This is a genomic window from Candidatus Babeliales bacterium, assembly GCA_040879965.1.
Taxonomy (GTDB): Bacteria; Babelota; Babeliae; order Babelales; family JACPOV01; genus JBBDJI01.
In genome coordinates this window covers 57,672-173,014 of sequence record JBBDJI010000013.1, presented here as the reverse complement: position 1 = coordinate 173,014, position 115,343 = coordinate 57,672, and the positions used below count along the sequence as shown (strand labels likewise).

Annotated in this window: 112 protein-coding genes, 4 tRNA genes and 1 other RNA gene (1 of these 117 only partly in view); 59 read left to right on the top strand and 58 right to left on the bottom strand. The window is 32.1% G+C overall.

Features of this window, described 5'->3' with window-relative positions; translation table 11 throughout:
- Positions 1–113 carry the 5' portion of a DNA gyrase subunit A gene (gene gyrA, locus WDZ41_04495; protein ID MEX0940592.1) on the bottom strand. Its footprint begins 2,548 nt before the window's first position, so 113 of the gene's 2,661 nt are visible here — the first part of the coding sequence; it begins with the start codon at positions 111–113; its stop codon lies off the left edge, out of view.
- A 178-nt stretch (positions 114–291) separates the two neighbouring features.
- Between gyrA and WDZ41_04490 the strand changes: the two genes are divergently transcribed.
- From WDZ41_04490 to WDZ41_04470, 5 genes are all read left to right on the top strand, one after another.
- Positions 292–789 (top strand): hypothetical protein, encoded by a 498-nt coding sequence (locus WDZ41_04490; protein MEX0940591.1) that lies wholly within the window; start codon positions 292–294, stop codon positions 787–789.
- A gap of 71 nt (positions 790–860) precedes the next feature.
- On the top strand, positions 861–2,684 hold the full coding sequence (gene lepA / locus WDZ41_04485; protein ID MEX0940590.1) for a translation elongation factor 4: 1,824 nt from the start codon (positions 861–863) through the stop codon (positions 2,682–2,684).
- A gap of 80 nt (positions 2,685–2,764) precedes the next feature.
- On the top strand, positions 2,765–3,862 hold the full coding sequence (locus WDZ41_04480) for a hypothetical protein (GenBank protein MEX0940589.1): 1,098 nt from the start codon (positions 2,765–2,767) through the stop codon (positions 3,860–3,862).
- Between the two features lie 213 nt (positions 3,863–4,075).
- Positions 4,076–4,816, top strand: a complete 741-nt coding sequence (locus tag WDZ41_04475) for an ankyrin repeat domain-containing protein (protein MEX0940588.1) — start codon at positions 4,076–4,078, stop codon at positions 4,814–4,816.
- A 13-nt stretch (positions 4,817–4,829) separates the two neighbouring features.
- Positions 4,830–5,615: an ankyrin repeat domain-containing protein gene (locus WDZ41_04470; GenBank protein ID MEX0940587.1), complete on the top strand. Its 786-nt coding sequence runs from the start codon at positions 4,830–4,832 to the stop codon at positions 5,613–5,615.
- Positions 5,616–5,727: 112 nt separating this feature from the next.
- Here WDZ41_04470 and WDZ41_04465 read toward each other — a convergent pair whose 3' ends face one another.
- Entirely contained in the window at positions 5,728–6,270 is a 543-nt protein-coding gene (locus tag WDZ41_04465) for a nucleotide exchange factor GrpE (protein ID MEX0940586.1), read from the bottom strand.
- A 138-nt stretch (positions 6,271–6,408) separates the two neighbouring features.
- Here WDZ41_04465 and WDZ41_04460 point away from each other — a divergent pair, with 138 nt between their 5' ends.
- Positions 6,409–7,671, top strand: coding sequence for a hypothetical protein (locus WDZ41_04460; GenBank protein MEX0940585.1), 1,263 nt, complete (start codon positions 6,409–6,411; stop codon positions 7,669–7,671).
- On the opposite strand, the gene WDZ41_04455 is transcribed toward WDZ41_04460, so the two are convergent.
- The 4 genes from WDZ41_04455 to WDZ41_04440 all read right to left on the bottom strand — a co-directional run bounded on the left by WDZ41_04455 (position 7,668) and on the right by WDZ41_04440 (position 9,879).
- Positions 7,668–8,153, bottom strand: a complete 486-nt coding sequence (locus WDZ41_04455) for a hypothetical protein (GenBank protein ID MEX0940584.1) — start codon at positions 8,151–8,153, stop codon at positions 7,668–7,670. The two genes, WDZ41_04460 and WDZ41_04455, sit on opposite strands and share 4 nt — an antisense overlap.
- Before the next feature lie 130 nt (positions 8,154–8,283).
- A complete protein-coding gene (ssb, locus tag WDZ41_04450) occupies positions 8,284–8,826 on the bottom strand; it encodes a single-stranded DNA-binding protein (GenBank protein ID MEX0940583.1) in 543 nt (180 codons plus the stop codon).
- A gap of 68 nt (positions 8,827–8,894) precedes the next feature.
- On the bottom strand, positions 8,895–9,266 hold the full coding sequence (locus WDZ41_04445) for a hypothetical protein (GenBank protein ID MEX0940582.1): 372 nt from the start codon (positions 9,264–9,266) through the stop codon (positions 8,895–8,897).
- A gap of 1 nt (position 9,267) precedes the next feature.
- Positions 9,268–9,879: a CDP-alcohol phosphatidyltransferase family protein gene (locus tag WDZ41_04440; GenBank protein MEX0940581.1), complete on the bottom strand. Its 612-nt coding sequence runs from the start codon at positions 9,877–9,879 to the stop codon at positions 9,268–9,270.
- 208 nt (positions 9,880–10,087) lie between these two features.
- Here WDZ41_04440 and WDZ41_04435 point away from each other — a divergent pair, with 208 nt between their 5' ends.
- From WDZ41_04435 to WDZ41_04425, 3 genes are read left to right on the top strand one after another with little or no spacing between them, the layout of a single operon-like run.
- Positions 10,088–10,729: a hypothetical protein gene (locus tag WDZ41_04435; GenBank protein MEX0940580.1), complete on the top strand. Its 642-nt coding sequence runs from the start codon at positions 10,088–10,090 to the stop codon at positions 10,727–10,729.
- Between the two features lie 2 nt (positions 10,730–10,731).
- A complete protein-coding gene (locus WDZ41_04430) occupies positions 10,732–11,430 on the top strand; it encodes an ankyrin repeat domain-containing protein (GenBank protein MEX0940579.1) in 699 nt (232 codons plus the stop codon).
- An 11-nt stretch (positions 11,431–11,441) separates the two neighbouring features.
- Complete coding sequence (locus WDZ41_04425) at positions 11,442–12,194, top strand: ankyrin repeat domain-containing protein (protein ID MEX0940578.1); 753 nt, start codon at positions 11,442–11,444, stop codon at positions 12,192–12,194.
- Positions 12,195–12,275: 81 nt separating this feature from the next.
- Here WDZ41_04425 and WDZ41_04420 read toward each other — a convergent pair whose 3' ends face one another.
- The 3 genes from WDZ41_04420 to mnmA form a co-directional block, all read right to left on the bottom strand.
- Positions 12,276–13,013, bottom strand: a complete 738-nt coding sequence (locus WDZ41_04420) for a hypothetical protein (protein MEX0940577.1) — start codon at positions 13,011–13,013, stop codon at positions 12,276–12,278.
- A gap of 191 nt (positions 13,014–13,204) precedes the next feature.
- Positions 13,205–13,873, bottom strand: coding sequence for a hypothetical protein (locus tag WDZ41_04415; protein ID MEX0940576.1), 669 nt, complete (start codon positions 13,871–13,873; stop codon positions 13,205–13,207).
- Between the two features lie 130 nt (positions 13,874–14,003).
- Positions 14,004–15,068 (bottom strand): tRNA 2-thiouridine(34) synthase MnmA, encoded by a 1,065-nt coding sequence (gene mnmA, locus WDZ41_04410; protein ID MEX0940575.1) that lies wholly within the window; start codon positions 15,066–15,068, stop codon positions 14,004–14,006.
- A gap of 210 nt (positions 15,069–15,278) precedes the next feature.
- On the opposite strand from mnmA, the gene WDZ41_04405 reads away from it, so the two are divergent.
- The 3 genes from WDZ41_04405 (at position 15,279) to WDZ41_04395 (ending at position 18,440) form a co-directional block, all read left to right on the top strand.
- Positions 15,279–16,061, top strand: a complete 783-nt coding sequence (locus WDZ41_04405; protein ID MEX0940574.1) for a hypothetical protein — start codon at positions 15,279–15,281, stop codon at positions 16,059–16,061.
- A gap of 150 nt (positions 16,062–16,211) precedes the next feature.
- On the top strand, positions 16,212–17,852 hold the full coding sequence (gene argS / locus WDZ41_04400; protein ID MEX0940573.1) for an arginine--tRNA ligase: 1,641 nt from the start codon (positions 16,212–16,214) through the stop codon (positions 17,850–17,852).
- A gap of 24 nt (positions 17,853–17,876) precedes the next feature.
- Positions 17,877–18,440: a hypothetical protein gene (locus WDZ41_04395; protein MEX0940572.1), complete on the top strand. Its 564-nt coding sequence runs from the start codon at positions 17,877–17,879 to the stop codon at positions 18,438–18,440.
- Positions 18,441–18,513: 73 nt separating this feature from the next.
- Here the strand turns inward: WDZ41_04395 and WDZ41_04390 are convergent, their stop codons facing one another.
- Complete coding sequence (locus tag WDZ41_04390) at positions 18,514–19,545, bottom strand: hypothetical protein (protein MEX0940571.1); 1,032 nt, start codon at positions 19,543–19,545, stop codon at positions 18,514–18,516.
- A 138-nt stretch (positions 19,546–19,683) separates the two neighbouring features.
- Here WDZ41_04390 and WDZ41_04385 point away from each other — a divergent pair, with 138 nt between their 5' ends.
- From WDZ41_04385 to trxB, 8 genes are all read left to right on the top strand, one after another.
- A complete protein-coding gene (locus WDZ41_04385) occupies positions 19,684–20,640 on the top strand; it encodes a hypothetical protein (protein ID MEX0940570.1) in 957 nt (318 codons plus the stop codon).
- Positions 20,641–20,802: 162 nt separating this feature from the next.
- Positions 20,803–21,399: a translation elongation factor Ts gene (gene tsf, locus WDZ41_04380; protein ID MEX0940569.1), complete on the top strand. Its 597-nt coding sequence runs from the start codon at positions 20,803–20,805 to the stop codon at positions 21,397–21,399.
- A gap of 14 nt (positions 21,400–21,413) precedes the next feature.
- Positions 21,414–22,118 carry a uridine monophosphate kinase gene (locus WDZ41_04375; protein ID MEX0940568.1) on the top strand — a complete coding sequence of 235 codons (705 nt, stop codon included), beginning with the start codon at positions 21,414–21,416 and terminating at the stop codon, positions 22,116–22,118.
- An 11-nt stretch (positions 22,119–22,129) separates the two neighbouring features.
- A complete protein-coding gene (frr, locus tag WDZ41_04370; protein ID MEX0940567.1) occupies positions 22,130–22,717 on the top strand; it encodes a ribosome recycling factor in 588 nt (195 codons plus the stop codon).
- A gap of 77 nt (positions 22,718–22,794) precedes the next feature.
- Positions 22,795–22,870, top strand: a tRNA-Lys gene (locus tag WDZ41_04365).
- Positions 22,871–22,897: 27 nt separating this feature from the next.
- A tRNA-Leu gene (locus WDZ41_04360) sits at positions 22,898–22,984 on the top strand.
- A gap of 15 nt (positions 22,985–22,999) precedes the next feature.
- Positions 23,000–24,301, top strand: coding sequence for a trigger factor (locus tag WDZ41_04355; GenBank protein ID MEX0940566.1), 1,302 nt, complete (start codon positions 23,000–23,002; stop codon positions 24,299–24,301).
- Positions 24,302–24,304: 3 nt separating this feature from the next.
- Complete coding sequence (trxB, locus tag WDZ41_04350) at positions 24,305–25,237, top strand: thioredoxin-disulfide reductase (protein MEX0940565.1); 933 nt, start codon at positions 24,305–24,307, stop codon at positions 25,235–25,237.
- Here the strand turns inward: trxB and WDZ41_04345 are convergent.
- Entirely contained in the window at positions 25,232–25,780 is a 549-nt protein-coding gene (locus tag WDZ41_04345) for an NUDIX hydrolase (GenBank protein MEX0940564.1), read from the bottom strand. The two genes, trxB and WDZ41_04345, sit on opposite strands and share 6 nt — an antisense overlap.
- A gap of 126 nt (positions 25,781–25,906) precedes the next feature.
- Between WDZ41_04345 and WDZ41_04340 the strand changes: the two genes are divergently transcribed.
- On the top strand, positions 25,907–27,118 hold the full coding sequence (locus WDZ41_04340; GenBank protein MEX0940563.1) for a hypothetical protein: 1,212 nt from the start codon (positions 25,907–25,909) through the stop codon (positions 27,116–27,118).
- Positions 27,119–27,120: 2 nt separating this feature from the next.
- On the opposite strand, the gene WDZ41_04335 is transcribed toward WDZ41_04340, so the two are convergent.
- Positions 27,121–29,007, bottom strand: coding sequence for a hypothetical protein (locus WDZ41_04335; GenBank protein ID MEX0940562.1), 1,887 nt, complete (start codon positions 29,005–29,007; stop codon positions 27,121–27,123).
- Positions 29,008–29,235: 228 nt separating this feature from the next.
- On the opposite strand from WDZ41_04335, the gene WDZ41_04330 reads away from it, so the two are divergent.
- From WDZ41_04330 to WDZ41_04295, 8 genes are all read left to right on the top strand, one after another.
- The gene (locus tag WDZ41_04330; GenBank protein ID MEX0940561.1) at positions 29,236–29,871 is read left to right on the top strand and encodes a hypothetical protein; all 636 of its coding nucleotides are present in this window, start codon (positions 29,236–29,238) and stop codon (positions 29,869–29,871) included.
- 81 nt (positions 29,872–29,952) lie between these two features.
- Positions 29,953–30,591: a hypothetical protein gene (locus WDZ41_04325; GenBank protein MEX0940560.1), complete on the top strand. Its 639-nt coding sequence runs from the start codon at positions 29,953–29,955 to the stop codon at positions 30,589–30,591.
- Positions 30,592–30,730: 139 nt separating this feature from the next.
- Positions 30,731–31,345 carry a hypothetical protein gene (locus WDZ41_04320; GenBank protein MEX0940559.1) on the top strand — a complete coding sequence of 205 codons (615 nt, stop codon included), beginning with the start codon at positions 30,731–30,733 and terminating at the stop codon, positions 31,343–31,345.
- 77 nt (positions 31,346–31,422) lie between these two features.
- Positions 31,423–31,575 carry a 50S ribosomal protein L34 gene (gene rpmH, locus WDZ41_04315; GenBank protein MEX0940558.1) on the top strand — a complete coding sequence of 51 codons (153 nt, stop codon included), beginning with the start codon at positions 31,423–31,425 and terminating at the stop codon, positions 31,573–31,575.
- Positions 31,576–31,577: 2 nt separating this feature from the next.
- Positions 31,578–31,916: a ribonuclease P protein component gene (rnpA, locus tag WDZ41_04310; protein MEX0940557.1), complete on the top strand. Its 339-nt coding sequence runs from the start codon at positions 31,578–31,580 to the stop codon at positions 31,914–31,916.
- A gap of 374 nt (positions 31,917–32,290) precedes the next feature.
- Positions 32,291–32,866, top strand: coding sequence for a hypothetical protein (locus tag WDZ41_04305; GenBank protein MEX0940556.1), 576 nt, complete (start codon positions 32,291–32,293; stop codon positions 32,864–32,866).
- A 202-nt stretch (positions 32,867–33,068) separates the two neighbouring features.
- On the top strand, positions 33,069–33,941 hold the full coding sequence (locus tag WDZ41_04300) for a hypothetical protein (protein ID MEX0940555.1): 873 nt from the start codon (positions 33,069–33,071) through the stop codon (positions 33,939–33,941).
- A 25-nt stretch (positions 33,942–33,966) separates the two neighbouring features.
- Positions 33,967–34,434, top strand: coding sequence for a hypothetical protein (locus WDZ41_04295; protein ID MEX0940554.1), 468 nt, complete (start codon positions 33,967–33,969; stop codon positions 34,432–34,434).
- A 1-nt stretch (position 34,435) separates the two neighbouring features.
- On the opposite strand, the gene WDZ41_04290 is transcribed toward WDZ41_04295, so the two are convergent.
- Positions 34,436–35,830 (bottom strand): PhoH family protein, encoded by a 1,395-nt coding sequence (locus WDZ41_04290; protein MEX0940553.1) that lies wholly within the window; start codon positions 35,828–35,830, stop codon positions 34,436–34,438.
- A gap of 166 nt (positions 35,831–35,996) precedes the next feature.
- On the opposite strand from WDZ41_04290, the gene thrS reads away from it, so the two are divergent.
- Both thrS and WDZ41_04280 read left to right on the top strand, forming a co-directional pair.
- Positions 35,997–37,706, top strand: coding sequence for a threonine--tRNA ligase (gene thrS, locus WDZ41_04285; GenBank protein MEX0940552.1), 1,710 nt, complete (start codon positions 35,997–35,999; stop codon positions 37,704–37,706).
- A 256-nt stretch (positions 37,707–37,962) separates the two neighbouring features.
- Positions 37,963–38,217, top strand: a complete 255-nt coding sequence (locus WDZ41_04280; GenBank protein MEX0940551.1) for a hypothetical protein — start codon at positions 37,963–37,965, stop codon at positions 38,215–38,217.
- A gap of 79 nt (positions 38,218–38,296) precedes the next feature.
- Here the strand turns inward: WDZ41_04280 and nth are convergent, their stop codons facing one another.
- Entirely contained in the window at positions 38,297–38,998 is a 702-nt protein-coding gene (gene nth / locus WDZ41_04275; GenBank protein MEX0940550.1) for an endonuclease III, read from the bottom strand.
- A 207-nt stretch (positions 38,999–39,205) separates the two neighbouring features.
- Here nth and WDZ41_04270 point away from each other — a divergent pair, with 207 nt between their 5' ends.
- The 4 genes from WDZ41_04270 to WDZ41_04255 all read left to right on the top strand — a co-directional run bounded on the left by WDZ41_04270 (position 39,206) and on the right by WDZ41_04255 (position 45,134).
- Positions 39,206–41,917: a sigma 54-interacting transcriptional regulator gene (locus tag WDZ41_04270; GenBank protein ID MEX0940549.1), complete on the top strand. Its 2,712-nt coding sequence runs from the start codon at positions 39,206–39,208 to the stop codon at positions 41,915–41,917.
- Between the two features lie 43 nt (positions 41,918–41,960).
- A complete protein-coding gene (gene xerA, locus WDZ41_04265) occupies positions 41,961–42,881 on the top strand; it encodes a site-specific tyrosine recombinase/integron integrase (GenBank protein MEX0940548.1) in 921 nt (306 codons plus the stop codon).
- A 7-nt stretch (positions 42,882–42,888) separates the two neighbouring features.
- Positions 42,889–44,622 (top strand): penicillin-binding protein 2, encoded by a 1,734-nt coding sequence (mrdA, locus tag WDZ41_04260; protein MEX0940547.1) that lies wholly within the window; start codon positions 42,889–42,891, stop codon positions 44,620–44,622.
- Between the two features lie 110 nt (positions 44,623–44,732).
- Entirely contained in the window at positions 44,733–45,134 is a 402-nt protein-coding gene (locus WDZ41_04255) for a hypothetical protein (protein MEX0940546.1), read from the top strand.
- 67 nt (positions 45,135–45,201) lie between these two features.
- Here the strand turns inward: WDZ41_04255 and rpsT are convergent, their stop codons facing one another.
- The 4 genes from rpsT to ftsH form a co-directional block, all read right to left on the bottom strand.
- The gene (gene rpsT / locus WDZ41_04250; GenBank protein ID MEX0940545.1) at positions 45,202–45,489 is read right to left on the bottom strand and encodes a 30S ribosomal protein S20; all 288 of its coding nucleotides are present in this window, start codon (positions 45,487–45,489) and stop codon (positions 45,202–45,204) included.
- 17 nt (positions 45,490–45,506) lie between these two features.
- On the bottom strand, positions 45,507–45,710 hold the full coding sequence (gene rpmB / locus WDZ41_04245) for a 50S ribosomal protein L28 (protein MEX0940544.1): 204 nt from the start codon (positions 45,708–45,710) through the stop codon (positions 45,507–45,509).
- 75 nt (positions 45,711–45,785) lie between these two features.
- Entirely contained in the window at positions 45,786–46,571 is a 786-nt protein-coding gene (locus WDZ41_04240) for an inositol monophosphatase family protein (protein ID MEX0940543.1), read from the bottom strand.
- Positions 46,564–49,236 carry an ATP-dependent zinc metalloprotease FtsH gene (gene ftsH / locus WDZ41_04235; protein MEX0940542.1) on the bottom strand — a complete coding sequence of 891 codons (2,673 nt, stop codon included), beginning with the start codon at positions 49,234–49,236 and terminating at the stop codon, positions 46,564–46,566. The genes WDZ41_04240 and ftsH overlap by 8 nt, the downstream gene beginning before the upstream one ends.
- A 366-nt stretch (positions 49,237–49,602) precedes the next feature.
- On the opposite strand from ftsH, the gene WDZ41_04230 reads away from it, so the two are divergent.
- The gene (locus WDZ41_04230) at positions 49,603–50,496 is read left to right on the top strand and encodes an ankyrin repeat domain-containing protein (protein MEX0940541.1); all 894 of its coding nucleotides are present in this window, start codon (positions 49,603–49,605) and stop codon (positions 50,494–50,496) included.
- Between the two features lie 4 nt (positions 50,497–50,500).
- Here WDZ41_04230 and WDZ41_04225 read toward each other — a convergent pair whose 3' ends face one another.
- From WDZ41_04225 to WDZ41_04210, 4 genes are read right to left on the bottom strand one after another with little or no spacing between them, the layout of a single operon-like run.
- Complete coding sequence (locus WDZ41_04225; GenBank protein ID MEX0940540.1) at positions 50,501–51,853, bottom strand: hypothetical protein; 1,353 nt, start codon at positions 51,851–51,853, stop codon at positions 50,501–50,503.
- A gap of 10 nt (positions 51,854–51,863) precedes the next feature.
- Positions 51,864–52,712: a TonB C-terminal domain-containing protein gene (locus WDZ41_04220; protein ID MEX0940539.1), complete on the bottom strand. Its 849-nt coding sequence runs from the start codon at positions 52,710–52,712 to the stop codon at positions 51,864–51,866.
- Entirely contained in the window at positions 52,669–53,112 is a 444-nt protein-coding gene (locus WDZ41_04215) for a biopolymer transporter ExbD (GenBank protein MEX0940538.1), read from the bottom strand. Before WDZ41_04215 ends, WDZ41_04220 begins: the two co-directional genes overlap by 44 nt.
- A 22-nt stretch (positions 53,113–53,134) precedes the next feature.
- Positions 53,135–53,821 carry a MotA/TolQ/ExbB proton channel family protein gene (locus tag WDZ41_04210; GenBank protein MEX0940537.1) on the bottom strand — a complete coding sequence of 229 codons (687 nt, stop codon included), beginning with the start codon at positions 53,819–53,821 and terminating at the stop codon, positions 53,135–53,137.
- Between the two features lie 215 nt (positions 53,822–54,036).
- Between WDZ41_04210 and WDZ41_04205 the strand changes: the two genes are divergently transcribed.
- The gene (locus WDZ41_04205; protein ID MEX0940536.1) at positions 54,037–55,311 is read left to right on the top strand and encodes a hypothetical protein; all 1,275 of its coding nucleotides are present in this window, start codon (positions 54,037–54,039) and stop codon (positions 55,309–55,311) included.
- Here the strand turns inward: WDZ41_04205 and WDZ41_04200 are convergent.
- Both WDZ41_04200 and WDZ41_04195 read right to left on the bottom strand, forming a co-directional pair.
- Positions 55,308–56,720 carry an HD domain-containing protein gene (locus tag WDZ41_04200; protein MEX0940535.1) on the bottom strand — a complete coding sequence of 471 codons (1,413 nt, stop codon included), beginning with the start codon at positions 56,718–56,720 and terminating at the stop codon, positions 55,308–55,310. The two genes, WDZ41_04205 and WDZ41_04200, sit on opposite strands and share 4 nt — an antisense overlap.
- Positions 56,721–56,858: 138 nt before the next feature.
- A complete protein-coding gene (locus WDZ41_04195) occupies positions 56,859–57,677 on the bottom strand; it encodes a M48 family metallopeptidase (GenBank protein MEX0940534.1) in 819 nt (272 codons plus the stop codon).
- A gap of 248 nt (positions 57,678–57,925) precedes the next feature.
- Here WDZ41_04195 and WDZ41_04190 point away from each other — a divergent pair, with 248 nt between their 5' ends.
- On the top strand, positions 57,926–59,695 hold the full coding sequence (locus WDZ41_04190) for a cytochrome c biogenesis protein CcdA (GenBank protein ID MEX0940533.1): 1,770 nt from the start codon (positions 57,926–57,928) through the stop codon (positions 59,693–59,695).
- Here the strand turns inward: WDZ41_04190 and raiA are convergent.
- From raiA to WDZ41_04150, 8 genes are all read right to left on the bottom strand, one after another.
- Complete coding sequence (gene raiA, locus WDZ41_04185) at positions 59,692–60,030, bottom strand: ribosome-associated translation inhibitor RaiA (protein MEX0940532.1); 339 nt, start codon at positions 60,028–60,030, stop codon at positions 59,692–59,694. The two genes, WDZ41_04190 and raiA, sit on opposite strands and share 4 nt — an antisense overlap.
- 132 nt (positions 60,031–60,162) lie before the next feature.
- Positions 60,163–61,482, bottom strand: coding sequence for a ribosome biogenesis GTPase Der (gene der / locus WDZ41_04180; GenBank protein MEX0940531.1), 1,320 nt, complete (start codon positions 61,480–61,482; stop codon positions 60,163–60,165).
- On the bottom strand, positions 61,475–63,169 hold the full coding sequence (gene dnaX, locus WDZ41_04175) for a DNA polymerase III subunit gamma/tau (protein MEX0940530.1): 1,695 nt from the start codon (positions 63,167–63,169) through the stop codon (positions 61,475–61,477). The genes der and dnaX overlap by 8 nt, the downstream gene beginning before the upstream one ends.
- A 96-nt stretch (positions 63,170–63,265) precedes the next feature.
- Positions 63,266–63,359, bottom strand: an RNA gene (gene ffs / locus WDZ41_04170) — signal recognition particle sRNA small type.
- Positions 63,360–63,506: 147 nt separating this feature from the next.
- A tRNA-Ser gene (locus WDZ41_04165) sits at positions 63,507–63,598 on the bottom strand.
- 22 nt (positions 63,599–63,620) lie between these two features.
- Complete coding sequence (gene rpsB / locus WDZ41_04160) at positions 63,621–64,496, bottom strand: 30S ribosomal protein S2 (protein MEX0940529.1); 876 nt, start codon at positions 64,494–64,496, stop codon at positions 63,621–63,623.
- 167 nt (positions 64,497–64,663) lie between these two features.
- Entirely contained in the window at positions 64,664–66,076 is a 1,413-nt protein-coding gene (locus WDZ41_04155) for an Npt1/Npt2 family nucleotide transporter (protein ID MEX0940528.1), read from the bottom strand.
- Between the two features lie 123 nt (positions 66,077–66,199).
- Positions 66,200–67,561 carry an Npt1/Npt2 family nucleotide transporter gene (locus WDZ41_04150; GenBank protein MEX0940527.1) on the bottom strand — a complete coding sequence of 454 codons (1,362 nt, stop codon included), beginning with the start codon at positions 67,559–67,561 and terminating at the stop codon, positions 66,200–66,202.
- A 391-nt stretch (positions 67,562–67,952) separates the two neighbouring features.
- Here WDZ41_04150 and lon point away from each other — a divergent pair, with 391 nt between their 5' ends.
- The 3 genes from lon (at position 67,953) to WDZ41_04135 (ending at position 70,988) form a co-directional block, all read left to right on the top strand.
- On the top strand, positions 67,953–70,397 hold the full coding sequence (gene lon, locus WDZ41_04145) for an endopeptidase La (protein ID MEX0940526.1): 2,445 nt from the start codon (positions 67,953–67,955) through the stop codon (positions 70,395–70,397).
- Positions 70,398–70,593: 196 nt separating this feature from the next.
- Positions 70,594–70,845, top strand: coding sequence for a hypothetical protein (locus WDZ41_04140; GenBank protein MEX0940525.1), 252 nt, complete (start codon positions 70,594–70,596; stop codon positions 70,843–70,845).
- The gene (locus tag WDZ41_04135) at positions 70,845–70,988 is read left to right on the top strand and encodes a type II toxin-antitoxin system YafQ family toxin (GenBank protein MEX0940524.1); all 144 of its coding nucleotides are present in this window, start codon (positions 70,845–70,847) and stop codon (positions 70,986–70,988) included. The genes WDZ41_04140 and WDZ41_04135 overlap by 1 nt, the downstream gene beginning before the upstream one ends.
- A gap of 90 nt (positions 70,989–71,078) precedes the next feature.
- Here the strand turns inward: WDZ41_04135 and WDZ41_04130 are convergent, their stop codons facing one another.
- The 6 genes from WDZ41_04130 to WDZ41_04105 form a co-directional block, all read right to left on the bottom strand.
- The gene (locus tag WDZ41_04130; GenBank protein ID MEX0940523.1) at positions 71,079–71,534 is read right to left on the bottom strand and encodes a hypothetical protein; all 456 of its coding nucleotides are present in this window, start codon (positions 71,532–71,534) and stop codon (positions 71,079–71,081) included.
- A 26-nt stretch (positions 71,535–71,560) separates the two neighbouring features.
- Positions 71,561–72,553, bottom strand: coding sequence for an ankyrin repeat domain-containing protein (locus WDZ41_04125; protein MEX0940522.1), 993 nt, complete (start codon positions 72,551–72,553; stop codon positions 71,561–71,563).
- Positions 72,554–72,691: 138 nt separating this feature from the next.
- On the bottom strand, positions 72,692–73,099 hold the full coding sequence (locus tag WDZ41_04120) for a hypothetical protein (protein MEX0940521.1): 408 nt from the start codon (positions 73,097–73,099) through the stop codon (positions 72,692–72,694).
- Between the two features lie 8 nt (positions 73,100–73,107).
- The gene (cmk, locus tag WDZ41_04115; protein ID MEX0940520.1) at positions 73,108–73,794 is read right to left on the bottom strand and encodes a (d)CMP kinase; all 687 of its coding nucleotides are present in this window, start codon (positions 73,792–73,794) and stop codon (positions 73,108–73,110) included.
- Positions 73,791–75,536 (bottom strand): single-stranded-DNA-specific exonuclease RecJ, encoded by a 1,746-nt coding sequence (gene recJ / locus WDZ41_04110; GenBank protein MEX0940519.1) that lies wholly within the window; start codon positions 75,534–75,536, stop codon positions 73,791–73,793. The genes cmk and recJ overlap by 4 nt, the downstream gene beginning before the upstream one ends.
- 69 nt (positions 75,537–75,605) lie before the next feature.
- Complete coding sequence (locus WDZ41_04105) at positions 75,606–77,675, bottom strand: hypothetical protein (GenBank protein MEX0940518.1); 2,070 nt, start codon at positions 77,673–77,675, stop codon at positions 75,606–75,608.
- Between the two features lie 118 nt (positions 77,676–77,793).
- On the opposite strand from WDZ41_04105, the gene WDZ41_04100 reads away from it, so the two are divergent.
- Positions 77,794–78,339 (top strand): YetF domain-containing protein, encoded by a 546-nt coding sequence (locus WDZ41_04100; GenBank protein MEX0940517.1) that lies wholly within the window; start codon positions 77,794–77,796, stop codon positions 78,337–78,339.
- 4 nt (positions 78,340–78,343) lie between these two features.
- Here the strand turns inward: WDZ41_04100 and WDZ41_04095 are convergent, their stop codons facing one another.
- Both WDZ41_04095 and WDZ41_04090 read right to left on the bottom strand, forming a co-directional pair.
- Positions 78,344–78,958: a superoxide dismutase gene (locus tag WDZ41_04095; protein ID MEX0940516.1), complete on the bottom strand. Its 615-nt coding sequence runs from the start codon at positions 78,956–78,958 to the stop codon at positions 78,344–78,346.
- A 64-nt stretch (positions 78,959–79,022) separates the two neighbouring features.
- Positions 79,023–79,637 (bottom strand): hypothetical protein, encoded by a 615-nt coding sequence (locus tag WDZ41_04090; GenBank protein ID MEX0940515.1) that lies wholly within the window; start codon positions 79,635–79,637, stop codon positions 79,023–79,025.
- A 283-nt stretch (positions 79,638–79,920) separates the two neighbouring features.
- On the opposite strand from WDZ41_04090, the gene WDZ41_04085 reads away from it, so the two are divergent.
- Genes WDZ41_04085 through WDZ41_04070 form a run of 4 tightly spaced genes read left to right on the top strand, consistent with a single transcriptional unit; the run spans position 79,921 to position 84,938 of the window.
- Positions 79,921–81,381: an ATP-binding protein gene (locus WDZ41_04085; protein MEX0940514.1), complete on the top strand. Its 1,461-nt coding sequence runs from the start codon at positions 79,921–79,923 to the stop codon at positions 81,379–81,381.
- Positions 81,382–81,389: 8 nt separating this feature from the next.
- Complete coding sequence (locus WDZ41_04080; GenBank protein ID MEX0940513.1) at positions 81,390–84,446, top strand: hypothetical protein; 3,057 nt, start codon at positions 81,390–81,392, stop codon at positions 84,444–84,446.
- A gap of 10 nt (positions 84,447–84,456) precedes the next feature.
- Positions 84,457–84,762, top strand: a complete 306-nt coding sequence (locus tag WDZ41_04075; protein MEX0940512.1) for a hypothetical protein — start codon at positions 84,457–84,459, stop codon at positions 84,760–84,762.
- A gap of 20 nt (positions 84,763–84,782) precedes the next feature.
- A complete protein-coding gene (locus tag WDZ41_04070) occupies positions 84,783–84,938 on the top strand; it encodes a hypothetical protein (protein ID MEX0940511.1) in 156 nt (51 codons plus the stop codon).
- On the opposite strand, the gene WDZ41_04065 is transcribed toward WDZ41_04070, so the two are convergent.
- The 3 genes from WDZ41_04065 to rapZ form a co-directional block, all read right to left on the bottom strand.
- A complete protein-coding gene (locus tag WDZ41_04065) occupies positions 84,906–85,487 on the bottom strand; it encodes a hypothetical protein (GenBank protein ID MEX0940510.1) in 582 nt (193 codons plus the stop codon). The genes WDZ41_04070 and WDZ41_04065 overlap by 33 nt on opposite strands.
- Before the next feature lie 90 nt (positions 85,488–85,577).
- Entirely contained in the window at positions 85,578–85,856 is a 279-nt protein-coding gene (locus WDZ41_04060; GenBank protein MEX0940509.1) for a septum formation initiator family protein, read from the bottom strand.
- A 17-nt stretch (positions 85,857–85,873) separates the two neighbouring features.
- A complete protein-coding gene (rapZ, locus tag WDZ41_04055; GenBank protein MEX0940508.1) occupies positions 85,874–86,749 on the bottom strand; it encodes an RNase adapter RapZ in 876 nt (291 codons plus the stop codon).
- 186 nt (positions 86,750–86,935) lie between these two features.
- Between rapZ and WDZ41_04050 the strand changes: the two genes are divergently transcribed.
- The 3 genes from WDZ41_04050 (at position 86,936) to WDZ41_04040 (ending at position 91,218) form a co-directional block, all read left to right on the top strand.
- Complete coding sequence (locus WDZ41_04050; GenBank protein MEX0940507.1) at positions 86,936–88,183, top strand: histone deacetylase; 1,248 nt, start codon at positions 86,936–86,938, stop codon at positions 88,181–88,183.
- 118 nt (positions 88,184–88,301) lie between these two features.
- Positions 88,302–89,786 (top strand): S41 family peptidase, encoded by a 1,485-nt coding sequence (locus tag WDZ41_04045; GenBank protein MEX0940506.1) that lies wholly within the window; start codon positions 88,302–88,304, stop codon positions 89,784–89,786.
- Positions 89,787–90,306: 520 nt separating this feature from the next.
- The gene (locus tag WDZ41_04040; protein MEX0940505.1) at positions 90,307–91,218 is read left to right on the top strand and encodes a hypothetical protein; all 912 of its coding nucleotides are present in this window, start codon (positions 90,307–90,309) and stop codon (positions 91,216–91,218) included.
- A gap of 45 nt (positions 91,219–91,263) precedes the next feature.
- Here the strand turns inward: WDZ41_04040 and WDZ41_04035 are convergent, their stop codons facing one another.
- From WDZ41_04035 to WDZ41_03990, 10 genes are all read right to left on the bottom strand, one after another.
- The gene (locus WDZ41_04035; protein ID MEX0940504.1) at positions 91,264–92,553 is read right to left on the bottom strand and encodes an ATP-grasp domain-containing protein; all 1,290 of its coding nucleotides are present in this window, start codon (positions 92,551–92,553) and stop codon (positions 91,264–91,266) included.
- 26 nt (positions 92,554–92,579) lie between these two features.
- The gene (gene glmS, locus WDZ41_04030; GenBank protein ID MEX0940503.1) at positions 92,580–94,415 is read right to left on the bottom strand and encodes a glutamine--fructose-6-phosphate transaminase (isomerizing); all 1,836 of its coding nucleotides are present in this window, start codon (positions 94,413–94,415) and stop codon (positions 92,580–92,582) included.
- Positions 94,416–94,468: 53 nt separating this feature from the next.
- Positions 94,469–94,909, bottom strand: a complete 441-nt coding sequence (gene rpsI, locus WDZ41_04025) for a 30S ribosomal protein S9 (protein ID MEX0940502.1) — start codon at positions 94,907–94,909, stop codon at positions 94,469–94,471.
- A 95-nt stretch (positions 94,910–95,004) separates the two neighbouring features.
- Positions 95,005–95,080, bottom strand: a tRNA-Thr gene (locus WDZ41_04020).
- A 47-nt stretch (positions 95,081–95,127) separates the two neighbouring features.
- Entirely contained in the window at positions 95,128–95,508 is a 381-nt protein-coding gene (locus WDZ41_04015; GenBank protein MEX0940501.1) for a TraR/DksA C4-type zinc finger protein, read from the bottom strand.
- Complete coding sequence (locus WDZ41_04010) at positions 95,505–95,966, bottom strand: nucleoside deaminase (GenBank protein ID MEX0940500.1); 462 nt, start codon at positions 95,964–95,966, stop codon at positions 95,505–95,507. Before WDZ41_04010 ends, WDZ41_04015 begins: the two co-directional genes overlap by 4 nt.
- Positions 95,967–95,973: 7 nt before the next feature.
- A complete protein-coding gene (locus tag WDZ41_04005; protein MEX0940499.1) occupies positions 95,974–97,077 on the bottom strand; it encodes a metal ABC transporter permease in 1,104 nt (367 codons plus the stop codon).
- Between the two features lie 3 nt (positions 97,078–97,080).
- Positions 97,081–97,968 (bottom strand): iron chelate uptake ABC transporter family permease subunit, encoded by an 888-nt coding sequence (locus WDZ41_04000; protein MEX0940498.1) that lies wholly within the window; start codon positions 97,966–97,968, stop codon positions 97,081–97,083.
- A complete protein-coding gene (locus WDZ41_03995; GenBank protein ID MEX0940497.1) occupies positions 97,949–98,728 on the bottom strand; it encodes an ABC transporter ATP-binding protein in 780 nt (259 codons plus the stop codon). The genes WDZ41_04000 and WDZ41_03995 overlap by 20 nt, the downstream gene beginning before the upstream one ends.
- Before the next feature lie 18 nt (positions 98,729–98,746).
- Positions 98,747–99,682, bottom strand: coding sequence for a zinc ABC transporter substrate-binding protein (locus WDZ41_03990; protein ID MEX0940496.1), 936 nt, complete (start codon positions 99,680–99,682; stop codon positions 98,747–98,749).
- A gap of 182 nt (positions 99,683–99,864) precedes the next feature.
- Between WDZ41_03990 and gyrB the strand changes: the two genes are divergently transcribed.
- The 6 genes from gyrB to WDZ41_03960 all read left to right on the top strand — a co-directional run bounded on the left by gyrB (position 99,865) and on the right by WDZ41_03960 (position 106,927).
- Positions 99,865–102,303 (top strand): DNA topoisomerase (ATP-hydrolyzing) subunit B, encoded by a 2,439-nt coding sequence (gene gyrB, locus WDZ41_03985; GenBank protein MEX0940495.1) that lies wholly within the window; start codon positions 99,865–99,867, stop codon positions 102,301–102,303.
- 17 nt (positions 102,304–102,320) lie between these two features.
- Positions 102,321–102,788, top strand: a complete 468-nt coding sequence (locus tag WDZ41_03980; GenBank protein ID MEX0940494.1) for a GyrI-like domain-containing protein — start codon at positions 102,321–102,323, stop codon at positions 102,786–102,788.
- Complete coding sequence (gene tilS, locus WDZ41_03975) at positions 102,785–103,768, top strand: tRNA lysidine(34) synthetase TilS (GenBank protein MEX0940493.1); 984 nt, start codon at positions 102,785–102,787, stop codon at positions 103,766–103,768. Before WDZ41_03980 ends, tilS begins: the two co-directional genes overlap by 4 nt.
- Before the next feature lie 159 nt (positions 103,769–103,927).
- A complete protein-coding gene (locus WDZ41_03970) occupies positions 103,928–104,710 on the top strand; it encodes an ankyrin repeat domain-containing protein (protein MEX0940492.1) in 783 nt (260 codons plus the stop codon).
- 305 nt (positions 104,711–105,015) lie between these two features.
- Entirely contained in the window at positions 105,016–105,666 is a 651-nt protein-coding gene (locus WDZ41_03965; GenBank protein MEX0940491.1) for an ankyrin repeat domain-containing protein, read from the top strand.
- Between the two features lie 139 nt (positions 105,667–105,805).
- Positions 105,806–106,927, top strand: coding sequence for an ankyrin repeat domain-containing protein (locus tag WDZ41_03960; protein ID MEX0940490.1), 1,122 nt, complete (start codon positions 105,806–105,808; stop codon positions 106,925–106,927).
- Positions 106,928–106,939: 12 nt separating this feature from the next.
- Here the strand turns inward: WDZ41_03960 and WDZ41_03955 are convergent, their stop codons facing one another.
- The gene (locus tag WDZ41_03955) at positions 106,940–107,494 is read right to left on the bottom strand and encodes a DNA-3-methyladenine glycosylase (protein MEX0940489.1); all 555 of its coding nucleotides are present in this window, start codon (positions 107,492–107,494) and stop codon (positions 106,940–106,942) included.
- 85 nt (positions 107,495–107,579) lie between these two features.
- On the opposite strand from WDZ41_03955, the gene WDZ41_03950 reads away from it, so the two are divergent.
- The 3 genes from WDZ41_03950 to WDZ41_03940 all read left to right on the top strand — a co-directional run bounded on the left by WDZ41_03950 (position 107,580) and on the right by WDZ41_03940 (position 110,988).
- Positions 107,580–108,629: a TonB family protein gene (locus tag WDZ41_03950; protein MEX0940488.1), complete on the top strand. Its 1,050-nt coding sequence runs from the start codon at positions 107,580–107,582 to the stop codon at positions 108,627–108,629.
- 62 nt (positions 108,630–108,691) lie between these two features.
- Positions 108,692–110,056: an FAD-dependent oxidoreductase gene (locus WDZ41_03945; GenBank protein ID MEX0940487.1), complete on the top strand. Its 1,365-nt coding sequence runs from the start codon at positions 108,692–108,694 to the stop codon at positions 110,054–110,056.
- Entirely contained in the window at positions 110,056–110,988 is a 933-nt protein-coding gene (locus WDZ41_03940) for an SDR family NAD(P)-dependent oxidoreductase (GenBank protein ID MEX0940486.1), read from the top strand. Before WDZ41_03945 ends, WDZ41_03940 begins: the two co-directional genes overlap by 1 nt.
- Here the strand turns inward: WDZ41_03940 and WDZ41_03935 are convergent.
- On the bottom strand, positions 110,964–111,383 hold the full coding sequence (locus WDZ41_03935) for a DUF2177 family protein (protein ID MEX0940485.1): 420 nt from the start codon (positions 111,381–111,383) through the stop codon (positions 110,964–110,966). The genes WDZ41_03940 and WDZ41_03935 overlap by 25 nt on opposite strands.
- A 110-nt stretch (positions 111,384–111,493) precedes the next feature.
- Here WDZ41_03935 and dnaJ point away from each other — a divergent pair, with 110 nt between their 5' ends.
- Positions 111,494–112,624: a molecular chaperone DnaJ gene (gene dnaJ, locus WDZ41_03930; GenBank protein ID MEX0940484.1), complete on the top strand. Its 1,131-nt coding sequence runs from the start codon at positions 111,494–111,496 to the stop codon at positions 112,622–112,624.
- Positions 112,625–112,645: 21 nt separating this feature from the next.
- Here the strand turns inward: dnaJ and WDZ41_03925 are convergent, their stop codons facing one another.
- From WDZ41_03925 to WDZ41_03915, 3 genes are all read right to left on the bottom strand, one after another.
- Complete coding sequence (locus tag WDZ41_03925; protein ID MEX0940483.1) at positions 112,646–113,425, bottom strand: hypothetical protein; 780 nt, start codon at positions 113,423–113,425, stop codon at positions 112,646–112,648.
- Positions 113,426–113,433: 8 nt separating this feature from the next.
- Positions 113,434–114,087 (bottom strand): hypothetical protein, encoded by a 654-nt coding sequence (locus WDZ41_03920; GenBank protein MEX0940482.1) that lies wholly within the window; start codon positions 114,085–114,087, stop codon positions 113,434–113,436.
- A gap of 87 nt (positions 114,088–114,174) precedes the next feature.
- Positions 114,175–115,275 carry a DNA double-strand break repair nuclease NurA gene (locus WDZ41_03915; GenBank protein ID MEX0940481.1) on the bottom strand — a complete coding sequence of 367 codons (1,101 nt, stop codon included), beginning with the start codon at positions 115,273–115,275 and terminating at the stop codon, positions 114,175–114,177.
- Positions 115,276–115,343: the final 68 nt, after the last annotated feature.

Sequence of the window (115,343 nt, the reverse complement as noted above, 5' to 3'; positions counted from 1 at the left end):
CTGACAACAACTGACATTGCATAATCAAGAAACGACTCTTTTAACTCATCCTCAATTAAAACAGGCTTTAATTTACCTTCAAAATTTTTTTCATTATTATTGCTGGCTGACATTTTGTTAGGCCTTTCTCACTCGTAGCTTATATACCTAAGCATGTTGCTTATTTATTGAATAGATGCTTTTCTTCACTATAGTATAATTGTAACGTAAATCTTACTATTAGACAAGTTGACATAACATGAGCATTATAAATCTCTAAATGTTTTTTCAATAAAAAAGAAAGGAATTTTTATGAAATTATTTGTATATGGAATTATCGTATATTTTTGCATAAATCACAGCTTTTTAGCTATGGAAAAAGATGAAATTGAAATGGAAACATTTCTCGACTATGAATTTGATACAAAATTAGTTCCATGGATATTGGCTGATAATTATAATATAGCTATCATCAATAGCATTATTACACATACTTTTAAACATAACCAAGTGCCAGAAAATACACTGAATATTTTTGAACAACTTCTTGAAAATAACGCCCATTTTTATCAACTAAAACCATTCATACATAAAAAAGTCGATAAATTGTCACTACAATATCCAAACAAAAATGCTTTTCTTATAAAAAATCTTTTTGATACCTATATTGAAACCGCCTGTAATAATAAAATTGAAAAAAACAATATTGCACAATTAGCACGAATTCAAAATCGAAAAATAGACGTTAATCAAGAACAAGAGAAGTGGCTTGAGCAACTAAAAAACGAAAGTAATCAATCAAAATATTAGTTTCATGTACAAAAATCACAAATATTGTATACTTTTAGTAATAATTTATACAAAAAACCTAGAAATTGAGTATGAAACTACCAAAAGATTTAAATAAGTTCACTCCTGACAAAATCAGGAATTTCTCGATTATTGCCCATATTGATCATGGCAAATCAACCCTTTCTGATCGATTACTAGAAGTAACTGGCACTCTTTCAGATCGCACCAAACAAGAACAATTTCTTGATAAATTACAGGTTGAGCGCGAACGCGGCATTACCGTTAAAGCACAAACCGCTTCTATGATTCATACTTATAATGGACAAGAATATCTATTAAACTTAATCGATACACCAGGGCACGTAGATTTTAGCTATGAAGTATCTCGCTCTCTTTACGCATGCCAAGGAGCATTATTACTCGTCGATGCCTCTCAAGGCGTTGAAGCTCAAACTATGGCTAATTTTTATTTAGCTTTTGAGCAAGGACTCACGATTATTCCAGTAATAAATAAAGTTGACCTACCAACTGCCGATATTGAAAAAGTAAAAGCGGAATTAAAAACATTATTTGATTTTAATGATGAAGAAATTATTTTAGCCTCAGCTAAAAGTAATATCGGCATTGATGATATTTTATCCGGTATTATTGAACGCATTCCATATCCTACTGGTTCAGTAGATAAACCATTAAAAGCTCTCCTTTTTGATTCTTGGTTTAATGAATATAAAGGAGTAGTCTGCTTGGTAGCACTAGATGATGGCGTTATTAAAAAAAATGATCGAATCACACTGGCTCAAACTGGTGAAAATTACGAAGTTCTAGAATTAGGGCTTATGTATCCGAATGAAACGCCACTTGATGCACTGTATGCTGGTCAAGTTGGTTATGTAATTGCCGGCATGAAAACAGTAAAAGAAGCACGCGTTGGCGATACTATGTTTCATACAAAACAACCGGTTAAACCTTTTCCGGGCTTTAAACCTGCAAAACCAATGGTTTTCGCGGGTATTTATCCCGTCGATAATTCAGAATTTGAAATGCTACGTACTGCTATTGAAAAACTTACTCTAAATGATGCCAGCGTCACTGTTGAAAAAAAATCATCTGCCGCATTAGGGCTTGGTTTTCGCTGTGGATTTTTAGGTCTGTTGCATATGGAAGTATTCAAGCAACGCTTAGAACAAGAATACAATATTACTGCGATTGTTACCGCACCAAGTGTACTTTATAAAGTACGTTTAACTTCAGGTGAATTATTGCATCTTGAAAGTCCTGCCGAATTTCCTGATCCCGGTACTATTGAAGAAATTCTTGAACCAATCATTAATGCTACTATTATTTTACCAAAAGAATATTTAGGAGTCGTATTAAAACTTTGCCAAGAAAAACGTGGCGTACAAAAGAGTATGACTTTTTTAACTGAAGATCGCGTAATTTTAATTTATAAATTACCGTTAAATGAGGTTGCCACCGATTTTTATGACCAACTCAAATCACTAACTTCAGGATATGCAAGTTTTGACTATGATGAGGCTGGTTATGAACCTGCTGATCTTGTAAAAATGGATATTCTACTTAATGGAAAAGCGGTTGATGCGCTTTCGATTATTGTGCATCGTGATAATGCATATTATATCGGAAAAGAATTAGTTGCTCGCCTTAAAAAAGTTATTTCCCGTCAGCTTTTTGAAGTAGTTATTCAAGCGGCAATAGGCTCAAAAATTATCTCTCGTGAGTCAATTTCACCATTACGCAAACAGGTAATAGCTAAATGTTATGGTGGCGATATCACTCGTAAACGAAAACTTCTTGAAAAGCAAAAGGAAGGCAAAAAGAAAATGAAACAATTAGGTTCAGTGGAAGTACCACATGAAGCATTTTTAGCAATATTAAAAAAAGGTGAATCCTAAAAATTATAAAAACTTGCATCAAGCTTTTCTTTTTAAATATGCTAAGTCTAAAAATTAGGTAATATCTTTAGGAATTTATTATGCCAGAAAATGAATCTACAAAAACAATCGAACCATTAATGCTTACCGGTAATATTTTTGTGTATTATGCCTACGATGTTGGTGATGATATAAACCTTTCAAAAGTTGAGGCGTTACCAGAAATTTTAACCCGACCTTTACATCTTTCCAAATACTTTAAAGGTTACCATGTACCGCTTTCAATTGACTTGCCTCATCCTCATTCAAGTTCAAAATGCCTGAGCACAAAATTGCATAATTTCGGGGTAATTTCACTTGCTTATAAAATTCCTTTTTCAAGCAATTTTGAAGAATTACGTAAAACACTCAATGATGTTGATACCGAATTCCGTGAACAAAGTGTTGAAGATGCGCAATCGGTATACAAAAAAATTAAATTACACATAAAACAATCACGATTTTTCCATTTACGCTCATCCTATGTAGTTATTCAGGTTGATCAACAACCGCAAAATATTACAGTCTCACAAATGACTAAAGAATACGGCGGCTTTATAGCCTCTCTGGTTCGTTTTGAAACTGAATCGTTATCTGAATATCAAAAAAATGCGATTCTTGATGCGGCCATTGGTTATTATCGCGGTGATTTAATTGTAATCGATATGGATAGTGCATTTGTTTACGATGATGAATATGAAGAATTACTCGATCTTTTTGAATTTGCTAATATTCAACAATTAGAACTTCAGTACTATGACCGCATCCTTGATCAACAATTAAATGCCGTATACCAACGTGAAGTCAAAGGACTACCATTCAAGGCCTATTTGCCCTTTATTGGTACACTTATGAAAGATCCAGTCAGTGATCTTGGTATGCTTAAAGTTGAAATTTCTTCAATAATCGAGCGCCTAGAAAGTACTATCAAAGCAGTAGGCGAGGTATACGTAACTGAAACTTATAACTTGTTAGTTGAAAAGCTTGATTTAAAATCCTGGAAAGTATCAATTTCAACTAAATTAGATATCATTAAGGATATTCATTTGGTTTATCAAAATAAAATCGATATTATCCGAGAAGACCTTCTTTCTGTTTTAGTTATTTTACTGATTTTCATAGAGCTTGTCGTCGGTATTTTTAGTTATTTTAAACGATAATACCCCTTTTTTGTTAAATTCATAAAGAAGATACCATTCAACCCTTAGATCATTTTTCCGCACCAAATAGGGCTTTTTTCCAATTACCCCATAAACTATAATATTTAAAAAGTTAAAAAGTATTCATTAATCAGCCAAAATATGTTAAATTAATACTGATAGACATAAGGGAAATTTTGCTTTTATCTTATTTTTATAATAAAGGAAATAATAATGAATTTTTTAAAATCAATAGTATTTTTTTCTGCTTGCACGATTTTTATAAGTAATGGTTGCATGGAACCAGAAAAACCTGCTCAAACAACTACTACCTTTGAAGATTTACCGCGAGATTTACATAATCTTATAATTAGTTCTTTAATCGTCAACGAAAACAGCTTAAATGCTATTATTTCTAAAATATCTAAAACAGCCCAAGTCAATAAATATTTTAATTCATTCATTAACAATCCTTCTTTTATTGATATACTCATACAAAAATTACAAGAAAAATCACAAATAAGTAAATTAACCTATGCACTTGTTTTAAGTCAATTCCCAGGAACTTTAGCGTGGCTTAAAGAACAATTGAAAAAAGGGACAATAAAAAAATCAAATCTTGAAAATGCACTTATTAGTCTTGCAGTACCTGAAAATTTAGAACAACTTATTGAAAAAAATACTAATTTTACCTTTACTGAAACACCTATTCTTACTGTTAATGCTATTAAAACACTTATAAATGTAGGCGCCAATCCTAATAGCCAAAACGAACAAGGCTATACGCCACTTATGGTCGCTGGATTAAAAAATAACAAATCAATTTTAATATTTTTATTAAACCTTTCCAATATTGATCTTTCTATAAAAAATCAACAGGACAATACGGCACTTGAAATTGCAAGAATACATCAAAATAAAGAGATAGAAAAAATACTGCAAGATTACTTAAAACAAAAAAAATTAAATAAATAAAAAGGAACTCAATATGAAGCGTTTAATATTATTGCTATTAACTTTCAGCATGTTTTGTATACATAATACCTATGGCATGGAAACTGGTGAAGAATATCAAGAAACTTCTAAAGAAGAATTTGCTACTCTAGAAACATTACCAGCTGAAATACAAAGCTTGATTATAACTTTATTAACCTATAATGAAAACAATTTGAATGATATAGTTTCAAATATTATTGCATTAAGTCAAACAAATAAGCTCTTTAATGAATTTATTAATGACCCTCAATTTATAGATATACTTATTAAAGAACTTCAGAATAAATCTCAATTTAATATATTAGGTTATGGAATCATTTTCTCTCACTTACCGGGTTTTGTACAGTGGTTACAAAATAAATTGAAAACTGGTCAAATAACAGCCATGGACCTACAACAGATAATTTTTTTATTAATTACAACTAATGGGCTAGAAACTTTTATAAAAAATTTTACTAATTTTAATTTTAGACAAACTAGTAATTATTCTTTAAATACCCTTAGATTATTGATACAAACAGTCGGTATTAATCCAAATGTTCAAAACCCAATGGGCTATACTCCGCTCATGTTTGCTATAGCAAGTCATACAATTTCTTCCAATAAATTGAATCTAATTCTATTTCTCTTAAACCTTCCCAATATTGATACCACCATACAAAACAATCAGGGCCAGACCGCACTAGATATTGCGCTAAATAATCAAGCATTAAGTGGTAGCAAAGATGAACAAGCACAAGAAATAATGAAAATATTGCAAAAAAGATCTCAGCAGTAAAAAGCTATTTTATGTAATGAAGGATGTAATTAAAAAAAGATTACATCCTTCATCAATGTGGATAATTTAATAATAATTTATAAAAATACTTCACCGCAAAGCAACCATATAATTATTTAGCAACACTCACTTTTGCTGGACGCAACACCGATCCATCAAAAATATAACCTTTTTGATAAACCTCAACAATTCCCCCCGATTCATGCTGATCTGAATCAACTTGCATCACCGCCTCATGCATTTCAGGGTCAAATACATCATATGATTCTAATTCTTTAACGCCATATTTTTCTAATAATTTATATAATTCTTTACGAATAAGCTCAAATCCTGCAAACCAATCTTTCATATTCTCAGTTTCAGCTTCTTTTTCTTGTAAAGCTCGATCAAAGTTATCAACTATATTTAATACGTCTGCTAAAATATCTGCTTGCATCATGCGACGTAAAGATGCTTGTTCTTTTTGTAATCTTTTTTTGAAATTCTGAAAATCGGCAGATAAACGTAAATATTTATCTTTCCATTCTATTAATTCAGCCTGGCATACCGTTAACTCTGTCTCTTTAACTTTTTTTTCCTGTTGCCCATTAGTATTTTCTTGTACAGTTGGTTGATCTTTCAATTCTTGATTTATTGCTTGTTCGTTTGATTCCATGGTATTCCTATTTGTTATTTATACCTGATTGATGTTTATTTTAAGTATACCAAACAACGATTATGTGACAATATCAACTCTTTTTTATAGAATAACATTTATTACTCACTCAAATGTTGTAGCTTAAAAAGGATTGCAATGCGATTTTTTACCCAATTTTATATTATCATGCTTCTTTTAACTCTTTTTCCCACCCTCGCAATTGATAATCCTCATTTTTATCGCGCAACTCATTTTTGGGGAGAACCGCGGTTTGAAAAATCTTGGCTCACGACTATTGATACTTCATTTGGCATTGGATCTACAGCCTCAGGAAGGAATAGTAAAGGGCATAAAACAGCGCTCCTCAATATTTTAGGGCCTCATAATATGCAGCAATTAGGAAGTAACGTGCCAGGACTCAGTCCTGCAAACCCTTTAGATCAAATTCTTATCAATTTGGAAGCACTCCCCATGCGAGACGGATTTGGACAACTTGTTTTTAATGGTAAATTTCGAATACTTGAAGGCATTATAAATATTTATCAAAATCTTATTAATGGTTTTTTTTTGCAAGCATATTTACCCATAAGAAAATTAAAAATGATGCGTATCGATTTTACTGATCTCTCTCCCAATGATTCTATAACGCCCAATATCAATACGCCTTCATGGCAGGCTTTTTTGCAAAATTTTAATGCCATTTTATCCCAATTTTCCCTAAACTTAGACGGCGTAGATCGCACAGGTTTTGGTGATCTAACCTTACTTGGGGGTTGGGCTATCAATTACGAAAATACCGAAATTTTAGATTATATTGATATTGATTCAAAAATTGGTGTTTTATTTCCTACCGGGGTTAAAAAAAGTGAAAATCGCCCTTTTGATCTTCCTACCGGCTATAATGGTTTTTTTGGCATACCACTCAAATTTAATGCCTCTATTGGTGCTTTTGAATGGTTGACTATCGGTTGCCATTTAGGCGCACTGTTCTTTTTTAAGCAAAATAAGAAACTAAGATTAAAAACCGATCTTGCGCAAAATGGTTTTATTAAATTAGCACAAGAATCCGTAGATTTTGAGCCTGGTACGATTTGGGATGTTGATGTTTATACCAAAGCAGATCATATAGCGTACGGTTTATCATTTCTTTTTGGTTACGCATTTAACACTCAAGATGCTGCCGAACTGCAAACAAAGGATTCAGCCTTTTCCAATGAAATACTTAATAGTGATAGCCAATATAAAAGCTGGCAGATGCATACGTTACATTTTTTAATAGAATATGATTTTGCCAAAAAAGTCTCTGATATCGGTCCACGTATTGGCTTGTTTTATGATCTTATTGTAGGTGGCAATCGCATTTTTAATACCTATATGGCAAATAGCTATGTTGGCGTTGATATTGCATGGTGTTTTTAACAAAATATTTCTTTGGTATGGTCAAGCAAAGTGGATAAAATTCGCTTTGCATTATTCATTACCGAGCAAACATGCTTTAAGCAATCGATAAATTCATTTGGTATTTCTTTTATCGTAATTAATCGTTTTTGCTCTATTTGTTCAATGAGATCTACAAGATATGCAATATCATCATATAAATAATCACGAACTTCTTGCTCTTGTGCAACAAGCCCCAATGTAGCACGATATAATTGATCACTTTGTTTATAAAGAAAACTTATATCAGCTTGCAATGTAGTTTGAGTAGAAATTACATCCAAAGAGCTCCAAAGCTCTTTAGCTGCTGATTCAACACGATAAAAATATTGTTGCGGATATAAATAATCAAGAGAAAAAGCATACGCCGGATTCTCAACATTAATAATAGATTCTCCTGCAAGCAAAACAGATAGTCCAGTCAATAAAATACTTTGCAAGATGTATACTTTAGCCCTATCCATATCCCCCCTAGAAATTATAGAACTGCTTTACATCTTTATTTTTTCATTAAACTTTACTATTTGTCAATAAAACGGTATTTGAATATGAAATTACCGCATACCAAAGTTATACTTGCTATTCGCCCATAAACTAAAAGGGTAAATCATCTTGAAATGGTGGTTCGTCTTGAAATTCAAATTCCCCAGAATCAGATTTTGCTGATTGCTCATCGTTCGATTCATAATCAGCTTCTGCTTTTTTTGATGATTTTTTTGCTTGCTGTGTTTTTGCACCATAAAAAGCCTGATCACCTTTAGCCTGTTGTGCATCAGATTTATTTGATGTTTCCACGTCGGTAGAGTTTCCACCTAAAAAGACTACACGGTCTGCAACAATTGAATGTTTGCTTCTTTTTTGCCCCTCAGGAGATTCCCAACTATCAAACTTAAGACGCCCTTCAATTAAAACCGCTCGGCCTTTTTGCAAATATTGTTTGCAACTTTCTGCCTGTGGACCAAAAACATCTACATCAACAAAACATACTTCTTGAACCATTGCGCCAGTTTGTTTATTACGATATTGGCGATTGGAGGCAATTCCTAATTGAGAAACCGGTTGTCCTGATGCCAATTGCTTATAATCTGGGTCTCGCGTTAAGTTTCCGATTACAATAATACGATTATATCCAGCCACAGAAAATCCCTTCATTATTAAAATTTTATGAAAAAACAATAAGAATTATAGCTAAAAAACAGTATTTATTAGTGTATCGTATTTTTAAGATCAGTAAATGCATTTTTACATCGTTGCTTAAATAAATCTATCTCTTGCATTAATAATTGTAATTTTTGTTTATATGCTTCTAGTTGTTGCCGATCGGCTTTCACTAATTTTTGTTCTTGCTTATTTTCATATAAATCATAAAAAGTGGTAATGCTATATCTTTCTACAGCATTAGTTAATCCAATACAATCAGCACATTCTTGAATTGCTTGACCAAGCAAACTCCCAATTTCTTCTTTTAAAGCACTTGTTGAGCGCTTTTTTTTTGGTATAACAAAGTTTTCTGCCATTACAATACCAATACTGCCGATAATAAAACAAAAAAATATACGCTTCAAAACTGTAGACATATCATCCTTTTAAAGAAGCTGAAAAATAAAAACGAATGCCAATAAGAGTATAATGAATAAGCGAAGCGAATGCACCGAGTACTACTAATCCAAGCATTGAATAATAGGTTTTAACGGGTACCCAATGGAAAAAATAACATGCAAATAACCAACAAATGAACATAATTTGCAGAAACATCATACATTTACCAAGCAGCGTTGGCTTAATAGTTAATTTTCCTGTTTTATAATAAATCCAGCTTGCACCACCAATGAGTATTAACTCTTTCATAAAAACAATAAGTACGAACCAACGCGGTATGGAAAATAAGGGAGATTGCACAAAAGCCAAGGTAAAAAAAATAACAATAATCAATAATTTATCAGCAATTGGGTCTAAACAAGCGCCCAAAAATGTTTGTTGATCGAAAAGGCGCGCAAAAAAACCATCCAATGCATCGGTACCCGCCCCCAATAAAAAAAATATAAATGCATAATCCCAGCGCTGCATAATCATCATGCTGGCTATCACCGGAACTAAGCTAATACGTATGAGAGTAAAAAAAGTGGCAAAAGTAAGCCTTTTTTCTTTAACTGGTATTTCTTTAAAAAGAGAAATTGCACGTTCAATCATAAAAAAACCTAATTTAATCGCTAAAAACCTCGATAATTAAGCGTATATGAGCTTATCAATTAAAGCAAGCTATCACTTGTGATCTTAAAGTAGAATCTCAAAAAAAACTTTATTTTTCTTGCATTATTAACTCAAATTTTAATATCATAAATAATGTAAATTATGCCAATGTATAAAAAAGCATAAATCATGAAATCGAGGAGAAGTAATGCCTTTTCTACATAGACTCTTTTTTTGCTTACTATTCAGTAATATATTTATAGCTCAAATACTTAAATCGAATGAATCAGAACCAACTTTTGAAAAATTTGAGTTATTGCCCACAGAAATTCAAACTAAGATAATTGATATAATTTCTAACTATAAAAACCTAAATGATATAACAAAAACGCTAAAAAATTTATCGTTAACCAATGAGAAATATTTCCGATTAATTAATGATTATTACATTATTAACTACATCATAAAAAACTTAACCGATCGTATTCCAATAAAAGATTGGATATATGCATTATTTTTAGGCTTGCCAGGCTCAAAAAAATGGATTAATAAGCAATTATCCAAAGATAAACTTTCAAAAACAACTTTAGAAGATGCTTTAATAAAAATAGCCGCATGGCCAGAAGGGTTTTTAATGTTTGCACGAATTAATAAGTGGAAAGGTTTAAATACTCAAGATAGAGCGCAACTGTTGGATAATGCCTTAAAAACATTATTAAATTTAGATATTGATATAACCCAGGCACTTAAAGCCGCATTTAAAAATAATAATGAAGAAATTATCGAAAGATTATTGAATCCTCCTCGTTTTAAAAATAAACAATTATGCGATATCATTAAAGAGGAATAACAATGAAGCGCTTAACTCAATGGTTAACATTGATCATAGTAACATCAATAAATATTGCAAACTACGGCCAAGAAGCTACAGAATTACTGCAACCAGATTTTGCAAAATTATCTACACAAGATAAATTAAAACGATTTATAAATGCACTTCAAGCAAGTGAAAATTTTCAAAATTATCAAGCAATTATAAAAATAGCTAAAGCGGATCAGGCTTTACTCAAAGAAATGAGCACGGCTGATACTATTGACTCGGTAGTTGCATCATTAAGAAAGCAAAATCTCCTTGGGCAACTATCGGATTGGATATTTGTTATTCTCATGTTTTCAGAATTTCCCGGAACGCAAGCCTGGCTTAAAAAACAACTTCAACAAAATCAATTTACTAAGAATGACTTGCAACAATTTGTATTTTCACTTATTAACGGACCCTATTTTCCTGAAGTAATTATTAAAGCCTTAAAAACTATTTTTGCGCTTGATATAAGCGTTAATATTCAAAACAACGTTGGCTACACACCGCTCATGCAGGCAATTAATAACCAACAAGAACAAATAATTACTTTTTTACTAAAAAATTATCCAAAAATAGATCTGAAAATATCTGGCACGGATGGGAGAACTGCATTGGATTTAGCGCAAGCAACCGGAAATAAAAAAATCATTGATTTGATAAAAAAAACAGAAAATAAAAATAATCAGTAAAAGGATAATAAATGAAAAATGAAAAACAATCACTATTATTATTCATAGCCATCTTTTGTACATTTTTTTCGATACATACCATGGAAATTCCTGAATTTAAACAAGAAATCGAAGTAGAATTTCCCCCATATGAAATTCTACCCATAGAAATGAATATTGAAATAATCTTAAATATTTTAAAAGACAATAACCTAAATGTAATAATTGATTCTATAAAAAATTTATCTTTAATTGATAAAAAACATTACCAATTAATTAACGATCCAACCACTATTGATATAATCATCAAAAAATTACAAGAAAAAGAACCCCTTGAAGATTGGTATTATGCTCTGTTGCTCGGGATACCGGGAGCAACAGATTGGCTCAAAGATCAACTGAGCAAAGAAGAACGTTCCGATGAACTACGTGCTACATTGAATAATGGATTCCAAGAAATTGTAACTTTACCGTCATTTTTCTTAACAAATTTAAAATTATCTACATGGCAAGCTAATAATGCAAAAGCTTTAATTAAAAATGCCCTAAAAACACTATTAAATTTAGATATTGATATTAACACTACCAATACGCTAGGTTATACACCGCTGATGATAGCAATTGAGCGTAATAATTTTGAATTAGCGCAATTATTACTTCAGCATCCAGAAATCGATGTAACAAGAAAAAATGTATATAATAAAACTGCACTGGATATTGCCAAGAAAAAAGGAAATAAAAGAATCATTTATTTGTTAAAAAAAGCTGAACAAAGGAAGAAGTAAATTAATTTGTTTATATAAAAGAGAGCGGCGCTTGAATAATCACAGGCGCCGCTCTCTTTTATATTTCAATAATATTTTTAATTATCCTTGAGTAGATCCATTCGAAGAACTTTTATCTTTTGGTGAACCTAATAAAACATCTTTTATAAGAATATTAAATTCATCATTATTTAACATCTCAGCTTTTTTATCATTAAATTTTTCCACTATCTTTTCTGCTTTGTCTTTTTTCTTTAAGTTAGTATACATTTTTTTAAATGAAAAACAGCTTAAACTAGACATAACTAAAGCGCCAAATCCTGATAACGCCTTTTTTGCATTATCCGGAGAAAGATATGCTAAAAATCCTAAACCAAAAACACCCGCACCGGCTACCACTCCAGTTACTGCAAGCTTTATTGCTTTTGTTTTTTGTTTAGATTTGTAACCTGCAACGCTAAAATTGGTACGCTCACGAAAAGCATTAACGACATCTTTTGACTCCTTAGTCAATATAGTTGCATCAACAACTTTATCAAGTGAATCTACAGTTGTTGCTCGTACTTGTTCAGTTGGCAAATTATTTAATGCAATAGCCAATTGTTTTGGGTCACTTTCTATTTCATAACACATAGCCATTCTTGCAATAGCTAATTCATTGTTAGCAGCTTGAAGAGGTGTTTTTTCTCGAACAAAAATACCTCTTGGATTAAATGAAGAAAGCGAAGGTCGCCATGATGATGATTTACCCTTTTCTTCTTGTACAACATCAACATCTCCTGCGTTAATTACACTCCCCAACAATCCAAATAATACAATTGGTAAAAATAGCTTTTTCATGAAGCTTCTCCTGTAATGAGTAAAAAAATTCAACATTTCAAAACAGTATAAATTAAAAAATTAAAGAATCAATTGAATTATCAAAAATTAGACGATCATCAATAAATAAGGTTTATGCATTTTTCTGTTAATTGAAATAAAAAAATTACCGTGAATCGAGAAAAAGTCAAGAAATCAAAAAACCTAAGCTATTAATCTTTAGTGCGGAAACTATTAGTTTTTTTCAGAATGATTTTGTTTAAGAATGGAAACCTAGAGAGCTGTTGATCAAACAAAGCTTTATTTTTCTTGATTTGATTAAATTCAAGCGTAATATTTTTTTTGCGATTGGCAATCATAATCCACTGTTCTAATTTCAAATTTGTAAGCATAGCGCTTGCACATAAAAGACCACGTTGAATTATTTTACTGATAGCTTCCTCGCTTTGATTTACCAATAACGCGCTTGAGGCCAAAAACCCAATACCTACGGCTATTTTAAATTCTTTTTGCTTAGAGGCCATTGTTTGTTGATATTCTTCATAGGTCAGCATATCAACTTCATAAAGCTTTTTTGCAAAATTTTGCACTAGTTGATGTGATGCATCACCTAATTGATCTTGATACACTAAAGAAGGTAAAAATTGTTCTATTTGCGCGAGCTGCTCATGACAATTATTTTTACTTAATTGATTGCGATAGTTATAAATTTCTTGCAGCATTAATTTCATACTACCTTGGCATATTATTATTTTGGCTGCATCTAATTTTTTTTCGCTAGAATTACGTATTTGCCGCATAAGAGGAGAATAATTTCCTTGAGCCACCGTAAAATACCAACAGTACATGAAAATATAATAAAAATAGGATTGTGCTTTCATTTGATATTACTCTCTCTTTTTTATGCTTTTTATTTTCTTTTTACATCAATTCTACTGATAAAACAAGCAATAAAAAAAAGGATCCAGCAATGCCGTGATCCTTCTAACATTTAAAAAGCTTCGCTTTTGCTTATAAAGAACATTCGGTTATCACACCACTACCCAAACAATGATTACCATCATAAAAAACGGCAAATTGCCCTGGTGCGATACCTTGATCGCGTTCTTTTAATTGCACGCGTAGTTTATTTGCATTAATAAATTCAATAATGCATGGAACCATATGCTTGCCATGACGCATTTTGACTGAAAGTTCAGTTTTTTGCGGCGCATTGCCATTCAGCCAATTGCATCCGCTTACATCAAAATTATCTCGCTTTTTATCATCAGCGTAATAATTGCGTGAAATATATACAATATTGGCATCAATATCTTTTGCGCTCACATACCATGGCCCCCCGGCTAATCCTAATCCTTGACGTTGGCCAATAGTATAAAACCAAAAACCATTGTGAGTTCCCATTTTTTTATTCGTTTCTACTTCAATAAGATCACCTGATTTTTCCCCCAGATTATATTTAAGAAATTCCCTGAATGAAATTTTGCCCAAAAAGCAAATTCCTTGGCTATCTTTACGGCTTTTGGTGGGCAGATCAAATTGTTCAGCTAATCGACGCACTTCTGCCTTATCTAGATGCCCAATAGGAAACAATACTCTTTTTAATTGTGCTTGGCTCAAATGCGAAAGAAAATAGGTTTGATCTTTAATTGGATCGGGTGCTTGATATAAATTGGCTATGCCATTTTTTTCAGTAACTTGTGCATAATGTCCTGTTGCTACTTTATCAAAGCTCGCATCAATTTTATCTAAAAAAGCGCCAAACTTAATCCGTTGATTACACAAAACATCCGGATTTGGTGTGCGCCCTGCTTTAACCTCTGCAATTGTGTAAGAGACAATACGGTCCCAATACTCTTTTTGCAAAGAGATCACGTGCAAAGGCACGTCCAGCTGTTCACACACAGCTTGCGCGTAAGACAGATCTTCTTCCCAGGGACAATTGCCCAAGAAAGAAAGTTCATCTTCTAGCCAAATTTTTAGGTAAAAAGCGGTTACATCGTGGCCTTGATCTTTCAAAAGCTTGAGAGCTACTGAGCTATCAACTCCACCAGAAACCAATACTGCGATTTTCATTCTTTTTCTTTCCCTCATAATAGTTTCAATTAGAATAACATATTTTTTTTCAATGGAATACCTCTTTTCTCACCCCTATCTTACCTTGAAAGTCCATTTTTTTACTATTTTTATCAAAATTATAACTTTCTACTTGAAATTTTTTATAATTGGTGTAAATTTATAATAGGAAATATATTTAAATTTTTAATTAAATTAAGGAGAACTCAGATGAAAATTTCTTTAAAAACTTCACTTTTTCTGGCTATAAGTTTGGTAGTCAGTTATTCAATTGGCGCCATGGAAAATGATCCATCGAAACGAAAGTCATTTATTGGTTTCATATCAAAATTAAAAACTTCAGCTTCCCAAATACGAAATGCACAAAGCACCTTATTCACACAAAACATCTTTAATAGAAATGATAATGATGATGGAGTCGATCTCCCAAAAACAGAAAAAGAAGAAACAGAAAAAGAAGAAAATACAGCAAGTAACGACGGTTCTGAAATTTTAAGACTTACCAAATTATTTGAATTAGAAGATTTGAAAGAATTAAAAGAATTATTGGCTACTCCTGAACAAAACATTCCAACAAAACAACCCGAAAAAACTCCCAAAGACGAGCAAACTCAGGATAGTGATATTATATATTTCAATTTACCGCCATTTGAGGATACAGTACTTACTCCAACAAGTGATTCACTTTCCTCTGAACTCACAAAATATCAAATTATTAATGAGACTCCGCAAAAAATGCATCTCTACATACTCGACAATAATACAAAGGATCAATTTTCAATTTTAAACGAAACAAGCTTATTGCCCGGCAAGAATAAAACTGTTTGTATTAATAAAGTTAACTATTCACCTCGTTTTCGATTATGTGATGGCTCTTTAACCTATTCAAATATAGCTTCAAAAGCGCGCTTAATTGAAGAAAATCTACTCAAATATAATACGCTCAAGATCTATTATAATGATGAAGGCAAGCTAATTGTTTTTAATTATTAATTTATAATTTAAAATCCCATTGCTGAACACCAAAATATTTAGCAATGGGATTTTGCCATATATCTGTCGTCTACTCATACAATTCTTTCAAAAATTTATCATTCATGATAAACTAATTTCTAAAAATTGAACCTATTATAGAAGTTAATCATGAATATTATCGATCAATTACATACCGCATTCTTTTCATTTTTAGATCAACATTTTGCAATAACCACTCATATACTGGGGATCACATTTGACCTGAATGTGGATTTACAAAAAAAACAATTTGGTGATATTTCATCGAATGCCGCATTAATTTTAGCCAAGCAACAAGAAAAAAATGCTCGTGAGCTTGCTACAGAAATTGCCAATCAATTTACCCATGCATATCTTGAACGTATTGAAGTTGCTGGCCCGGGATTTATAAATTTTTTTCTCACACCAGAAGCATATCGCTTATTATTGATTGATATGTATGAATATCCTCAAAAATCATTTGCTTCCGATTTAAAAAAAGAACGTTATTCGGTTGAATTTGTCAGTGCTAATCCAACAGGCCCTTTACATTTGGGGCATGGCCGCGGTGGTATTATCGGCGATGTACTTGGTAATATTTTATCATTTTTAGGTCATCAGGTTACGAAAGAATATTATATAAATGATGCCGGCTCACAGATTCAAAAATTAGGTAATTCACTTAAAATACGTTGTCAACAAGCACTTGGCATTGATGTCGCACTACCTGAAGATGGTTATCAAGGTGAATATCTAAAAGATTTAGCAATACAATGTATTAAAGAATATGGTAAAGATTTATTAGAAAAACCGAATTCATTCTTTGCTGAATATGCCAAAAATTATTTACTGGAACAAATCAAAAAAACATTAGAAACATACGCTATTTCTTTTAATTTGTGGTTTTCAGAAAAAACATTGCATGAAGATGGTTCAATTGAGCGCACATTACAAATATTAATCGATCATGGATTTACTTACCAATTAGATGACGCGTTGTGGTTTACGTCTACACAATTTGGTGATGATAAAGATCGTGTTTTACGCAAAACAAATGGCGAATTAACCTATATTGCGGCTGATGTAGCATATACTAAAAATAAATTTGACCGTGTCGATCGTGCCATTCTAATTTTGGGTCAAGATCATCATAGTTATGTAGTAAGATTAAAAGGAATTACCCAAGCTCTTGGCTATAATCCTGATAATTTAGAGGTGATTTTATACCAATTGATCACTTTAAATGAACAAGGAGAACAATTGCGTATGTCAAAACGTGCTGGCACTATGGTTACACTCAAAGAAATTATAGAGACCGTTGGCACTGATGTTGCACGTTTTTTCTTTTTAAATCGCAAAGCAGATGCGCATTTGGATTTTGATCTATCACTTGCTTTAAAAAAAACCGAAGAAAATCCCGTTTATTATATTCAATATGCCTATGTACGTACTAAAAGTATTTTGCAAAAAGCACAAGAAAAAGAAGAATTATCCGATATCAATAAAAATGACGTTATTGCCATTAATATACAAGAACATTTATTATTACGTAAAATTATCTCACTGAAAAATCTCTTGCGCTCTATAAATAATAATTATCAAACCCATTTACTTACCTATTATGTATTAGAATTGGCACAAACTTTCCATGCTTATTATAGTAAAAACCGTGTAATTGATATGAGTAATATTGCGCAAAGCCGTGCACGATTATTGCTCATTAATGTTTTAAAAAACACATTTGAACTTTGTCTTGATCTACTTGGTTTAAGCAAACCAGAAAAAATGTAACACTAAAACACCGAAAGAATACTCATGCAAAAATCAAAAATTTTATTGTTCACTCTTTGTATACAAATGTCGCTTTTTTCTCAAGATCAATCAAATTTTTTCAGCGTTTTGACCAATATTTTTAAAAGCTCCGAAAGTAATGCTGAAAAAGAATATTTAGCTAAAATCAATAAAGAAGCAGAATATTTTAGGCAAGATTATTATTGCACTGATAACCAAAAAAGAGTTTTAGATAAAAAAGAATACAGTCTTTTTCTTTTAACTATTTTAAATCAACCGGATATTCTTAAGTTTTTTGTTGGTACTGGAGCCATTGAAAAATGTGGTTTTGCTAAGCGTATTTTACAGCATAAAATTAACATTCGAAACGCAGATAACTCTATTTCTTGCGTTACTCCGCTCCAGAAAGCATTACAAAGGGAAGAAGAGATTTGCACTAATAAAGCATTACCAACTTGCCATTGCATACAAGCACGTAAATTGGTTGATCAAATGATTAGAATTTGTAACGAAGCAAGAGTTAAAGAGGAAATAGAAAACGATACAAAATTACAAGAATTATTGAAAAAACGTAATCAAAAAAAATAAATTTAAAAAATACTTTTGGCGAGAAGTGTTCAAGCTTCTCGCCATTTTGGCCTATCACAATGTATCGATTTGCTTATTCTATCTCCATTTCATCTTCAGATGTATCTTCTTCTGTAGTAACTTCGTCTTCAGTTTCTGTATCACTTGAATCATTCTTTCCCCATAGACTTTGCAATCGTTTAAATTGTATATCTAATATTTCTAATTTACTCTGAATAGATTCATTCTCAGGAAACTTATACTCAATAGATTTATATTCATCGATAATTTCCGCAATACATTCTTTATTGGAAAACAATTTTATAAATAATGGTGAGTTGTGTATCTGAGCAATTTTTAAAGGACTAAAATTTGAATTAACTGCTCCCTCTTTTTTTAATTTATCAATTAAATTGTCAATATTTTGATCTTTTTTATATGCAGCTACTAATAATAATGGCATTAAATCATAGCGCTTAGTGAATGCAACTATATGAAGAGGCGTGAAACCATATTTATCTTTCTGCCATACATCAGCACCAAAACATAAAAACTTCCAAATAACTTGAGGAGATCCTGCTAAAATAACAGTATTAAAAGGAGATGATTGCCACCAGGGATATAAAGCAGAACAAGCCGAATTCGGAGAATCATTTGGATTAGCACCGCGCTTTAAAAGCATTTCAATAATTGGCATGTGTTGAGCTATCTTCTCAGATAAGCAAGAGAAATCAAGCTCTATTTTTGATTTATTATAAGGAATACTTTTATATACTAAACTTTTCGATAAAGTTTGTAGTGGCGTCTCGCTATATCTATCTAGAACTTCTGGATTGCATCCTTTTGCAAGTAAACATTTGACATAGTTTTCTTTATATTCCTGCCTTGCATAACATAAAATATAAGTTAGAAACGGAAATTTATTATAATCGCGCAATTGATCTAGTTCTTCTTTGCTATGATTTTTAATTATTTCATCATAATGGTTATCAAGCTGAGCCCAAATTTCTACTTTTTTTCCAAATTCAGAAACTGATAATTTGAGTTTTTCTGAGTCAACTTCCATGCTGTATACTTGACAGCAAGTGCCCATTATCAATATGAAAAGAAAAATTTTTTTTATCATCAATCTTAATCCTATTCTTTTGAAAATTAAAATATATAATTAAAATTTATTATAAAGATAATTAATTAAATTTCTATACAATTTCCGGTTAATTATTTATCTTCTTTTCGTATAAAAAAACAATTTTAGGAGCAAAATATGAAATCAAGCCATATCATATTATTCATTAGTTTAACACTATGTTTTACTACTATTCCCATGGAGACTGAAAAGCTTCATTCTATTTTTGTTCCTGCACAAAATGGGTATATCCCAGAAAATTATGCACAAAAAATTACTTTTGATGAACCAATTCATGCATTTAATATATTGCACAATCCCGTAAAAGATGATTTCGGTCAAAATTATTGTATTGCTGATTTTAAAAAACAATTAGACGAAACCTTTCCTGAAAAATTGCCTAATCTTAAGTTATATGGCAGCTCACAAGGAACTGCAACTCTAATCAATTGGTTGGCTGATCAACCAATTGAAATGCAAAACAAAGTAAAATGTTTAATTTTAGAATCGGTGATTGGGTCAGGTAATAACGCAATTGTGCATACTTGTGAGAATTTAGTAAAACCTATCGGTTATCTGCCTTTTGCTCATTATTGGCTGCCAATATGTGCCAAAATATGTTTTCCTCATTATAATCCCCTAGGAAAACAAGCATTAAATTCAGCAAAAAAATTACCTAATAACTTACCTATCATTATCATGCATGCAATAACTGATCCTCAATTATCTATTAATGATGCACGTGAGTTATATTGTACATTACGAGAAAAGGGGAATGATAATATTTATCTCTTTGAGATTAATACTGATCAACCAGTTCATTCAGATATTTTGCGTTTTGAAACTAATATGAATCGGCATCAGCAAAATTACAGTGCACTTCAACATATTTTTGAAAAATATAATCTGCCTTATAATAAAAAAATTAAAAACGAATTACGTGTTAATTTAAAAAATTATCAACCTAATACACAAGAAGTAAAAAATAAAATTAAAAAAAACACAGAAGTTGGTAATTTTATTAAAAAATCTATCAATACTTTTACCGGTTTAGCAGCGGCAAGTTATCTGTATTCTTTTTTCAGTGCCTATTAATATAGCTCTATAAGAAAATCTTAATGCATCTGAAATCGAAATCAACAAACACATGGTCCTTATTTTTTAGGCCTAAGGATTGCGAAATGCCGTATTTCTGGCACACTAAATGTACAAACAAGTGATTGACAAGTTATTCTATGGAACTAAGGAGTTTTCAAAATGGCAAAAATTGATAAGGACCTTATACAAAAATTGCGCGTTAGAACAAGCTGCGGCATGATGGATTGCAAAAAAGCGCTCGAAGAATCAGATGGTGATATTGAAAAAGCAGTAGAATTTTTGCGCAAAAAAGGCGCTGCTGTTGCTGCAAAACGAGCAGAACATCAAACAGCCGAAGGAATTGTACAAGCCTATATTCATCCTGGCGACCAACTTGGTGTTTTAATTGAAATTAATTGCGAAACTGACTTTGTGGCCCGCACTGAAGAATTGAAAAAATTTGCATATGATGTTTGTATGCATATCGCCGCTATGCGCCCACTTTATTTGAAACCAGAAGATGTTGATCCAAAATTTTTAGAGCATGAGCGTTCCATTATTCGCGAGCAATTAGCAGATTCTGGAAAACCAGCTAAAATAATTGATCAAATTGCTGAAGGTAAGATAAATAAATTATTCAGTGAAATATGTTTACTGCAACAACCATATGTTAAAAATGATCAATTAACCATTGATGATGTATTAAAAGAAATGATCGCAAAAACGGGTGAAAATATTATTATTAAACGTTTTTGTCGCTATGAAATTGGTGCTTAACTGGCAATAAAATCATGCAAAAGAAAATAATACTTCTTAAAATTACGGGCGAAGTACTAGCTGGCGATGATAAGCAAATCGATATTTCGCGAATTATACCTCTTGCCAATCAAATAAAAAAATTAAATCATTCGCATTATTTTGGCATTGTGATTGGCGGTGGCAATTTTTTCCGTGGCTCTAAACAAGGACCAACATTAGGATTAACTCCTTTTGTTGCCGATCAAATCGGTATGCTGGCTACTATGATGAATGGTTTAATTATTAACGATTTATTTCAAAAAGCGGGTATTGAATCTTCTTTGCTTAATGCATTACCATTGCCAGAAGTTGGTAAACCAATTACACAGGATATAATTAAATCGGCATTGAGCAAAAATAAATGCCTTATTTTTTGTGGTGGTACCGGCAACCCATTTTTTTCTACTGATACCACTGCCGTTTTAAGAGGACTTCAGATTGAAGCAGTAGAAATATGGAAAGGCACTAATGTAGATGGGGTTTACTCTGATGACCCAAATAAAAACCCTGACTCTAAATTATTATCAACTATTTCATTTACTCAGATGCTTAATGAACGTTTAAAAATAATGGATGCGCCAGCAATAGCTTTAGCACAGCAGCATGATTTACTTATTCGAGTGTTTAATATTTTTAAGCCTGAAGCATTAATGCAAGCAGCAGAAAATGATACTTTTGGCAGTAAGATTACCCCTTAAAGGATTTGTATATGATAGAACTTCGATTAACCGATCAAAATACTAAAGAATTTGATCAAGCAATTAAACAAGAGATGGATAAAGCAATCCGTCATTTTGAACGCGAACTTATTACCATCAGAACCGGGCGAGCTCATCCTGCTTTGGTTGAAGATATTCAAGTAACTTGCTACGGCAGTTCCGTGATGCGTCTACGCGAATTAGCTTCAATCGCTACCCCTGAAGCACGCCTTATCACCATAACTCCCTGGGATCGTGGTGTTTTAGGTGACATTGAAAAAGCTATAATGCTTTCAGATTTAGGCGTTACCCCTATTAATGATGGCACCATCGTTCGCATCACTTTACCAGATATGTCTACTCAACGTCGCGAAGAATTAGGCAAACTCCTTGCCAAAAAACTTGAAGATGCAAAGGTAGCCATCAGAAATGTGCGCAAAGAGTTCAATAACTTAATTAGAGATGAACTCAAAGAAAAAAATATATCTGAAGATCATTCTCGACGATTAAATGAACACTTACAGAAAATAACCGATGATTTCATTGCGCAATGCGATAAAATGGCTGAAAAAAAACGCCAGGAAATTATGACCGTATAGCTTTATTTTTTAGGATACTATGCTACACTATCTGATGAATCGACGGTTAAGCCGCATGTATCCTCATGATTAGACGAGGGCCGCTAGCTCAATTGGTAGAGCAACAGACTCTTAATCTGTGGGTTATTGGTTCGAGTCCAATGCGGCCCACCAAATCGGTTCGATAAAAAAAGGTATATTGCAAGAGTGGCGAAATTGGTAGACGCACTGGATTTAGGATCCAGCTCCCGAAAGGGAATGTGGGTTCGAGTCCCTCCTCTTGCACCATAAAAAGGAGGCGTAATGAGTCAGCAAGGCCCGTCTTTAACTTGTACGATAAAAGCGATTAATAATCAATTTTGTCATGCAACTATTAATATTCCCTCTCCATATATTGATGCGATTTATAATGAAGTATCAGCTGCTCAGCAAAGTAAAGTGAGTACTTATGGTTTTTCTCAAGGAAAAACACCAATGGGCTATATCCAGGAATATTATAAAAGTAATATCATTGAACACATCATTGAATTTTTATTTAAATATTTTGTTATCAATTTTTTATATGATGAGTTGCATGCATCTAAATTATACTCATCAACCGAACCTCGTTTATATGATATTTTTGTAGAACCTCATCATGATGCTATTTTTCATTTTGAAATTTCATTATCTCAAGCTATAGAATTTCAAGAATGGAAGCATTTTCTTTTTAAAGCACCAAAACGAAAAAATTATAAAGATATTGATCGACAGGTTGAATCTTTTATCAAAGAAGAACAAGAACGCGCAAAAGAACATGATCATACCAAAGTATGCTTAGGTGATTGGGTTTGTTTCGATCTTCAATTACTTAATTGTTCAAAAAAACCTTTAATGGGTATTTATCAAAAAAACTTATGGCTTAAAATTGGAAACGAAGAAGCTGATAGTCCATTTCAAGAATTACTTCTCGATAAGGTTATTGGTGATATTTTAATTACCGATGCGCAATGCCTTCAAGAATACTTTAGCCATAAAGTCGACACTATGTATCTTTTTGGATTAACAATTTGCGAAGTTGTCCCTGATCAATATTTTTGCTTTGATGACTTTAAACATCATTTTCGCCTCAAAACTAATAAAGAAATTCATCAAAAACTTATTGAAATATTTTCTTACCGTAATGATATCTCTCAAAGACGCGGCATAGTGGAAGAAGCATTGAAATTACTGATATCAAAACATCATATAGAAGCACCAAATTACATGGTTTTAAGGCAACAAAAACTTGTTTTAGAATCTGTACAGAATAATCCAGACTATCAAGTATATAAAACACAGCGTAACTTCAAAGATACTATCCGCTTACTGGCCACCAAACAAGTTAAAGAAATGCTTTTAATCGATCAATTAACGCATAAAGAAAATCTTTCAATTTCAAATCGTGATGTAAAAGGCTACCTTAATTTAATCAAGCGAGCACGAACTAAAGAATTTATTTATTTTAATCCACCACCTACAAAAGTTGATGGTCAAGAAATGCCCATTCCCGCAGCATTATTTAAACGTAATTGTTTACGAGAAAAAACACTTAATCATATTATTTATCATCTGACAAGGAAATAAGCAATGACAAATGAAGCACGCAATTTGATTATTATTGGCTCTGGTCCTGCAGGGCTTACCGCTGGCGTTTACGCAGCTCGTGCTAATTTAAAACCGCTCATTATTGATGGCCCTGAGCCGGGTGGGCAATTAATGGGAACTACTACTGTAGAAAATTGGCCGGGCGAAAAAAGTATTCTAGGGCCAGAATTAATGCAAAAAATGCGAGACCATGCCAAAAATGCGGGCGCCGAATTTAAATCAGGTGTTATAAAAAAAGTAGATTTTTCATCAACTCCATTTAAATTATGGACTGAAAAAGAAGAAGAGCTTACTGCGCATGCGATCATTATTGCTACCGGCGCTACCCCTAAACGTTTAAATTGCCCCGGAGAAGATAAATATTGGGGAAAAGGAGTTACCACCTGTGCGGTATGCGATGGCGCATTTTTTAAAGATAAACCGGTTGTCATTGTTGGTGGCGGTGATACTGCAATGGAAGACGCTTCTTTTATGACACGCTATACTGATGATATAACTATTGTACAAATCGAAGAAGAATTGACCGCCTCTGAGGCCATGAAAGAACGAGTTATTAATAAACCAAATATCGATATAATTTATAACAGTACGGTAACTGAAATAAAAGGTGATGATCAGGGCGTTAAAAGTGTCATTATCGAAAATAAAAAAACTGGCGAAAAAAAAGAAATTGAAACAAATGCAGTATTTATCGCGGTTGGTTTAAAACCAAATACGCAGCCATTCAAAGGGCAGATAGACCTTGAAGATAATGGTTATCTGATTGTCAAAGATAATACTAAGACATCGGTTAAAGGTGTTTTTGCCGGAGGCGATGTACATGATTATCGCTATAGGCAAGCAATTACTGCCGCTGGTGCTGGTTGTATGGCGGCATTGGATGCAGAAAAATATTTAAAAGAACATGATTTATAAATTATTGTAATTTGCAATCCATTTATTAAACATGCGAACCACTGAAGAATTATCAGTTGGTAACTCTTCTAAATTTTTCCCTATCCATCGTAATTCTTTTGATTCACGATTTTGTATAATTTGTTCATCACTCGTTACTTGCAATAAAAAACGTACATCATAATGATAATGAGCTTTTTCTTTTTTATTTTCAGGAATAAGATGAATATCGATATCAAAAATATTACCAGAAACGGGCGCAATAGATACAATACCAGATTCTTCTTGCGCTTCTGTTAACGCAACGGCTAATACATCCGGGTTACCATCACAATGTCCACCTAACTGGAACCAACGATCTAATTTTGCATGATGCATGAGCAGCGCCTTAGTATTATCTTTATTAATAATCCATGCCGATCCCGTAAAATGGCCAATTTCTAAAGATCGTTCAAAACATTGTTCATACTGCTTTATAAAATTAATCATTCGTTCTTGAAATATTTTTTCTTCTAAAGATGGTAAGTATCGATTAAGTAATTCGATTAATGATGTTCTATGCAAAAAAATTCCTTCAATACAAAAATATTAATTTATATTTATATTTTAACAAAATTCTTGTTTTTGTACCAATACTCTTTGGTAAATTAATGAGTAACTTATTTTTATATTATTCGGTGGAAAAATCTTATGATGAAAAAATATCCTTATAATAAAATATTCAACCCATGGCAATATGAAGAAAAACCATTTACTGAATTTTCTTTTACTAAAAATAATAAAAATCACAATGCAGAACTATTCTTTATAAATCTTAAAAATCGTTTAAAAAATTATCCTGCATCATTGCGTCAAATTAAACATCTTTGTTGTGGTTATAAAAAAGAAAAGTTTTTAATCGAGCAATTAGAAATAATACATGGCATTGCATGCAATCATGAAATAGCTACTCTTTGTGATTATTTTATTAAATGCTATGGCACAAGTTACACACTTAATCAAGAAGAAAAACATGCATCAATTGATAAAGTTATGGCCAAATATAATAGCATTTTACGTTTATGTAGCCTCAGCTCAAAACGCAATGAGCAAAATCAATTTTTGTATACGCTTGCAAATGATTTTTTCTTTTTTTGTTTTGATCCCAACACATTTTATGATTTTATGCAGTTAACGGATAAATCAAATTATCATCCATTAATTCGAATGATTTATTCAATTATATGGATACATTTGGGTAGTAAGGGATGGTGTACCTGGCATCACCATACTATTGAAAATCTAAAAAAAGAGTCTCTACAAGGAAAAGAAATTGTATATATTGCAGGCGGCACTGATATTTATCAGCTACTCAAAAATGGTATTTATACAATCCGCGTTATTGATCCATTTCTGCCCACACAAAACACATATTATTCAAATGGATGGCGAACATTAGTTGGTGGAAGAGATATTGACCAAATTGGAGATGAAATCCATATTCCATTTGATGATACAACTATTATTTTAAAACGTATTGATTATAAACAACACGGCCCATTTTTTGCACAATTATCTAATGGCAAAAAACGGCGATTGCCAGAAAGCACTACTTTATGGCATGTCTATAAAAAAGATACTCAAAAAAAATGTGGTGTGATTACTATAAACCGAAGGTTTACTCAGCAAAATGATTTTTCTTATAGTCCAAAGAAAACGTTATTGCTTTCATATAATGAACTCTATTTTATTGCTACGTCCGGCGAACAAAGTTGGGGTATTGATGTGCACAAATTAGATCCGCAATTGAATATATATATTAAACAATTGCGGAATCCAATTTCAAAAAAAATATTGAAAAATATATCTTATACAGACCAAATTGATTTTTCTTTTATTCAACTTGGTAACTGTATTAATTAATATTATTTTTTACGTTTTTTTCTTGCTTCTTTCTCTTCAATTCTTCTTTTAAAAGAATCTGGAGTCATGAATAAATTTTGATAACGAAAAGGTTCTATTAATGCCTTTTGCTTATTATTTTTAGCGGAAGGAGGATTAACGTTATTTACATTTAAATTGATATTATAAGAACTAGTTCTGAAATTGATTGTTTTCTCTTTTTCAACTAATTCTTTTTGTCTATTAGTTTCTGCTTCTACTTGTTTTCTTTTAGAAGCCCTAGAAGTACGAAACCGACTTTGATTTCTTATTTGTTCAACTGCAAGACGTCGTTCTCTGGCAAGATCCGTCTGAGATTGAATATTGCTATCAAAATCTTGTATAGAATCTGCTTTTTTTTGCGAAATTTTAAAATATATTTTTTCATTTGACAAAGATATATTAGAAAAAGAATCATTTAAATTACCTATATGCTCAAAAAAATGTTGCTTAATATTTTCATTTTCTTTTATAACCTGTTTACATAGCGTACATTGTTGATTTTCCTTATGAAAAGTTAAACAATGATCTAATAAAATATTTTTTGACTTCTCATTACAAGGGAATATATGAAAATCATTATCAATACCACCATTTTTTTGATAATTGTCTACACACACGTAGCAAGTAATGTATTGAGTACCATTAGGTATTTTTTTTATTAATTCATTTCCTGAAAGTAAAAAATACCCATTATTGCCATTCCAAAAATCTTTAATATGCTGATTTGCATGTTCATAATCTTTTGAAAAGTCTACTTCTAGATTACAATAAGTACATTTATTATTTATTATATGCATGTTTTTTATATGATCATATATTGACATACAATTGTTATCATTAATATCCAAAGTAAAATAATTTCTTGGGTTTCTAAAACTACATAATGTACAGCGAAGTAATAAGCCTTTAATATCAATAGGTTGTCCCCCAAAATTTGGACAATTAAAAGGGATATTATTATCAGTTGAAAAAGTTTCATCGGTTAAATCAACAAATTGATGGCTAATTGGCTGATTTACGTTCTTATTTCCATAAGCTGTATGAGAACGATGCGATACAGCAACTAAAAATTTGGACCCTTCAAGGTCAAAAATTTCATCAATATGTTGTTCAATATGTTGTTTAGTATAATACGGCATATATTGTTCTGCACTTATAAATTCTTTTTGGCAGTACGTACAGACATTCTCATCTATATGTGCAAGTTTGATATGATCATAAAGAGAAGCTTCTACTTTTCCCTCGGATGGAAAAATAAACGTTTGACACACATTACATCGGAAATAATTAGTTTGATTTTCAGTAGGCATCTGAATTGGCTGATTTGAAAAATTTTGATAATTTTCAAGCATTTTTTCTGTTTCGGCAATTTCAACTAAATCCAGATCAGAAAAACTAAACTGATCTTCAGGATAAATTGGTGTGAGTGCACTAAATGAAGAGTTATCAAAAATATTCTGTTCATTGAAATTAAATTTATCAAACGCATCTATAAATTCAACAAACATATCTACAGAAAAACACGTTCCTACTGGCAACGGAAGCTCACTTTCTTTAAGGCATCGAAACCCTTGTTGATCTTTTATTCGGTCACGAGTCATGAAATGCTCAGCTATATGCTTATCTAGTTCCAGAGCAGGTTTATTGCAAATACCGCATATATCATCAAACATATGAGAATCATATATGTGCTGATATATATTAGGTTGCTTACTTTTATCTACATAATAGCCGGTACGACAAAAATTACAGATAATTACATTTTCATCGATCACTTCTTGTATTGGTTGTGCAAATGGATCATTTTCCATCGCTAAACCAGGTAAAAAACAGGTTAAAAGGACAAAATACGTTAAAAATTTTTTCATTTTTAGTTCCTTGTATGCAGTTATTTAATTGAAAAAGTATGCTATATATTATCAATTATATAGCATTTATTTCAGATTGCAACAATTAACATCTCCCTTTCTCAACTCAAAAACTCCCAAAACCCCCTGTAAATTTTTCAAATTAAGGAATATTGCGCTATTTATTGTTTGATTTATACTTACTGCTATATTATTTTTTCACAAAAATACAAAGTTCAAGGATTATTTATGCACATACCTAAATTATTATTACTAATACTTCTTGTGTTACAAATATCAACCACTGCCCATGCTCTCGATGCTATCGCATTAAAATCATTCAAAGACGAATGGCAGTTTCTTGATTACATGCTCTTAGAAAAACCAACGCAAGAATTTTATAGTCTCAAAAATAAATCAATTGGTTTGATCTCTACTTTCATGGGTTTTGAATTAGGAAAAAATATTAGTGGTTTACTTGTGAGCAATAGGTTAGCAAATTTAAATGCTGAAGAAGTATATCAATCGAATGAAGAAAATCTAACATTAGTATTTTTATATGAAACAATCAAAAATATTATTGGATCTATGAGCTTATTTATTACCTATAAAGGCTATAAATATATTTCTAAACACTGGATCCAATTCAATGCATTAAAAAACTTTATTGAAAATTGGTCAACGTATAAAAAATATACGCCACAAGAATTCCATGAATCTTTTGATATGCTGTCCCGATTGTATAGCAATAAAGAAACATATAGTAAATTCAAAAGCATTACTTATGAACTCATCCCGATTATCGAACAAACACTAAAACATCATTTCCCAAAAAAATATACCCCCGTTACCAAAACCCCTTTAATTCCATGGATTTTGGAATAATAGACTTAGCAAAAGCCTGATTAATTTCGAACTTTTTTATTTCTTTCTTTTTGATTAAAAAATTATAAAAAAAGGTGCCTCATGAATACAAAAAAAATCTTACTCCTCCTTACTATCTGCATAAGTACTGCGCAAGTATCATCCAATGATACTATTGCGCAAAAAGCTTTTAAGAATCGCGAATGGGAGTATATGGATTATACTTTCATTATTAAACCAAATAAGGAATTATATTCATTGAAATCAAAATTGAAGCTTGCTGCTGCTACATTTGGAGGATTTATAAGCTCAGTATTTGGCACTTTAATTTATGTTATTGAAACAAATCAATTAAATCGACTTGAAAATGATAAAAAATTTGAAAAAGCTATTGACATGCCTTGCCTAATTGCAACCTGCGGCACTTTACTCGGTTATCTGTGGTATTTACCAAAAAGCATCATGTTTAATGCTTTAAAAAATTTCATTAAACAATGGCCAGCAAATAAAAATATAACCCCCAATGAATTGCATGATTTGTTTGATGAATTATATCAACTTTATAAAACTGATTATAAAAAATTTAAAAAAGTTGCCTCTGATTCTTTATATATAATCAGACAAGCAATCGAATTACATTTCCCAAAACGCTATCAAACAATTACCACAAATGGCACAACGCGTTCAATTGGTATGATGAGTTGGGTTTTTGGATACGAAAATCAAAGTAATTTTATATAGATTTTCAAATTAAACGCCCTTGATGTGCATATCGAGAGCATTTAATGCTATATTTACTTCTATTAAATATTTACCATTTATGATTGGTGGGAATTTTATGAAATGTAAACAATTCTTAATACTTTTATCTGTTATGTTTATGAATTCAATTTTTGCAATGGATGTTATGTACATAAAAAAATTCCTCGCTCTTTATTTTCTTATTTTCACATTTATTGGAAGTAACTTGCATGCTAATGAACCATTGGAATTTCTTGATAGAGAATGGGATTATATAGAAGAAGTTCTTATTGCAAAGCCAGCAGAAGACGCCAAACATAATGCATTGAATAATATATGGTTTGCACCAATTCTTGGTTTTGGATTAGCTGGTTATATAGCAGATACCTTAATAGATAATAAATCAAACAATTCCACCGCTCGTGCGGATAATATCTTCGCAATAGGATGTATTGGCTTTTTTATTGGCATTGGATTCTTTATCACCTATAGAGATGCTGTATTTGAGCAATTTGTTTATGAAAATTTCCTTGAAATTATAGAAGAATGGCCAAAACATCAAAGATATATTCCTGCTTGCTTTCATCCAGCGTTTAATGAATGCGTAGAATTATTCCATACTTATGGAAGCAATAGCCCTGAATGGCAAAAAAAATCCGAATCTATGATTAATGCTCTTCAGAAGGCAATTATGAATCATTTTACACAAAAATATTATCGGCAGAAGATTAATAATACCGTATTGGTAATATAGAATTTGAAAAAAATCCTTTTTTGCCCTATAATTTAAAGTATCAAAAACTTGAAAACTACAATTAAGAAGGTTAAATCATGTCAATCACCTATAAACCAAGCCGTGTAAAACGTAACAGAAAGCATGGATTCCGCAAACGCATGAAAAGTAAAGACGGCAGAAAAATATTGAATCGTCGCCGTGCCAAAGGACGCAAACGCCTTGCTGTACGTGCTCGCATACGTCAATAATTATGCAAAATCCAGGTTTGGCTCGACGCATAAGCGTTTTTTCTAAACCCGAAATTCAGCAATTGTTCAAACAGGCTCGAACTTGCCTGAATGAACAAGGACTTGAAGTGCGCCTCGCTCCTCAAAAAAAGGAATATGGGCGCATTTTGGTTGTTATTTCTCGAAAAGCAGGTAATGCGGTAAAACGTAATCTCATCAGACGTCGTTTAAAACATATTTTTTACCAAGAATCTTTATTTAATCATGGTTTGGATTGTATTGTATTGGCTAGAAAAGAAGCAATGAATTTATCTTTTGAGCAACTAAAAAAACTTTTATTTAAGGCATTTGAAAATGCTTAATTATATATTAATCTTTCTTATTCAAGTAATTCGCCCTTTACTCGGGCCCGCGTGCTGTAAGTATCCGGTCTCTTGTACCAGATACGCAGTATCAATACTCAAAGAAAAACCTCTCTTAAAAGCGATCTATTTAATAATACGACGCGTATTTTCCTGCAATCCCTTTTCTCAGCAATTTGTTGATTAATTTCAAGCCTGAAAATGTATTGCAATTTGATATTCATCCCCAGCCCTGTTTGCAATTTTTGATTGATCGTATATACTTATAATATTGAAAATATACTTATTTATGGGGGCATTTTGTTATGAAATTAATTAAATTATCTATTTTTTTCCTGATTTTTTCTACTTTGCAATGTAATGGCATGAATTTCATGAGTTTTTTGATTGAAAAATCTAACCCTCCACTTGTGCTCAGTTTTGATGATTATCGTGAAAAACTTTTAAAAGAATATAAAGAATGTGAAAAGGAAGATACGAACGCTAGCAAAATTATTGAATTAAGCACAAATTATAAATTAGAAAATAATCCAGTTAATATAGTTGTTTTATTGAATAATTATTATGATGAATCGAATGATGAACTATACACAGATCTTTTTAAAATATGTTTGCAGAAAATGAACACTGATTCTATATCTTTTCATAATTTTAAAACACCTATTGCTGAATACTCTTTAACCGATAAACATATTGAATCATTAAAAAAATGGGCACAATTTAGTCATCAGACTAATTTAGATGAGGATGATGAAGTAGATTCTAAATCAGAAAATATTTCCTACTTAAAGCATATGGTTGCTACTCTAAAACCTTTTCCTTCTAAAAAAGAATATCGATTCAAACAAATTATTACTGGAAGCCTTTGCGCTTTATTAGGAACAGTTGCATACTTCACCTATAAATCAAATTTTTTTGGATCTCTTTGGAATAAAATAACCCATTATTAAATTTTGTATTTTAAGAGCCTATCCGGAAAACATAACAATTTGAAAAAATCGTTTTAAAAAAGTAAAATCTTCTCGTGTTTAAAGCAAAAAACAAGCGAAATGTATTGCTATTTGATATTAATCTCGACCCTGCTTGCAATTTTTTCTTGATCCCATATACTTATAATATTGAAAATATACCTTGTTTATGGGGGCTTTTATTATGAAATTAATTAAATTATCTATTTTTTTCCTTATTTTTTCTACCTTGCCATGTAATGGCATAAGTTTTCTGATTGAAAAATATGATTTGCCAAATACTCTGACTTTTAATGATTATCGTGAAAATCTTGTAAAAGAATGTAAAGACGGTGCAGATGCTAGCAAAATTATTGAATTAAGCACAAATTATAAATTAGAAAATAATCCAGTTAATATAGTTGTTTTATTGAATAATTATTATGATGAATCGAATGATGAACTATACACAGATCTTTTTAAAATATGTTTGCAGAAAATGAACACTGATTCTATATCTTTTCATAATTTTAAAACACCTATTGCTGAATACTCTTTAACCGATAAACATATTGAATCATTAAAAAAATGGGCACAATTTAGCCATCAGGCTGATTTAGATTCAGAGAAAAAATCAGAAAATATTTCATACTTAAAGCATATGATGAGTACTCTAAAACCTTTTTCTTCTAATTCTGAATTAAAAGAGGGTTCTTCATCAGAAGAGGGTTCTTCATCAGAAGAGGGTTCTTCATCAGAAGAGAGTTCTTCGTCTGAAGAGAGTTCTTCGTCTGAAGAGAGTTCTTCGTCTGAAGAGGGTTCGTCAAAAAATAAACCATTAGTTAGTCATCAGGTAGTTAGTCATCAGGCTTATGAAGGTAATGAATCAGATTCTAAATCAGAAAATACCTCATATTTAGAACATATGGTTAATACTCTAAAACCCTTTCCTTCTAAAAAAGAATATCGATTCAAACAAATTATTACTGGAAGCCTTTGCGCTTTATTAGGAACGGTTGCATACTTCACCTATAAATCAAATTTTTTTGGATCTCTTTGGAACAAAATAACCCGTTAATAAATTTTGTATTTTAAGGAATAATATGCTTATATTATTTTTCATGCTTTTCTTTTCTCTTTCTTGTTTTGCAGAAAATAAAGAAAATTATTTTGAAAAATTTAATCTCAAAAAAAATCCCGCGAATATTTCATTATTATCAGGAAAATTTACTAACACAATAGGTTCTTCCACGCAAGAAGGACAACTTTTTGAAAAGTGTCTTAAGCAACTTTATGAAGATGCACAAAATTTAAAAACCAACAAAGTTCATCCTAAATATTCGCTATCAAAAGAACAGATCGCCATTATAAAACAACGAGCAGCCGAACTTGGCAAACACTATGAACAACTTGCACAGAGTTTACACCCGTTTCTATCCCAAAAAAAAGAAGCTGAACGTAATCAAAAATGGCGGCATCAAGGAGAGCGAAGTTTATGGACTATTGGAATAGGCGTAGCTGCAATCCTTGCTTACTTATACGGATTCAAAAATGGTAAAGATGACTTCTAAGCTACCACACTTCGCTTACCATTCTACTTAATTCACTGCGTTCACTAGTTTCTAGGAATACAGTACCAAATAATGGTTGCCCTTTAAACTTACTGTTCGCAACAATTAATCCATTACTGCTAAAATCTAAATACGGTGAATCAATTTGATATGGGTCGCCAGCTAAAATAATTTTACTACCCTCGCCAACACGGCTAATTAAAGTTTTGACTTCATGCGGGGTTAAATTTTGTACTTCATCAATTAAAATAAATTGATACGGAATTGAACGACCTCGCATATAAGTTATGGCTTCTAAACTTATTTTTCTTTTTTTTATTAATTCATCTAACGGATCCATCTTTCTTTCATCCCGTCTTCCTTTTTTAGGCCGCACACCACCACGTCTTCTGGAATACATTTCCTCATATGCCGAGACATTACGCCTTCCTCCATTTACTGAATGCAATATAAATTCCATATTATCATAAATTGGTTGCATCCAGCTATGTAATTTTTCTTCGATAGTGCCGGGCAAATAACCAATATCAGGTCCAAGCGGTATAACGGGACGAGAAATTAAAATTTTTTCATATATATCTTGAATGAGCACCTGCTGCAAACCTGCCAACAATGCCATAAATGTTTTTCCGGTACCAGCCGTGCCAATTAAACTTACCAAAGGAATCTCTTCATCTAAAAGTAAATCAAGCGCCATTGCTTGTTGAGCGTTACGCGCCCCAAGAGGCCATTCAAATTTTGGAGGCAATACTTCTTTAAATATTCTTTTTGGTGTATAACGATATAATTTGTAATTATAAGGATTGCTTCTACTAGAAAGTAACGCAAACTCATTAAGCGTCATGCCTCTATCTTTTTCGAGTTCCTCTAATTCTGGTGGCATAGCTTTTTTTAAAGAGATCGCCGGCACTTCAATTTGAACCCAGCCTTGAAAAAAACGCTCAGGACTTACTTGCCCTTTTAAATAATCTTGTGCTGAGATTCCAAGCGTATCCGCTTTTACACGTGCATTTAAATCTTTAGAAATAAATTGCACATCATAACCACGGTTTTTTAAATCAAGCGCAGTAAGCAAAATTATATTATCAGCCAAATTCAAATTCATAGAAAGTGGGAACTCAATCTTCTCAGTATCCGGTACAAAAAATACTTTAAGTGTTCCACCATTATCAAGTGGCACACCCTCGCGCAATGAACCCGTGGCACGTAATGCATCTAAATGCCGAATTGCTTGGCGCGCATTATAACCACGTTCAATACTTTCTCCTTTAAACGAATCTAATTCTTCAAGAACCATAATAGGGATACCAACTTGAGCAGATTTAAAACTAAAAATTGAATCTGGATCATGTAATAAAACATTGGTATCAAGCAGATAAATTCTATTTCCTGCCATGCATTTCCTTATTGAGTTTGCAATTAACTTCTTCCCTTTTTGATATACTAAACGCAAGTCATTCTTGCAAGGATTCATTTAAATCATTGTATTATGTTCGGTACAAAAAACAATATATTTCGGCTATACTAAATTTAATATCAGCTATTTTATTTAAGGATGATGCATGAATGATAATAAAAATGATTTACCAAAACTTCGCCACTCAGCCGCTCATTTATTAGCGCACGCCATAAAAGAGCTCTATCCAAATACGCTACTTACCATAGGACCCGCAACAAAAGAAGGTTTCTTTTATGACTTTTTACCTGAAAAAAATTTTAAGCTAGAAGATCTTCCAGCTATTGAAAAGCGCATGCATGAAATTGCTGATCGAAATTTGCCTATCACCCATACACAAATCCCAAAAGATAAAGCACGCGAAATATTTGCCGGCAATCCGTTTAAACTTGAATTAATTGAGCAAATCCCCGATAACACCGTAGGTCTTTCACAACAAGGTGACTTTTATGATTTATGTCGTGGTGGCCATGTTGATTCAACCGGTGAAATTAAACATTTTACTTTATTAGGTATTTCAGGCGCTTATTGGCGCGCTGATAAAAAAAATGCTGCGTTGCAACGAATTTCAGGAACTGCATTTTATTCCCAAGAAGATTTAGATGAGTATCTTGCGCGTAAAGAACAGGCGGCACAGTTTGATCATCGAAAATTAGGAAAGCAACTTGATTTCTTTTCTTTTCATCCAGAAGCAATTGGTTTTCCATTTTTCCATCCTAAAGGCAAAATAATTCTGAATGAATTAACTAATTATCTAAGAAAACTCCAAACACAACATAATTATCAAGAAATTTCCACACCAATGCTTTTAAATGATGAATTATGGAAACGTTCAGGACATTATGCATTTTATAAAGATAATATGTATTTTTGCGATATTGATGACGAAACCTACGCAATTAAACCTATGAATTGTCCTGGCGCATTTTTATTATATAATGAGCGCCCTCATTCTTACCGCGAGCTTCCCTTACGCCTTTCAGAATTTGGCCTCGTGCATAGGCATGAGCTATCCGGTGTTTTACATGGTTTACTGCGAGTACGCGCATTCACCCAAGATGATGCCCATATTATGTGTTCAGTTGAACAATTAGAAACCGAAATTCAAGATATTATTGAGTTAACATATGCCGTATTAAAAAGATTTGATTTTCCTAATATTAAAGTTGCATTATCTACTAAACCAGAAAGTGCAATGGGTTCTGATGAATTATGGCACAAAGCTGAAAAAGCTTTAGAAAATGCGCTTAAAAAAAGCAATCTTGAATATACCATTCAAGAAGGTGAAGGAGCATTTTATGGACCAAAAATTGAATTTAAAATTTTAGATTCGATGAAACGTGAATGGCAATGCGGCACTATTCAAGTTGATTTTTTCCAACCAGAAAATTTTGATCTGACCTATGTTGCTTCAAGTGGCAAAAAAAAACGTCCGGTTATTATTCATCGTGCTATTTATGGTTCTCTTGAACGTTTTTTTGCCATCTTGCTTGAACATTATAAAGGCAATTTACCATTCTGGCTTGCGCCCGTTCAAATAAAAATATTAACTATCACTGATGCACAGAAAGATTATGCCGCTTCTATTCTTGATATATTGAAAAAACAGCATCTACGGGCAGAAATGGATACTACTTCAGATCCGATTTCTGGACAAATTAAGAACGCCCAAATGGAAAAAATTCCATGGATGTTAGTACTTGGCAAAAAGGAAGAAGCAAATAATACAATAACGTTACGCTATTTTGATGGCAAGCAAGAGTTCAATCTTTCTATTGATGATATTTTACAAAAAGCACACGAATTACAAAAATAATATCTAAATTATTAAAGGCTCATTATCAAATGGGCTTTTATTTTTATCTAAAAATTAAATTGCATAATATATAAAAAAATTACTAAAAAAAACTGTTAATTAAACATATTACTGACAAAATAACAAAATAAAAATGTACATTGTGAAAAAAAATAAACATTTAACATACTAAAATTGTTGACTTTTTAAAAAATCAATCAGTAATATTAGTAATGAGGATGAAATATTGTGTAATCCTTTTAAAAGGAGAAGTGTAATGGCAAAGCGAAGAAAAAAAGCAGCTAAAAAATCTGCTGCTAAAAAAGGCGTAGCTAAAAAAGCTACTAAAAAACGTAAAGTAGCTAAAAAAGCAGTTGGACGCAAAAAAACTGCTAAAAAAGCTACCAAAAAACGTAAAGTAGCTAAAAAAGCCGCTGGGCGTAAAAAAACCGCTAAAAAAGCTACAGGACGTAGAAAAGGAGCTGCTCGTAAAGCAGGCGCGCGTCGTAAAGCAACGAAAAAAGCTGCTTAAGCTTAGCGTAAATATAAAAAATAAAAACGTCGTATCAACTCGGCGTTTTTATTTTTTGTTTTCTTTATTAATTTTATATTTATCGACTTTTAATCACACCAACTCGATCACACACATCAAAAAGTGCACATCTTGAACAAAATGGTGAAATAGGAACACAAATATTCTGGCCCCACATTACTAATAATCGATTCCATTCAATCCAAAATTGTTTTGGTAACACTTTTTCCAGTTCTTTTTCAGTTTCTTCTGGTTTTTGCGTTGCGATAAGCCCTAGTCGATTAGAAATACGATGCACATGGGTATCAACACAAATTGCTGGAATACCAAATCCTTCACCAAGCACTAAATTTGCTGTTTTGCGGCCAACACCAGGTAAACTTAATAATTCTTCACGCGTGCTTGGCACCTTGCCATCAAATCGTGTAATAATTTGATCTGCAACATCATGGAGTACTGCAGCTTTTTTCTGATAAAAGCCAACTGGATAAATAAGTTTCTCTAATTTCATCTTCGAAATTTTTAATAATTGCTGCGGAGTCCGCGCAATTGTAAATAATTCAAGGCAAATAGGTAAAGTCGTGGTGTCTTTAGCTCGCAAACTTAAAAGACAGCTGATTAAGATTAAGAAAGGATCATGACCAAATTTTTCAGAAATAGAAAAAACCATCGGCTGCTGCATACCTAGGGTATTTTTTTGCAAAAGATCAATTATTTTTAATGCTCTTTTACGTTGCTCTTCAACCGATGGCTTTATAGTGCTATTTTTGTGAATAGCCACTCCAATTTGTTATAACAGTATTTTTTTGGTAAAATTAATCCATAAAAGGTGGCGCAATGGATAAAATAAATGTTAAGACTGTCAAGCTCATTTGAGTTAATCTTAAAATACTGAATTTCATAGTACCTCCTAAAAATTTAGGTTTTAAAAATATTTCTTATTATTATGCTGTAGTGTACTAAAATTATTTAACTGATTCAAGATAATATGTTCAATATTTTATATTTTTTTGAGACAATAATAAATAGCTTTCCGTTTTTATTACTTATTACATTAATATCAATTAGTTTTAAAACAGGTTTATTAATTTTTATTATCATTCATGGATTTTTTAGATCAACGAGTGTGAAAAAGCCATGGATTTTTCTATCTATTGTAATTATAAGTGCCATGTTTTCTGATATGGCTTGGATTATTTTTACAATCAAAAAACTTTTTATTCCAGATTTTTCTTATAAGCTCGTATCATTTTTTATACGAATATCTTGGATATGGTTTATTGTTGAATATCAAGCTTTAAGTCTTTTCATTGAAAGTTTAATTAATAAAGACTATAAAATTTCTATATTTCAATATTTCTTTATTGGAATAGGTATATTATTTTCTTTTTTACATCTTTATCTAGCAATACAAAATATTTTTTTCGCCTCTACAATATCTTTTAAGTATAGCTTATATACTATTAGTACCATTTATAATTTTTTCCCTATAGTTTTTAGTTTGTATTTCACTTTAAAAAAACTAAAAACAACTTTTCTCCCCAAAATTTTACATCAACAAGCAAAAGTATTTATTAAATTTCTAATCGCTCCTCATTTAATCTCTGATTTTATACAGTTATATCCATTTTCATTTTACCCTTCCTACATTGCCAGCAACTATGCAGTTGTCAGCATTTCTACGGCTGCATTAACTTTTGCGCTCTATTTTTCTGCAAAAAAAGTAATGGGTCTACGCTTTTTAAATTTTCAAAATCATGTGCAATCAGTTTCTTCATTTAACTTTATTGATGATTTTAAAAATACGCTTGAACAGCTCGGGCAAGTTACTAACATGAAGGAATTGAATCATATTGCACAGTCATTTTTCAAAAATATGTTTAGCGTTCATCCAAATCGCATTATGCTTGTTATGCGAAAAATAAAAAGAAAACAAGAACCTGATGATACCGTTGATTCGTTAAATCCGATTGAAAAAACAGTAGAGGCATTTATCAGTCATCATGAAAATGAAGGCTGCTCAATTGCCAACTATTTAAGGCAAGAAAAAATATTAATTATGGATGAAATTGAGTTTAGCAATTTTTATGAAAATTCAGCTACATCACAAGAAATACTACCTTTTTTAAAACAAATTAATGTTGATATCTTTTTACCTATTTACGAAAAAAACACTATTATTGGTTATATCGTTGTAGAACGTGATTCTCGCTCTGAAGAATTTTATAGCAATATAGAGCGGGATGAGATGGTGGTATTTGCTAGTTATCTTGCTAATATTATTAACTTACTCGAAAATAGAAACCTAGTTACTATCATTCAAAAAGAAAAAGAACTGCAAGAAGAACTGTATCGTAAACTTCATGAGATTAACCAGTATAAAGAGAGTATTCGATCTTTCTTGCGTGATAACAAACAACGTAAAATTGGCATTTTATTTTATAAGCAACGCCGTTTTATTTATGCTAATCAAACGGCAAAAGATTTATTACAAGTTAATATCAATGTGCAGGAAGGGCATCCATTAACTAAATCGCTATACAAGCTTTCACAGCAGGTGCAGGAATATAAAACAAGTTATACATGTCTAGTAAAAGATACAATCGGAAATCGTTTAGTTTTATCAGCTATCCCAAATTTAGAACAAAACAATATCATTATTTTGGTTTATTACCCAGAAATCTCTGATATTGTTAAAGAACAAGTTGATTTACTTAAAAATCCTTCAGAATGGGATTATCTCTTATATCTAGAAACCACTGCTTCTGGAAAATTAATCAAACAGCTTATTCCTGGTTCTGGTGAAAAACTTCTTAATTTTAAAATTGAACTTCTTAAAACAGCACTTTCTAAAAAAGCACTGTTACTTGAAATACCAGAGGCAGATATCATGCCTATGGTTGAGCTATTGCATCATATTAGTTTACGAGAAACTTTACATATTCTTAAACTACAAGCGCCTGAAAAAAACTTTGCAACCGCAATGAAGCTATTTGGTATGAATTCTATTTTTGGTTTAAATCGTGAACTTGCTTTACTGGAAAAACTTAATGAAGTCGGAACCTTGTTCATTGAAAATATTCATTTTCTTGATTTAGAAACCCAGCATCACTTGGCAGAATTTATCCGTTATGGCTTTTTTCATGTATTTAAAGGAGATCATAAGATTACTGCAAATGTACGTATCATCTGCTCCACTAATCAAAATTTATCAACGCTCGTTCAAGAAGGAAGATTTTCTAGGGCACTTTTTAAAGAGCTCAACCAAACCACTTTAATTATGCCGCCTTTACTTTCATTACCAAAAAAGGAACTTACTGATCTTGCTGAAGGATTTACTGAACAAGCAATTCAAACACAGACTTTTAAAAATCTTTTGGTATTAACTGAAAAAGAAAAACTCAAACTTATAAATTCATGTCCAGCAAGTTTGCAAGAATTTAGAAGCCGTGTACAAAATATATTGTTAAAAAAATCGCAAAAAAATGAAGTTTTACAAGAAGTACAATTCGATCCTGCGTATAATGTCTCAGATCCTGAGCTGGTAGAAGCGGCACGCTTGGGCAAAAAAGCACTCAAAGATCCTAAAATACTCCGCATGCTTATGCAAAAATTTAAAAATCAAAATAAAATCGCAACATTCCTTGGCGTAAATCGCTCTTCAATCAATCGCCGATGCAAAGAGTATAATATTGATTAATCCCGCGCATTTGCGTATTGTTTAATCTAGCACAAGGAGTACTATGAAATTAAAAGATTTTAAAGAACAAAAAATAGCATTTATCACTTTTTTGAAAATAGAAAAAAACGTTTCCACTCATACCTATCGTGCCTATGAAAGTGATTTGAATCAATTAATTGAATTTTGGCAAGAAAATATAACAAGAAATAAGATCGAAATCCCGTTTCGTCTTTTAATAGAACGTTATTTTGTTGCTATGTATTATAAAAAAATAAGCAAAAGTTCTATTGCACGTAAAATTTCTTGCTTACAATCGTTTCTTAGATTTTTAAATAAGCAAGGCATTCCGATAGCATTAAAGCTAACTCGTCCGCGCCTTGATAAAAAATTACCGATATATTTAAGCATTGATGAAATTTCTTATTTATTGGATAAAATCCAGCCAAGTGAACTCACCACATCAAGCCCGCATCGTGATTTAGCGATTTTTGAATTATTATACGCTACCGGTATTCGATGCTCTGAATTAGTAAGTATTACTTTTAATAATATCGATCTAGAAAATAAAACAATCCGTATCTTTGGCAAAGGAAAAAAGGAACGTTTTGTATTGTTTGGTTCAAAAGCAAAAGAAAAAATAATTACTTATTTAGAAAAAGAACGTCTATTACAAAAAAGCGATGATGAATATCTTTTTTTAAATCATCGAGGTCAATCAATATCAACTCGTTCGATTCAACGGATTTGCGAGATGTTTCGATCATTTTTAAATATTCAAAAAAAAATAACGCCGCATAAGCTCCGTCATTCGTTTGCTACGCATTTATTAAATCAAGGTGTTGATTTACGAGTGGTTCAAGAATTACTCGGTCATGCTACACTTACAAGTACTGAAAAATACACACATGTTTCCAACACACAATTGAGTGAAATGTGCGATTCAATACATCCATTTAATTCGATTAAAAAACAATCAACGTAATTTTATTATGTCGTTAGAAGGAACGATTTTTGACCGGCATTATCAACGAGTCAGTTGTATTTTAGCAATTATTTTTTTCATTATTTTTGCGCGCCTTTTTCATCTACAAATTTATTTAGGAAATGAGCTTCAAATTCGTGCACAGAAAAATTGTATACGCACCACAAAGACTCCTTGTATACGCGGCAATATCTTAGATTGTAACGGCAAACTACTTGCTACAAATAGGCCAGTTACAAAACTTTATTGGCAAAGTTCTCACAATAAAAATTTATCAGCAGATCAACTAGATCTTTTATCATTTTTAAAAAAAGTATGTGATATAAATGAAACTGAAACCTTACATGAAAAAATTCAATACGCAAAAAAATATGGCAAAAAAGTTTTACTTGATTCGGATATTTCATTTGAACACTTGAGTAAAATTTTTGAAAAATTCCCTGATCATCCGAATATCATGATTGAAAAGGAAATTAAACGATACTATCCCTATACAATGCTTGCAAGCCATACTATCGGATACATTAGTAATATAGCATTGGATACTGAAGGAAAAATGGGCCTAGAAAAACTATTCGAAACAACGCTAAAAGGAACAAAAGGGCAGCGTATTAACTTAATAAATTCAACGGGTTCTTCTATTTTTGAACAAGAAATAAAAAAATCTTTAATTGGCAATGATATTCAAACAACACTGGATGTTTCTTTACAAATGATAGCAGAGCAATCTTTTAACAATAATCAAACTGGCGCAATGATTCTTATTGATCCAGAAAATGGCGCTATTAAAGCACTAGTATCTCGTCCAAGTTTTGATCCAAGTGTTTTTTTAAGTCCAATTAATTCGGATAAATGGCTTGCATTACAAGAAAATAAGCCTTTTTTGAATCGTGTTTTTAATGCCTGCTATCCGCCCGCATCAATTTTTAAATTAGTATCTCTTGCTGCTGGCCTTGAATTAAATATTATTAGCCCAGAAACTATTTTTGAATGTAATGGGTATCTTAAATTTCATAATTTACGGTATCATTGCGCAAAGCGCTCTGGACATGGTTTTTTAACGATGCATGAAGCGGTTGCCAAATCGTGCAATATTCCATTTTATGAAATTGGCAAACAAATATCGATTGATGATCTTGCAACATATGCTTTAAAGTTTGGTCTCGGCCAAAAAACAAATACCGTATTTGCTGAACAAGCTGGTTTGGTCCCCACACGGGAATGGAAGTATAAAAAATTAGGCGAACCTTGGTGGGCTGGCGAAACATTGCATGCCAGCATTGGTCAAGGATATTTACTGGTAACGCCAATTCAAATTGCCAGTATGATCGGTAGCATTTTTAAAGGGTACTTAGTCAATCCACGTATTTTAACACAGGAACCAATTTTCTTACGTCCTCTTAGCGTTTCTCTCTCTACACGTAATTTTCTCAAAAAATCAATGAAATCGGTGGTTACTCAAGGTACTGGAGCTCGAGTTAATACTATTGAAGATATAAAAATTTATGCTAAAACCGGAACTGCTCAGGTTAGTAAGCTCGGAAAACGCTCATTGGGTAAGGAACATTTAGAACATGCTTGGTTTGTTGCTTATATCTGTTTTAAAGAAGCTCCTCCCTTGGTTTTAGTACTACTTATAGAGCACGCCGGTTCATCTCGAGCGGCAACCTCAGTGGCAAAACAGTTTCTCAGCAGATATCGAACCCATATGATTAAGCAAGAAAAATCAAAAAAGTCTTGAAATTAAAGCTAATTATCACATAGAATATAAGTTAAGAGTGTCCACATGGCCCACAAATATTCTTATATTTGATTTTATTTAAAAATTGAAATCTACAAAAAAGGAATAAAATGAAGAAAATATTATATGGATTATTAACATTATTAATGGTTTCACTCAACTCAATATATGCACTAGAAGAAACACAACAAATAGCAAATGAAACAAAACAAATAGCACAAAAACAAACCGCTAATATAAAAAATTTACAACAACTTTCAAAACAAATTATCAATCAAATTCTTAAAATTCAACGTATGGCTATAACTAGCGGTAATAAAGATATTACCCAAGCAATTACAGATTTACAAAATTTGCTCAATTTAATCTTTGAAAAATTGCAGGAGGCCGAAGATCATTCACAAAAAATGGAAAATCTTGCAACTAGTCTTCACAAGAATATAAGTGAAGTACATCAAGCAGCAAAAGCTGCACAAAGTGAAGGTAGGCTTATTGATTATAGTGCGTTTTAAGATTGGCTTTATCAAATTCGATTATTATAAGAAAAAAAGGGAGTTAAAAAAACTCCCTTTTTAATTTTTACTTTGAAGCTTGTTGCTCTTTTGTATATTCAGCAATTTTTTGTGCTAAATTACTAATTTTTCTGCGCACGGTATTAAAATGTAAAACACCTTTATTTTTAGCGCGTGCTAATTTTGCTTCAGCATCCTTCAGCAATTCTTTTGCTTGTTCTACTGGAGCATTTTTTTCTATAGCCGTTAAAACTTTTTTTACTGCAGTTTTAACTGATGTTTTGCGAGCGAGGTTTATTTGACGACGCTTTTCGTTTTGAATAGCTTGTTTTTTTGCTGATTTTATATTTGCCATTGAAGATAACCTCTAAATTATAAAACTTTTTCTATTTTGCCAGCTTTTACGCATTTAGTGCATACCGCACCGCGTTGTACCTTTTTTGGTTCTTGACCAACTAAGGTAAAGCGAAATTTGTGAACATTTGGGTAAAGCCAGCGTTTTGTACGGTTTTTTGCGTGACTTACCAAATTGCCAACTTGTGGTCTTTTATTACATATGGTACAAATTCGTGACATGTTTGTTGTCCTTTTTGATAGTGCAATCTTATTATTACTTTACTAAAAATATGATTTTTTTCAATGATTACTTTGTTATTTTTGCAATAATGAGAACAAATGTTGATACAAACCCTCATTTGCAGCCACATAAGAATGATATTCTGGCCTAATATCTTTACCCTCATAGGTGGAAACTACACCGCCGGCCTCTTTTATAAGCAAAATACCAGCAGCTACATCCCACCAGGCTAAATCTTCAAAAAAAAGACCATCCGCTCTGCCGCAAGCAATATATGCTTGATCTATTGCAATTGCTCCTAAATGGCGAAATGCGTATGTCCGCGTTGAAATTTGGTTAAGATTCTCTAAAACTCTTAAAAATGTCTTTCCTTTTTTATAAGGAAACCCAACCAAAAGCAACGTCTTATCAAGCGGCCTATCCTGCGCAATGGCAATCTTTTTTTGATTTAAAAATGATCCTTTTCCTTTTTGAGCATAAAATAACTCATCAAATAATGGTAGAAAGATCATACCAAAAATAGGTTCATTAAAATAGGTCAACGCAATCGAAATACAAAAATGTGGTATACCAAAAGCAAAATTAGTCGTTCCATCGAGTGGATCAATAACCCAGCAATAACCATCTGCAGTATTGCCCTTTTTACCCGATTCTTCTGCAAAAAATGATGCTTCAGGTAATACTTGATGTAATGCTTCAATTAAGTATTCTTCACTCGCAATATCAGCCTCAGTCACAAAACCATGGTCTTTTTTTTGTGATCTTATAATGGGCTTTTGCCAATATGAAAGTAAAATATCACCCGCTTTACGAATAATAGGTTCCACCGATTTTTGTAAATCAATGTCCGGTTTAAGCATCCTCGTCCTTATCAACCAATTTAAAACTTTCTCTTGGCTGAATATTTAACAGAGCATAAATTTCATCCGCAAATAAGGTTTCTTTTTCTAATAAAGCCAATGCTAATTTTTCTAATTTATCCTTATTTGAACGTAATAATTCTTCAGTTTGAGCTTGCGCATCAGCCAGAACTTTATGAACCACGTCATCAATTCGTTCTGCAGTTTTTTGAGAATATTCAAATTCACCACGTCCTTGATTATACACTACGGGGCCAAGTTCATCAGTCATACCATATGAACACACCATTTTTCGTGCCCAATGCGTAGCCTTTTGAAAATCATCAGCAGCACCTGAACTTAAAACATTAAAGAATAATTGTTCAGCAATACGCCCTCCAAGACAAACCATTAAAAGCGTAAATAGTTCTTCTTTGGTTGAAAGATATTTGTCTTTTTCAGGCAATGAATGAGTTACCCCAAGCGCTTTGCCACGTGGTACAATAGTAACCTTGTGCAGTGGATCTGAAACTTTAGGAAGCAGTAATCTCACTAAAGCATGTCCTGATTCATGATAGGCAACCATGTTTCGTTCTTGATCTGACAATACAATTGATCTTAATTCTTTACCCAACATAATTTTATCACGCGCATCTTCAAAATCATACATGGTAACAGTTTCTTGCTCAGTCTTTTTGGTTGCGATTAATGCTGCCTCATTAACTAAATGAGCAAGATCTGCGCCTGAAAAACCGGGCGTACCACGAGCGATGCGGGTAACATCAACTGCTGGATCAATTTTTATATTTTTTGCATGAACTTGTAAAATTTGTTCACGACTTTTAAGATCTGGATATGGTACATCAATGCGCTTGTCAAATCTACCTGGCCGCAATAATGCGTTATCTAAAATATCAGGTCGATTGGTAGCAGCCATAATAATTATTGAAGAATCTTCTGAATTGAATCCATCCATTTCAGTTAATAATTGATTTAATGTTTGTGCCCGTTCATCACTGCCACCATCAAAGCCAGCTACTCGCTTACCACCAACGGCATCAATTTCATCAATAAAAATAATACTTGGCATGTGACGACGCGCTTGACCAAATAGATCACGTACTCGAGAAGCACCAACACCAACATACATTTCAACAAAATCAGAAGCACTGACGCTAAAAAATGGACAATTAGCTTCACCTGCCACTGCCTTTGCAAGCAATGTTTTTCCATTTCCTGGGTCACCAACCAATAAAAGCCCTTTAGGAAGCCTAGCGCCTAATCTACGATATTTTTCAGGTGTTTTAAGAAAATCTACCACATCCTGCAATTCCTCTTTAGCTTCAGGAATACCAGCTACATCAGCAAATTTAGTTTTTACCTGCGTAGGCATAAACATTTTAGGTTTGCTTGAACCTTTAGCTAACATATTTCCCGCATTTCCTGATGAAGTAGCATCTCGGTTACGCATCATACTTTTGTGTGCTTCAGTTAGATCCTGCATTGACACACTATTTTGATTTTTTTTAGAAGCATTAATTGCGGCTTCATTCATCAAATTAGCAAGATCTGCACCTGAAAATCCGGCTGTTTCTTTTGCTAAGTATTCTAAATCAACATCAGCATCAATTTTTACATTACCAGCGTGTATCTTTAAAATTTGTTCACGCGCTTCTTGATCTGGATATTGCACAGTCACCCAACGATCAAATCTACCAGGTCGCAATAATGCCTTATCTAATACATCGGGAATATTAGTAGCAGCAATCACAATTACGGGAGATTGATAGGTCTCAAAACCATCCATTTCAGTTAATAATTGATTAAGAGTTTGTTCACGCTCATCATGTCCACCACCAAAACCACTTCCACGAGAACGGCCAATAGCATCAATTTCATCAATAAAAATAATGCATGGTGAATTTTTTCGTGCTTGTGCAAATAGATCACGTACGCGTGCAGCACCTACTCCAACAAAAACTTCAATAAAATCAGAACCAGTTATACTAAAAAATGGACAATTAGCTTCACCAGCTATTGCTTTTGCCAAAAGTGTTTTTCCATTTCCTGGTTCTCCTACTAAAAGTATACCGCGAGGCACTTTTGCGCCAAGACGATGATATTTGTCTGGGTTTTTTAAAAAGTCTACTACATCTTTCAAGGCACTTTTTGCCTCATGAACTCCTGCCACCGAATCAAAAGTAGCACTAATCATCGAAGGGTTAAACATTTTTGCGCGGCTTTTACCCATAGAGAAAATACCACTGGAGCCGCCTGAACCATTTCGATTTTGTTTGAAAAAGTACCAAATACCGAGTGGCACCGTTAATAAAATCATCAATAGAAAAATATACCAAGGGCCAAGAGGGCTCGAATTGGGTGCCACTGAAAATTCAACGTCATGCTTACGCAATGTATCAAAATTTTGTGCTCCCTCTGCAATAACTGCTTCAAACCGAGAGCCATCCTTTAAAGCGCCGTAAACATCTTGCCCGGCAATATGAACTGATTTCACATCACCACGCTCTACTGCATCAATAAAAGATGAATAATTCATTGTTTTGACGTGACGGGTATAATCGGTCAATTTAGTTAATGCTAAAATGGAAACAAGAAAGAAAAATACTATAATAAAAACCCCTTTAGGGCCTTTGGCAAAACTGTTATTGCGCATGCGATGTCTCATAATATTCCTATTTTATTAAACGTTAATTACTCTGCAATAAGCATATAAGTTGTTAAAATCCTATAGCTTGAAACTTTTTATTCTAATTGTACTATAAAATTTCAATAATAGAAAGGTACAAGAAAAATTCCTTTCATAATAATATAATGTACGAAAATTGTCGACTTTTAAGCAACTATAAAGCCCAATGCTCTATAAAATTCCTTTTAAAGAACCAGAACAGGGCAATTTTATCTTTTACCGAAGATTCTCATAATATCTCAAAGAATACGCCTTTGACAAATCATTGCTATTATAAAATAATACAATTATATTCTCGTTAAAAATATAAAAATTGCCCAACCTATATATTTCAATGTGAGACCAATGAAAAAATTATTTTATCTCTTATTTATTTTTCTCGGATTAGGTAATTGTCTGCCAAGCAGTTCATTATATGGAATGGAAAAAGCTTTAACAGAAAAAATTAAACCGTGTATATATGAAAAAATACATCTGATTAATTACTTAGCTGGGGATAAAAAAACTGAAATAAGAGATTATACTCCTCTAATATTATCCCATACCTACAATACTCCACAAGAAGCTTTATTTGATCCCAAAATACCTTATAGAGTTTTTCAAGAAGTTACATCACAATTAAGCCATAAAGATTTCTTATCTGTTAACAAAGATAATGAAACTCCACTGCATTTTCATGCTGCAGCAGGAAATAAAAAAATTGTTGAATCTTTATTGAAGAAAAATTGTTACTCTGAATATACTCACAATAGTTGCTGGACCCCATTAATTTTGGCTGCAGGAAACGGGCATTATGAAGTTGTAGAATTTTTAATAAAAAATGGTGTCGATGTTAATGAACATGTACTACTTGATTCTTGGAATGCATTAATGGTTGCCATAAAAAATGGACGTATAGAAATTGTAGAGTTACTTCTTAAAAATGGTGCTGAGGTAAGTTCAGTTGGTTCTACACCATTAATGTTGGCTATAGAAGGTAACCATCTTAATATCTTAAAATTAATTATTAAATATACAGATAATTATACTGCACTTGATTTTTTGACCACATTTGAAGATTTGACCACAGAAGAACAGGAAATAGCAATTAAATTATTAAAGTGGACTTATTATTATAAACTAAAAATACAAAGATATCGAAGTTTTGTAAACAATAATAAATTAGCTGTTGCCTCCGGAATTGGACTTATTGGTCTCGGTGTAGCCTTTGGAATTAAATATTTTACTTCAAGAAAATAATCGCTCAATCCCGCGATGCCAATACAATTGGCCGCTCATATTGTGGCGACCAAGCAGGATAGGTGCAACGCTCATGGGCGGCGGTAATAAATTGTTGCTCACGAGTATTAGTATTAAATAATGCAATTCTACTCGTTTTACCTGTATCAACGCTGTATGCTAATAAATTCCCACACGGAGACCATGTACATTCTTCTTTGTGCGTATTATCAAAAGTTACTTGTTCATGTTTTTTCGTTTTAGTGTCATACAAATAAATCTGCATATACCCTTTCACATTTTTGCAATAAGCGATAACCTCAATTTTTGGATTTAAAACGGGACACGCATAGTAACCATTACGCGTAATTGCCTCAATCACATTATCTTTATGATGATACCGGCAAATTTGTGGGCCCTTTCCTTCAAAATCTGAGCAAAAAATAATGTCACCATTTGCGCACAAAAATGGCGATAAATTATTACCAGCATTATGCGTTAACCTTTTTAAATGAGCGGTTTCTTTATCTTCATTTAATTCATACAAATATAACTGACTTTTACTATTTATTGATAAGCAATATACAACGCGCTTACCATCAGAGGAGAAACTTGGCAGCATATTAAGCCCGTCAAAATTGGAAATAATTTTGCGCTTTTGTTTTAAATCAACTGACATTAACCTGACATTTGATAAGGTACTTTCAGAATATAAAACAAGTGGATTCTGAGTATCTTGATTCCAGCGTGGTGCAAAAACTTTACCCCGCTCGATGAGCGTATTAAGAAATGCATTATCATCAGACTTCGTTGTTTGAGCATATGGCGCAATGACACACAATTGCTTTATGCCACGTTGATTATTGGATTTAATATCTTTGCAAAAGGCAATGCGGGTTGAAAAAAATCCTGGCTGACCAGTTAACGCTGGCCATAATTGATCTGCTAAATGCTCTGCCTGTACGCGCACTGGCATATCTTGAATATTAAACTGCCCACCTTTTATCATGCTCGCATAAAAAGTATCATATAAGCGCCAAACTAATGCATTATTCTTTTTATTATATTCTAAAAAAATACCGATCGGATGGGATGAGCCATATTTTTTTATTGTTCGCTTTGATGGTATCGATAAAAAATTTTCTTGCGCAACTTGAAATCCCATTGTTTTAAAATGCTTCTGCTCCAGCATAATTTTCAGAATATCTGCACATGAAGTTAATTGTATATTATTACCAACTAATCCTAATAAAAGCGGCGTCTTTTCTGATTTTGATGCTGAAATTATCATTGATGCTTGATGATTATTTTGTGCAAGTAAAAACGGAAAATTGCATAAAATAACAATGATTAAAAAAAGTCTTTTGCAACTCATCATGTATAATGACCTACTGTTTAAAAGTTATTATTAACCGTTTACCCCACATTGTTTTTGGGTATGTAATATGAGAAAGTGCACTTCGCGCGGTAATATCGTAGGTGGATACTTGTGATGATTTTTCAATCGTCAGTTGTTCAACCGCACCGTGCTCGTTTAATGTTACGGCAATCTCGCATGTTAAATCTTTGGCCAATCCAACTGGTGACCGCCAAACATTTTCTATTTGCCGTTGCACATGCATTTGATGTTCAAGTATTATCTTATCTTCTCTGCCAATATAAATAATTTCTTGCTCATTAGATTCAGCAGTAGTTGTAGTTTGTAATGATTGCGCAGGCTTTAGTGGCTGAGCAACAGGCTCTTTATCTGGTGTTGCTATTTGCTTTGTTGCTACTTTTTTTTGATTCTGAGCTACATTATTTTTAGCGGGTACCACTTTTTTAATCGGTTCTTTTTTTAACGGCTGCGTTTTAGCAACCTTTTTCTTCATTGGTTGTGTTATAAGCTGATTTGCTGATTTTTTGTTTTGCATATTATCAGCCAATTTTTGACAATCTTCTTTTTTAACCGTATTTATTTTTGTATGATTTTTTTCAATACATGGTTTTTTTTCTGTCGATGCAATTTTAACCGCTTGAGGAATAGTTTTAAAATGCGGCAATAAAATAATTTGCGCATCTGATGACCGTCTATTTAAAATAATATGCATTGTTTGATTATTATTTTTATGTAGGCCAATAGTTAGAAAAATCAATAATATACCATGTAATGATATTGATAAGAGACAAAGTTTACCTAAAAAACGAACCCGTTTAGGCACTTGTGACAGCCATTTTTTGTGTGGCAATTTTAACATCTTTTACACCACCAATATTTTTTATCTTACTCATAACATCAACTAACGTATCGCACGTTGTTGTTGCACCATGCACTCTTACCCAAACACTTTTTTCAGTCGATGCTGCAGATGCCACAAAATAATCTTTAATTGTTTGCTCAAGCGCAACTAAAGAAACTTGTTTGTTATTAAAATAGATTTCCCCTTTTTGATCAATCGTCACTACTAATTCTTGTTGCTCCTTACCACCTTCTTTAATAGCACCTTTTGGCAATTCAACTTTAATCGCATTATTGATCATTGGTGCGGTAACCATAAAAATAATAAGCAACGTTAAAGCAGTATCTATTAATGGAGTAAGACTCACTTCCGGCGTAGAAAGTGTACGACGTCTTTTATATCTTTTTGAACGCATCATTACACATCCTTATTTAATACTTTTACCTTCTTAAAAATATCGTTTGTACCAACCATGCAAGTTTATCAGCAAGATTTAATAATTGTTGCTCCAAATGTTTAACTTGCGTATTTAAATAATGAAATATCAGCAATGCTGGTATTGCCACTATTAACCCAACGAGCGTTGTAATTAAAGCTTCCGCAATCCCTGGTGCAATAGTAACAATATCAGCTTGTTGACTTTGGCTAATACTCATAAATGCATGTACTAAACCCCAAATAGTACCAAATAATCCTAATAATGGTGCTGCCGCTGCAGTACTTGATAAAAGGGGTAAATATGATTCTTCACGATGCACAATATCATCAATTGTTTGTTCAACACGTTGTTGAAGAAGTTCTAATTCATGTTCGCTTAAAAGAATTTTACTTTCTTTTACTTCAAGTAATGCTTTAAGAAAACTTAAATTTTTATTAACTACATAACCCGGCAATGTATGTGCAAATGCTGCGGCCATTGTACGCAAATCATCTAATGTATGAACTTTTTTTAAATAACGAAGCGCTGATTGCATTTGACGTCGTTTTACGCTGAATAAAATAATTTTATAAAAAAAGACCGTCCAACATAGAATTGACATGATCAATAACACAATGATGACAAATTTAGTCATTGTATCAGATTGTATTAGCAACTGCCAAAACATGTTCCCTTGGAATAATCCCATCACGAGTCCCTTCGTATTGAAATTTAATTATTTTACGTTAAGTGGAAGCCAAGTATAACACAATTTATTATTTAGCTACATTCTATCGCAGGTTTTTTCATTAAGACAAGTATGCATTGCGAAATTTATTACAGCAGCCAAATATTACTTGCTATTTGACATATTCTCCAGATTATGCAAAAATTATAGTGTACTTTATAGTTTCGGAGGTTTTTATGATTAGAAAATATGGCACTCTCTTTTTATTATTCGCTATTTCATTCCAGCCAATTACTATCCAGGCCTGGAATTTTCAATCGTTATTAAATACAACTTTTAAGTGGGGTACTGAAAATAAAGCCTCATCTCTATTAATTGGTACTGGTTTAATCGGTTTAGGCCTTTTTAGCTGGTGGTATAATAAATTACCTAAACTGCCCGATAAAGGTACGAAAACGTCCAAAAAATTGTTTGAATTACTGCACAAAGAAACCAAACCTGATCAAATATCTACAAAAACTTCTCAACCCAGCAATGGAAAAAAAGAACCACATTTATCTACAAATGGCATGCAGACTGATAAATCTGAAGTAGAAGATAATGCTGAACTAATAATTAAACAAATTGAAGTAGTACCCCAAAAGGAAGCTGCAACATGCGGTTATCATGCTTTATTTAATGCATTAGCATTTTTTTCTGATTATATTAGCAAAACAATGAATGTAAATAGTGCAATGGAAAGTATTTTCGGTTTAATGAAATATAATTTTACTGATGCAAAACAATTTGAAAATATATTAAAAAATTGGAAGCAAACGGTCATTCAATCAAAAAAGAAACGAGCTCTTCGTAAATGGATCACGGAAAAATTAAATCAAGTTTTAAATAAGCAGCAAGATTTTAGTGACTATTATCAGGATATACTTCACTATTGTGCTGCCGGAATTGGAGAAAATGCAGCGGAATGGATTGAAAATGGTAATGAATATACTATTAATAATACAATACTACAGGGCTTTGTAAACGCTTATACATACGGAAAACCTCATTTACAGTTTTTAAATGACCCTCAAGGCGTTAAGCTTCACATGCCCATTCTTGATACACTTGAAATAAAAATTACCCCATCCATATTTAATCAAATTATTCAACAATATTTAGAAGAGAAGCATGGTGATCAATGGTTACTTGGTAGCGATATCCACGAAATCTTAAGAACTAAAATTCACGTAGATGAAGAATTAAATAACAATTTTGTTATTGTTGATGACATTGATCAATTGCCTCTTTTATCTGAAGAAATTAAATCTAAATGGCAAGCATCACAACAAGCTAATGTAAATTTCTTATTAGGTACCATGAAAGAAAAAGGCGGTGGCATGGGACATTGGTTTACTCTATCAGCACAAAAAATAAATGGGAAATCCAAATATCTTGTTGGTGATTCATTGAACCCAAATAGAAAAAATGATGAAAGAGTACACAAAGTTATTAAAATGCTTAATGCTTAATGAACCACTGAATCCAGCGCACGCTTTTTAAGTTCTTGTTTATCGATAATACCTTTTTCGATTTGAATTTGATAAGCTTTATCAAGCACTTTTCCCATTTGCGGGCCGGGCTCCATTACATCAAGTAAGTCTTTACCTTGCAAAATAGGTTCTTCTACCCGTTCAAAAACACCTGCTTGTTTTGCTTTTTTTATAAAATCAGTAATTGCTTCTGGCATGGTATCCAATGGTTCATGCCCTTTTGGATTTCTACCTTGTCTATCTGCTATTGCTAATTTTACTAAAAGACTCAAATTAGCTTCAGGAGCCAATTTCTTTGCTAATCGTTTATAAGCAGGTAATTTTGCTTTACCTCTTTCAAATTCCAACGGTTGCATATGATAATGTACTAATTTTGCTACCGTTTTAATTAATTCTTTATTATTCATAATCCGTTTAAGCATTTTTTTTGCCAAACGTTCGCCTTCTTGCGCATGGCCTCGGCTTGTTATCGCATCGTCGTTTTCTTCAGTGGTCGTAACTTTACCCAAATCATGACAAAGCGCTGCATACATAATAATTAATTTTTGCTCATCAGACTCATACTCCAATCGCGCTGCCGCATCGAGTGCTTGCATTGTGTGCTCAAATACATTGCCTTCTGGATGCCATTTTTTACCTTGCTCCACTTTTTTTGAGGCTGCAAGTTCCGGCAATATTTCCGTTAATCTTCCAATTGAATCAAGCCAACGAAAGCCAAATGATGGCTTGTCTGATTTTAAAAATAATTTATTAAATTCTTCTGATATACGTTCTTTAGATACCGTGCTGATATCCATTGATTTACATAATTCATTTAATTGCTTATCTGGTTGCATTTCAAAACGGCCAATAAATTGCATCACTCGATAAAAACGTAATGGATCTTCTAAAAATAATGTTGGCTCTGGCGTGCGCAATATACCATTTTCTAAATCATGCAAGCCATTAAATGGATCAATTAATTCATAAGTAATAATATTAATGCCCATTGCATTCATAGTTAAATCACGACGCAAAAAGGCTTTTTCAAAACTCATTGTAGGATCAAGTGTTACTTTAGGTTTTCGTCCTGGCTCATCTGTACGCGGCACCGACCAATCCGCATCAAGATTATGTAATCGCAAAACGCCAAATACTTTACCAACTAAATTTACTGAACCAAATTCTTTTAAAATATTTTCAAGCTCTTCTAATGAAAGCCCATGCACTTCAATATCTAAATCCTTGATTGATAAACCTAAAAAAAGATCACGAACCGCACCACCAACAATAAATGGTACCCCTTCTTTTTTAAATATTTTTTGTGCTATAGCTTTTACCGGTTCATACTGAGCTAGAATTTTATCTAGTTTTTTTTGTAATGCAGGTTCTATTTTTTTATGCTGCATTGATATATTTCCCTTTAAAGAAAAAATCTGAATACCGTTTTTTCTATTGTATTTCTTTTTATCGTTGCAAGAACAGAGTTAACAGAATTTTTAAAATTAGACTACTAATTAAAAAGAGGAGCGTAAGCTCCCCTTCAATTACTCAAGATTTTCTATATAAGCTATTCGTTCATCAAGTTCAGGATGCGTATTAAATAATTTCAAAATGGGTCTAAATAAATTTTTTACAAAACGCTTTAGACGGAATTTAGATTCTGGGTCCTCACATTCCTTAAATTTTTTAAAAAGATTTATAAAACCTTGTTTATCAGACACGGTTTTGGCTGCTTGAATATCAGCTTGTTTTTCACAAAATCTTGAAAATTTACATAACAATAATAAAGAAGTAAAAAATATGAATGGGCTACTCTTATACATAATTTTTGACGTTTTATTAATCTGAAACGATTGATAATCAAAAAACACTTTATAAATAAAGTAATAATAACTACAAAGTACCAATCCTGCCAAAATTTGCTTGCGAGAAACATGATCATATTTTAAATGCATTAATTCATGTCTTACTAATGCTTGTTTTTCATTTTCTGATAATGTTTCAAACCATTCCTCACTAATAAACATATATGCATGTTCTTCTTTTTTAAATGAATAAGTTACAAAAGCATTCATTCGCCCAACTATTTGTTGAGCATGATTACTCATTCGCCGAATTTCAATACAATAATTATCCATTTCAAGCTCATGAATAATCGCTCGAATAAATTGTTCATTTTCTTTTGATATTGATTTAAATCCTAAATTTTCTAACCCCATAAAATCATCTAATTCTCTAAAAAATTTTTCCTTTAACGTAAGTTCACGATTAGCTTGTGCTTCTGGTCTATCAATATCTAATGTTGCATTTAAGCCACACATCGCACTGATAAAATATAAAAAAAGAATATTGTATTTGTTCATTTTTATCCTGTTAGTTAAATTTTTGATTAGTTTAATATATGTGATAAATATAATTAAATAAAGGTCTTTTAAAAAATGATAAAGTAAAAGTTGAATAACAACTTCATGCATGCGATCTATATGCACTAATTAATAAACCTATATTAATGAAGAAAAAAACTTAAAGTATCATTTAATTTCCCGTATACTTACATGAAATTGTACATTTTTTCTTATGTCATCTTCTAATAGGTTAAGGACTAAAGCTCATGCTTAATTATTTATTGTTTGCAATGTTGTTTCTTAATAGCTGTATTGCCCATGAAATTAATATTAAAACATCGCCAGTAGATGGCAAAACTACACAAGTTAAAGTCACATTTAATTTAGATAAAGATGAATATCTCTATAAAGAATCAATTAATTTTTCTGTTGATTCTCCTCATATACATCTTTCGGAATGGCATAGCACCGCAGAAACCATTAATAAATATGATGAAGGTACAAAAAATACTAAAGCGGTATTTAATACCATGGTTGATATTCTACTGTACGCCGGTAAACAAATTAAACAGATCGAACAAGACATCTTTTTATATATCACTTACCAAACCAATAAACAAACTCATCCGCATCAAAAATTATTTCAACTTTTTAAGCCCATTTATACTGAAAAAAATACTAAATCAATTGTTCAAAAAGATAATATTCATTCAGTAAATAACCCCGACACACCTTCATTAAAAAAAGTCCAAAAATCTGACATTCAAACAATAAAAAAATCTACGTCTTGGTCTGAATTTCTTTCACATCTAGTAAAACACACACAATCACTGCCTATGCGTCTTATTTTAGTTTTTTTACTTGGCATCTTATTAAGTTTAACGCCATGCATTTATCCGATGATTCCCATTACGGCAAGCGTTTTACATGCACAAAAAAGTAATTCATTAATCTATAATTTTTTACTTTCTTTAGCATATACTCTTGGGCTATCGGCAACATTCGCTTGCTTTGGGCTTGTCGCAAGTTATACTGGCCCAATTTATGGTAAATTATTAGTACATCCAATTTCAGTTGGCATTCTAGTTAGTTTTTTAATGTATCTCGCTCTTTCTATGTTTGGTTTTTATGATTTGTATATTCCACGATTTATGCAACCAGCACATACTGGCAATAGTGGTGGATCGCTGATTTCATCTTTTATATTCGGTGCTGCAAGTGGTACTATTGCTTCCCCCTGTGTCTCTCCTGGCCTTATTTTATTATTGAGTATTGTAGCAACGCTGGGAAATGTTTTTCTTGGTTTTTTATTACTATTTTGTTTTGGCATTGGCTTAAGTATGCCATTACTTATTGTTGGTACTTTTTCGAGCTCACTCACGCTTTTACCCAAAGCTGGCCTTTGGATGGTTGAAATCAAAAAATTATTTGGACTTATGCTTTTTGGCGTAAGTTTATATTATTTGAGCAATATTCTTCCTTTATCAACCGTTTTATTTGTTGGTGCCAGTACCCTTATAATAATTGGTTTTTATTATCTTTATATTGGAAATTATAAAAGTGCTTCCTCTTTAAAAACTTTTCATATTATTTGGGGATTTATACTATTATCTAGTGCCACTAGCTTGGTTATTTATACTACTCAATTAACTTATTATGTTGCTGAAAAACCTATGTTGCATTGGCATACTGATTATGAAAACGCTCGTGAGCAATCGCTAAAAGAAAATAAATTATTATTGATTGATTTTTGGGCTGATTATTGCTCAATTTGTAAAGCAATTAATAACACGGTATTCAAAGACCCAAGCGTTATTGCAGTAATTGAACAAACAATACCAGTAAGCATCGATGGGTCAAATGAAAAAGAAGAACCATTTAATACTTTAAAACAGCAATTTAAAGTATTTGGCTTCCCTACTATTTTATTAGTTGAACCTGAATCACAAAAAATTCTAAAACAATGGAACAGTGAGCTCTATTCGATGGATCGTAACGTTTTTATTGATGAATTAAAAGAATTTATAGCAGATTAGGCACCTTTATACCAATCTGCATTCCCACTACGTTTATCATCAACAAGTTCACGTTTTTTTTCGCATAATTGCCGATACATAACATCAATTACGCGATCAATAACATCATAAAATTCAGGGCCTTCATAATTCGATATTAAATAATAATCGGGTGTTTTTACGCGAAGCTCAACACGATGATGCGCATGAATTTTAACTGGTTCTAATACTAATTCTATAAAAATTGGTTCACGTTCATGTGTAAGAAATTGTTCAATTTTAGCCAATTGCCCATTAATATATTTTTCCATCACATCCGAATGCTCCATTTGCCGAAATGTTATTTTTTTATCCATAATATCTCTCCTTATTTATTATGAGTATAATCAAATTCCATTTTTTAAATCTAGCAAAAATAAACAATAGGAAATATCGATAAATAAATTAATTTTAAATATGGAAAAACCAATCAATAATTTCCACAGATTTTATTGTCTTCTTTTTCGTACTTCATACCTAACAGGCACACCCATTAAGTTATACTTAGCGCGTAGTTTATTATCAAAAAATGCAAGTTGGCTTTCACCAAACCACTGTGGCTGATTCACTTTTAATAAAATAGTAGTTGGACGTACTGCAGTTTGCCTTACGCTATAAAGAATTAATAATTCCTTTTTATGATATAATGGCGTTCTTTTTAATGCTTCTTTAAATAATAATGATAATTCAGACTCATCAAGTGTTTGATTATAACGCTGCCAAACCTCATTAATGAGCGGTAAAATTTTGCCAATATTTTTTTTTGATTTACATGAAATATAAAGTCGTGGAATTTTTTTGAATAAATGTGGATACATAGAAAATTGATCATCTAATAATCGTTGCGTTTCTTCATCTATTAAATCAACTTTATTTACAAGCATAATTAACGCTTTTCCCTGCTCAAGCGTATAAAAAGCTAGTTTAAGTTCTTGATCACTTAAAATTCCTTCTGACCCATCAATTAAAAGTAATACGATATGCGCACGGTCAATAGCACGAAATGCAGTACGCACCATTAGTTTTTCTAACGGCTCTTCTACAGATCTTTTTCTACGAATACCGGGCGTATCAGTAAGCATAATGGTTTCTTGATAAAATCGAATTGGCTCAGTAATTGCTTCACGTGTAGTGCCGGCTTGTTCAGTAACAAGTACTCTTTCTTGCTCTAATAAAATATTCATTAATGATGATTTACCAACATTTGGTTTTCCAAGCAAAACAACCGATGCTTTGAGCTCTTCTTCTTTTTCTATTGGCATCTTTTTAGGTAGTTTTTGCACTATTGTTTCTAAAAGTTCCCCAATACCAATACTATGTTGTGCAGAAATAGGAAATAGCTCTTTAAACCCTAATTTCTGAAATTCATATTGCTGTTCTTGTGCACGATGTACATCAATTTTATTAACCACTAAAAATACTGGCTTATCAAGTTTATGTAAAAATTTTGCCAATTCTTGATCTTGCGCCGTAATCCCTACCGTTCCATCACAAACAAATAAAATTAAGTCTGCTTTATCCAATAAATTAAGCGCAATTTGTCTGACATGCTCAGTAAAAAAATCTTCACTCTTTTTTAAACTAATACCGCCACTATCAATTAAATTAAAACAAACATCTTGCCAACACACTACATCACTCATAAAGTCTCGAGTGACCCCTTCGTAGTCCAGGGTTAGGCTTTTTACATTTTCTGACAAACGATTGAATAATGTAGATTTTCCTACATTAGTTCTGCCGACTATAATAACTTTTGGAAGCTTACGCATGAGTATCCTCTGGAACTTCAGTAATTAAACCAGGAAAAGCGGATAAAACAAGATGCGTTTTTTTCCAAAGGTTTTTATCTGAAATGTCTATTTTTTTTTCTTGATTATTTTTTTTTACGATAAAAGATTTTTTATTTTGAAAAGTCACTTTATTTAATGACTCTTTTTGTTTAGCTTTTTCTTGTGGCAAATCATTAAATTGCGGCACCTTATTTTCTTTTGCTTGGAGAGGAATCGCTAAGGAAGTTTTTGATTGTGCAGCCTCTGTAAAAGTTGCTTTAAGCTGTATTTGCTCACCAAAAACTTTTTGTAGCTTCGATAACCAGGTATTAGTAGTATTTTGGAGAATTTCATCAAAAAAGACAAAATTTTTCGGATAAGAAAGTTGCACAATATTTGCTTCTTGATCAAAAGCACTAAATTGCGCTTGTTTAAAAATCGAATATATTAATGGATCTTCAAGGGTTTGTATTTCCATTAAAAAATTTTGCCATGATCTATTTTGTTGAGATTGTTTGATAACGATTTCAGTTTTTTTTTCCATCGCTATTCCATTATTACTTGTTTTTTTTTGTATGCCACTATTTTGTTTTGGCATTTTTATATTACATATCTTTAATAACACATGTTCCAATATTTGATGCCCAAAACGTGTTTTTGAAAATGCATTTTCATGATCATAAAACATCTGTAAATATGAACTCAAGGCTTCTGGCCTATGTGATAGGATTATTGAAGATATTTGATTAGCATGTTCAATTTTTTCATTCACAATGCCATGTTTTAAATAAATAGAATCTCTGAAAAAAAGAACACAAGAATCCCACAATGAGGTAGAGGTATATAATTCAAAAGAAATCTCTTGTAAATAATGTAAAACATCAGCAGGTTCTTTATTAAGTACAGTATCTAATAATGCAAATAAACGATCAGTATCTAAAAAACCTAATACTTTAAATACCGCATCTGGTGAAATATGTGTTTGAGAAAACCGCACTTGCTCAAGTAAATTTAATGCATCACGCACTGAACCATCAGTCTGATTTGCGATAATTTTTAATCCTTCGAGCTCAAATTCAATTTTTTCTTTTTGACAAATTGTTGCAAGATGTTTAACAAGCATAGTAGGCAAAACTGGCTTAAAGAATAACTGAAAGCATCGCGAGGTTACGGTATCTATAATTTTATGCGGATCAGTTGTTGCTAAAATAAAAAATACTGAAGCAGGTGGTTCTTCTAAAATTTTTAAAAATGCATTGAACGCTGCTTTGCTTAACATATGCGCTTCATCAATTAAATAAATTTTTTTACTTCCAAGCACTGGCATTAATGCAGCAGCATCGATAATATTACGAACATTATCTACTCCAGTATGTGAGGCAGCATCAATTTCAATGAAATCAGGATGCTTACCACGCATCATCGCCATGCATGATTCACATGCCAAACAAGGAATTATATTTTTTTTTGGATCTTGTTGAAAGGCTTGAAGCATTGAGCAATTTACCGCAGCCGCAAAAATACGTGCTGCTGATGTTTTACCACAACCGCGTTGACCAGAAAAGAGGTACACGGGAAAATAATGATCCAAATATAAACTATTTTTGAGCATACGTACTGATAATTCTTGACCAATGAGTTCATCAAAAGTACGCGATCGCCATTTACGTGCCAGATTGATATTCATGTTATCTTTTAAAAAAACCTATAGTTTGCCGTAATTTTTAAATAAGTATAGCATGAGAAATGCTTTTGAGATATAAATCTGTACAAATATTATTAAAAAAAAGGGAAGCTTATACAAAACTTCCTGCACTCCTGCTGCTTGCTCTCGCACCTGACAGATTAAGTGAAAAAGTTTTTATAAACTTCCCAAATTTATTTTCAAATTATTTTTATAATAACAATCTTATAAAATATAGCAAATGAAAATTGAACGAATTAAATAAACATAAAACATAGTCCTCCTTCGCTTACACTTCGGCGGACAGCTTTAATTTCCCAATAGGTGTGTCAGCTAAAACTGGTGGAGAGAGAGGGATTCGAACCCTCGATGCCCCTTTCGGAACATACACGATTTCCAATCGTGCTCCTTCAACCACTCAGACACCTCTCCACACTTGAATTATTTAATTCAATTATTCTTCTTCTTTAGATGGACGGGGTCGCGGACTAAGCTTTTTCGGCTTAATCGGCTCTTTAGTTTTCATTTTTTTAACCGAACGCTTTTCATCTTTATCTTTTGCTGAAACTACTTCATCTTCTTCAGATTCTTCAAGCAATCTAGCGGCCTCTTCTTCTTCTGTTTCTTGGCGTTCTTGCGTTGGTTTCTCAGTAGCTTTTTGCTGACCTGCTTTTACTGCTTCTGCAAGATAATCGATAATTAATCGAATAGATTTTGGTGCATCATCATTTGCAGGAATCACATAATCAACATCGGCCGGATCACTGTTAGTATCAACTAATGCAACAACTGGTATTCCCATAACAGCCGCTTCGCGCAATGCCGTTTGTTCTTTTTTTACATCAACGATAACAATGGCACCAATTGGCCATGAAATATTACGAATATTACCAACATTCTTTTGTAAACGATCAACCATTTTTTGCAATGAAACAATCTCTTTTTTGGTATAATGTGATTGTTCAGATTTTTTTATTACATCTTCTAAATGTAATAATTTAGTAATTGATTTTTTTACTTGAGAAAAATTGGTTAACGTACCACCAATCCAACGGTGTGTTACACATGGATAACCGAGTTCTTGTGCCGTTTGAACAACAACTTCTTGTGCCGCTTTTTTAGTGCCAATCCACAAGATTTTTTTTCTTTCTGCCGCTACCGATTCTAAAAATTTAGCTGCTTTTTCAAGCTGACGCGCTGTTTTTGAAACATCGATTAAATGTATATTATTTTTAAATCCCCAAATATATGGTTCCATTTTAGGGTTCCAACGGGACTTTTTGTGCCCGAAATGCACACCAGCTTCAACTAGTTTTTTGAAATCAATCATAGAAATTCCTTCCAGGTTTTATCAATTGCTTTCTTGGCTTGATTACGCTGGTAAACAATAACCACCCGATTAAGAAAGCAAGTTATTAATAATTGTCATTTATCAGTTAAGTATAGCAAAAAAGCTCTATTTTTCAAGCAGCATCTCCATCTAATAACTTTATATTATTACCCTATTACTTCATTATGTTTTACTGCACGCGTATAACGATTACCGAGTAAATAAGCAGTTACAAACCAGAAAGCTATAACCAATAAAAATACGGCGCCATGCAACTGAAAATAAAACATTGGTCCAAGCTTATCTGCTAAAACGTTAACCAATGAGCCACTGCCACGGGCCATTTTTGCACCAAATGCATCAATCCAAGATTTAGATTTAAACTTCACATCTTTTATTGTTGGAATATATAAGCTTTCCCGCACTGGTTGTGCAAAAGCATAATTAACCGATTTCAAAGCAACGAATACCATCATTAGTGATAATGGTGTATAGGTGGCCCAGAAATAAAACAACAAAAGCCCATTAGCTAATGGAATTAACAGTAAACAAATTGGTTCTCCGAATCTTTTAAGTAAAGTTCGTGTACCAAATAATGAAATAAAAAATCCAATAAAATGCATTGCAAACATTTGTTGATAAAGCATCATAGTTACATCTGAAATGGTATTTGCATATGTTTGCGCAACGCTTAACCGTTGATAGCTTAAAATGGTATTAAGTATTTCATAAAATAAAATCATACCAAAAATACCTAAAATGTATGGCCGCTCTAATATCATGCGCAATCCAGATAACAATCCGGGACGTGTAATCTTTTCTTCTTTATCCTCTTCTTCTTCCTGTTTTTCCTTTTTTTCTTTTTCAAACTGATATACCGCCTCATAACCATGCAAATATTTTCCTGGAACTCGACGCATGAGATAATAAACTACAAAAGGTATAAATAAAACTAAACAAGAAAAAAATAGCAATAAAATCTGATGATTTACAGCATCAGATAATATACGAATACCATTTATATCTTTTATAGAAAGTAGAAACCATGCTAATCCGGCACTAAACATACCACCCATTTTAGAGCCGGCCACTAAAATACTATAATTTTCTTTAGCTCCTTCTGGGCTGCTAATTGAATTGGCAAATGCCCAAAAAACACTTACCACAAAAGGTGAAAATCCTTCAACAAAAAAATAAAATGCCCAACCAAATAGGCGGTAAGGACTGGAATCAGTATTAACAATACCAATAGTAGGATGCCCTATCAAATAAACGCAAATGAGACCAAAAATACCATATGTTATACTATAAAAATAGATTAGCTGATAGCGCCTTAATCTATCTACTAAGAAGGCATAAAATAATACTGCAGGAATAAGGATAATCATTGAAAGCATTTTAGCATAAGGAACATATTCTCTCCCTACTACACTCATAAAAATAGAACTTTTAAGATCGTAAATAACGGTGTAAGCCCCTATAACAAAAAGAAAAGTAAGCGATAACAGCATTACTTTCAATCGCTCAAATTTATCGGCAGAAATAAACGTTGATACTGTCTTTTTTAACTTACCATTCATTCAAAAGCCCCTTGCTAAAATCTGACCATTCTGTTGAAACCTAAAAAAATGGCCTTCCATCTGAGATGGAAGGCCATTTTTACTTATTTGACTACATTTTTTTGCATTAAATCGTTGTCTCATTTAACAAACCACGCGTTTTTCTGCAACTGCTTTGTTATATTTTTTAGAAACAAATACAACTACAAAAAGCCATATCGCTATTAAACCTAACGAAATTCCTGAGCTCATCGTCAAGAACATACCAAGTCCAGCAGCTACACCATAGCTTTCTTTGAAAGTTTTAAAGAAACTGTTGATATATGAACCGCCAGCTTTTGAACCGCGAGATCCAAACATTTCAATCCATGCTTGTGATTTATACTTGGTTTCTTTAGTAGTTGGGATATAAAGCTGTTTTAATGTTGGTTGATTTAATGCGTAATTTACTGCTTTTGCAATTACCATGATCCAGAATACAACTGCAAGTGCAGGATACATTTTTAAACCTATAACACCAAGTATTACTAAAATTGGCATCATAATTAATGAAGCAGTCATTCCCATATGACGTTGAATATTATTAATACCAAGCAATACACAAAGTGTTGCTACAATACCTGTTGCTACGGCATATTGCGTTAAATATGCTGCATTATCAGCTTCTAATGGGTAGGCTTGTTTAGCCATAAATTTAAATTGGAAATCAAATACGGTGATTATGACTTCATAAATAGTGATAATTAAAAATATTCCGAGCAAGTATGGCTGAGTAAATAATAATTTGAGCCCTTCTAAAAATCCTGGCTCTTCAGTTTTTTCTACCGCTTTTTCATCTTTAGCTTGATAGCTTTCAAATTGATCTTTTGGGGTAACTTTTATGAAAAGCCACATTAATACAGCCATGCTAAAGGTCATTATCGCAACAATTGCTACAATTGGCCCGCTATGATCAAAGCCCCAGCGTTTTGCATTTAAAAATAATGGCCCAACGATATTACCGGTTTGTCCAAATAATGCGATAAGTGGAAAACCACGTTTTGCCGCATCTTCAGAAGTAATATCGGTAGAAAATGCCCAAAACAGCGCAACAATTAATGAACCAAAGCTTTCTACGTATATATACCATAACCAGCCAATAATACGGCTTGGATCTTCAAGTTTATTTGCTAGTCCATATGACGGATCCATAAAATACCAAGCAAAAACTAATGCTGCAGTACCATAAATAGCGGTTAAAATATAAAATACCTTTTGACGAGGGAATTTATCAATTAATTTACTATATGCTATAACAAGAGGCACAATAAACACGAGTGAAAGCATCTTTGCATAGGGTTGATGCTCAATCCCGACTATAGCACCAAAAATGCTATCTTTGATAGGACGCAAGGCCCAGTAGGTACCTATAATGAGGCCAAAAATTATTCCTAGAAAACTAAATTTCTGGATTTCTTCCCAGCTTTCAAAGTTTCCCCACAATGTAGCCGCAATACGTTTAAACATAGGTTGTTCCCTCTCGAACAAAGGTAATTAAATTAAAACAATACAACTTTTCATTTTATTATACATTATAGCCAAAGATTAATCATTTGTAAAAAAATTTAAACATCACCTCCCTGAAATTTTTAATCCGTATAAACCGTAATTATTGCAAATTTCTTTTTTTAGGTATTTTTGACCTAAAAGCCAACTTTATACCTATCAATCTCATTTACTAATTTCCTAATATTTGCTACATTTTACTATAGTATTGGGGCTCAGACACCTCAATTTACTCTAAAAACAATCTCACAGCCCAATCGCTGTTGCAAATTGAAATTATTTAATCTATATTTATAAATAAACGATTCGCAATGAAAATTAATGTAGCTAAACAAGGTTAGGATAAATTACTATGTCAATAGATGCAACAAATAGAAAAATACTTGCTCCCGAAAATACGCAACAGGGTATACTTTTACCTTTGCTACCACTACGCAATGTTATTATTTTACCAAAAAGCATACACCCTATTATTGTTGGCAGAACTCATTCAATCAAGGCAGTAGAACAAGCACTCAAAGAAGACAAAATAATTTTTATTACCACTCAAAAAGATGCCGAAATAGAAAATCCTACTCAAAACGATGTATTTGAATATGGTACTAAATCACTGATTCTTCAAATAATGCGTTTACCCAATGGCGGCTTAAAAATTTTGGCTGAAGGTATTTGCCGCGCAAAAATGCTAAAAGCAGAGCAAGAAAGCGAATATATCAATGCATATTGTGTTGATTTGCCAACTGAAAATCTAGAAAATTCAGTTGAATTACAAGCGTTTTGGCGTCATTTAAAAAGTTTATATGAGTCTTACACAAGACTTAACGAAAAAGTACCAAATGATTTAATGGCGGCTGTTAAATCTATAGAAGATATGGATACTATTGCCGATACACTCGCCGTTCACCTTAATCTTTCCTTTTATGAACGACAAGAAATACTAGAAACGCTTGATTTAAAAAACCGTTTAAGTAAATTAATCAAATTCTTAACGCAAGAGATTGAAATTCTTGAAACTGAACAACGTATTAAGGGACGTGTTCAAAATCAAGTTGAAAAAAATCACCGTGAATATTATTTGACTGAGCAAATGAAAGCGATTCAAAAGGAACTTGGCAGAGAAGACCATCAGGTCGAAATTGGTGATTTGCGCAGCAAAACTAAAAATCTTGGTCTTTCAGAAGAAGCGCAAGAGAAAGTAGAAAAAGAATTTAAACGGCTCGAACAAATGCCGCCACTTTCTGCAGAAGCAGTTATTTCACGAAATTATGTAGATTGGGTAACTTCATTGCCTTGGAAAAAACAAAGCAAAGACCGTATTAGCTTGGTACAAGCAGAAAAAATTTTAAATCAACAACATGCCGGCCTTTCAAAGGCTAAAGAACGAATTATTGAGTTCTTAGCGGCAAAAAAATACTCTAAATCATTAGAACGTTCTCCTATAATTTGCCTATCAGGGCCTCCTGGTGTTGGTAAAACATCATTAGCAGAATCTATTGGAAAAAGTTTAGGAAGAGAATTTGTACGAATTTCTCTTGGTGGTATCCGTGATGAAGCAGAAATCAGAGGACATCGTCGTACTTATATTGGTGCATTACCAGGAAAAATTATTCAAGCAATGCGTAAAGCAAAAACGCAGAATCCAGTTATTTTGCTTGATGAGATCGATAAAATGACACGTGATATTCATGGTGATCCTGCTGCAGCATTACTTGAAGTGCTTGATCCTGAACAAAACAAATCTTTTGTAGATCATTTCTTAGAAGTTGAATACGATTTATCTAAAGTAATGTTTGTGACAACGGCCAATACTATTGACGGTATTCCATACCCACTTTTTGATCGTATGGAAATAATTACGCTTCCTGGATACACTGATTTAGAAAAAATAGAAATTGCACGAAAATTTCTTATTCCAAAAAATCTTAAAGAACATGAGCTGACTGAAGAACATTTCCATATGGAAGATTCACTTATTGAGCTTATTATCTCGCAATATACCCGTGAAGCTGGGGTACGACAATTAGAACGAGTAATCAATAAGTTAATGCGTAAAGTTATTCAAATATTGCTAAAAGATAAGCAAATTAAGAATATTGCTATTAATGAAGAACGCATTAAAGAATGGTTAGGTTACGCTAAATTTAAAAAAACATCGCTCGATCAATCACCTGAGCGAATTGGATTAGCAACTGGGCTTGCATGGACGGAATATGGCGGTGAGATTTTAGAAATTGAATCATCAATTTTACCGGGCAAAGGTTCGGTTACGTTAACCGGTCAACTCGGCGAAGTAATGCAAGAATCAGCACATGCTGCATTGAGTTATATTCGATCGCGTGCAACGGCACTTAATATTAAAAGTAATTTTCACGCAAATAAGGATATTCATATTCATATTCCAGAAGGCGCAACGCCTAAAGATGGCCCTTCTGCTGGTATTACCATGTGCGTAGCTTTAGTTTCAGCTTTAACTAAAAACCAAACTCGCTCTGACGTGGCTATGACTGGTGAAATCACCTTACGTGGACGTGTTTTGGCTATTGGTGGTTTAAAAGAAAAATTACTGGCAGCACCACAACATGGCATAAAAACAGTATTAGTACCAAAAGAAAATGAAGATGATGTTTTGGAATTAGCTAAAGAAGTTAAAACAAGCTTAAATATTAATATCATTTTTGTAGAAAATATGGATCAAGTTTTAGAGAATGCATTGGCACACAACCCATTTATAGAACAAGAAAAGCCGAAGAAAAAAACGGTTAAGAAAAAAATAAAAGCTTCTGCGAAATCAAAATAAAAAGAGGTCAGTTTCGGCTGACCTCTTTGTTTTCTTTATTATTTCAATTAAAAAGTAAAATATTTATGGGTCAAAAGTCATAACTGCGATTGGATAAAAAACACACAATTTACTTTTTTCTGTATTTCTGGTATTCTTTTTATGAAAGACAAGCTAAAATAAAGGATAATATGAGTACAAAAGTAATTTATCACGTATAACTATAGATATGCCAAAAATTGATCATAAAAAACTTAAAGCCATCGCAGCAGTAACAGGAAAAAGCATGAGAGAAATGGTTCTTGAATTTATAGATCATGGACTAGCACATTATCAAGAACAAAAAGAATGCCTCTATAATCACACACCAAATAAAGATACTATCCAAGCTATCAAAAATAGTAAGAAAAAAGAAAACTTAATAAAAGCCAAAAATGCTAAAGATCTATTTAAAAAATTAGGGCTATAGTGCTGGAGCCTATTTATGAAAAAAAGTTTTTAAAAGAGATTAAATTAGCAAAAAAGCGTGGTAAAAATTTGGAGAAACTTAAGCAGATAATTAATATGCTTATCGAAGAAAAACAATTACCTCAAAAAAATCAATACAATTAATCTTTATTAGTATTTTACTAAAAATTAAGGCTTAAAGTATAATCTTTTCCGTTAAAATGTGTTTTATCTTAGCTCCTAAGAAAAAGAAAACTAAGGAATTCCTGGGGCTTTCGGAGGTTCTGAAAGTGCATGTTCAAATTTAAAATCATCAGAAACAGAAATTATTTGCCCACCTCTTTCTTCCGCAATTCCTTTCCAAACCAAGTGATTTTTTAACTTTTTGGCTCGAAAACGATAACTTTTTTCTGTCGTTCGTTTTTGACCCTTCACTAAATAGATACTTCCTTTGTGCACTCTGATATATATTCTTTTACTCGATTGTCCGCCTTTCCATTTATAAGATGTTGATGTATTAGGTTTTAAAAAACCAACATTTTTACATAAAAATGCAAGATTTGCTGCTCTTGAATTTCTGGCACATCCTAATGCTCTAAAATATACACCAATTGAATTATAGCCATCTTGATTTTCTACGGTGGTTCTTGGCTGAACCATAAAAGTATGCAAAAACGGAAGCATTAATAATAACGTAAATATTTTCTTCACTTCATTGATCCTTTTTTAAATAGATATCATTTCTGTTTCTTTAAAATATTCATGATTTGTTTTAAGTTTTTTTCTTTTGCATAATCGAGCGCTGTTTTGCCTTCTTTATTTTTTATTGAAGAATCAGCGCCATACGTAAGTAAAAGTTCGACTACTTTTTTGATTTTATCTTCCGATACACCAGATTTTATTGCTGAAATCAATGACGTATCACCATCATCATTTTTTAGATTCGGACTAGCACCATTTTTAAGAAGCCATTCGATTGCCGGGAAAGCTTTATTAAAATGATATTTTAAATAATCAGAATTCAGAATATGTATCTGCAATAAACTGTTATTATTTTTGCCTCTCTGATTCGGATCAGCACCAAGTTTTTTTAATTTCGCAGCTAAATCAAAAGCCCCCACAGATAATGGCGTTGATAAAAGGAAATAGTGTTTTTCTCGTTCTTTAATAATATTTTTTTTAACTTTCTCATTTGGAATATCTGCTATAAAATTAATTAGAAGCATTGCAATACCAGAGCTAACATGAGATTCCAATGCCGCCTCTAGCGGCGATGTAACCCAATCAACGTTCTGCTGTTTAAAAATATATTCTTGATCTTTTGGTTTGATTTTTTGCATAAATTCTAAAATCTTTTCTACCGAATTTTTATATCCATTCTCTATCGCCCTATATAGAGAAGTTTTTTTCTTATAATCTGTTGCTTTCAAAAAATCAGCTAATTTCTTTGCAGATTGAGCTTGCTTTAAAAGAAAATCTAAAATTCTTATATGTCCGTGAATTGCTATGTGTAAAGAAATCTGTGGATAAGAAGGATCTTTAGCAAAAAGCAAAGCTACTTTCTCATCATCAGTTTTGCCTTCAAAGATACTTTTTACCTTAGTTAAATTATCATCTACTATTGCATCAAATAATGCTTGTTTTTCTTTCTGCGTTACTTCTGCAAAAATACCGCTCGAAATATTTAGAAAAACTAAAATGGCTAGATAAGTTAAATGTTTTACTTTCATTACCACTTACTCCCTTAAAATTCCTACTTCAAATCATTAAAAAAAGCTTATTATCACTCAGAATAGCATATTTTCAAGTAGGAAATTAATAATTTGTTGTTTTTACGGGCCTATCAGAGAAGAAGAATCAGGTGTTTTTTAATAGTACGATAAATTTTTTTCTATTTTTTCTTGATCAAAAATAATTTCTGGCCTTTCATATCTCGCATCATATTGTATTAATGGCCGCGATTTATCGCCGTTTTTATTAATAAAACATAGAGTGGTTAATTTATTTTTATGCCAACTCATTTTGTAAAATAATTTTTGTAAAGCAGGTAAATTATCTAGTTTAATCATTCCCCAAAAAACAGCTAAAAAAAGATCCCTTTTTGGAAAAACTTTTTCTAATGTTTCACGCTGCAACAAAAAAACAATATTTTCGTCATTGCCAACTACAATTGATCCATTATCTGATAGCGGCATACATTGGATCAGCTTATCTGTATTCATACCAAACAAATTAATACTTGATATTAATAATAAAATTAATTGATATTTTTTCATATTTTAGCTTATATTTTTTTAGTTTGCTCAATATATTCTATCATTATTTGAATAGTCTTTTCGATAGTTAAGTTCGAATTATCAATAATAAGAGCATCTTCAGGAATTATTAACGGCGCAATTTCACGATTTCTATCTCGTGCATCTCGCTCCTGAATATGTTGGCGTGCTTCATTAAAATCAATAATTATTCCAAGCTTATTTTGAACCTGCTGCCAACGCCGAGCACGCGTATCAATATCGGCAGTCAAAAAAAATTTGCTTGTCGCCTGAGGAAATACTACGGAACCCGCATCACGGCCTTCTAAAACTAAATCATATTGTTGTGCTAATAAGCGCTGCAAAGTTGTTAATGTATCACGCACTGATTGATGCGTAGCTAAAATAGAAGCCGCATGTGAAATTTCGTTTGTTTTTAAAAAAGAAGTAATATTTTGATTATCAAACCATACCGTGCCACAGCCATTGCCATCTAATTTGTATAAAAAATGGCGTGGATCAAGAGCCATATCTACATCATTTGTTGCGGGATTATAGAGCGCTTCTTGTGAATAATTAAAAATATTAATCAAAATATACGCAAGACCGCGATATAAAGCACCACTACTCAAGCAATGGATATGTAATCGATCTGCAAGTAATCGAGATGCCGTAGATTTGCCACTTGCGGTAGGACCATCAATAGTAATGATCATTGTACATTCCCCATATCTTGTAAGCCCGCAACATCTATGCCTATTAATTCAATCGATACTTTACCTTGCCAATGATTTTCAGAAATGTGTACAACCAAATCAAATGGTTCTTGTTCTTGCGCACGCAATCGTTCAAAAAGTTCTGGTCTATTAAAAAAAACAACCGGTTTAATTATGCCATCAGCGAAAACTGCACATTTGACGTGTGCATCTTTGAGTAATGATGGTTTTTGTACTAATACCGCTTGCTTGACCTGAAATACCGGTTGAGGATTTTCATTACCAAATGGCTCTAAATGATGCAAATCACTGATTATTTTTTTGGTCACATCAGAAAGTGATAACTCTGCATCAACCATAATTTTTTGCTTAAGATCAATTTCAGTTAATTGCATTTTTATTACTTTTTCTAAATGCTGCTTTAATAATGGTAAATTATCTATATTAAGTGCTAATCCTGCCGCCAAAGAATGTCCACCAAAAGAAAGTAATAATTCGCGCGTCTCATGCAATGCATTAAACATATTAAATTCCGGAATAGATCGGCATGAACCTTTTGCCTTGCCATCTTTAGTTAAATGAAACAATAACGTAGGTTTACCGTATGCTCCAACTAAACGTGAAGCAACTAATCCTATAACTCCTGGTGGCCACTGATTGCTTGCCGCAAGAATAATATTTTCTTTAGTAATATCAATTTGTTTTGCTTCAATTTTGTGCACTACTTCATTAAAAATAGAACGCTCAATTTCTTTCCGGGCTTGATTTAATTCAAATAAAACCGTACCAACTTGATCAACTTCTTTGGTATCAGAACCAATTAGAAATTTTACTCCTTGGCGAGGGTCTTCTAATCTGCCCAGTGCATTAATTTGTGGTGTTATTGAATAACCAATGTCAGAAGCAGAAATAGTCGATTTAGTTACATTACCATTTTTTTTTAATACCTTAAGCGCATAGCTTTCTACTGAGTTAACAAATTGCAAGCCGTGCCGGACCCAAAAACGATTTTCTCCGGTAAGCGGTACTACATCTGCGATAGTTCCTAATAATAATAATTCAAATGCTTTACTTGGTATTTCAAGTTTTAACAATTCATATAATAATGATAATAACTTAAAGGTAACGCCCACTCCCGCAAGACTTTTATAAGGATAAGTACAATCGTTTTGATTAGGATTAATAATAGCAAATGCATCGGGAACTTTTTCATGCTGACGGTGATGATCAGTAATAATTAAATCTATTCCTAACTCTTTAGCTTTTTGTGCAGGCTCAAATGCAGTGATACCATTATCAACGGTAATAATAACCTTATAATTATTTTGTGCAGCACGTTCAACAATTGAAACAGAAAGTCCATAACCATCCCGCACACGATGCGGTAAAAAAAAGTTAATATTGGCACCCAAGGGTTTTAAGCACAGCATCATTAACGCGGATGAAGTAATACCATCAACATCATAGTCACCGAACACCAATATTTTTTCATTATTATTAATTGCTGTTATAATGCGGTCGATTGCTTTTTGCGCATCTTTAAATAAAGAAGCATGTGCCACATCTTTTTCAAAAGAACTGAATAGATATGCATCAATCTCCTGCTGAGTTACATAACCGCGCGTAAGAATTGTTTGTGCAATTGGCATGGAAAAATTATAGCGTCGCACTAATTCAAATAATGCTTGCTCATTGCATGTTGGTAATTTCCATAGATACTTTTCACCTTGCAGAGTATTCATATACACTTTTCATATTTTTAAGTCTTAATAAGTGATAAGAATACTCTTTTTTACGGTAAAATTAAAGTTTTAGCCGCCAAATTCCGGATGTTGCACTAATAAATCAATACGTTCATCAATTATTTTTTCTATAATATCTCCATGCGCTTTTATATTAAACTCAGCAATACCAGTTAATTGCTTAAATTGTTCTTGTGTATAATTAAAATTAAAAGTACTACAAAAACTATTAATACATTCTTCTGGATTAAACTGCATTAATTTATTTTCTTCAATAACTTTTTTTAGCACTACATCATTTTGTGCATTCTTCATTAAATTATTATCTTTCAAAAAATTGAAATATATAAGTAATGGTGGGCGCACTGCTTTAAATACATCTCCTGCTAATGGATAATTCTCCTGCACGGGTCTATATATTTCAATAGTTTTGCTGCTCAATGTATTATCTTTTGTATAATCCACTCCCCATACTCGCTTTATATCAGCCAATGCTTTGCTTAATTCTTGTGAACCGCCAGTAACATCTCCAGAAGCATCACCTATAATAATTATATCTAGTTTTCTTTCTGGTCTAAAAAGAGGTAATAACGGAATATTATAATCAACACCAGCATCAACAAAAGTTAAATAATCTCGATTTACAAGCCAAGGAAGAGCAATTTCTTTATACCCTTTAAATGGATTGGCTATTTGTGCTGGTGCTACTCGTGATGTTCCGAGTGCTTTTTTGGTTCCAGGAATTTGTATTTTTGTATCGGCAATTATACTCAAAAGTTGCGCAAATACGGTTGCTTGTATTTTTTGTAAATCATCTTTGGCCATGTTCCAAATTTCTTTAAACTTTAACTGTGCTGCTAAAGTGAAAATTTTTGACAATTTAGTAAAACCTTCCTGTGCCCAGGTTAATGGTTTTTTGTACCAATTCGCAACCAGTTTTTTTAAGTCAGTGGTATCTTCATAACCAAATACTATGCGCTTAATATCTTTGAGATTAACGGTATACGCTGAGCCAAAAATACCCATTAAAAAACCAAAACTTTGCTGTGGAGAAAAGTCTATATTTACCCCATTGTCAAACTTTCTGCCAAAAGCATATGATGGCAATACTAAATTATATTCAAGATTACGAATTTCTTCAGGATTAAATTCATACCAGTTATAGCGATAATTCCCATTTGTTTTATGCATCGACACGGCTGTATAAATCGGCCATACATGATTTCCTTCTCGGACCTTCATCCATTGGGCCGATAATCGTTGAGTCAATTGATCATCACCAAAATCTGCTAATAATACATGAGAAAGAGTCGCACCATACAAATCAACTGAATTAATTATCTGATCAAATAAAACTTTTGACCAAATAACTCGTTCAGCAAATTTTTTTACATTAAAGGTGCCGGCATATTTTGTTGCAAACAAATTAAATTGATTTTTACGAATTTTTTCAAGTAACGATTCTTTAAATGCATTTATTGTTACTTTTTTATTTTTCTCAAAATCTTGCATCAACGTCCACGGACCTAAGCACCAAGTGGAACCTGAGAGTGTTGAAATATAAAAAATACTATCAAGTAAACCCATATCTTCAAACGCTTTTAAATATCCTACCGTTAAAACCATTGCACGATAACCACCACCACTAAAAGCACACGCTATGCGCGGAAGTTCTTCTGGGGTTAATTTTAATTTGGTATAATTTTCCAACGCTTTTTGCGCGACAGGAGTTCGTTTTGTTAAATACACTGATTCATGGCTATAAACAGGATCCAGTGAGCCTTGCGATGTTAACTTGACTCCTTTGGATATATAGGCTTTTTGCCCAATATGCTGAAACTCATATTGTTTTTTAAATTTTTCTTTAAAATCTTTCCATTTAAATGAATCCCAAAACTTTTTTAAACCTTTAGTTGCTGCTTCAATACTTTTTTCAAAAAGATCTTTTTCCTTTTTTGGTTCTGTTTTTAAGGCAGCTGCCTCTTGATCGGTTACAATTGCTTCAATATAAACGGGTTCTTCAATCTTTTTATATGTATAACTCACTGGTGCTTCATTAATATTATGTGTCGATTGCGCCATTACATTTGCGTAAAAATAAAAAATATAGAAACACAAAATAAAAAATCTTTTTTTCATACTTTCCCTTTGATTATATTTTTTACAATACTGATTTGATTTATTAATTATCAAGTTTATAACTAAATCTTGTATTATTCTGACTTAAAAAAATATAGTTTTTATAAAAGGAAAAAAAATGAAAGAACATACTTTTGACTTATATCGTATTTTTATAGGCAGTTCATTTTCATTCGTCTTATTAGGTGAAATTCTATTCCGTACTTCATTTATATATCTATATACCGTATTAAATATCCGTTTAATGAATAAACAAAGTATGGGAATGCTTTCTTCATTTGAAATTATTATTATATTTGCCCTTGGTACTGCAGTCGGTGATTCTATGATTTACCCTCACGTGCCACTCATACAAGCAATGCTTGTTATTTCAACTATCGTATTTTTAGAACGTATTCTTGCTCAGATAGCAGAAAAGTTTTACTTCTTTGAAAAATATATCGTTGGTTTTCCAGAATTAATTATTAAAAATGGAAAAATAATACCTAAAATATTAAAAAAACAAAGCTTATCAAAAGATGAATTATTTTCTGCGCTACGCCTTAAAGGAATTAAAGACTTAGGGCAAGTGGAATATGCCTATGTAGAGCCTTCAGGAAATATAAGCGTAATTAAACAAGAAAATGGAAAACAAGAAGAATCTATTACTAATCATTTAAAATAATTTTTTATTTTATAATAGATTGATAATTATCTTCAACTTGATCCCAATTGATTACATGCCACCATGCATTAATATAATCTGGCCGTTTATTTTGATATTTTAAATAATAAGCATGCTCCCAAACATCAAGGCCAAGTATCGGACTAAGATTTTCTGAAATTGGTGAATCTTGATTTGGCGTCGAGGTAACTATTAATTTGCCATCTTGATCAAGACATAACCAAGCCCAACCACTACCAAAAACTGATTTAGCCGTTTCATTAAATTGACTCTGCATACTTTCAAAAGCACCAAATGTTTTAGTAATTTCTTGTGCGATCGATCCTTTTGGTTGACCACCGCCATTTTTTTGCATTAATGGCCAAAAAAAGGAATGATTAAAATCTCCACCCGCATTATTACGAATTGCGGTTCTTACATCTTCTGGTAATTCTTTTAGGTGGGTAAGCAAATAGTCTAAAGACTTATCTTGCAATGATGGATGTTTTTCAATTGCAGCATTTAACTTATCTACATATCCTTGATGGTGCTTTGTATAATGAATTTCCATGGTCATTGCATCAATATATGGTTCTAATGCATCATAAGCATATGGTAATTTTGGTAGGGTAAAACTCATAAAAACTCCCCGAAATTTTGATATTAAATAAATATTTCCATTGGCAGGTACAACTTTTCAAATTCTACATTACTAATACTGTATTATTAATCCTTGATCGATAATATTTTTGAGCAAAATGATTCATTATCGCCTTCTGTAAAGCGCTAATCATAGAATCAGCTTTTTTTCGCCATGCAGAATTATTGCTGCCATGAATATGGAACAATTCTACACATTCATTAAATGCAGCATGAAAACATGCAGGTATATATTTTTGATGTTTTGGCCATTGCTCGATGATAGTAAGGAAATTTTCATAAACAAATTGCTCAAATACCATATTTCTATATCGGCAATAAAACTTATTACCAAGTAAAAAACCAAAAAGTCCACCATATAATGGCATAATATAATCTAAAATTTCTCTAGATGATTCATCGGATTTGTAATATGGATACAAAATATGTTGTAGAAATTTATAACTCGTGAAACTGCTAACACCGGCACCAAACAACGGTGCCAACCATTTATGGTGTTTTAATTTAGTTTGCGCATCTTCCATCGGTTTTATTATCAAAACTTCTTCTATATAATCCCACTCTCGATGAATAAATGCTAACGGTTCGCTGGCATATAAACTGCTTCCAATTAATGTGAAAACAAGAAAAGAAAAAGCGAAATATTTTTCTAAGTACATTGATATCCTTTTTGTAGTTATTGGTATGAGTTGAAGAAAAAGATAAATGTTAAAAGGCTTTCTTGCAAGAAAATTTTCATATTTGATTCTGCGAGTAAATGTATATCGATTTTTTACTCTAAATAAAGCTGATATAATTTTTTTGAAATTTATCAATATGAAAAGACATCTTTTTATTACTAACAAAGTTTAAATTTTGTTTGACAAAGATTATAAAATCAGGAATAAATAGTTGTCATTTGAGAGCAATATAAAAAGGATAATTTTTAAATAAGGGAAAAATATGAAAAAAGCTAACGTTAATATTTGGATATTTTTAATTTTCACTTCTATAACAATGTTAAATGCAATGGAAGTTGAAGATTTATTTCAAGATTTTAATATTGAATCCAAAGCAGCAACTATAAATCAAAAGTCTTTTAAGGAAGCTGCGACACAAACAAACTTTGATAATAGTTATCAAAATAATCAATATAATAACTTAGGCATTTTATCAGAAAGCAACCAAGACCAAACAATTGATCCTGAATTTGAAAAATTAGTAATTGAAAATACACCGAAAGAATTGCGAGAAATAATAGAAGAATATAAAAAAATCTCTAATGAAGAAAAAAATATTCAGATATTTAACTACAATGCAAGAAAATATATTCCACGTAAATTTCTATTAGTTGGTCAACCAGGATGTGGGAAGTCAATATTAGCAAAAGTAATTGCCCAGAATGCTGGTATGCCATACAAATTTATATCTACTGCTGGTATTGCTAATGAGTTTAAGAACTCTGGTATTCAAAACTTAAGTAGACTTTTTCAATATTCTTTAAACACATCTGATAAAATGGCGTTTATTTTTGATGAATTGAGTGGGATGACTGATCGTCATGGTCAAGCTAATGATCCAGAAACCGGAATTATTCAGCATTTTTTATCATTATTAGACCAATGCAAATCAAAAGATAATATTTTGATTATTGCTACTATTAATGATCCTAAAACATTGCCAGAATCTTTAAAAAGTCGATTTTTTAATAATAATTATATTATTTCTATACCATCTATATATATAAAAAAGCAAATAATTAAATATTACTTATTACCTGAGCACAATTTATCTGATATAGAGATTACTCGCTTTGCCAAGAAGGTTAGGCATTTACCCTCACGTGAATTACAAGAGCTTGTAGAAAAGGCTAATTTTTATGCAAATAAAAGAATTAATAATAAAAATCTATCTGATAAAGAAAAAAAGTATTTTATTAGTGATTTAGAAAAAGCTTTAAATAATGCTAAAAATGCAAATTTAATATTCGAAAAATCAACCTCTTCTATAATTAAACAAAATTTAAGTCAACATTGGCCCACTTTGTTACAAATAACTGGAAACTTAGCACTTCAATATTATATGGGCAAGTTAAACTTAATACAGTCAAAAGAAATTGCAACAGATCAATTAGATCATGCAAAATTAATCAATGAACAACAATCAAAGCAACTAGAAAAATTAAGTCAATTAATACAACTGAATAACAACAATAACCAATTAACAGAATTTGTTGATCTAGAACAATTACCTTTTTATAAAAAATATTATTATAAATATTTAGACGAGAAAGTTTGGTATTGTTGGGATAGAGGAAAAGAAGCTGCTTATACATTTTCTCAGGGAGCATTTTTTGCTCTTGGAGGTTATATCGCATATGGATTAAGCAGTAAAATAAACTTACCTTTACCAAAACCAAAATAGAGATATTAATGTTATTTATTTTAATTTTATTAATATTTGCAGGTAATTTAACAGGAATGGATCAATTTAATCAAGAAATGCTGCGATCAGCTTTTTCTCAGGCAACAATGAGATCTTCGCAAGTTAATTCTTCGGTTTTCCAATCAAGTTTACCTAGTAATAATTTAGGCATTACAGTAGATAGACCGGCATCATCGCAAGCATATATGCAAATGAGTAATCCCTCTTCTTCAAATGTTACGATGCAACAGCCTTCCTCTAATATGCATTTCAATATATCAACTCATTTAAGCAACGCTCATCAATCAAAACATCTTGATCTTTCCATGCAAAAACAACTTGATCAACATTTATATCATCAGTTAATTAAAGATCAATATTGGTCAAGGCAAATAGAAAGCAAATTAGAGATAGTTGATAGTCAGATTGCACAAGTTCGTTCTGTATTTCAAGAATCTCAAAATCATTGCATTAAACCATTTCAGCTAGAAAAACAATTTTCTGCGAGCAATTTATCAATTTCTGCAAGTACAGAATTAAACCGAGCTTTTAAGCCAATCAAACAAGAAATGCAAAAAATTTTATTTGACTCTAAAGGCGAATTTAGAGGTATTACTTGCAATACTGATGCTGAAAAAATGCAAAAGTTGATGAATGACTTTGATAAAATTGTAGATGATTGGCATAAAGATCCTTCATCAATAGTAAAAGATTTGAACCAATCACAACCTTACGAGATGGTTAGTGAATTTGAACAACAAATTAGATCTAATCAATTTAATCGAGATATTGCAAAAGTAATCAATTATTGTAAAAAAAAAGATACTGATGTTAATAAAGCAGCTGAAATAGTTTTGCATTATCAAGAAGCATCTAAAAATAAAGAAGGATGGTTTGTTTCAGGAAGAGAATTCAACCATTATAGTAAAATTAGAAACATTTACGATAATCGATTTAGTGCGCGATATGATATTTATGGAATCGACCATAAATATAAAAATGACCCTTTATATGAACAATTCAAAAAAACGCCTATTAATGAGGGTGGCATTTCAAGAGTTAATATAAATAGTAATGAAGCTCTCGGGTATCGCTATGAAGCACATAAACAAGTACTTAATAATTTAGGCATACATAATATTTCACCAAGGTTACAACATAATACTTATAAAATTGTTGATCTTCTTAGCAAACATGAACCATTAGTAATTGCTGAAAAATTAGCGCATGAAATATATCTAGATCAGACAAATAAAAATAAATCCGATACGTATAATTTATTTTATGAAAATGGATTACCGAAAATTTTTAGCTACAATGAAGAAATTAAAAACATTCAGATTCCTTCAACTATTGGTAATCAAATTCATGCACAGGAACGCATATCGTTATTTAAGTTAGCGCGAATGAAAATTGATGATCCTTGTTCAAGACAAGTAGTTAATAGAGGTATCGATTATATAATAAAGGCTTGCGGAGAAGGTGATAATTGGCAAGATTTTAGTAAAATGGCCAAAGCTTGCGCAGATGGCACCTATCAACTTAACACCAATGAAGCATTAATATGTGCAAATTTAGCCATTCAACCACATAATAAGGAATTGGTTCAGATACAACCCAAATTAATTAGATGTGCTGCATCAGTTGCTAATTTATTACAAAATAAAAATCTTTTGCAATCAGAGAAAATTGCAATGCAAACTACCGTTCACAATTTGGATACCCTATGGAATGAAGCAATACGATACAATAATCTAGAAGCCAAAAATCATTTAATAAAAATAACACCTAAACTAGATAAATTGCTGCAGGCTTTACCAAAAAATAATACACAAAAAGAAACTTCCAAAGAAGAAATAACATCATCGAATAATGAATTAATAGAAAAAGAAAACAATAATGATTTTGCATTATTTCCAGATGAGCCAAAAAATACATTAAGAGATATTGTTAAATCGAATCCTGAATTGAACAATCTTTATAAATATTCCGAAGGTTATTTAGTTTCGGCTGATTCAAAATATTTATTAACAGAATGTGGTATTAAAAACACTGAATTTGATCAGTTTTATGGTAATAGTGTACAGCATAAGCTCCATCAAGAATTTATAAACATCATTGATAAAGCAGGTTGGTTATATAAAAAACACTATCAAAAACCCGAAGTGAAGAATCTATCGCAACATATTGTTCAATTTGCTGATGTTGGTCGGGAATATAATCGCGCTGGTGCAATCGCAAAAGCAATAACCATAGCTGATTGTTGTTGGGGATTGCTCGATTGCGGTATTGGCATTGCAGAAGGAGCAGCACAAGGCATTGGCAATACCGCTAACACAATTTTACATCCCATAGAAACTATCAAAAATATGACCGATCTTATCACTGCCGCAGGCAAAGGTCTTGGCAAAGTTATAAATTTTGTTTTTGAGGCTGGCACTGATTTAGATAAATATCAAACCCTCCAACCAAAAGCTCTAGCGCTTTATAATGCACTGCAAGAAAGATTGAAACAAGCAACAGTTAGAGATGTAGCGCGTGAGGTAACTTCTTTTGGTGTTGAAATGTATCTAACCGGTAAACTAACAAAAGTTACTCATAACTTCTTAAGAGATGCAAAAGGCCGTGCTAAAAAAGCTATTAAAGCAATAGAAAACCATGCGCCGCAAAGAATTCCCGTGACCCCTGAAGGCATTCAACTGCCAATTCAAACACAAATTGCTGAAGAAGCGGGCAAGAATTTGTTTGATTTGATGGAAAAAGCCAAAGATAAAATTAAAGGAACTGCTCAAATTCTAAAAATTAGAAATATGTATGAGTTTTTTGAAACTGACTTTGGCAAGTTATTGAAAGGCAAAGTTGAGAAAATAAAAGGAACACAAATGTATCGTATCATTGAAAAAATTAACCACCCTGATCTTAAAAAAGGCGATATATTCTATCTTGATAAGCTACATTTAGATCATATAGAAGTTTTTGATCATAAAAATAGAGCAAAAACCGTTTTAAATTTAAATGGAACGCCAAATAAAAAAATTAATTTAAATAGAAGAATCTCATTTTAAGGATTTTAAAATGAAAAATAATAATTTTTGTTGCGATATTCTAAAAGAATCAGTAAGCGATTTAAGATCACCACTTGGTTATTCTCCAAAAATAAGAGAATTTTTTATCGCTTCCAAAGATAATAAACACATTGTTCAGGCAGTTAATTATTGTCCCTGGTGTGGAGAAAAATTTCCTAAAGACTTACGGGACGAATATTTTGAAATTTTAAAGAGTGAATATAATCTCGAACTTTGTATTTTTGACATAAAAAAAAATAAAAATTTGCCAGAAGAATTTAAAACAGATCAATGGTGGAAAAAAAGAGATTTATAAAATTTGTATAAGAGTAAACTTTGGAAAATCAATTAAAAGAGATTTTAGAATCAGCTAAAATATTAAATGATGAATTTGAATATAAAATTTTTAGCCCAAAAGAATATTTAGAAGAAAAAGAGAATATTGATGATTTTATAATTTTAAAAACGGAAGTAATCAAGAAAAATAAATAAACTCAAACGATAATACTTGTGCACAAAATGATTTTTTATTGCTTGGTGAAGCACATCAATTATAGCATTAGCTTTTTTTTGCCATTCAGGATCTTTACTGCCATGAGTACGAAAAAATTCAAAACAGTCATTCAATACTGGATGGAAACATTCAGGAATATATTTTTTATGCTTAGGCCATTGTTCTACGATTTCAAAGAAACTTTCATAAATTAATTTCTTATATTCTCGATTTTGACATTTGATAAAATATATAAATCCAGGCCAAAAGCAAATATGCCATATTGGCATAATACCGTTATAGTTTTTTACATCTACTATAAACCATGGAGCTATAAGTCCAGTTATACTTAAACCACGAAATAGCCTAAAAAGCCTACTTTGAGAAACTTTATCGTGAGCATCTTGAGCCGGTTTAATAATAAGCATCTTTTCTAAATAATCCCATTCCCTATCAGTATATTCTATTGGTTCATGAGTATACAATGAGCAAGAAAAAATTATCAAAAGAGTAAGGGAATAAAATGCAAAAAATTTATCTATATTCATTAATATCCTTTTTGTTGCATAATCGAATGAATTGACATAAAAGATACCGAGCCTTGCAAGTAATATATTTAGTTTTTATCAATGTCTGTCTTAATGTTTCGATATTATATAAATATTTTCATCGGCACAAGCCATTTGTAATTGTTCGCGCGCAATTTTTTCTTTATAAAATGGGTATTTTTTCCATGCATAAATTAATTGTTCTAAATTAACAATTTCTTCTTGCAATTGTCTAATTTCTTGCTCAACTTGTTTATTTTCTTGCTTTGTACGAAAAAGCACCGGTAATCCATGTGTACCAAAAAAATAAAAAAATAAAATAGTTATCAACTCAAGACTAAAAAAAATATTTCTCATTATTAACTTCATATTATTCTTTATACTAATTAATAATGGTCTCGATCAATATCTCTATGAGTTACAATAAATTTTACTTTATCTATTTCCTGTGCACTGAGTTTATGTATGAAGGCAACTGATCTATGCCGCCCACCGGTACAACCAATGGCAATCGTAATAAAACACCTTCCTTCATGATCAGATTTTTCTATAGTATATCGAAAAAATTCAATTAATTTTTGCCAATATTCTTGTACCACCTGCTGAGCAAATAAATATTCTTGAATGGGTTCTTGTGTGCCATTAAAAGATCGCAGCGCAGGAATAAAATAAGGATTTGGTAATGAACGCACATCATACACAAAATTACAATCATTTGGCATTCCATATTTAAAACCAAAAGACATCAAGTTCACCACTAAATTGCTCTGCGAAGATTCTACAAATAAAGCACGTATCAATTGCCGTAATTGTTGACTAGTTAATTGATCAGTGGCAATTGCTTTATCAGCTATTTCAAGCAAAGGCGCTAGTTTTCCTTTTTCATAATCTATCGCCGCATCGATTTGCATTATTGAACCCAAAGGATGATTGCGACGCGTTTCTTGAAAACGTTTTAATATAACGTGATTATTAGCCGTTAAAAATATAATTTTTATTGAATAATGAGTTAACTCAGCATACTCTTTTAACGCTACAACTAACTCTTCAATAGAATCACCACTGCGAATATCAAGGCCTAATCCAAAACTATGTGCCACAATTTGTGTGTTATCAATTAATTGAAAAAAAGAACGTAATAAAGCACTAGGCAAATTATCAACACAAAAAAATCCAACATCTTCCAAAACACGAAGCACGGTACTTTTGCCAGCTCCCGAGTAACCAGTTACTACCACTATTTCTATTTTTTTTTCATTCATATTATTATTTCGATTAAATGTTTAATTTCAGTTAATCAATAACATATCCATATAATAAAGTTCAAGATATTTGTTAATTACCTATTATAAAATTCCAGTTAGAAAAAATACTTTACCCGATTTGCATAATATTTATTTATGCTAAGATCGAATATATCTTGATATAATTTTATAGAGGAAGTACTAATGAGCAAAGTAAATACATTTAAATCTTTAATTTTTTTAATTATTTTTAGTAGTTTTCAAGCACAATCAGCGGAACCATCAAATCACTTTCAATACGTTAAACAAAAAGCAATACATACTTTTGTTGGGTTTTGGCAAATGATAAATTTCTCTTGGCTTTCTAAAAAAGTAAATGATTCTAAAGATCAACCAAAAAATAAAATACCAATCGTATATCATCCCGATTATAATATAGGTTTTTTTGGCCTTGAGAACATACATCCTTTTGAATCCAAAAAATATGGTAAAGTTTTTAAGCATTTATGCAAACAATTAAAGCTTACTGAAAATCAATTTTATAAACCAGAAATCCCTGTATCTGACGAGGATTTAGCAAAAGTACATACTCCTGAATATTTAGAGTCATTAAATTCTTCATTAACTCTGGCTGAAATTACTGAGATTTCTGTATTAAAATATGTGCCTAATTTTTTACTCAAAAATAGATTACTTTACCCCATGCGGTTGGCAACGCAAGGAACTATTGATGCAGCGCAGTTGGCTTTAAAACATGGATGGGCAATTAATCTTAGTGGTGGCTATCACCATGCTAAAGCAAAATCAGGTGGGGGCTTTTGTGTATATGCTGATATTCCATTAGCAATCAAAAAACTTCGAGAAAAAAATGGAAATTTAACAGTGCTTTATATTGATTTAGATGCCCATCAAGGTAATGGCGTAGAATCGATATTAAAGAAAGATAAGAATATATATTTCATCGATTTTTTTAATGAATTTAATTATCCCTATGAATATAAACTACCCACTCGAATTAGCGCAAAACCTTCTTTAAATGATTTGTATTGCTCAAAACATCTTAAATATGCTTATGATCGCGATGATTTTAAAATGATCATGCATCAAGAATCTCAGAAATCTTGTCCAGATTGTAATAAGAAATATCTATCTAGTTTGAAAAAAATATTGCCTAATGCACTGGAAGAATTTAAAAAAATTCATGGAAAAAATCCAGATATAATCTTTTACAATGCTGGTACGGATTGCTTTGAAGAAGATCCTTTAGGCATGTTAAAATTAAGCAAACAAGGAATTATTGACCGCGATGAATTTGTGTTCAAGCAGGCAAAAAGTAATAATATACCACTTTGCATGACGCTCTCAGGTGGTTATACGCAAAAAAGTGCTTCAATAATCGGTGAATCAATTAAAAATCTTTTTAATAAAAAACTCTTAACGCGCAATTCATAGAAATACGATAAGCTGGCAGGAGCAAAATACTTTTGCCAGCTATTTTCCCGCTCATTATTGTTTTTTTATATTCACTCATATTAGACTACGGTAAATTGCATGAAACAAGGAGTTTAATATGAATAAAAATTTATTATCTGTTATCGGTATCGCAAGCATTTTCTTTCTTCTTTTTCTTCCTCAACAACCCACGGCTGATCAAACACAATCACCAATAAATTTTGATAAAGGAATTTATGAATGGTCAAAAACAATGGCTGAAGCATTTCATTTAGTACATACAAAGCATTATCAGCTTACAGATCCATCTAAACCTATGGTTAATGCCATTGTAGCTTTTACTAAAAGCCTTGACCCGCATTCTGCTTTTCTAGATAAAAAATCGTATGAAGATATTATTCAGTCTACTAAAGGAGAACTTTGTGGAATTGGGATAATAGTGGATAACACCATGGAAACCGATGATGAATTTTTACGTATCATTGATACTATTCCTACTGGGCCCGCAGACAAAGTTAATATCAAAGCAGAAGATAAAATTATTGAAATTGATAATCAACCAGTCAGAGGCATGACACTTGAGGAAGCAATTGGTAAATTAAAAGGCAAATGCAATACTACTGTTAATGTAAAAATTCAGCGCAGCGATACTACTCGTCATCTTGATTTTACTATAACACGCGATATCGTAAAAGAACCCAATGCACTCTGTTATTATCTTAAAGATCATAATGCTTATTACCTTTGCTTGAATATGTTTACCGAAAATTCCATTCGCCAAGTTGAAGAATTACTTAAAAAAATTCAAAATCAACAGTCTAAAGGGCTTATACTTGATTTACGTAATAATTCTGGCGGTTTATTAAATGCCGTTGTTGATATTGCAGGACTTTTTTTAGATAAGGATAGCTTAGTAGTAACTACCAAAGGACGCGATGATAAAGAAATAGATCGCTATGCCACTTCCAAAGAACCTGTTTTGACTAATCGCTCAACACCAATTTTTATTTTAGTAAATAACTATACAGCCTCAGCTGCCGAAATTTTAGCGGGCTGTTTGCAAATCCATGCGGATTCTAATAAAGGAAACTGCCATCCTTTTGTATTCATTGTAGGTGATATAACTTTTGGCAAAGGCTCAGTACAAGAAATTATTCCAGTGAGCAATGATTGTGCCATGAAACTTAGCATAGCGTTGTATTATCTTCCGAATGGTCAATCAATTCAAGGCATAGGGATCATTCCTGATTTTGCTATTGCAGCAAAAATGCCGCCCTCTCAAGAAGCTATGTGGTTTAATAACACTTTTGGACGGGAAAGCGCTCTTAAAAATGCCATCAAATTAGACCAAGAAAATGCTAATCCTATGGCTAAAAATCAACAAAAAGTCAAAAAAGACCCTGAAAAATCATGGTATGAAAAAAAACAAGATATCATTTCTACCGATTATTTAATTTTGAGTACTTTACGTTTATTGGAAATGCTCGATATGGCAAAAAAAGCTTTTCCTGAGAAGGTTAAAACGAGAAAAGAAGCAATAACACTTCTAGAGAGGCTTTATACGCCAAAAGATAGAGTTTATATTGAAGAAATAACTATTTAATATTGCTTAAAAATGGAGGATTTTTTGGCTTTGAGATATGTTGACAAATGCATTATTAGGAGTACTATCACTATTATCAAAAGATAAAAATATTCATTTTATTAATAGGTAATATGAGTAAAAAATTTCGATATCGCATTGCAACTTCAGTGGCATCGGGTCTCGTTTTTTTGTTTGTTTTTGCCCTTGTGTCACAACATCCGCCACAAAGAAAAGAGTGTAGACGTTTGAGTATAGCAGAAATATCTCAAAAATAACCTCCTCTCTTTTTTTAGTTCTCCATGCAAAATCAAAGAAATGAATCACACATTACCCATTCTTTGCTGAGTACAAAAATTATTTTCTATTTGAAAACCCACATCAGTGTTGATATAGATTTTATATCACTTATATGATTCTTTTTTTTAAATTTGATATTTATTATTAAATACTACCGTAAACCCTTTTGACTAAATCATTATTTTTCGTTAATATTATTATCAGATAGAATTTTAATTGAAAATTATAAATGGCGGTTATTATGTCTAAAAAATATGTATTAATTTTCGTAGGAATATTAACCATATCTAATACTATACTTTCAATATCAGAAAATAAACTTTCTGCTTCCAATCTTATAAAAGAAGCTGAAAAACATGCGGAACAAAGAATACCTGGTGAAGGTTATGGTTTATTTAATTCGATTAATCTTGATTTTAGAAAAAGTAAGATGCTTACTCAAGAAGACATTCAAAAAGAAATTCAAAAACGGACAAATAAACAATTAAACAATGACTTTATTGATTTACTTTGTGCTTATCCAGTAATTATAGCAGAAACCTTTGCTCATGAACTGGGTCATTACGGTACATTTAATTTTTTCTTTCCAGGAAGCGCAACTAAAATCGTAATCAACCCTTCAAATCCTTTTGCTGGACAAACTTTTGTGTCTTTAATTACTAAAAATTATTATGACAAAATTAAACTTGCTGCATGTTTTGCTGCAGGACCATTAAGTGGATTAGCGTTTAATACATTTTCTTTTTTTGGTCTTAACTTTTGGAAACAATATAAAAAAGAAAAAAATATGCAAACAGCTTTTGCAAAATTTAAAAAGAAACCATTTAATATGCATTATCATCCAATAATGAAAAGCATATTATTTCATGGAATTCATCAAAGCATATACAATCTAATACCAAATACTGCTTTAACAAATGATGGTTCTCAACTATTAAAATATTTAGATGTTCCTGAATCAAAATTATTAAAAATAGGGCAATACTCAAACACTTATATTGATATAATCACATGTGCAATTATATTTTATGGTTTCATTCGCGTATTAGCATTTACACTTAATTCAGGTCAATTAGCAATGAATTCTTTACTTGAGACAACACAACAGATGAAAAATCCAGAAGAATATACCGATTACCAAGAAGTAGATTGATATTTCAATTATTTTTTTTAACAAACTAAAAAAAATCAGCAATAACTAAATCGATTTAAACTTAAAATCGAGTATTTTTTCAGCAGTATGAAATTTAATCATTAAATCTTCATGATCAAATGCACCAAGATTTATAATGCCATAACGAAAGCTTTTACCATCTTGTAATTCATCTACCGCAGATAATTTTTTACCTTCTTTGGCATAAATTTCAACATGCATATCCGGAAATAAATCTACTAAATATTTTAAATTACTTTTTGAAGGAATTTTTTCTACAAATTGATCTTCAAATAATCGTAACACACAGCTTGCTGCTATATTAAATTGGCCTTCTTTTCTTTTTACTTCTGGTTTTCTGCCTACCGCTAAATCAAGTAAAATACGATAGGTATTTATTCCATCTACTCGTTCAAAAAGATCGGCAAATTGTGAACTAATACGAGGATTAATTTCAATAATATGTATTTGATCCATAGAAGGATTATACACACATTCAACATTAAATAGTGAATTATCAAAATCAATATGCTGCATTAATCTACTTACTAATGCACACATACGGTCTTGCACTGGATGTTCAAGTGAAGATGGATATTCAAATCGTTCAAATGAAATAGTACCAGGATACATTATTGAATCAACAATTCCCAAAATAGTGATTTTGCCCTTATACACAAATCCTTCAACCGTTATTTGGTAACCAGTTAATAACGATTCAGCAATAAGATGAGATCCATCATACTCTGATAAAGTAAGATATTTACTTAAAAAAAAATTAAACGGATGAAGAAATGAAATAGGAAAGCGCGCATTTTTTAAAGAATAGGCAAGCTCATCTACATTGGAAACAATATGTACATTCCGACTAAAAGAAGATTTTACTGGTTTTACCATGCATGGAAATTCTATCGAATTTGTATTTAAATCAAATACATCAGGATTAATTAACATAAAAAAGGGCACCGCTTCTGGTACATGTTCTTTTTGAATCAACCTGGCAGAAAATTTATGTTCCAATGAAAGTACCGTTTGCAATGAGGGCCCTGGTAATTGCAACGCTTCAGTTAATGCAACTTTCAAAATATTGGTAGGATAATCCGCTTTGCTCACAATGCCAGCAATATTTTCTTGTATGCATAAATCACTAAAATCTTTTATGAATCTATGTATTAATGAATCAACTTCTTGTAAAGAATGTTGATTGCATAAATGTTCAAAAAGCTTATTGCTTGTTTGCTCAAAAATAATGGTATAGTTATCTTGAATAAATTTTTTTGCAAGTTCTCGATAATCGCGTAAAGATCCATTTAAAAAAAGAATCTTTTTCTTCAATTATTACTCTTTTTTAATAAATTTTACTACTCAACCGTAACTGATTTTGCTAAATTTCTTGGCTTATCAATAGGACATCCAAGTTCTTTTGCAATTTGATATACCCAAAATTGCATTAAACCAGTCATAGCTAATGGAGCCAATAATGGATTAACACGTGGTATTACAAATGAAAAATCAGCTAAATTTTGCAATTCTTCTTGCCCTTCAAATACAAATGCAATGATATGCGCATCACGTGCTTTTACTTCTTGTGCATTCGATAAAACTTTTTGATAAATATGATCTTCTAAATTAGAAAAAAGCACAACAGGCGTTTCTTTATCAAGTAAAGCAATTGGCCCATGCTTTAGCTCTCCCGCCGGATAACATTGTGAAAAAATATATGATATTTCTTTTAACTTTAATGCTGCTTCCATAGCAAAAGGATAACTAATATGGCGACCAAGAAAGATAAATCGCTTGAATTGCGCATAATAAGGAGCAAGTTTATTTTCGATAATATATTTATATTTCTCAATCGTGCTTTCTAATATTTCTGCCGTTATTAATAGATCATCATATGCTTTATTTACTTGATCTGATGTTATTAAATTTTTTTCTAGTGCAATATAATGGGCTAACCAATACAAAACAACTAATTGAGTACTAAATGCTTTTGTTGATGCTACCGCAATTTCTTGTCCCGCTTTTGTGAGTAAAAAACCATTCGTTTCACGAGCCATCGTACTTGAAGAAACATTCGTTACACTTAAAGTTATTAAATCAAAGCTATTTATTAATCGCAAACATTCTAATGTATCTGCGGTCTCTCCCGATTGGGATATACCAATATAGACACTATTTTCTTCCGGAAAAAATGGTATATAACGGCACTCAGAGGCAAGTAAAACACGTGTAGGAATTTGACATATTTGTTCGAAAAAAAATTGCGCTATTCGGCCCGCATGCCAAGAAGTACCACAACCAATCAAACATAAAGAACGTAAATTTTTTATTTTATCACGCGATATTTGTAACTGATCCCATATTTTTTCTGCACCAAGCGAACGGCAATATGATAAGGTCGCATGAATACTCGATTTTTGCTCATGAATTTCTTTGAGCATATAATGATCGTACCCATTCTTTTCATTGTCACGCCAATCTATATCAACCTGTGTTATTGGCATAGTAATTTTTTGCCCATTAAAGTGATAAATAGATACGGCATCTTTTTCGATCAATGCAATACTTTCATCTGGCAAAAAAATTACTTTATTGGTATATCGCGCAAAAGCAAAAGGGTCAGATCCAATAAATTTCTCGTTTTCACCTACCCCAATACATAAGGGCGATCCCTTTCTAATGGCAATAATAGTATCAGGTATTTGAATATTTATTACCATACAAGCGTATGCACCACTTAATTGCGTAATAATAGTTTGTATATCTTCTAATAAGGTTTCTTGATTAATAGCTTCAAAAAGATGCGCAATAACTTCTGTATCAGTTTGTGAAATAAACTCGTGTCCTGTAGCCATTAATTTTTGTTTGATATGATTATAATTTTCAATAATGCCATTGTGCACTACTGCAATATTTTTTTTACAATCGAATTGTGGGTGAGCGTTTGAATCAGATATAGCTCCATGCGTAGCCCAACGCGTATGCCCTATGCCAACCAGACCATCTATTGATTCCTCTTCAAGCTTATGAATAAGATTAGCCAATTGACCAGTTGCTTTAAGACAGGAAATTTTTTGATTATTTAAACAAGCAAAACCTGCAGAATCATATCCTCGATATTCCAAACGCTGCAGGCCCTCAATAACTATAGCTCTACTACTTTGTTTCCCAATGTAACCAACTACTCCACACATGGGATACTTCAATCCTTTTTACATAAATGTTTCAAACAAAACTACTCGATGGATTAACGCTTCACAAATTGGAATTTACGACGCGCACCACGTTGTCCATATTTTTTTCGTTCTTTTTGACGAGAATCAACCGTAAGCAAATCATGCTCACGTAAAGTAGGCCGCATTCCTTCATGAATTGAAAGCAATGCGCGAGCTACACCAAGCTTTACTGCGCCAGCTTGCCCTTTAAGGCCACCACCTCGTACTAATACTTCAACATCATAGCTTGCTGCTGCAGGTATCACTTGGAATGCACGAGCGGCTTCTAAGCGAGCTACTTCGGTATCAAAATAATCAGTATACTTTTTTCCATTTACTACAATGCTACCAGATCCCTGACGTAACCAAATACGAGCAGTTGCTGTTTTTCTTCGGCCAACGCTATGCGCCAAAGGAAGCCTCTTCTCACTTTTTGCTTTTGTTGTCTTTTTTACTGTTTTTTCAGTTTTCATGTATCCAACCTGCCTTAAATAACTAAAAAATATCATGTATGCGTTCTAATTTCACTCAGTATAGCATAATTACTTAAAAGAGCCAAATAATCTTATGGAGCCGATGATCGGATTTGAACCGACGGCCTATTGATTACGAATCAATTGCTCTACCAGCTGAGCTACATCGGCTCGTAGCACTTATTATACTGTTTTTTTGATTCTATGAAAATAAGCTTTTATAAAACTTCGTGCCGTCTTTCTTCTAAAATTTCCTGACAAACAAGGCATCGAGTCGCATTAGGATATAATTTTAATCGTTTTTCAGAAATTGGCTGATCACAATCTATACAGATACCATAAGTACCTTGCTCTATCATTTTTAATGCTTGTCTGATTCGATTATATTCATCAAGTTCAGTATCCTGTAAAGAAATTTTAAGTGTCTCTAAAGATAAGGATTGCGCTTGATCGCCAGGATCTTGTACCGTATCAGGTTGCTCCTGTTTTTGGTAGAGATCTGCTAATTGCTGTTCCAGCTCACTTTTTCGTTCCAGCAATTTTCTTTTTATCGATTCAATCTGCTTATTATGATCACCATTTTTTTTTACTTCAGTCACTCTATTTTCCTTTTTTGTTTAAAAAATTGTTTTAAAATATCAGCCGCTTCTTGCGCTAATATTCCTTCTTTGATTTCAATGTCTTTATTGTATAGCGAAATCTGCCCTTCCTTGTCAAGCTGGTATCCAAAAAGCTTCGACTTTGTTCCAAAAACTACTCCTTGCAGCCTGCTTAATCGAATAAGCCCCATACACATCATACATGGCTCCAGCGTAACATAAAGCCAACAACCATCTAAACGCCAATCGCCTCTTTTTTTGCAAGCTTGTGCAATTGCATTGACCTCGGCATGTGCAAGTTGTTGATGTTTTTTTTCTACTTGATTGTAACCACGACCAATAATTTTTCCTTCAATATCAACGACTATTGCGCCGACAGGCACCTCATCTTCTTTAAATGCTTTTTGCGCTTGAATAAGCGCTTGGTTCATAAAATAATAATCTTTTGTTTCGAGCATACTATTTTCAATTTCTTCTTTTTAATGTTAATAATATTGCACGACTATAATCAATTCCTCTATCAGTCAAATATAAAAAATTATTTTTCTGTTTTATTAAATGCATATGCTTCATTTCATCTAATAATTTTTTTACAAATTCAATTGACCAATTATAAATTTCACATAATTGCTGCATAGATGTTTTTTTGTTTTTTAATAAATATATACCAATTAAATCTTTAGCTATCATAAAACGTTTTTTACGATGATTTAGCAAAGAAGATATTACTCCCTTTTCCGGTGCAAACAATAAGGCAATTAAAAAAATAATTCCGGTAATTGTCGCAATCGCACCAGCAATGGAAACATCAATCAAGTAAGCAAAGCCATAACCAATTATCGCACTCATTATTGCAAAAATTATACTGAGGTAAATCATATGCGATAAACAATTAGTTAATAAATAAGCAGTTGCTGCCGGTGTAATCATTAATGCCACCACCACAATCGAGCCAACCACATCAAAAGCTCCTACCGTTGTTATACTCGTCATAGTCATTAATAAATAATAAACCAATGTAGGAGAAAATCCTAAAACATATGCAAAATCAGGATCAAAAGTAGTTATCGATAATTCTTTGTAAAAACAAATAAGAAAACTTAGATTTATTAATAAAATTATTCCCAAAAGCCATATCGCATATGGTCCCAAATCAATATCATTAATTACTAATTTATTAAATGGTGCAAAAGCTATTTCTCCTAATAGAATCATGTCAGTATCCAGATGAACATTGCGCGCATACCTACTTACTAAAATTACCCCTACTGAAAAAAAAAGAGGGAAAACAATGCCAATTGCAGCATCTTTTTTAAGACAACGAATGCTAATTAACATTTCTATACAAGCTACCGTTAATACACCGGCACCACAGGCGCCAATGATTAATAATGGTGATTCTAATTTTTGCACTATTAAGAACATAACTACAATACCCAATAAAATTGCATGACTAATAGCATCACTCATAAGCGCCACACCACGCAATATCAAAAATATTCCAGGAATCACTGAAACAATAGAAACCAGGCAAGCAATAATAATGATTTGAATTTGTATTATATCCATACTTTATAAATTTTTTTGCAATAATATGTAACGACGAATATAAGGAACCTGCCACAATAATCCTCGATGAGGCGCACATATAATTGAAACAAGCACTATACTGCTTATAACCACTACAATGGCCGGACCAGTTGGCGTATGCTCAATAATACTACTTAATAAAGCACCCATCATTCCTGAAAAGGCTCCAAATAATGCAGCAAGTACAACCATTGTCCGTAAAACTGTTGTCCATTGGCGCGCAGCAGCTGCTGGCGCTACAAATAATGTACTCATCAAAATAACACCTACTGTTTGTAACCCTATTACAATGCTACATACCAATAAAATGGTAAGTATTAAATCTATGAGCCATACTGGATATCCAAGGGCACGAGTATATTCTTGATCAAAAGCAAGCATAGAAAATTCTTTCCAAAAAAAAATGACTGCACTCATAAGCATGGCAGCAATAAAAGCCATAACTACAATTTCTTCTCGCAGTAAAGTAGAAGCGTTGCCAAACAAAAATTTATTTAAAATAGCTTGATTGGCAAATGAATATTTTTGAATAAGCGTTAGTAATACTAGCCCTAATCCAAAAAAAACTGATAATACCAATCCTAATGCAGTATCCTTTTTTAATGATGTTCGATTTGTAATAAAAAGCACTAAAAGCGTACCGATCCCGCCCGTTATAGCGCCACCTGCTAAAAGAACTACAGGATTTTTACTTTGAGTACATAAAAAACTTAATGCTATCCCGGGTAAAGCAGCATGAGAAATTGCATCAGCTAATAAACTTTGTTTACGTAAAAAAGCAAAACATCCCAACACACCAGCAGTAATACCAACTAATCCGGTACCCATTAATACGGTTATTAAAGTATAATCAAATATCAAATTGCTCATTAGTTTCCTTATGTACCTGCAACGTACTAAATAAATTACGATCTCCATAAACAGAACACATATATTCCGGTTTTAATACTTCTGCAAGCGGGCCGTAAGCTACACAAGTAGTATTTAAAAGCAATAACCAATCAAAATATTCTGCTAAAGTTTGCAAATCATGATGCACTACAATTACTGTTTTGCCTTGAGCACATAATCCCTTTAATAAAGAAACAATCATTTTTTCAGTAGCAATATCTACTCCATTAAATGGTTCATCAAGAAGATAAATTGAAGCTTCTTGAGTTAGTGCACGCGCTAAAAATACCCGTTGTTGTTGGCCGCCCGACAACTGTCCAATTGGCCGATATGCATAATCAATTAATCCAACGCGCTCCAGCGCATGCCAAGCAATTGCTCGATCATTTTGACTCGGTCTTTTAATCCATCCAATATGCGCATATCTCCCCATAAGAACTACATCAAAAACATTAATAGGGAAATCCCAGTCAACCAATGTCCGCTGAGGAACATACGCTAATGCATGTCGAGGTGATTCTGAAACATCAATTTTTATTTTCCCACTAATCGATTTAACAAGCCCAAGAATCGCTTTAATAAAGGTAGTTTTACCTGCGCCATTAGGACCAATAATACCAAGTAATGTTCCTTTTTTTATTGCAACCGATATATCCCATAATACTGGCTGCGCGCTATAAGCTACAGTTAAATGTTCTACTATAATTGCATATTGTTGCAAAGATATTGCTTGAATCATGAAAAAGACCTATTGCTTTTATTTTGCTAAAACGGATACAAGGGCATCAATATTGTGTCTTATCATTCCGATGTAAGTACCTGCAGCAGAACTATAATCACCAAGAGCATCCGAAAAAAGCTCGGGGCCTATTTCTACTTGCCAACCACGTGCTCTAACTGCTTTTTGAACTGCCTGAATATTGCGTTGAGGTATTGATGATTCTACAAATATTGCCGGTATTTTATGATCGACTATATATTCAACTAAATTTTGGATATCTTTTGTGCTCACTTCAGAATCAGTATTTATGCCTTGCAATCCAATTACAGTAACATCATAAGTGCGTCCAAAATAGCTAAAAGCATCATGTGCTGTCACCATTATACGTTGTTTTTGTGGTATTTTTTTAACTTGTTCTTCTACATAAGAATTTAAATCATGCAATTGCTTTATATATGATAGAGCACGTTTTTTATAATAATTTTTATGCATGGGATCAACCAGACTTAATACATCTTTTATATATTCACTGACCGCTATCCATAATTGTACATCATGCCAAATATGTGGATCATATATACCATCAAATTGGGAATTAATTAATTGATCTTGTTTAATAATATCAGTTACTGCAACTGTTTTTACTTTTGAACGCATTTTGCTAAAAATATCTGTCATTTTCCCTTCTAAATGCAATCCATTGTAAAAAATAATATCTGCATGCGTAAGAGCTCGGACATCACTCTCTCGCGCACGATATAAATGAGGATCAACACCTGGTCCCATGAGTCCTTTTACACATATCCACTCACCGCCAATAGCTTTAACCACATCAGTAATCATACTTGTAGTACATAAAACATTGATTTTGCTTGAACATTTTTTAGTGCTACCAGACCTCAGTCGGATTGCAATAACAAAACCAAATACCAAGAAAATAAAGCCTACTAATGCGATAAGACGTAATTTCACGTTTTTACCTTACTATTTTTACTAAAATCATCTACCAAAGACTTGTTTGAATATTTGCAACTATTAATTAGTCTTGGCAAATTTATCATTTTTGTTTATACTACAAGTAAGAATAGTATAGTTCTTGAATCAATAATAATCTATACGAAAATAATTCTGCCCTTCCAGGAGACAAGATTAAAATGGCAAATAATTCCAACGATAATAATAACAACAGCAACTCAAATAAATATGGTGCACGATCTATCCAAGTTCTTGAAGGACTTGAAGCGGTTAGAAAACGTCCAGCAATGTATATCGGCTCAGTTGGGCCAAATGGTTTACATCATTTAGTCTATGAAGTTGTCGACAACTCCGTAGATGAAGCTCTTGCAGGACATTGCTCAAAAATTAAAGTTATTTTACATACTGATGGCTCTTGCTCAGTTGAAGATAATGGTCGCGGTATTCCTACTGAAATACATCCAACAGAAGGTATTTCTGCTGCAGAAGTTGTTTTAACCAAACTTCATGCCGGTGGAAAATTCGACAAAGAATCTTATAAATATTCTGGTGGTTTACACGGTGTAGGTATTTCTGTTGTAAACGCACTTTCTCGCCGCTTAGATTTAGAAATTTATCGTGATGGTAAAATTTATGCACAATCTTTTGAGCGCGGAAAATCACTCGGACCTCTAGAAGTTATTGGTAAAACTGATAAGCGTGGTACATTTATAAAATTTTATCCCGATCCAGAAATTTTTACAGAGACCATTGCATTTAATTTTGAAACATTATCTGCTCGTCTTCGTGAACTTGCATTTTTAAACAAACAATTAACTATTACTATAATTGATGAAATAAATAGCAAAAAGCATGAGTTTTATTTTGAAGGCGGTATTGTTTCACTTATAGAACACATTAATGCAAAAAAGAAACCATTATTTCCTAATGTTATCTATTTCCAGCAAGAAAATGATGCTTATATTTTAGAAGTAGCATTACAATATAATGATGGTTTTGGCGAACAACTATTTTCTTTTGTAAATAATATTAATACTGCTGAAGGCGGCACACATGTTTCCGGTTTTAAAACAGCATTAACCAAAATTTGTAACAAACGTGGCACACAATTTAATATTCTCAAAGCCGGAGAAAGTTATTCCAGCGAAAATGTACGCGAAGGCCTTGTATGCGTTATAAACATGAAGGTTCCAGAGCCACAATTTGAAGGTCAAACCAAAACTAAGCTTGGTAATAGCGACGTAAAAGGTATCGTAGATTCATGGACATTTGCTGCGCTTGATACTTACTTTGAAGAAAATCCTGCGATTGCTAAAGCAATTCTACATAAAGCTGAACTTGCTAAACGTGCAGCTGATGCTGCAAGAAAAGCACGAGATTTAACGCGTAGAAAAACTGCTCTTGAAGGATTAGTATTACCTGGTAAATTAGCCGATTGTTCAGATGAAAACCCAGAAAAAACTGAATTGTTTATCGTTGAGGGTGATTCTGCAGGAGGTTCCGCCAAACAAGCACGTGATCGTTTTACGCAAGCAATTTTGCCCCTCAAAGGTAAAATTTTAAACGTGGAAAAATCTCGTCTTGACAAAATGCTTTCCAACGATGAAATTAGAGCTCTTATTTCAGCTATTGGTAGTGGTATTGGTGATGAGTTTGATGTAAGCAAAGCTCGTTATCATAAAATTATTCTTATGACTGATGCCGATGTGGATGGTTCACATATTCGTACTTTATTATTAACGTTTTTCTTTCGTTATATGAAACCGTTAATTGAAAAAGGGTACCTTTATATTGCGCAACCACCACTTTTTAAAGCAAAAATTGGCAAAAAAGAACAATATTTAAAAGATGAAAAAGCATTTATCGATTTTCTTTATGATTGGGCACAAGAACAAACAATATTATTTATTGAACAAAAAGAACAAGAAGAAAATATTTGGCAAAAAATATTAAAAGATTTAAAAATCTTCGAAAATAGATTAAAGGAAATTGCGCGCGCATATAAAGTTGCATCAGATAACTTATATCAGCTCGTTATTTTTGCACGCAATAACCCATGGCAATCAAAAGATGGTGTTGCCGCACTGCTTGAATCATTACAAAACTACTTTAAACAGTACACGGTCCGCATTGATACGGCAGAGAAACAACTAGTCGATGATGAAGAAATCCTGACTGAACAACCGCCGTATGTTGTCTTTAAACGATTAACTCGCGAATGGAATGTAAGCCTTGAGTTTTTCTCTTCGCCAGACCTTTTAGTTTTATTGCGTTTGCTTCAACCACTTGAAGTAATTCAAGATCAAGAATGGACTTTACAAGTTAGTGGCAAAGAAAGAAAAATTATTAATACCGGAACTTTACAGCTTATACAAGCAATTAGTGAGATTAGTAAGCCATACATGAACATACAACGCTATAAAGGTCTTGGTGAAATGAATCCTGAACAACTTTGGGAAACTTCAATGGATGCTTCACGAAGAAATCTTTTGAAAGTTGCTATTGAAGATGCTTTAGAAGCTGATTCATGGTTTAGTACTTTAATGGGTGATGATGTTGAAGGTCGCAGACGCTATATTGAAGAAAACGGTCAATTCGTTAAAAATCTCGATGTCTAAAAAAAAAAGGAAGTAGTATGAATTATGTAGTAAAAAAAAGAAATCCAACTAATGTTATTGGTATTTCTCTTGATGTAACTGAACCTGATCAAGCTTCTTATCAAATTGGAGAATTTTGGGAAAAATTCCGTAAAGAAAAAATTATGGAAAAAATTCCCAATAAACTAGAACCTGCTTATCCAATGGCTGTATATAGTAATTACAATGCTAATAATCAATATACTCTAATATTGGGAACTGAAGTTGTTCATACGGTGAATGTTCCCTATGATATGGTCGCAATCAATATTCCAGCGCAAACCTATGGGGTATTTTCTATTGAAGGTCAATTACCCGATCTCATTCTTAATACTTGGCAGCAAATATGGGAATTACCATTAAAACGTGCGTATACTTATGATTTTGAAGTGTATAAAAAAATTTCACTTGATACTGCTCAAGCTGATATTTATATTGCTTTGAAACCTGAGTATGAACAAGCATGAATAACGACCCATTTATTCAAGATATTCATGATTTTATCGACCGTTATCACTTATTACCGCCAAATAATACAGTTATTTTAGGGCTTTCTGGCGGTCCTGATTCAGTATTTTTATTACATATCCTCTATGAATTTCATAAAATTGGGCGTATTAAATTAATTGCCGCACATTTAGATCATGAATGGCGCACTGATTCTGCTCAAGATGTTACCTTTTGTAAAGAAAAAACAGAAGCTCTCAATATTCCTTTTATTCATGAAAAAGCATCTAATTTGCCAGATTCGTTGCAAAAAAAAGGTTCTAAAGAAGAAATTGGCAGACGTATGCGACGCTATTTTTTGCAAAAAGTGCAAGAAGAATATAATGCTGACCTCATTGCACTTGGCCATCATGCACAAGATCAGGAAGAAACTTTTTTTATTCGCCTCATTCGCGGCGCTACATTATCAGGTTTAACTGGAATGAAACCTCGTGATGGCGTATATGTCAGACCTCTTTTGCAAACAAATAAAACCGATATCATAAATTATCTTAATATCCATACAATTTCTTATCTTATTGACCCGAGCAATGAATCCCCTTCATTTTTACGTAATCGTATTCGTCTTTCAGTACTTCCCGCACTTCGTACCTGTGATGAACGTTTTGATGCAAATTTTTTACGCACCATGCATAATTTACAACAAACTGAATCGTTTTTAGTTGATCTGACCCAGCAAAGCTTTAAAACAATCGCTCATTTAAAAGAAAATACTTGGATTATAGATATTGATAGTTTGTATAAATTGCATCCATTTATGCAATTACGGGCGATTATGCACTGGCTTATTTCAGAGCGAGTACCATTTACCCCTACCGAGCGCTTTTTGGAAGAAATTAAGCGATTCTTATTTTCTGCAGAAAAAAAAGAACATCAAATCCACCATGCCTGGGCTATCGTCAAAAAAGGCCAATCTGCCCTTATTCATAGAGAATATTAAGCCGATTTAGTTAAAAAAAGCTTTCTGTTTAGATCAATCTCAATCTTAACTATATAAATTTCAGCTTGAATTTTTTTAATAAAAATGATATAATTAATAAAGGATTATTAAAATATTTAAATTCGCTTAATAATTTAGATGAATGAAAGGTAAAAACTTATGAAAAAAATAATAGTATTAGCCATCTTATTTATAAATATAATACCAATACAGGGCTATGAAGGAATTTGGCCAAGCGATGCAAATGAGTTAACTTTGGCAATTAATAATACGATCAATCCCAATGAAAAAGATCAAAATGGTGATACATTGCTGCATCGCGCAGTCAAATTAAGTAATCTAGAGCCAACAGTATTATTACTAAATAAGAATGCTGATCCAAATATACAAAATAATAATGGAGAAACTCCTCTCCACGCATTTACAAAAGGTAGCACTAATCTTCAAATTTTTTTAGGACCAACAACCCTACAAGAAGCAAATTTAAACAATGCAAAATTATTACTGGAATCAAATGCTAATCCAAACATCATAGATAATAATGGAAATACACCATTACATATAGCTTTAATGTTTAATATCCCTTATCTAAACAGCTTAATTGATATGCTTTTTTTTTATAAAGCAAATCCGTTGATTCAAAATAATGCAGGTAATACTCCACTTCATATCGCAGCAATACATAATAAAACGCCAAGAACAATTTTTCGCATATTATTTGAAGCATTAACATATGGAACACCAGTGGATGCATATCTTAATATAAAAAATCAAGAAGGCAAAACGCCAGCTCAAGTTGCTAGCTCGCAAGAAATACGAGGATTTTTAATGAATCGGGATTATTTAAATAAGACCATAAGCAAAATAGCAAAAGAACTCCTCAAAAAAAATAAAACTCTTTTTGATATTCTTAGCACTAGAGAAATAACTGGCAAAAAATAAAATTAAAGAAATTTTTCCTTCTATATTTTGCAATGAAGTATAGAAGGAAAAATTAGTAGAAATATGCAATATTAATTTCTGCAAAAAGGACATCAAATTCACCTTGCCTGGTCAGTTGTCAGAAAAAACCAATCTGTTTTTATCAAAGCAATTAAATAATAGCAAGCCCCTTTGAATCTGAAAATCTTATTTCCAGTCACACAAAAAAAGCTTCCCATTTGTAATTTAACCCAGGGGAAGCTATACTAATACAGGATAAATAGAACTCCTAAAATTAACAATTTGATTTTTTAAAGGAAAATAATATGAAAAAGACAATGTTTATATTTATTGTGCTAATTGGATTGATTACCAGCTCAATACATAGCTATGAAGGAATTTGGCCTTACAATGAAGATAAGGTAGCTATGGAAATCATTCTGGCATCAGATATTAATGAACAAGATTCAACTGGCGATACATTACTTCATAGAACAGTTACATTCAATGATTCGCTCCATACAAAAATATTATTAAAATATAATGCCGACCCAAATATACAAAATAACGAGGGCAAAACACCATTGCATACGTTTGTACAAAGTTTAAATACTAATCCTGATCAAAATATTAAATTGCTTCTTGAAGCTGGCGCCAATTTAAATACACAAGATAACAATGGCAATACCGTTCTCCACAGAGCTGCAATGGTTGATAATACTACCATAATTCCGCAGATAATTTTTGAAGGCCAATTACGCGGAATTTCAGTAGATACATTACTTAATCAAAAAAACAATGCTAATAAAACGGCAATTGAATGCGGTCGTTCAGAATTAACCAAAATTGTTTTAACTAATAGAACGAATATATTAACTTTATTATTAGCAAAAATTGCAAAAAAACATTTCTCTAAGAATTCTGAGAATATATTTTTATCTCTCATGAATCGAGAAATAGGTAAAAACGATAAATAGTGCAGAAATAATAATAAACTATCAAGTTCAATAAAACACCTTAAAAATAAGAGCATTTTTATTGAACTTGATAGATCAAAAAAATCTCTCTATACTTTTCGGCTAATAGTTATACAAAAAAAATAGAAAGCGATTTTTTATGATCACGACTAAAAATTTCTTTGTTATATTTCAGTTTTTATTCATTTGCAATCTCTATGCTATGCAATGGCCCAAAAATTACCAAGAACTTCAAGAAATATGTCTTAATATCAATAATCCTGATGCTATGGATTCTCTAGGAAAAACGCTACTAAATAAAACTATCGATTGCGATTTTTTTGCTTTAACAGAAAACTTATTACAAAAAGGTGCTAATCCCAATATACCCAATAATGATAAGGATGAAAATTGTCCCCTTCATTCATTAATTACACCCCGCGATAATACTCCCAAAACTTCCAAAGAAAGATTACTATATTTCCTGCATTATTATGGTGCCAATCAAAATATTAGAAATAAGGTTGGATTTACACCATTACATATAGCTGTTTATTTTAATGATATAACAAACACTCAAAATTTATTGGAATATAATCCAAATCTTAGCATTCAAGATAATTTAGGAGATACTCCTCTTCACTTAGCATTACAACTGAAACGCGTTCACATACTGCCTTATTTGCTTAAAAAAATACAAAAAAATAATCAAACCTATCTTTTAAATATAAAAAACGAAAGCAATCAAACCGCTATTAGCTTGGCAAAAGCACAACACCTTACTTTTGCTTTTGAAAAAAATAATCACTTGTATGAAATAGTGAAACAAAATAAACATCACATTATAGCTAACAATATTGCATTATTTAAGACAATGGATTCGACATTAGTACAAACAATTCTTATTTTTACATTTCATTATGGCTCTTTAGCTTTTTTTGAAGATTTGCTTAAGCTAGGATTAGATGTAAAAATAAAAGACAATAAAGGCAACTCCCTTCTTCATGAGGCAGTATGCGCAGATCGTTTTGATTTAGTAGAATATTTATATTTTCTTGATAATGATTTAATGCATACAATGAATGCTGAAAATAAAATTCCGTTTGATTTGGCACAATCATCGAAAATGCGTACTTTCCTCATAAATTTATGTAATAATAACACTGTCAATTCAAACATTTTTTTTGCGGATGAAAAAAGTGAACAACCTGAAAATTTTTCATATGATGAGTTAACACACGAAATTCTTAATAATAAATGCGATACTTACTTATCAATTTAAAAATAATTGGCATTAATCAAAAGAAAAACGCCATAATTTATCAATATTCTTTGTTATGCCAATACGCTTTGATGCTTTTATAGGTTTTTTTGAATCTCCATTAATTATATATAATTCTCCTTGTTTTTTCATATCAATATCATTATGAGTCCGTGTAATGGCCAGCGCTTGTGTTAATTTTCCTGGACCATTTGCTAATTGTGCATGTTCAATTTTATTTCTTAATTTAAGCATAACCTCAATATTTTCTATGGGCTCAATCGCCCGTATTAAAACTGCTCCAGCTTTTTGATTTTCTTTTCGTGCGACCACATTTAAACAAAAATGAGTGCCATAAATAAAATAAATATATGCATAGCCAACAGGGCCAAACATCGCATGATTTCGTTTTGTTATACCACGGTATGCATGGCTTGCTAAATCGTCTTGTCCTCGATAGGCTTCAGTTTCAGTGATAATACCTTTTAGCAATAGCCCTTGATATTCTCTAACTAAAATTTTGCCCATTAAATCTTTGGCAACTATAACTGTATCTCGTTGATAGAAAGAAGATGATAAAAAATTCATAAAAAATGTTCTATATTTACTCAAATGTATTCAATAGGGTATCCTATCAAATAGTATACCAAAAGTACGAAAAAAAGGGATTTTAATGGAAGCAAGGCGCGAGGAGCAAGAAAAATTTTTAATGTTTCTCCTTTCCATATCCTTACATTTAGGCATAGGCCTTGCGCTTATTTTATTGACAATGCAACAAAAACAAGCATTACTTCCTGAGCAAAAAACGCTAGAAGAAATACAAAAAAATGATATAATCCCTCCTTCAAATCTTGCGGCATTAAAGCCACGCGCATCAGTATTTGGAGCACCAATCATCTTCCAAGAAGAACCTGAAATAAGTCAAACGAGCTATGATTATGATTCAACCGATAATGAGTCTTATCCTATTCATAAACAAAATGATAAAGAAAACGATGAAGATAAAAATATTTCTCAACAATCTATGGAGCAAGCATCTTCACAAGATATACAAACATCAAATAATACAGAAGGTATCTCGATAAAAAATTTGCATTCAAAGCAAATTGAAGCTCAAGAAACATCAGTCACCCAAATACAACAAGAAAAACAATCCAAACATGATATTGCTAATTCGATGATAAAAAAAAGATCGATGACACCAAAAAAATTGCCGAGATCTATTCCCGCACAAAACCAACAAACCGCAGGACCAACAACACGTAAACTCACTTTTGCCGACCTTGCTGATGGTTTTCTTAAAAGTATTAAAAATGAAGGTGATGATTGGCTTGAGCGTAAAGGAGATGAAAATAAAAAACCTGATTTTAAAGATTTAAAATATCTTAGCTATATCCAAAAGCTTGTTTGGTACATGCAAAATGAATGGCGCTTACAACAATCTAAGTTAAATATACCACCCGGCCAAGACTTAATTTTAACGATTTTAATTATCATTGCAAAAGATGGGTCAGTGCAAGATGTACGGACATTAAAGCCAAGCGGTTATCAAGCTTATGATTCTTTATTAATCAAAGGAGTTGAAACGGCTGCTCCGTATCCACCGGTGCCAAATCATTTTAAATCAAATAATTTTGATTTTGTACTTACCATACATCATCAAGAAGAAATGGCTCCTAGAGTAAATTTACGGCGTTCGCCTTCTTTACGTGCTCATCGATAATTAGCACTAGACATTTTTGTCTATAGATTTTATAACTATTCCAAATAAAGAAAAGGAATAGTATGGCAAAAATTGTGATTGTTGGTGCAGGTCTTACTGGTTTATCTGCGGCATATCATCTAGAAAAAAGAAATTTTTTTGATTTTACAATTTTTGAAAAAGAACCAATCGCAGGAGGCTTATGCCGTTCGATTACACAAAATGGATTTACTTTTGACTTTACAGGGCATTTATTACACACAAGTGATCCTTATTTTAAAAAATTTATTGCTGACATTGTAAGCTTTGACAATCTTGAAACGATTAATCGTCGTTCATTTGTTTACTCACATGATACTTTTACGCGCTACCCCTTTCAAATAAATCTTTTTGGCTTACCGTCATCAGTTATTGCAGAATGTATTCAAGGTTATGTTGAAAGGCAAAAGTCACGTCACAAATCACATTCATTTCCACAATGGGTTCTGCAAAATTTTGGATCTGGTTTTGCACGTCATTTTTTTCTTCCTTTTCAGCGAAAAATTTTTTCTTATGATTTGCGTGGCATCACTGCTTCTTGGACAGGACGCTTTGTACCAAAAACTTCATTGCAAGAAATGATCCAAGGGGCAATTCAAGATAATACTGATGAAACAATCGGCTACAATGCTCATTTTTATTATCCCAAATCAGGTGGCATTCAATTCTGGATAGATAAATTACGCAACCAATTAACTACACCGATTCATACCAATTATCAGGTAGAACATATCGATATGAATAAAAAAATTATTCGTTTTACTAATGGGCATGAGGAAGAATTTGGTCAACTAATTAACACTATACCTTTAGATAACTTCATTCATATGCTTAAAGAAAAGCCAAACACTACATTCAAACACGCACTAACAAAACTTAAATGTAATAGCGTAGTAAATTTTAATCTCGGCATTAATCGTCCCAATCTTTCTGAGAAACATTGGATTTATTTTCCTGAAAAACAATTTCCATTTTACCGTGTTGGCTTTCCACATAATTTTGCACGCAGCACAGCACCTGCAAATTGTAGCTCTTTATACGGTGAATTTTCACACGTAAATATCTCAAAAAAACGTATTAACTTATTATTGCAAGCATCTCTTCATCAAATTAAAAAGCTACTAAAAATAGCTGATAATGAAATTTTAATAGAAAAAGTTATACATATATCTCATGCGTATGTTATTTATAATTTTTGGCGTGAAAAATATCTGCCTTCGTTATTAAATCAGCTTGCTAACAATCATATTTTCTCAATTGGCCGTTACGGTGCATGGAAATATTCAAGTATGCAAGAAGCCGTTTTAGATGGTAAAAAAATTGCTGAACAACTAACTATCTTACCTGCAAAAACAAGTTACTATGAGTCGCCTACGCCTTCTCAAGAAAAACAAAAGGAATGGATTTAATGCCACAATCTTTTTTTAAAGACTTACCTATTTTAGTAACGGGCGGTGCTGGATTTATTGGTTCACATATTGTTGAGCAATTAATTGAAAATGGTGCACAAGTTACGGTACTTGATAATTTTTCAACCGGTTGTTTAGAAAATTTAAAAGCCGTAAAATCCTCAGTTACGATTATTAATGGTGATATCAATGATTTTGAAACCTGTCTTAAAGCAACCCAAAATGCAGTAATTATTTTTCATCTTGCTGCTCTTATTTGCGTGCCAGAATCTATAGAAAACCCGGAAGTATATTTTCAAACAAACATCATTGGAACATTAAATTTATTGCGTGCTGCTAAAAAAAACAAAGTAAAACGATTTGTTTTTTCATCTTCTGCAGCAGTTTACGGCCCATGCGATCAACCATGTATTGAAACAATGCCGTGCAGCCCACAATCTCCTTATGGACATTCAAAGTTAATAGGCGAACAACTTTGCAAACAATTTTATGCCACCGATAATATAGAATCGATTATACTACGGTATTTTAATGTTTACGGCCCACGGCAAAATCCACATAGTGCTTATGCAGGTGCGGTAGCAAAATTTCGCCTCAATATGCTAACCAATAATCCTATAACAATTTTTGGTGACGGCTCACAAACACGTGATTTTATTCCAGTACAAACCGTAGCACAAATTAACCTCAATCTTGCACAAGCACCAACTCCATTAGTTGCAAGCTCTATATTTAATGTAGCAACAGGTGCCAGCCAGACATTACTTGAACTTATTAATCAACTTAAAAAAGAATTTCCAGAATTTTCTGCTGGCTACAGATTGTCACCAGAACGTCCAGGAGATATTAAACATTCACAAGCAAATTGTATAAAACTAGCAACAATGTTAAAACAAATTAAAACTAATCATGATAACCATCGAAAAATATAAGCAAGAAATATAGTCATAATACCATTAATAATCATACCCCATGCAATATCAACCCAGACTAACATTAACGGCCATGAACTGAGTATCGCAAAATTGGTACCTTGATAAATGCCATATACTACAAGCCCAAAAAATGCACCGTATAAAAATTGATAAATTACTGAAATACCTATAACTTTGGGCAATACAAAAACCATAAGCCCAATCACTAAAAGAAACCAAACAAATAATGCAATCGGCCAATGTATCAATAAGCCACTATTCACAACTCGGGCTTTATGCGCAAGTTGTTCAATATAAAAATCCCGCATTATAAGGCCAAACCAAAGCAAATCTAACAAAATAAATGTTACATAACCCACCAGGAAAATTTTAATCCAATACCAAAAAATCACCGATTCTCCTTTTTTTAGCCCGATCACCTTTTTCAATATTTGTTTTCGTGATATACTTTATATAGAAAAGTCATACAATTGCAATTATTAATCAGTAAAGAATCTGCATTATGAATAAACAAGATTATTATAAAGTACTTGGTGTTCCGCGTACTGCAAATGAACAAGAAATTAAAGCTGCGTATCGTAAATTAGCCCTCAAATATCATCCAGACCGCAATCCAGATAATAAGCAAGCAGAAGATAAATTCAAAGAAGCGGCTGAAGCATATGAGGTTCTTTCTGATCCTGATAAGAGAAAAAAATACGATCAATATGGTCATGCAGGCGTCGAAGGAATGGGTGGTTTTTCTACACAAGACGTCAATATGGAAGATATCTTTGAACAATTTGGTGATATTTTCGGCGGTATTTTTGGTGGACGTGGCCGTCAAAAAAGAAGTACTGCTACTGGCCCAATGCCAAAACGTGGTCATGATTTATTTAAAGAAATTAATATTACGCTCAAAGAAGCTTTTTTAGGTACAAAAAAAGAAGTTAGCTATTATCACTTTGTACCATGCGAAACTTGTGAAGGAAAAGGCACTCAAAAAGGCACTTTATATCAAACATGTACCGTATGTCAGGGAAGTGGCCAACAAACATTCCAACAAGGTTTTTTTGCATTCAGTCAAACCTGCAGTACATGCATGGGAGAAGGATTTGTTATTCCTTCACCATGTCCTAAATGTGGTGGACAATCGCGAGTACAAGTTTTTGAAAAAATTACACCAAATATTCCACGCGGTATTTTTAATGGTGCAGAACTCCGTATTCCAGGAAAAGGTGATGCTGGTGTTTTTGGTGGCCCATCAGGAGATTTTTATTTAAAGATTCATGTATTGCCAGATAAAAAATTTAGACGTGTTGGCGATAATCTCGAAAGCACCTTAATGCTTACTTACCCGCAACTCGTACTCGGTGCACAAGTTGAAATAGAAAGCATTGATGGTTCTAAAGAAACAATCAAAATACCAAAAGGTACTAAAGTGGGTGAAAACATCCATATTTCTGGTAAAGGTTTTTATAAAATCAATAGTCAAAAACGTGGTGACTGGGTTGTGGTAACACAATGTCATATTCCAAAAAAATTGACTCAGGAAGCCAAAGAATTATTAAAAAAATATTCTGAAGAAATTGGCACTTCCACTGCTGAAAGTGAAGGCTTTATTTCAGGATTTTTTAAAAAATTCTTAGGGTAATCTTAGACTTTAGTCATCAACTTATAATTTCCTTTGATCCAAAGCTAAAAAATAACTATTAGTTTGAAAGCTAATACCAGAATCTAATGCATTAAATCTATATATAAGTGTGTGTTTTTCTGGTTTAGATTCGGAAGAAATTGTATTTGAATCTTTTCGTTTTAAGGCTTCTGTACACAATTGAATATCTTGCTTCGAGCCTGATGCGAACGTAGTTAATTGATTTTTTATTCCATCAAGCTTATTCACCAAAACAATACAATCTTTTACTCCTGATTGCATTGAACTTATTTCTTTATTCAATTCAGCATCTCTTGTTTGTAAATAAAAAATATTATCTTGTAAAATAACAAGTCCGTCTGAAATTTTTTTAAATTCTTTTTCTTGGTTTTCTATTGCTTTTAATAATTCTTGCAATCCAATTTCTTGGTTTTGTATTTTACCTTCCAATTGATTTGCATTTTGTTGAAATTCTTTCTTAATTCCTTCTGTAAAAAGATTAAGTTTTTGAAGAAATTTATCTTTTATGCATTGTAAATCATGCATCGTTATACCATATTTATGCCATATCCATATAGTACCTATAAATGTACTAGAAGTCCCAATTAGTAAGATTAAATTTCGCGTAGAAGAAAATACACTAATCAACTGATTTAATCTACTTGGAGATATTCTTCTTATAATTTCTTCACTATTTTTTTTTACTACATCTTCAATTATACGTTCAATAGCATGATCTGAAATGCCAGATAAGCTTATAGACCAATTAAATAATATCAATAACATGAAAAATTTATGCATTTTTTTCCTTAATCAGGTTTTTCTATATCGGATATATATTGATTATTATTATTTTGAGGTTGCTTATTAATAATCGTTTTTAAATCTTTTATATAATCAGTTAATGTATCTTTGATTTTTACTATATCCTCATTTACTTTTTGGCAATTCTCTTTATTAAGGGATTTATTATCTTTTAACTGAGAAAGTTTCCCATTAGTTAATTCTAACTTTTTTATTATACCTGATAATTGAATGTCATTATCGTTTAATTTCACTTTACACATTGTAATAAATTCTTCAATATTTCCTACTCTTTTTTCAAAAGCAACAAATCCGTTCTCCATCTCATTCCGAACACCTTTACGTTGTTCTTCAAATTTTATATGCAAATCTTCTACTTTCTGCAAAACATTTTTTCTTGATACCGGAATAAATCGATGGAAAATAAATTCTCCAACTATATTAAACTTATGCTTACACCAATTAAAAAAAGTATTTTTACAATTAAAATTGGAAGCTTCTTCTTGATTTTCAAACTTCATATTTTGATTATTATCTCTTGAAAATATCTTTATGATACCCAAAAAATGGGTAATTTTAAAATTTTCTAAAAAATGCGCTGATACTTGTCCATTTAGTAAAAACATACAAGCAAACAAAATTTTAATAATTTTTTTCATTCATACTTCCGATTATTTCCCAAACATATAAACGTGCATTCATTTTTGCAAGTTTATGCTTATTAGTCAACAATACATAAATCTATTTTAAATACCAATTCTTCGTTTTTTCATTATCTTTTGCGAAATGAAAATTCTCTTTTGAGATTCAATTCCCAATTTTTGAATCAAATAATAAAAAAACTCACGATCTGGCCCTTTAACAACTGCTTGTTCATGCGCTTCTGCTAATGCTATTGGATATCCCTGTCCTTTTTGCGCTTGATCACAAATTAAAGAGGTAATTAACTCAAAATATTCTTGATCTTGTGTAAGCCAAAAAGGAATTTCAACTCGTGCAATTTCGTTACCACAATGTATAAAATAAAAACATGGCTTTAAATGTTCTGGATATGCTTGGACAATTGGTGTATTAGTATAAAAAATCGTAGAACAATGAAAAGGAGGTAAAAAAAATTGCATAATCATGCTATCAACAATATGTTCAAATAACTTTTTATCTTTTTGACTTCCTAATGCAAAACGCAATAAATTAACAATCTCTTTGCTTTTTGGCAAACTAATATAACCAATGATAGGTAATTTTTCTTGATAGTAAGCTTCTAAAGATTCTATATATCGACTCAAAAAATAATTTTTTACTTCTAGATCTTTTGTTTGCAAATGCCAAAATACTAATGATCCATCAATCATTACAACATAGGGCATTGTAATGATTTCTTTTATTTGCTTACCCAATAACAACCCAGCCTTCAACTCTAATTCTTGCCGCTTACAATTAACTAATTCAATAGACTGGTCTAATTCACTTTCTTCATTAACAAATACATATGGTTTTGAATCAAATTTTACATGTGCTTTTTTGCCATACATTAATTGTACACTGCCAATATTAACCAAATAACAAGTGGTTCCTTGATGCTTATCCGGATAAATTTGCGAACCATCAATTGATAAAGCGCCATAATCTAATGGTGCTTTGTCCACAGGAAATATCTGATTAATATTGCCTTGCCATAACGGAAGTTGAAAATGTGCCGGGGCTTGTGCAACTTTTTGCGCAAATGTATCATCTGCACATATTTTTTGCCAGCAAAGATACGCCTGTTCAATTTCATCTTTTAAATCAAGAAAAAGGCCATCTTGTACTTCTTGAAGTGCCTGTAATACCTTTGCTCGGTTAAGCATATTTTCCTTTAATTATATGAATTACTTTAGGATCGAAAGGTAAATATAAGAAAATACATATCTTTATT

Bases quoted from the DNA above. Each gene is read 5' to 3' on its own strand.
- WDZ41_04490 (MEX0940591.1), top strand. From the start codon at position 292: ATGAAATTATTTGTATATGGAATTATCGTATATTTTTGCATAAATCAC.
- lepA (MEX0940590.1), top strand. From the start codon at position 861: ATGAAACTACCAAAAGATTTAAATAAGTTCACTCCTGACAAAATCAGG.
- WDZ41_04480 (MEX0940589.1), top strand. From the start codon at position 2,765: ATGCCAGAAAATGAATCTACAAAAACAATCGAACCATTAATGCTTACC.
- WDZ41_04475 (MEX0940588.1), top strand. From the start codon at position 4,076: ATGAATTTTTTAAAATCAATAGTATTTTTTTCTGCTTGCACGATTTTT.
- WDZ41_04470 (MEX0940587.1), top strand. From the start codon at position 4,830: ATGAAGCGTTTAATATTATTGCTATTAACTTTCAGCATGTTTTGTATA.
- WDZ41_04465 (MEX0940586.1), bottom strand. From the start codon at position 6,270: ATGGAATCAAACGAACAAGCAATAAATCAAGAATTGAAAGATCAACCA.
- WDZ41_04460 (MEX0940585.1), top strand. From the start codon at position 6,409: ATGCGATTTTTTACCCAATTTTATATTATCATGCTTCTTTTAACTCTT.
- WDZ41_04455 (MEX0940584.1), bottom strand. From the start codon at position 8,153: ATGGATAGGGCTAAAGTATACATCTTGCAAAGTATTTTATTGACTGGA.
- WDZ41_04445 (MEX0940582.1), bottom strand. From the start codon at position 9,266: ATGTCTACAGTTTTGAAGCGTATATTTTTTTGTTTTATTATCGGCAGT.
- WDZ41_04440 (MEX0940581.1), bottom strand. From the start codon at position 9,879: ATGATTGAACGTGCAATTTCTCTTTTTAAAGAAATACCAGTTAAAGAA.
- WDZ41_04435 (MEX0940580.1), top strand. From the start codon at position 10,088: ATGCCTTTTCTACATAGACTCTTTTTTTGCTTACTATTCAGTAATATA.
- WDZ41_04430 (MEX0940579.1), top strand. From the start codon at position 10,732: ATGAAGCGCTTAACTCAATGGTTAACATTGATCATAGTAACATCAATA.
- WDZ41_04425 (MEX0940578.1), top strand. From the start codon at position 11,442: ATGAAAAATGAAAAACAATCACTATTATTATTCATAGCCATCTTTTGT.
- WDZ41_04420 (MEX0940577.1), bottom strand. From the start codon at position 13,013: ATGAAAAAGCTATTTTTACCAATTGTATTATTTGGATTGTTGGGGAGT.
- WDZ41_04415 (MEX0940576.1), bottom strand. From the start codon at position 13,873: ATGAAAGCACAATCCTATTTTTATTATATTTTCATGTACTGTTGGTAT.
- mnmA (MEX0940575.1), bottom strand. From the start codon at position 15,068: ATGAAAATCGCAGTATTGGTTTCTGGTGGAGTTGATAGCTCAGTAGCT.
- WDZ41_04405 (MEX0940574.1), top strand. From the start codon at position 15,279: ATGAAAATTTCTTTAAAAACTTCACTTTTTCTGGCTATAAGTTTGGTA.
- argS (MEX0940573.1), top strand. From the start codon at position 16,212: ATGAATATTATCGATCAATTACATACCGCATTCTTTTCATTTTTAGAT.
- WDZ41_04395 (MEX0940572.1), top strand. From the start codon at position 17,877: ATGCAAAAATCAAAAATTTTATTGTTCACTCTTTGTATACAAATGTCG.
- WDZ41_04390 (MEX0940571.1), bottom strand. From the start codon at position 19,545: ATGATAAAAAAAATTTTTCTTTTCATATTGATAATGGGCACTTGCTGT.
- WDZ41_04385 (MEX0940570.1), top strand. From the start codon at position 19,684: ATGAAATCAAGCCATATCATATTATTCATTAGTTTAACACTATGTTTT.
- tsf (MEX0940569.1), top strand. From the start codon at position 20,803: ATGGCAAAAATTGATAAGGACCTTATACAAAAATTGCGCGTTAGAACA.
- WDZ41_04375 (MEX0940568.1), top strand. From the start codon at position 21,414: ATGCAAAAGAAAATAATACTTCTTAAAATTACGGGCGAAGTACTAGCT.
- frr (MEX0940567.1), top strand. From the start codon at position 22,130: ATGATAGAACTTCGATTAACCGATCAAAATACTAAAGAATTTGATCAA.
- WDZ41_04355 (MEX0940566.1), top strand. From the start codon at position 23,000: ATGAGTCAGCAAGGCCCGTCTTTAACTTGTACGATAAAAGCGATTAAT.
- trxB (MEX0940565.1), top strand. From the start codon at position 24,305: ATGACAAATGAAGCACGCAATTTGATTATTATTGGCTCTGGTCCTGCA.
- WDZ41_04340 (MEX0940563.1), top strand. From the start codon at position 25,907: ATGATGAAAAAATATCCTTATAATAAAATATTCAACCCATGGCAATAT.
- WDZ41_04335 (MEX0940562.1), bottom strand. From the start codon at position 29,007: ATGAAAAAATTTTTAACGTATTTTGTCCTTTTAACCTGTTTTTTACCT.
- WDZ41_04330 (MEX0940561.1), top strand. From the start codon at position 29,236: ATGCACATACCTAAATTATTATTACTAATACTTCTTGTGTTACAAATA.
- WDZ41_04325 (MEX0940560.1), top strand. From the start codon at position 29,953: ATGAATACAAAAAAAATCTTACTCCTCCTTACTATCTGCATAAGTACT.
- WDZ41_04320 (MEX0940559.1), top strand. From the start codon at position 30,731: ATGAATTCAATTTTTGCAATGGATGTTATGTACATAAAAAAATTCCTC.
- rpmH (MEX0940558.1), top strand. From the start codon at position 31,423: ATGTCAATCACCTATAAACCAAGCCGTGTAAAACGTAACAGAAAGCAT.
- rnpA (MEX0940557.1), top strand. From the start codon at position 31,578: ATGCAAAATCCAGGTTTGGCTCGACGCATAAGCGTTTTTTCTAAACCC.
- WDZ41_04305 (MEX0940556.1), top strand. From the start codon at position 32,291: ATGAGTTTTTTGATTGAAAAATCTAACCCTCCACTTGTGCTCAGTTTT.
- WDZ41_04300 (MEX0940555.1), top strand. From the start codon at position 33,069: ATGAAATTAATTAAATTATCTATTTTTTTCCTTATTTTTTCTACCTTG.
- WDZ41_04295 (MEX0940554.1), top strand. From the start codon at position 33,967: ATGCTTATATTATTTTTCATGCTTTTCTTTTCTCTTTCTTGTTTTGCA.
- WDZ41_04290 (MEX0940553.1), bottom strand. From the start codon at position 35,830: ATGGCAGGAAATAGAATTTATCTGCTTGATACCAATGTTTTATTACAT.
- thrS (MEX0940552.1), top strand. From the start codon at position 35,997: ATGAATGATAATAAAAATGATTTACCAAAACTTCGCCACTCAGCCGCT.
- WDZ41_04280 (MEX0940551.1), top strand. From the start codon at position 37,963: ATGGCAAAGCGAAGAAAAAAAGCAGCTAAAAAATCTGCTGCTAAAAAA.
- WDZ41_04270 (MEX0940549.1), top strand. From the start codon at position 39,206: ATGTTCAATATTTTATATTTTTTTGAGACAATAATAAATAGCTTTCCG.
- xerA (MEX0940548.1), top strand. From the start codon at position 41,961: ATGAAATTAAAAGATTTTAAAGAACAAAAAATAGCATTTATCACTTTT.
- mrdA (MEX0940547.1), top strand. From the start codon at position 42,889: ATGTCGTTAGAAGGAACGATTTTTGACCGGCATTATCAACGAGTCAGT.
- WDZ41_04255 (MEX0940546.1), top strand. From the start codon at position 44,733: ATGAAGAAAATATTATATGGATTATTAACATTATTAATGGTTTCACTC.
- rpsT (MEX0940545.1), bottom strand. From the start codon at position 45,489: ATGGCAAATATAAAATCAGCAAAAAAACAAGCTATTCAAAACGAAAAG.
- rpmB (MEX0940544.1), bottom strand. From the start codon at position 45,710: ATGTCACGAATTTGTACCATATGTAATAAAAGACCACAAGTTGGCAAT.
- WDZ41_04240 (MEX0940543.1), bottom strand. From the start codon at position 46,571: ATGCTTAAACCGGACATTGATTTACAAAAATCGGTGGAACCTATTATT.
- ftsH (MEX0940542.1), bottom strand. From the start codon at position 49,236: ATGAGACATCGCATGCGCAATAACAGTTTTGCCAAAGGCCCTAAAGGG.
- WDZ41_04230 (MEX0940541.1), top strand. From the start codon at position 49,603: ATGAAAAAATTATTTTATCTCTTATTTATTTTTCTCGGATTAGGTAAT.
- WDZ41_04225 (MEX0940540.1), bottom strand. From the start codon at position 51,853: ATGATGAGTTGCAAAAGACTTTTTTTAATCATTGTTATTTTATGCAAT.
- WDZ41_04220 (MEX0940539.1), bottom strand. From the start codon at position 52,712: ATGTTAAAATTGCCACACAAAAAATGGCTGTCACAAGTGCCTAAACGG.
- WDZ41_04215 (MEX0940538.1), bottom strand. From the start codon at position 53,112: ATGATGCGTTCAAAAAGATATAAAAGACGTCGTACACTTTCTACGCCG.
- WDZ41_04210 (MEX0940537.1), bottom strand. From the start codon at position 53,821: ATGGGATTATTCCAAGGGAACATGTTTTGGCAGTTGCTAATACAATCT.
- WDZ41_04205 (MEX0940536.1), top strand. From the start codon at position 54,037: ATGATTAGAAAATATGGCACTCTCTTTTTATTATTCGCTATTTCATTC.
- WDZ41_04200 (MEX0940535.1), bottom strand. From the start codon at position 56,720: ATGCAGCATAAAAAAATAGAACCTGCATTACAAAAAAAACTAGATAAA.
- WDZ41_04195 (MEX0940534.1), bottom strand. From the start codon at position 57,677: ATGAACAAATACAATATTCTTTTTTTATATTTTATCAGTGCGATGTGT.
- WDZ41_04190 (MEX0940533.1), top strand. From the start codon at position 57,926: ATGCTTAATTATTTATTGTTTGCAATGTTGTTTCTTAATAGCTGTATT.
- raiA (MEX0940532.1), bottom strand. From the start codon at position 60,030: ATGGATAAAAAAATAACATTTCGGCAAATGGAGCATTCGGATGTGATG.
- der (MEX0940531.1), bottom strand. From the start codon at position 61,482: ATGCGTAAGCTTCCAAAAGTTATTATAGTCGGCAGAACTAATGTAGGA.
- dnaX (MEX0940530.1), bottom strand. From the start codon at position 63,169: ATGAATATCAATCTGGCACGTAAATGGCGATCGCGTACTTTTGATGAA.
- rpsB (MEX0940529.1), bottom strand. From the start codon at position 64,496: ATGATTGATTTCAAAAAACTAGTTGAAGCTGGTGTGCATTTCGGGCAC.
- WDZ41_04155 (MEX0940528.1), bottom strand. From the start codon at position 66,076: ATGAATGGTAAGTTAAAAAAGACAGTATCAACGTTTATTTCTGCCGAT.
- WDZ41_04150 (MEX0940527.1), bottom strand. From the start codon at position 67,561: ATGTTTAAACGTATTGCGGCTACATTGTGGGGAAACTTTGAAAGCTGG.
- lon (MEX0940526.1), top strand. From the start codon at position 67,953: ATGTCAATAGATGCAACAAATAGAAAAATACTTGCTCCCGAAAATACG.
- WDZ41_04125 (MEX0940522.1), bottom strand. From the start codon at position 72,553: ATGAAAGTAAAACATTTAACTTATCTAGCCATTTTAGTTTTTCTAAAT.
- WDZ41_04120 (MEX0940521.1), bottom strand. From the start codon at position 73,099: ATGAAAAAATATCAATTAATTTTATTATTAATATCAAGTATTAATTTG.
- cmk (MEX0940520.1), bottom strand. From the start codon at position 73,794: ATGATCATTACTATTGATGGTCCTACCGCAAGTGGCAAATCTACGGCA.
- recJ (MEX0940519.1), bottom strand. From the start codon at position 75,536: ATGAATACTCTGCAAGGTGAAAAGTATCTATGGAAATTACCAACATGC.
- WDZ41_04105 (MEX0940518.1), bottom strand. From the start codon at position 77,675: ATGAAAAAAAGATTTTTTATTTTGTGTTTCTATATTTTTTATTTTTAC.
- WDZ41_04100 (MEX0940517.1), top strand. From the start codon at position 77,794: ATGAAAGAACATACTTTTGACTTATATCGTATTTTTATAGGCAGTTCA.
- WDZ41_04095 (MEX0940516.1), bottom strand. From the start codon at position 78,958: ATGAGTTTTACCCTACCAAAATTACCATATGCTTATGATGCATTAGAA.
- WDZ41_04090 (MEX0940515.1), bottom strand. From the start codon at position 79,637: ATGTACTTAGAAAAATATTTCGCTTTTTCTTTTCTTGTTTTCACATTA.
- WDZ41_04085 (MEX0940514.1), top strand. From the start codon at position 79,921: ATGAAAAAAGCTAACGTTAATATTTGGATATTTTTAATTTTCACTTCT.
- WDZ41_04080 (MEX0940513.1), top strand. From the start codon at position 81,390: ATGTTATTTATTTTAATTTTATTAATATTTGCAGGTAATTTAACAGGA.
- WDZ41_04075 (MEX0940512.1), top strand. From the start codon at position 84,457: ATGAAAAATAATAATTTTTGTTGCGATATTCTAAAAGAATCAGTAAGC.
- WDZ41_04065 (MEX0940510.1), bottom strand. From the start codon at position 85,487: ATGAATATAGATAAATTTTTTGCATTTTATTCCCTTACTCTTTTGATA.
- WDZ41_04060 (MEX0940509.1), bottom strand. From the start codon at position 85,856: ATGAAGTTAATAATGAGAAATATTTTTTTTAGTCTTGAGTTGATAACT.
- rapZ (MEX0940508.1), bottom strand. From the start codon at position 86,749: ATGAATGAAAAAAAAATAGAAATAGTGGTAGTAACTGGTTACTCGGGA.
- WDZ41_04050 (MEX0940507.1), top strand. From the start codon at position 86,936: ATGAGCAAAGTAAATACATTTAAATCTTTAATTTTTTTAATTATTTTT.
- WDZ41_04045 (MEX0940506.1), top strand. From the start codon at position 88,302: ATGAATAAAAATTTATTATCTGTTATCGGTATCGCAAGCATTTTCTTT.
- WDZ41_04040 (MEX0940505.1), top strand. From the start codon at position 90,307: ATGTCTAAAAAATATGTATTAATTTTCGTAGGAATATTAACCATATCT.
- glmS (MEX0940503.1), bottom strand. From the start codon at position 94,415: ATGTGTGGAGTAGTTGGTTACATTGGGAAACAAAGTAGTAGAGCTATA.
- rpsI (MEX0940502.1), bottom strand. From the start codon at position 94,909: ATGAAAACTGAAAAAACAGTAAAAAAGACAACAAAAGCAAAAAGTGAG.
- WDZ41_04010 (MEX0940500.1), bottom strand. From the start codon at position 95,966: ATGCTCGAAACAAAAGATTATTATTTTATGAACCAAGCGCTTATTCAA.
- WDZ41_04005 (MEX0940499.1), bottom strand. From the start codon at position 97,077: ATGGATATAATACAAATTCAAATCATTATTATTGCTTGCCTGGTTTCT.
- WDZ41_04000 (MEX0940498.1), bottom strand. From the start codon at position 97,968: ATGAGCAATTTGATATTTGATTATACTTTAATAACCGTATTAATGGGT.
- WDZ41_03995 (MEX0940497.1), bottom strand. From the start codon at position 98,728: ATGATTCAAGCAATATCTTTGCAACAATATGCAATTATAGTAGAACAT.
- gyrB (MEX0940495.1), top strand. From the start codon at position 99,865: ATGGCAAATAATTCCAACGATAATAATAACAACAGCAACTCAAATAAA.
- WDZ41_03980 (MEX0940494.1), top strand. From the start codon at position 102,321: ATGAATTATGTAGTAAAAAAAAGAAATCCAACTAATGTTATTGGTATT.
- tilS (MEX0940493.1), top strand. From the start codon at position 102,785: ATGAATAACGACCCATTTATTCAAGATATTCATGATTTTATCGACCGT.
- WDZ41_03970 (MEX0940492.1), top strand. From the start codon at position 103,928: ATGAAAAAAATAATAGTATTAGCCATCTTATTTATAAATATAATACCA.
- WDZ41_03965 (MEX0940491.1), top strand. From the start codon at position 105,016: ATGAAAAAGACAATGTTTATATTTATTGTGCTAATTGGATTGATTACC.
- WDZ41_03960 (MEX0940490.1), top strand. From the start codon at position 105,806: ATGATCACGACTAAAAATTTCTTTGTTATATTTCAGTTTTTATTCATT.
- WDZ41_03955 (MEX0940489.1), bottom strand. From the start codon at position 107,494: ATGAATTTTTTATCATCTTCTTTCTATCAACGAGATACAGTTATAGTT.
- WDZ41_03950 (MEX0940488.1), top strand. From the start codon at position 107,580: ATGGAAGCAAGGCGCGAGGAGCAAGAAAAATTTTTAATGTTTCTCCTT.
- WDZ41_03945 (MEX0940487.1), top strand. From the start codon at position 108,692: ATGGCAAAAATTGTGATTGTTGGTGCAGGTCTTACTGGTTTATCTGCG.
- WDZ41_03940 (MEX0940486.1), top strand. From the start codon at position 110,056: ATGCCACAATCTTTTTTTAAAGACTTACCTATTTTAGTAACGGGCGGT.
- dnaJ (MEX0940484.1), top strand. From the start codon at position 111,494: ATGAATAAACAAGATTATTATAAAGTACTTGGTGTTCCGCGTACTGCA.
- WDZ41_03925 (MEX0940483.1), bottom strand. From the start codon at position 113,425: ATGCATAAATTTTTCATGTTATTGATATTATTTAATTGGTCTATAAGC.
- WDZ41_03920 (MEX0940482.1), bottom strand. From the start codon at position 114,087: ATGAAAAAAATTATTAAAATTTTGTTTGCTTGTATGTTTTTACTAAAT.
- WDZ41_03915 (MEX0940481.1), bottom strand. From the start codon at position 115,275: ATGCTTAACCGAGCAAAGGTATTACAGGCACTTCAAGAAGTACAAGAT.